Source organism: Neotamlana laminarinivorans, assembly GCF_020523925.1.
Classification (GTDB): Bacteria; Bacteroidota; Bacteroidia; order Flavobacteriales; family Flavobacteriaceae; genus Neotamlana; species Neotamlana laminarinivorans.
Map to the genome: position 1 here is coordinate 57672 of NZ_JAJAPW010000004.1, position 115343 is coordinate 173014.

105 protein-coding genes and 2 tRNA genes (2 of these 107 cut by a window edge) are annotated in these 115343 nt (G+C 32.3%); 58 read left to right on the top strand and 49 right to left on the bottom strand.

Features of this window, described 5'->3' with window-relative positions; all coding sequences use genetic code 11:
- A protein-coding gene (locus LG649_RS09625; RefSeq protein ID WP_226543622.1) for a DMT family transporter crosses the window boundary here: on the bottom strand, window positions 1–788 show its 5' portion. The gene continues 73 nt to the left of window position 1, outside the view; the window shows 788 of its 861 coding nt (coding positions 1–788); it begins with the start codon at window positions 786–788; its stop codon lies beyond the left edge, outside the window.
- Window positions 789–1152: 364 nt separating this feature from the next.
- On the opposite strand from LG649_RS09625, the gene LG649_RS09630 reads away from it, so the two are divergent.
- Window positions 1153–1605, top strand: a complete 453-nt coding sequence (locus LG649_RS09630) for an Lrp/AsnC family transcriptional regulator (protein ID WP_226543623.1) — start codon at window positions 1153–1155, stop codon at window positions 1603–1605.
- A 299-nt stretch (window positions 1606–1904) separates the two neighbouring features.
- Here the strand turns inward: LG649_RS09630 and LG649_RS09635 are convergent, their stop codons facing one another.
- Together LG649_RS09635 and LG649_RS09640 are read right to left on the bottom strand one after the other, a co-directional pair.
- Window positions 1905–2771, bottom strand: a complete 867-nt coding sequence (locus LG649_RS09635) for a DMT family transporter (protein ID WP_226543624.1) — start codon at window positions 2769–2771, stop codon at window positions 1905–1907.
- Window positions 2772–2890: 119 nt separating this feature from the next.
- Window positions 2891–4279 carry a dipeptidase gene (locus LG649_RS09640; protein WP_226543625.1) on the bottom strand — a complete coding sequence of 463 codons (1389 nt, stop codon included), beginning with the start codon at window positions 4277–4279 and terminating at the stop codon, window positions 2891–2893.
- A gap of 128 nt (window positions 4280–4407) precedes the next feature.
- Here LG649_RS09640 and LG649_RS09645 point away from each other — a divergent pair.
- The 5 genes from LG649_RS09645 (at window position 4408) to LG649_RS09665 (ending at window position 11289) form a co-directional block, all read left to right on the top strand.
- Window positions 4408–4489, top strand: a tRNA-Leu gene (locus LG649_RS09645).
- 220 nt (window positions 4490–4709) lie between these two features.
- Entirely contained in the window at window positions 4710–5918 is a 1209-nt protein-coding gene (manA, locus tag LG649_RS09650; RefSeq protein WP_226543626.1) for a mannose-6-phosphate isomerase, class I, read from the top strand.
- Window positions 5919–6048: 130 nt separating this feature from the next.
- Window positions 6049–8082 carry a transketolase family protein gene (locus LG649_RS09655; protein WP_226543627.1) on the top strand — a complete coding sequence of 678 codons (2034 nt, stop codon included), beginning with the start codon at window positions 6049–6051 and terminating at the stop codon, window positions 8080–8082.
- A gap of 11 nt (window positions 8083–8093) precedes the next feature.
- On the top strand, window positions 8094–8750 hold the full coding sequence (fsa, locus tag LG649_RS09660) for a fructose-6-phosphate aldolase (protein WP_226543628.1): 657 nt from the start codon (window positions 8094–8096) through the stop codon (window positions 8748–8750).
- A 163-nt stretch (window positions 8751–8913) separates the two neighbouring features.
- Window positions 8914–11289, top strand: a complete 2376-nt coding sequence (locus tag LG649_RS09665; protein ID WP_226543629.1) for a GAF domain-containing protein — start codon at window positions 8914–8916, stop codon at window positions 11287–11289.
- Here LG649_RS09665 and LG649_RS09670 read toward each other — a convergent pair.
- Together LG649_RS09670 and LG649_RS09675 are read right to left on the bottom strand one after the other, a co-directional pair.
- Window positions 11286–11729, bottom strand: a complete 444-nt coding sequence (locus tag LG649_RS09670) for a Fur family transcriptional regulator (RefSeq protein WP_226543630.1) — start codon at window positions 11727–11729, stop codon at window positions 11286–11288. The two genes, LG649_RS09665 and LG649_RS09670, sit on opposite strands and share 4 nt — an antisense overlap.
- Before the next feature lie 8 nt (window positions 11730–11737).
- Window positions 11738–12097 carry a hypothetical protein gene (locus tag LG649_RS09675; protein ID WP_226543631.1) on the bottom strand — a complete coding sequence of 120 codons (360 nt, stop codon included), beginning with the start codon at window positions 12095–12097 and terminating at the stop codon, window positions 11738–11740.
- An 89-nt stretch (window positions 12098–12186) separates the two neighbouring features.
- On the opposite strand from LG649_RS09675, the gene LG649_RS09680 reads away from it, so the two are divergent.
- The gene (locus tag LG649_RS09680; RefSeq protein WP_226543632.1) at window positions 12187–12720 is read left to right on the top strand and encodes a flavodoxin; all 534 of its coding nucleotides are present in this window, start codon (window positions 12187–12189) and stop codon (window positions 12718–12720) included.
- 3 nt (window positions 12721–12723) lie between these two features.
- Here the strand turns inward: LG649_RS09680 and LG649_RS09685 are convergent, their stop codons facing one another.
- From LG649_RS09685 to LG649_RS09695, 3 genes are all read right to left on the bottom strand, one after another.
- Window positions 12724–13839, bottom strand: a complete 1116-nt coding sequence (locus LG649_RS09685) for a PepSY-associated TM helix domain-containing protein (RefSeq protein WP_226543633.1) — start codon at window positions 13837–13839, stop codon at window positions 12724–12726.
- Between the two features lie 54 nt (window positions 13840–13893).
- Window positions 13894–16299, bottom strand: coding sequence for a TonB-dependent receptor (locus tag LG649_RS09690; RefSeq protein WP_226543634.1), 2406 nt, complete (start codon window positions 16297–16299; stop codon window positions 13894–13896).
- 122 nt (window positions 16300–16421) lie between these two features.
- Entirely contained in the window at window positions 16422–17690 is a 1269-nt protein-coding gene (locus LG649_RS09695; protein WP_044630980.1) for a Pycsar system effector family protein, read from the bottom strand.
- Window positions 17691–17844: 154 nt separating this feature from the next.
- On the opposite strand from LG649_RS09695, the gene msrB reads away from it, so the two are divergent.
- The 4 genes from msrB to trxA all read left to right on the top strand — a co-directional run bounded on the left by msrB (window position 17845) and on the right by trxA (window position 22991).
- Window positions 17845–18291, top strand: coding sequence for a peptide-methionine (R)-S-oxide reductase MsrB (msrB, locus tag LG649_RS09700; RefSeq protein WP_226543635.1), 447 nt, complete (start codon window positions 17845–17847; stop codon window positions 18289–18291).
- Between the two features lie 2 nt (window positions 18292–18293).
- The gene (gene msrA, locus LG649_RS09705; RefSeq protein ID WP_226543636.1) at window positions 18294–18833 is read left to right on the top strand and encodes a peptide-methionine (S)-S-oxide reductase MsrA; all 540 of its coding nucleotides are present in this window, start codon (window positions 18294–18296) and stop codon (window positions 18831–18833) included.
- Between the two features lie 38 nt (window positions 18834–18871).
- A complete protein-coding gene (locus LG649_RS09710) occupies window positions 18872–22579 on the top strand; it encodes a metallophosphoesterase (RefSeq protein WP_226543637.1) in 3708 nt (1235 codons plus the stop codon).
- A gap of 100 nt (window positions 22580–22679) precedes the next feature.
- Window positions 22680–22991, top strand: a complete 312-nt coding sequence (gene trxA, locus LG649_RS09715; RefSeq protein WP_226543638.1) for a thioredoxin — start codon at window positions 22680–22682, stop codon at window positions 22989–22991.
- On the opposite strand, the gene LG649_RS09720 is transcribed toward trxA, so the two are convergent.
- Window positions 22988–23821, bottom strand: a complete 834-nt coding sequence (locus LG649_RS09720) for a hypothetical protein (RefSeq protein ID WP_226543639.1) — start codon at window positions 23819–23821, stop codon at window positions 22988–22990. The two genes, trxA and LG649_RS09720, sit on opposite strands and share 4 nt — an antisense overlap.
- A gap of 44 nt (window positions 23822–23865) precedes the next feature.
- Here LG649_RS09720 and LG649_RS09725 point away from each other — a divergent pair, with 44 nt between their 5' ends.
- Entirely contained in the window at window positions 23866–25077 is a 1212-nt protein-coding gene (locus LG649_RS09725) for a BaiN/RdsA family NAD(P)/FAD-dependent oxidoreductase (RefSeq protein WP_226543640.1), read from the top strand.
- Here the strand turns inward: LG649_RS09725 and LG649_RS09730 are convergent.
- Window positions 25074–25838 carry an NAD(P)H-binding protein gene (locus LG649_RS09730; RefSeq protein WP_226543641.1) on the bottom strand — a complete coding sequence of 255 codons (765 nt, stop codon included), beginning with the start codon at window positions 25836–25838 and terminating at the stop codon, window positions 25074–25076. The two genes, LG649_RS09725 and LG649_RS09730, sit on opposite strands and share 4 nt — an antisense overlap.
- 69 nt (window positions 25839–25907) lie before the next feature.
- Here LG649_RS09730 and LG649_RS09735 point away from each other — a divergent pair, with 69 nt between their 5' ends.
- From LG649_RS09735 to LG649_RS09795, 13 genes are all read left to right on the top strand, one after another.
- The gene (locus LG649_RS09735; protein ID WP_226543642.1) at window positions 25908–26438 is read left to right on the top strand and encodes a DUF1697 domain-containing protein; all 531 of its coding nucleotides are present in this window, start codon (window positions 25908–25910) and stop codon (window positions 26436–26438) included.
- Window positions 26439–26518: 80 nt separating this feature from the next.
- Entirely contained in the window at window positions 26519–27607 is a 1089-nt protein-coding gene (locus tag LG649_RS09740; protein ID WP_226543643.1) for a diphosphomevalonate/mevalonate 3,5-bisphosphate decarboxylase family protein, read from the top strand.
- A 28-nt stretch (window positions 27608–27635) separates the two neighbouring features.
- Entirely contained in the window at window positions 27636–28562 is a 927-nt protein-coding gene (locus LG649_RS09745) for a mevalonate kinase family protein (protein WP_226543644.1), read from the top strand.
- 57 nt (window positions 28563–28619) lie between these two features.
- On the top strand, window positions 28620–29522 hold the full coding sequence (locus LG649_RS09750; protein ID WP_226543645.1) for a geranylgeranylglycerol-phosphate geranylgeranyltransferase: 903 nt from the start codon (window positions 28620–28622) through the stop codon (window positions 29520–29522).
- A gap of 182 nt (window positions 29523–29704) precedes the next feature.
- Window positions 29705–30577: a pseudouridine synthase gene (locus tag LG649_RS09755; RefSeq protein ID WP_226543646.1), complete on the top strand. Its 873-nt coding sequence runs from the start codon at window positions 29705–29707 to the stop codon at window positions 30575–30577.
- A gap of 27 nt (window positions 30578–30604) precedes the next feature.
- A complete protein-coding gene (locus LG649_RS09760) occupies window positions 30605–30967 on the top strand; it encodes a GIY-YIG nuclease family protein (protein ID WP_317197658.1) in 363 nt (120 codons plus the stop codon).
- 461 nt (window positions 30968–31428) lie between these two features.
- Window positions 31429–32826 (top strand): arginine decarboxylase, encoded by a 1398-nt coding sequence (locus tag LG649_RS09765; RefSeq protein ID WP_226543647.1) that lies wholly within the window; start codon window positions 31429–31431, stop codon window positions 32824–32826.
- Window positions 32816–33751: an agmatinase gene (gene speB, locus LG649_RS09770; RefSeq protein ID WP_226543648.1), complete on the top strand. Its 936-nt coding sequence runs from the start codon at window positions 32816–32818 to the stop codon at window positions 33749–33751. The genes LG649_RS09765 and speB overlap by 11 nt, the downstream gene beginning before the upstream one ends.
- Entirely contained in the window at window positions 33741–34715 is a 975-nt protein-coding gene (locus LG649_RS09775) for a deoxyhypusine synthase family protein (RefSeq protein WP_226543649.1), read from the top strand. Before speB ends, LG649_RS09775 begins: the two co-directional genes overlap by 11 nt.
- 30 nt (window positions 34716–34745) lie before the next feature.
- A complete protein-coding gene (locus tag LG649_RS09780) occupies window positions 34746–35057 on the top strand; it encodes a hypothetical protein (protein WP_044630996.1) in 312 nt (103 codons plus the stop codon).
- A 17-nt stretch (window positions 35058–35074) separates the two neighbouring features.
- Window positions 35075–35296 (top strand): hypothetical protein, encoded by a 222-nt coding sequence (locus tag LG649_RS09785; protein WP_044630997.1) that lies wholly within the window; start codon window positions 35075–35077, stop codon window positions 35294–35296.
- A gap of 19 nt (window positions 35297–35315) precedes the next feature.
- On the top strand, window positions 35316–36101 hold the full coding sequence (locus tag LG649_RS09790) for an RMD1 family protein (RefSeq protein ID WP_226543650.1): 786 nt from the start codon (window positions 35316–35318) through the stop codon (window positions 36099–36101).
- 138 nt (window positions 36102–36239) lie between these two features.
- Window positions 36240–36587 carry a hypothetical protein gene (locus tag LG649_RS09795; RefSeq protein ID WP_226543651.1) on the top strand — a complete coding sequence of 116 codons (348 nt, stop codon included), beginning with the start codon at window positions 36240–36242 and terminating at the stop codon, window positions 36585–36587.
- Window positions 36588–36629: 42 nt separating this feature from the next.
- Here the strand turns inward: LG649_RS09795 and LG649_RS09800 are convergent, their stop codons facing one another.
- The 7 genes from LG649_RS09800 to LG649_RS09830 form a co-directional block, all read right to left on the bottom strand.
- Entirely contained in the window at window positions 36630–37451 is an 822-nt protein-coding gene (locus LG649_RS09800; protein ID WP_226543652.1) for an alpha/beta hydrolase, read from the bottom strand.
- Window positions 37432–38823 carry a mannosyltransferase gene (locus LG649_RS09805; RefSeq protein WP_226543653.1) on the bottom strand — a complete coding sequence of 464 codons (1392 nt, stop codon included), beginning with the start codon at window positions 38821–38823 and terminating at the stop codon, window positions 37432–37434. The genes LG649_RS09800 and LG649_RS09805 overlap by 20 nt, the downstream gene beginning before the upstream one ends.
- A gap of 133 nt (window positions 38824–38956) precedes the next feature.
- Window positions 38957–40447: a cellulose synthase family protein gene (locus tag LG649_RS09810; RefSeq protein ID WP_226543654.1), complete on the bottom strand. Its 1491-nt coding sequence runs from the start codon at window positions 40445–40447 to the stop codon at window positions 38957–38959.
- Window positions 40444–41139 carry a glycosyltransferase family 2 protein gene (locus LG649_RS09815; RefSeq protein ID WP_226543655.1) on the bottom strand — a complete coding sequence of 232 codons (696 nt, stop codon included), beginning with the start codon at window positions 41137–41139 and terminating at the stop codon, window positions 40444–40446. Before LG649_RS09815 ends, LG649_RS09810 begins: the two co-directional genes overlap by 4 nt.
- Window positions 41139–41612, bottom strand: coding sequence for a toxin-antitoxin system YwqK family antitoxin (locus tag LG649_RS09820; protein WP_226543656.1), 474 nt, complete (start codon window positions 41610–41612; stop codon window positions 41139–41141). The genes LG649_RS09815 and LG649_RS09820 overlap by 1 nt, the downstream gene beginning before the upstream one ends.
- Window positions 41612–43201, bottom strand: a complete 1590-nt coding sequence (locus tag LG649_RS09825; protein ID WP_226543657.1) for a 4Fe-4S binding protein — start codon at window positions 43199–43201, stop codon at window positions 41612–41614. The genes LG649_RS09820 and LG649_RS09825 overlap by 1 nt, the downstream gene beginning before the upstream one ends.
- Window positions 43202–43203: 2 nt before the next feature.
- Entirely contained in the window at window positions 43204–44508 is a 1305-nt protein-coding gene (locus tag LG649_RS09830) for an NAD(P)/FAD-dependent oxidoreductase (RefSeq protein WP_226543658.1), read from the bottom strand.
- A gap of 190 nt (window positions 44509–44698) precedes the next feature.
- On the opposite strand from LG649_RS09830, the gene LG649_RS09835 reads away from it, so the two are divergent.
- Genes LG649_RS09835 through LG649_RS09855 form a run of 5 tightly spaced genes read left to right on the top strand, consistent with a single transcriptional unit; the run spans window position 44699 to window position 49398 of the window.
- Entirely contained in the window at window positions 44699–45409 is a 711-nt protein-coding gene (locus LG649_RS09835; RefSeq protein WP_226543659.1) for a DUF547 domain-containing protein, read from the top strand.
- A 37-nt stretch (window positions 45410–45446) separates the two neighbouring features.
- Window positions 45447–46355 carry a hypothetical protein gene (locus LG649_RS09840; protein WP_226543660.1) on the top strand — a complete coding sequence of 303 codons (909 nt, stop codon included), beginning with the start codon at window positions 45447–45449 and terminating at the stop codon, window positions 46353–46355.
- A gap of 33 nt (window positions 46356–46388) precedes the next feature.
- Window positions 46389–47399, top strand: a complete 1011-nt coding sequence (locus LG649_RS09845) for a glycoside hydrolase family 113 (RefSeq protein WP_226543661.1) — start codon at window positions 46389–46391, stop codon at window positions 47397–47399.
- Entirely contained in the window at window positions 47396–48133 is a 738-nt protein-coding gene (locus tag LG649_RS09850; RefSeq protein WP_226543662.1) for a hypothetical protein, read from the top strand. The genes LG649_RS09845 and LG649_RS09850 overlap by 4 nt, the downstream gene beginning before the upstream one ends.
- Window positions 48130–49398: a POTRA domain-containing protein gene (locus LG649_RS09855; protein WP_226543663.1), complete on the top strand. Its 1269-nt coding sequence runs from the start codon at window positions 48130–48132 to the stop codon at window positions 49396–49398. The genes LG649_RS09850 and LG649_RS09855 overlap by 4 nt, the downstream gene beginning before the upstream one ends.
- Before the next feature lie 76 nt (window positions 49399–49474).
- Here the strand turns inward: LG649_RS09855 and LG649_RS09860 are convergent, their stop codons facing one another.
- The 4 genes from LG649_RS09860 to LG649_RS09875 form a co-directional block, all read right to left on the bottom strand.
- Window positions 49475–50155, bottom strand: a complete 681-nt coding sequence (locus tag LG649_RS09860; protein WP_226543664.1) for a Lipl32 family lipoprotein — start codon at window positions 50153–50155, stop codon at window positions 49475–49477.
- 45 nt (window positions 50156–50200) lie between these two features.
- The gene (locus tag LG649_RS09865; RefSeq protein WP_226543665.1) at window positions 50201–50620 is read right to left on the bottom strand and encodes a hypothetical protein; all 420 of its coding nucleotides are present in this window, start codon (window positions 50618–50620) and stop codon (window positions 50201–50203) included.
- Window positions 50621–51033: 413 nt separating this feature from the next.
- Complete coding sequence (locus LG649_RS09870) at window positions 51034–51678, bottom strand: response regulator (RefSeq protein ID WP_226543666.1); 645 nt, start codon at window positions 51676–51678, stop codon at window positions 51034–51036.
- Window positions 51675–53801, bottom strand: coding sequence for a tetratricopeptide repeat-containing sensor histidine kinase (locus tag LG649_RS09875; RefSeq protein ID WP_226543667.1), 2127 nt, complete (start codon window positions 53799–53801; stop codon window positions 51675–51677). Before LG649_RS09875 ends, LG649_RS09870 begins: the two co-directional genes overlap by 4 nt.
- A 268-nt stretch (window positions 53802–54069) precedes the next feature.
- Here LG649_RS09875 and LG649_RS09880 point away from each other — a divergent pair, with 268 nt between their 5' ends.
- Entirely contained in the window at window positions 54070–54798 is a 729-nt protein-coding gene (locus tag LG649_RS09880) for a metallophosphoesterase family protein (RefSeq protein WP_226543668.1), read from the top strand.
- A gap of 3 nt (window positions 54799–54801) precedes the next feature.
- Here LG649_RS09880 and LG649_RS09885 read toward each other — a convergent pair whose 3' ends face one another.
- The 9 genes from LG649_RS09885 to LG649_RS09925 all read right to left on the bottom strand — a co-directional run bounded on the left by LG649_RS09885 (window position 54802) and on the right by LG649_RS09925 (window position 63214).
- Window positions 54802–56328 carry a carboxypeptidase-like regulatory domain-containing protein gene (locus LG649_RS09885; protein WP_226543669.1) on the bottom strand — a complete coding sequence of 509 codons (1527 nt, stop codon included), beginning with the start codon at window positions 56326–56328 and terminating at the stop codon, window positions 54802–54804.
- Between the two features lie 99 nt (window positions 56329–56427).
- Window positions 56428–57150 carry a TIGR04283 family arsenosugar biosynthesis glycosyltransferase gene (locus LG649_RS09890; protein WP_226543670.1) on the bottom strand — a complete coding sequence of 241 codons (723 nt, stop codon included), beginning with the start codon at window positions 57148–57150 and terminating at the stop codon, window positions 56428–56430.
- Window positions 57151–57182: 32 nt separating this feature from the next.
- Entirely contained in the window at window positions 57183–57932 is a 750-nt protein-coding gene (locus LG649_RS09895; protein WP_226543671.1) for a DUF547 domain-containing protein, read from the bottom strand.
- Complete coding sequence (locus tag LG649_RS09900) at window positions 57929–58834, bottom strand: sterol desaturase family protein (protein WP_226543672.1); 906 nt, start codon at window positions 58832–58834, stop codon at window positions 57929–57931. The genes LG649_RS09895 and LG649_RS09900 overlap by 4 nt, the downstream gene beginning before the upstream one ends.
- Complete coding sequence (locus LG649_RS09905; RefSeq protein WP_226543673.1) at window positions 58819–60006, bottom strand: MFS transporter; 1188 nt, start codon at window positions 60004–60006, stop codon at window positions 58819–58821. The genes LG649_RS09900 and LG649_RS09905 overlap by 16 nt, the downstream gene beginning before the upstream one ends.
- A gap of 70 nt (window positions 60007–60076) precedes the next feature.
- Entirely contained in the window at window positions 60077–60889 is an 813-nt protein-coding gene (locus LG649_RS09910; RefSeq protein ID WP_226543674.1) for a purine-nucleoside phosphorylase, read from the bottom strand.
- Complete coding sequence (locus tag LG649_RS09915) at window positions 60882–61511, bottom strand: TIGR04282 family arsenosugar biosynthesis glycosyltransferase (RefSeq protein WP_226543675.1); 630 nt, start codon at window positions 61509–61511, stop codon at window positions 60882–60884. The genes LG649_RS09910 and LG649_RS09915 overlap by 8 nt, the downstream gene beginning before the upstream one ends.
- Window positions 61504–61998 carry a rhodanese-like domain-containing protein gene (locus LG649_RS09920; RefSeq protein ID WP_226543676.1) on the bottom strand — a complete coding sequence of 165 codons (495 nt, stop codon included), beginning with the start codon at window positions 61996–61998 and terminating at the stop codon, window positions 61504–61506. The genes LG649_RS09915 and LG649_RS09920 overlap by 8 nt, the downstream gene beginning before the upstream one ends.
- Before the next feature lie 73 nt (window positions 61999–62071).
- Entirely contained in the window at window positions 62072–63214 is a 1143-nt protein-coding gene (locus tag LG649_RS09925; RefSeq protein ID WP_226543677.1) for an acyl-CoA dehydrogenase, read from the bottom strand.
- Window positions 63215–63312: 98 nt separating this feature from the next.
- Here LG649_RS09925 and LG649_RS09930 point away from each other — a divergent pair, with 98 nt between their 5' ends.
- From LG649_RS09930 to LG649_RS09965, 8 genes are all read left to right on the top strand, one after another.
- The gene (locus tag LG649_RS09930) at window positions 63313–64368 is read left to right on the top strand and encodes an anhydro-N-acetylmuramic acid kinase (RefSeq protein WP_317197659.1); all 1056 of its coding nucleotides are present in this window, start codon (window positions 63313–63315) and stop codon (window positions 64366–64368) included.
- Between the two features lie 305 nt (window positions 64369–64673).
- Window positions 64674–66146: a sodium/proton antiporter NhaB gene (gene nhaB / locus LG649_RS09935; protein WP_226543679.1), complete on the top strand. Its 1473-nt coding sequence runs from the start codon at window positions 64674–64676 to the stop codon at window positions 66144–66146.
- Between the two features lie 44 nt (window positions 66147–66190).
- Window positions 66191–66883: a MotA/TolQ/ExbB proton channel family protein gene (locus tag LG649_RS09940; protein ID WP_226543680.1), complete on the top strand. Its 693-nt coding sequence runs from the start codon at window positions 66191–66193 to the stop codon at window positions 66881–66883.
- A gap of 1 nt (window position 66884) precedes the next feature.
- On the top strand, window positions 66885–67280 hold the full coding sequence (locus LG649_RS09945) for an ExbD/TolR family protein (RefSeq protein WP_226543681.1): 396 nt from the start codon (window positions 66885–66887) through the stop codon (window positions 67278–67280).
- The gene (locus LG649_RS09950; protein WP_226543682.1) at window positions 67280–68134 is read left to right on the top strand and encodes an energy transducer TonB; all 855 of its coding nucleotides are present in this window, start codon (window positions 67280–67282) and stop codon (window positions 68132–68134) included. The genes LG649_RS09945 and LG649_RS09950 overlap by 1 nt, the downstream gene beginning before the upstream one ends.
- Before the next feature lie 4 nt (window positions 68135–68138).
- Window positions 68139–69356: a bifunctional folylpolyglutamate synthase/dihydrofolate synthase gene (locus tag LG649_RS09955; RefSeq protein WP_226543683.1), complete on the top strand. Its 1218-nt coding sequence runs from the start codon at window positions 68139–68141 to the stop codon at window positions 69354–69356.
- Between the two features lie 84 nt (window positions 69357–69440).
- Window positions 69441–69515: transfer RNA gene (locus LG649_RS09960), tRNA-Val, on the top strand.
- Window positions 69516–69607: 92 nt separating this feature from the next.
- A complete protein-coding gene (locus LG649_RS09965; RefSeq protein ID WP_226543684.1) occupies window positions 69608–70378 on the top strand; it encodes a LuxR C-terminal-related transcriptional regulator in 771 nt (256 codons plus the stop codon).
- A gap of 136 nt (window positions 70379–70514) precedes the next feature.
- On the opposite strand, the gene LG649_RS09970 is transcribed toward LG649_RS09965, so the two are convergent.
- Together LG649_RS09970 and gldJ are read right to left on the bottom strand one after the other, a co-directional pair.
- The gene (locus LG649_RS09970; protein WP_226543685.1) at window positions 70515–71780 is read right to left on the bottom strand and encodes a UDP-N-acetylmuramoyl-tripeptide--D-alanyl-D-alanine ligase; all 1266 of its coding nucleotides are present in this window, start codon (window positions 71778–71780) and stop codon (window positions 70515–70517) included.
- A gap of 85 nt (window positions 71781–71865) precedes the next feature.
- Window positions 71866–73554 (bottom strand): gliding motility lipoprotein GldJ, encoded by a 1689-nt coding sequence (gene gldJ, locus LG649_RS09975; RefSeq protein ID WP_226543686.1) that lies wholly within the window; start codon window positions 73552–73554, stop codon window positions 71866–71868.
- A gap of 262 nt (window positions 73555–73816) precedes the next feature.
- On the opposite strand from gldJ, the gene porU reads away from it, so the two are divergent.
- The 7 genes from porU (at window position 73817) to LG649_RS10010 (ending at window position 83989) form a co-directional block, all read left to right on the top strand.
- Complete coding sequence (gene porU / locus LG649_RS09980) at window positions 73817–77701, top strand: type IX secretion system sortase PorU (protein WP_226543687.1); 3885 nt, start codon at window positions 73817–73819, stop codon at window positions 77699–77701.
- Window positions 77702–77735: 34 nt separating this feature from the next.
- Entirely contained in the window at window positions 77736–78983 is a 1248-nt protein-coding gene (gene porV, locus LG649_RS09985; RefSeq protein ID WP_226543688.1) for a type IX secretion system outer membrane channel protein PorV, read from the top strand.
- An 84-nt stretch (window positions 78984–79067) separates the two neighbouring features.
- The gene (gene cdd, locus LG649_RS09990; RefSeq protein WP_226543689.1) at window positions 79068–79550 is read left to right on the top strand and encodes a cytidine deaminase; all 483 of its coding nucleotides are present in this window, start codon (window positions 79068–79070) and stop codon (window positions 79548–79550) included.
- Window positions 79551–79669: 119 nt separating this feature from the next.
- A complete protein-coding gene (gene pdhA / locus LG649_RS09995) occupies window positions 79670–80668 on the top strand; it encodes a pyruvate dehydrogenase (acetyl-transferring) E1 component subunit alpha (protein ID WP_226543690.1) in 999 nt (332 codons plus the stop codon).
- A gap of 3 nt (window positions 80669–80671) precedes the next feature.
- A complete protein-coding gene (locus LG649_RS10000) occupies window positions 80672–82285 on the top strand; it encodes a pyruvate dehydrogenase complex dihydrolipoamide acetyltransferase (protein WP_226543691.1) in 1614 nt (537 codons plus the stop codon).
- A gap of 92 nt (window positions 82286–82377) precedes the next feature.
- A complete protein-coding gene (locus LG649_RS10005; protein WP_226543692.1) occupies window positions 82378–83313 on the top strand; it encodes a M20/M25/M40 family metallo-hydrolase in 936 nt (311 codons plus the stop codon).
- The gene (locus LG649_RS10010; RefSeq protein WP_226543693.1) at window positions 83306–83989 is read left to right on the top strand and encodes an SDR family NAD(P)-dependent oxidoreductase; all 684 of its coding nucleotides are present in this window, start codon (window positions 83306–83308) and stop codon (window positions 83987–83989) included. Before LG649_RS10005 ends, LG649_RS10010 begins: the two co-directional genes overlap by 8 nt.
- Before the next feature lie 60 nt (window positions 83990–84049).
- On the opposite strand, the gene LG649_RS10015 is transcribed toward LG649_RS10010, so the two are convergent.
- Window positions 84050–85135: a glucosyltransferase domain-containing protein gene (locus LG649_RS10015; RefSeq protein ID WP_226543694.1), complete on the bottom strand. Its 1086-nt coding sequence runs from the start codon at window positions 85133–85135 to the stop codon at window positions 84050–84052.
- Between the two features lie 521 nt (window positions 85136–85656).
- Here LG649_RS10015 and LG649_RS10020 point away from each other — a divergent pair.
- The 4 genes from LG649_RS10020 to LG649_RS10035 are packed head-to-tail and all read left to right on the top strand — an operon-like array spanning window position 85657 to window position 89486.
- Complete coding sequence (locus tag LG649_RS10020; protein ID WP_226543695.1) at window positions 85657–86295, top strand: HAD family hydrolase; 639 nt, start codon at window positions 85657–85659, stop codon at window positions 86293–86295.
- 6 nt (window positions 86296–86301) lie between these two features.
- Complete coding sequence (locus tag LG649_RS10025; protein WP_226543696.1) at window positions 86302–86904, top strand: SprT-like domain-containing protein; 603 nt, start codon at window positions 86302–86304, stop codon at window positions 86902–86904.
- Between the two features lie 26 nt (window positions 86905–86930).
- Window positions 86931–88010 (top strand): mannose-1-phosphate guanylyltransferase, encoded by a 1080-nt coding sequence (locus tag LG649_RS10030; protein WP_226543697.1) that lies wholly within the window; start codon window positions 86931–86933, stop codon window positions 88008–88010.
- A 6-nt stretch (window positions 88011–88016) separates the two neighbouring features.
- A complete protein-coding gene (locus LG649_RS10035; RefSeq protein ID WP_226543698.1) occupies window positions 88017–89486 on the top strand; it encodes a DUF389 domain-containing protein in 1470 nt (489 codons plus the stop codon).
- Window positions 89487–89498: 12 nt separating this feature from the next.
- Here the strand turns inward: LG649_RS10035 and LG649_RS10040 are convergent, their stop codons facing one another.
- Together LG649_RS10040 and LG649_RS10045 are read right to left on the bottom strand one after the other, a co-directional pair.
- Complete coding sequence (locus LG649_RS10040) at window positions 89499–90266, bottom strand: ABC transporter ATP-binding protein (protein WP_226543699.1); 768 nt, start codon at window positions 90264–90266, stop codon at window positions 89499–89501.
- Entirely contained in the window at window positions 90266–91003 is a 738-nt protein-coding gene (locus LG649_RS10045) for an MlaE family ABC transporter permease (RefSeq protein WP_226543700.1), read from the bottom strand. Before LG649_RS10045 ends, LG649_RS10040 begins: the two co-directional genes overlap by 1 nt.
- Before the next feature lie 104 nt (window positions 91004–91107).
- Here LG649_RS10045 and pafA point away from each other — a divergent pair, with 104 nt between their 5' ends.
- Window positions 91108–92745, top strand: a complete 1638-nt coding sequence (gene pafA / locus LG649_RS10050; protein WP_226543701.1) for an alkaline phosphatase PafA — start codon at window positions 91108–91110, stop codon at window positions 92743–92745.
- The gene (locus LG649_RS10055; RefSeq protein ID WP_226543702.1) at window positions 92745–93551 is read left to right on the top strand and encodes a DNA/RNA non-specific endonuclease; all 807 of its coding nucleotides are present in this window, start codon (window positions 92745–92747) and stop codon (window positions 93549–93551) included. The genes pafA and LG649_RS10055 overlap by 1 nt, the downstream gene beginning before the upstream one ends.
- Before the next feature lie 95 nt (window positions 93552–93646).
- Here the strand turns inward: LG649_RS10055 and LG649_RS10060 are convergent, their stop codons facing one another.
- From LG649_RS10060 to gcvP, 5 genes are all read right to left on the bottom strand, one after another.
- A complete protein-coding gene (locus LG649_RS10060) occupies window positions 93647–93856 on the bottom strand; it encodes a hypothetical protein (protein WP_226543703.1) in 210 nt (69 codons plus the stop codon).
- Window positions 93857–94705 (bottom strand): glycosyltransferase family 2 protein, encoded by an 849-nt coding sequence (locus LG649_RS10065; protein ID WP_226543704.1) that lies wholly within the window; start codon window positions 94703–94705, stop codon window positions 93857–93859.
- A 2-nt stretch (window positions 94706–94707) separates the two neighbouring features.
- Complete coding sequence (locus tag LG649_RS10070; protein ID WP_226543705.1) at window positions 94708–95613, bottom strand: FkbM family methyltransferase; 906 nt, start codon at window positions 95611–95613, stop codon at window positions 94708–94710.
- An 862-nt stretch (window positions 95614–96475) separates the two neighbouring features.
- Window positions 96476–97534, bottom strand: coding sequence for a 3-oxoacyl-ACP synthase III family protein (locus tag LG649_RS10075; RefSeq protein ID WP_226543706.1), 1059 nt, complete (start codon window positions 97532–97534; stop codon window positions 96476–96478).
- Window positions 97535–97635: 101 nt separating this feature from the next.
- Window positions 97636–100485, bottom strand: a complete 2850-nt coding sequence (gene gcvP, locus LG649_RS10080; RefSeq protein ID WP_226543707.1) for an aminomethyl-transferring glycine dehydrogenase — start codon at window positions 100483–100485, stop codon at window positions 97636–97638.
- Window positions 100486–100604: 119 nt separating this feature from the next.
- On the opposite strand from gcvP, the gene LG649_RS10085 reads away from it, so the two are divergent.
- Entirely contained in the window at window positions 100605–101438 is an 834-nt protein-coding gene (locus tag LG649_RS10085; protein WP_226543708.1) for a UbiA prenyltransferase family protein, read from the top strand.
- On the opposite strand, the gene LG649_RS10090 is transcribed toward LG649_RS10085, so the two are convergent.
- The 5 genes from LG649_RS10090 to LG649_RS10110 all read right to left on the bottom strand — a co-directional run bounded on the left by LG649_RS10090 (window position 101424) and on the right by LG649_RS10110 (window position 106157).
- Window positions 101424–101678, bottom strand: a complete 255-nt coding sequence (locus LG649_RS10090; RefSeq protein WP_226543709.1) for a hypothetical protein — start codon at window positions 101676–101678, stop codon at window positions 101424–101426. The two genes, LG649_RS10085 and LG649_RS10090, sit on opposite strands and share 15 nt — an antisense overlap.
- Window positions 101679–101680: 2 nt before the next feature.
- Window positions 101681–102235 (bottom strand): sigma-70 family RNA polymerase sigma factor, encoded by a 555-nt coding sequence (locus tag LG649_RS10095; protein WP_226543710.1) that lies wholly within the window; start codon window positions 102233–102235, stop codon window positions 101681–101683.
- Window positions 102236–102281: 46 nt separating this feature from the next.
- The gene (locus LG649_RS10100) at window positions 102282–104324 is read right to left on the bottom strand and encodes a M3 family metallopeptidase (protein WP_226543711.1); all 2043 of its coding nucleotides are present in this window, start codon (window positions 104322–104324) and stop codon (window positions 102282–102284) included.
- 150 nt (window positions 104325–104474) lie between these two features.
- Window positions 104475–104954: a 5-(carboxyamino)imidazole ribonucleotide mutase gene (gene purE / locus LG649_RS10105; protein WP_226543712.1), complete on the bottom strand. Its 480-nt coding sequence runs from the start codon at window positions 104952–104954 to the stop codon at window positions 104475–104477.
- Window positions 104955–104999: 45 nt separating this feature from the next.
- Window positions 105000–106157, bottom strand: coding sequence for a 5-(carboxyamino)imidazole ribonucleotide synthase (locus LG649_RS10110; RefSeq protein WP_226543713.1), 1158 nt, complete (start codon window positions 106155–106157; stop codon window positions 105000–105002).
- A gap of 134 nt (window positions 106158–106291) precedes the next feature.
- Here LG649_RS10110 and LG649_RS10115 point away from each other — a divergent pair, with 134 nt between their 5' ends.
- Together LG649_RS10115 and obgE are read left to right on the top strand one after the other, a co-directional pair.
- Window positions 106292–107401 (top strand): adenylate kinase, encoded by a 1110-nt coding sequence (locus LG649_RS10115; protein ID WP_226543714.1) that lies wholly within the window; start codon window positions 106292–106294, stop codon window positions 107399–107401.
- 88 nt (window positions 107402–107489) lie between these two features.
- Complete coding sequence (obgE, locus tag LG649_RS10120; RefSeq protein WP_226543715.1) at window positions 107490–108488, top strand: GTPase ObgE; 999 nt, start codon at window positions 107490–107492, stop codon at window positions 108486–108488.
- Here the strand turns inward: obgE and LG649_RS10125 are convergent.
- Entirely contained in the window at window positions 108485–109585 is a 1101-nt protein-coding gene (locus LG649_RS10125) for an alpha/beta hydrolase family protein (RefSeq protein ID WP_226543716.1), read from the bottom strand. The genes obgE and LG649_RS10125 overlap by 4 nt on opposite strands.
- Window positions 109586–109698: 113 nt before the next feature.
- On the opposite strand from LG649_RS10125, the gene LG649_RS10130 reads away from it, so the two are divergent.
- The 3 genes from LG649_RS10130 (at window position 109699) to LG649_RS10140 (ending at window position 111606) form a co-directional block, all read left to right on the top strand.
- Window positions 109699–110220, top strand: a complete 522-nt coding sequence (locus LG649_RS10130) for a DUF4136 domain-containing protein (protein ID WP_226543717.1) — start codon at window positions 109699–109701, stop codon at window positions 110218–110220.
- 96 nt (window positions 110221–110316) lie between these two features.
- Window positions 110317–110868, top strand: a complete 552-nt coding sequence (locus tag LG649_RS10135) for a mycothiol transferase (RefSeq protein WP_226543718.1) — start codon at window positions 110317–110319, stop codon at window positions 110866–110868.
- A 12-nt stretch (window positions 110869–110880) separates the two neighbouring features.
- A complete protein-coding gene (locus LG649_RS10140) occupies window positions 110881–111606 on the top strand; it encodes an SDR family oxidoreductase (RefSeq protein ID WP_226543719.1) in 726 nt (241 codons plus the stop codon).
- A gap of 110 nt (window positions 111607–111716) precedes the next feature.
- On the opposite strand, the gene LG649_RS10145 is transcribed toward LG649_RS10140, so the two are convergent.
- The 3 genes in view from LG649_RS10145 to LG649_RS10155 are tightly spaced (at most 45 nt apart) and all read right to left on the bottom strand, a layout consistent with a single transcriptional unit that may run on beyond the window.
- The gene (locus LG649_RS10145; RefSeq protein WP_226543720.1) at window positions 111717–113099 is read right to left on the bottom strand and encodes a T9SS type A sorting domain-containing protein; all 1383 of its coding nucleotides are present in this window, start codon (window positions 113097–113099) and stop codon (window positions 111717–111719) included.
- On the bottom strand, window positions 113096–113599 hold the full coding sequence (locus LG649_RS10150) for a hypothetical protein (RefSeq protein WP_226543721.1): 504 nt from the start codon (window positions 113597–113599) through the stop codon (window positions 113096–113098). The genes LG649_RS10145 and LG649_RS10150 overlap by 4 nt, the downstream gene beginning before the upstream one ends.
- Window positions 113600–113644: 45 nt before the next feature.
- Window positions 113645–115343, bottom strand: partial view of an alpha-2-macroglobulin family protein gene (locus LG649_RS10155; protein ID WP_226543722.1) — the final stretch only. 4445 nt of this gene lie beyond the right edge of the window; only the last 1699 of its 6144 coding nucleotides appear in the window; its start codon lies off the right edge, out of view; its stop codon occupies window positions 113645–113647.

The following is a 115343-nucleotide window of genomic DNA, read 5'->3' on the forward strand; positions in this document are numbered from 1 at the left end:
ATTGATGGTGATTCATTTAAGAATAAAAAAGCAATTATAATTCCAAAAATGGGTTGTGCTGTTCCAATAATGCTTGCTGTACTAACAGAAAAATGTTTTAAACTCATTACAAATAATGTGTGGCCAATAGCCGTTGTAATAAGAGCCAGAATTATCAAGTGTGGAAGCTGTTCTGTAGTGTTTACAGTATCCATCAAGAAAATTACTGGAATGAGCAGAATGGTTAGAAATAGGGTCTGATAGGTCATTAAGGCCGAACCATGATAATTTGAAACATATGGTTTTAGCATTAAATTTCTAAGAGCATAACAAACTGCCGAAAAAACGCCAAAAAGAATGCCTTTCACATAAGTGTTTTTAAAATCAAAATCTGGTGCTAAAATGTAAATTCCAGCTAGCACTATTATTCCTAGAATAACATGTGTTGAGCTGAGCTTGGTTTTGCTGAATAGGGGTTCTAAAAATGCAGTTATAACCGGAAATGTAAATAGAGATAACATTCCCAAAGCAACATTAGAGAGTTTTAAGGCATAGAAATAAGATATCCAACTAATGCCTAAAAATATAGTGCTTAAAAGGATTGTGATAAGGTCTCTCCTGGATTTAATCTTTAAATCAATTTTTTTTATTTTACAAAAAAGAAAAAGAAATAGGGCACTCAATGATGAACGCCACCAAGTTATAACAGGTATAGGTAGGTTTATGAATTTACCTAAAGACCCAGAAGTACTAATTAAAAGAGCAGCGAATAAAAGCGTTGCAAGACTAGATGTGTATCTTTTTCTCATATAGGATTCTTAGTGGTTAATTGTATACAAGCCTTTTAAAGCATGGTATTTGTGGTTATTAAAACATCATTTTTGTTAAGCTGAATCTGCACTTATTTAAGGGCGTTTAAGAAGCTCAATAAGCTCCTCTAAAAACCGTTGTTTATTTTCTTTAATGTAAAATTTAATGGTATCTAAAAATAAAATTCAAAGTTTATTTTGAGTCTTCTTCTTTGTGTTGTTAAAGCTGTAAAACTAGTATTAATTAGTTTTAAAATCTATTTTTTATATGAATACAGAAAATATGTTCTTATATTTGAAAAATACAGTGATTTTGAACTATTTTGTATTTTGGGACTGTATGAATTCAGAAAAATAATCTTGTATGGATAAAATCGACAGAAAAATATTAATGGAGCTTCAAAAGAATGCTAAACAAAACACTAAGGAAATTGCCAGTAAAGTTGGATTAAGCGTTACACCAACCTATGAGAGGATTAAGAAATTAGAACAACAACAGGTTATAAAATCTCATGTTGTTCTTCTTGATAGAGATAAAATTGGAAAGCATGTTTTGGCATATTGCCAAGTTTCTTTACTGAAGCATAAAAAAGAACTATTAGATAACTTCAAAGAGCAAAGTTGCTTGCTTTCTGAAATAATGGAGTGTCATCATGTTTCAGGAAATTTTGATTTTCTATTAAAAGTTGTGGTAGGGAATATTTCTGAATTTCATCATTTCATTAATGAAAAACTATCTGTTGTTGATGGTATTGCAAAAATACAAAGCTCATTTGTTGTAGATCCTGTAAAAGAAAATTCTATTTTTTGTTTATGATTACTTTTGAGACCTAACTTTTTTTTGTCTGTCGATAGCGTAAAGATTAGCTTCCATTTTAATGAAGTTTATCGATTGTAAAATGAGAACGGTTGAAAAATATCACAGAATTAAATTAAGACGTATAAAAATAAAAACCTGAAGACTGTCTTTTAAATTAAACTCCAAAATGCTCTTTAGGCGAGTGTATGGCGTCGCTATCTAACCCAAAGCCCATTAAAATGCTTTAACTTAACTTGATTGTGATTTGATTGATAGTCTATTAGAATGTTAAAAGTTATGTTTTGTTACAAGAAAAGTTAGGTTTTTCTTTTTTGCTCTCGAATACTCTCAATAATTACCGTTAATAAAATTAAACTACCTCCTATGTAGGTGTTTATATTGGGTTTTTCGTTTAAAAATATAAAGGCAAGTATTATTCCGAATATAGGTTGTAGGCTGCTAATTATACTAGCTGTACTTACCGAAAAATGTTTAAAACTGCTAACAAGCATGGTGTGGCCAATAGCTGTTGTAATTAACGCAAGCATTATTAAATACGGATATTGCGTACTTATATTTTGGGTGTCGAATAAAAATATTACTGGAAATAATACAATGCTAATTACTACCAATTGGTTAAACATAATGCTTTTTCCTGAGTATTTTGATATCAGTTTTTTTGAAATTATGTTTCGTAAAGCATATAACAAAGCCGACAGCAAACCAAACAGAATGGCTTCAAAGTAAGTGTTTTCTATACTATATTCTGGTGATAGAATATATAAACCTAAAAGCACAATTAAACTTAAAAGTATATATACAGAATCGAATTTAACTTTTATAAAAATAGGTTCTATTAGTGCGGTTATCATTGGGTAAGTAAATAACGATAACATGCCAATAGCAACATTTGATAATTTTAAGGCATAAAAATAAGTTATTAAATGTCCTGCAAAAAATAATGCGCTAATAACAAGAGTTATATAATCTTTTTTTGAGCTTAACTTTAAGTTTACTTTTTTAATGGAGTAAAAAATAAAAAGACAGAGGCTTGCAAGAATACAGCGAGACCATATTATTACTGGTGGATCTAGGTTTATAAATTTGCCTAACGGACCAGAGGTGCTTAAAAGCAGAGTTGATAATAATAGAAAAAGTAAATTTTGATAGTTTGTATCTTTCATTGAAGTTCTGCTTTGCGTTAGCGATAGAAACGGATAGCTTTTGGTGAGCAGCCGCTTTGAGCCAAAACTAGTAGTGTATAGCGCGACCCCGCCATGAGAAGCGGGGTAACGCCCAATTTTTAATTATTTAATTCTGTAAAATATTTATAGAAATACGGTATGGTTTCTATGCCTTTTAGGTAATTCCAAACTCCAAAATGCTCGTTAGGTGAGTGTATGGCGTCACTGTCTAACCCAAAGCCCATTAAAATGGTTTTGCTTTTTAGTTCTTGCTCGAAAAGCGATACAATAGGTATGCTGCCGCCGCTACGCTGAGGTATTGGGGTTTTTCCGAAGGTTTGTTGGTAGGCTTTACTTGCGGCTTGGTAACCTATGCTATTTATTGGTGTTACATAACCTTGTCCGCCATGGTGTGGTGTTACTTTTACTTTTACTGCATTTGGAGCGATGCTTTCGAAGTGTTTTTGAAATAATTCGGTGATTTCTTCCCAATCCTGATTAGGAACTAAGCGCATTGAAATTTTTGCATAAGCTTTACTTGCAATTACGGTTTTAGCACCTTCACCTGTGTAGCCACCCCAAATACCGTTAACATCTAGGGTTGGGCGAATGGAATTGCGCTCGTTGGTGCTGTAGCCGGTTTCGCCATAAACAGCCTCAATGTTTAAAGCCTTTTTATAGTTTTCTAAAGAAAAAGGTGCTTTTGCCATTTCTGCGCGTTCGGCATCGCTTAGGTTTTCAACTTTATCGTAAAACCCAAGAATGGTGATATAGTTGTTTTCGTCGTGTAACGAAGCAATCATTTTAGTTAATATATTTATAGGGTTGGCAACTGCGCCACCATAAAGTCCAGAATGTAAATCTCTGTTTGGTCCGGTTACTTCAACTTCAACGTAACTAAGTCCGCGTAATCCTGTTGTTATTGATGGCACATCGTTGGCTATCATGCCTGTATCGGAAATTAAAATAACGTCGTTTTTTAACTTTTCTTGGTTATTTTTTACAAATGTTGCTAGGTTTGCGCTTCCTACTTCTTCTTCGCCCTCGATCATAAACTTTACGTTGCAAGGTAGCTCGTTATTGGCCGTCATAAACTCTAAAGCTTTTACATGCATGTACATTTGGCCTTTATCGTCGCAGGCACCGCGTGCAAAAATTGCACCTTCAGGGTGTAGCTCGGTTTTTTTAATAACGGGTTCAAAAGGCGGAGAATCCCATAAATTTATTGGGTCTGGTGGTTGTACATCGTAATGCCCGTAAACTAAAACAGTTGGTAGGTTTGGGTCTATTATATTTTCGCCATAAACAATGGGGTAGCCAGCGGTTTCGCAAATTTCAACAATTTCGCAACCGGCTTTTTCGAGTCTTGTTTTTATGGCTTCTGCTGTTTTTAATACATCGTTTTTATAAGTAGAATCTGCACTAATAGATGGTATTTTTAATAGTTCGATAAGCTCGTTTAAAAAGCGGTCTTTATGTTCTTTTATGTAAGATTGAATGTTTTGCATTGGTGTTATTAAAAAGTTCGTTTCAAAAGTATAAAAAAAGTGTGTTTTTTAATGCGAATAGGTTTGCAATTTAAAAATCTTGATTATATTTGCATCCCGATTCTTGATAGTAATCGGGAATACATATTGCGGGCGTGGTGGAATTGGTAGACACGCTAGACTTAGGATCTAGTGCCGCGAGGTGTGAGAGTTCGAGTCTCTCCGCCCGCACTAAACAAAAAAGACTCTTCATTTTAAATGGAGAGTCTTTTTTTGTTTACACATTTAAAAATTCTTCATACATATTAAATACAGGAAGAAATTTTACCGAAATTTTAAAGCTTTGTTGTACTATATTTAATAATTTATTCTTTTTTGTTATTAAGCTACGTTAATATTGGTTTTAAGTAATTAAGCTGTTAATTTTACACCAGAATTAAATACAGCAAAAATGGCTAAACTATTTTTAGTAGAAGGACAAATACAAAACTACGCTTGGGGAGGTACACAATACATTCCTAATTTATTAGATGTTAAAACCAATGGCGAACAATGTGCCGAATATTGGTTAGGTGCACATAGTAAAGCGCCATCAACTATAAAAACTACTGAAGGTGATAAAACGTTAGATACTTACATTTCAAATAACTTAAATTCGGTATTAGGCGATAACATTGCCAGTGCTTTTGGTCGCTTACCATTTTTGTTTAAGGTTTTAGATGTACGCGATATGTTATCTATACAAGTGCATCCTACAAAAGTTGAAGCCGAAAAAGGGTTTAAAAAAGAAAATGAAGCAGGTATACCTTTAACCGCAAAACACCGTAATTATAAAGATGATAACCATAAGCCAGAAATAATGGTAGCTTTAAGTGAGTTTTGGTTATTACACGGTTTTTTAACGGAAGCCAAATTAAAAGCGGTTTTAGAGTCTGTTCCAGAATTTAAACATTTAATATCTGTTTTTGAAGCTGAAGGCTATTTCGGTTTGTATAAAACGGTTATGGAAGAACCTCAAGAAGAAACCAACAAAGTACTACAGCCATTAGTTGATAGAATTTTACCCTTATACAAAGCCGGAAAGCTAGAAAAACAATCGCCAGATTATTGGGCTGCCAAAGCAGTAGATTCTGCCGATGATGCTTCGGTTTTAGATAAAGGTATTTACTCTATTTATTTTTTCAATATTGTAAAAGCAAATAAAGGTGAAGCGGTGTTTCAAGATGCAGGAATTCCTCATGCTTATTTAGAAGGTCAAAATATGGAGCTTATGGCAAATTCAGATAACGTGTTGCGTGGTGGTTTAACACCAAAACATGTAGATGTGCCAGAATTATTAAAACACGTGGCTTTTAATGAAACGGTTCCAAACGTTATGCAAGGCGATTTACAGGCCGATGGAATAGAACGTATTTATAAATCGCCAGCACCCGATTTTCAATTAAGTTTAATTTCTTTAGAAGCTTCAAAAACTTACAAAAGCACTTCAAAAACAGCCGAAATTATTATTGTAATTGAAGGTGAGGCAGAAGTAAACGAAGGAGAAACTACAGTTGGTTTAGCTAAGGGGCAAGCCGCTTTTTTAGCAGCAACAAGTCAATATACAATTCAAACAAAATCGAACGCAATTATATATAAAGCAACTGCGCCACAATCGTAGTTGTTAAAATCATTGTAAAAACTATTAATATTAGTTTAATACGTGCTAAAAGCAACTGCTTTTAACATAAAAAACCTTAGTTTTGTGAGGTTAATTGTTACAACACCATTAAACTAGAACCTTTAAAATAATGAACAAGAAATTAGATCAACAAGCAGCAGATAATATACGTGCACTTGCCGTTGCTATGGTAGAAAAAGCAAATTCTGGACACCCGGGAGGACCAATGGGTGGCGCAGATTTTATGCACATTTTATATTCGGAGTTTTTTAATTACGATCCTTCTGATATGGAATGGCCATTTAGAGATCGCTTTTTTATGGATGCAGGGCATTTATCTACATTAATGTATGCACAATATTATTTATTGGGTAACTACTCAAAAGAAGATGTTTCTAATTTCAGACAATGGGGTTCAATTACTCCAGGTCACCCAGAGGTCGATGTAAAACGTGGTATAGAAAACACGTCGGGACCATTAGGTCAAGGACACACAATGGGTGTTGGTGCAGCAATTGCTACTAAGTTTTTAGCGGCACGTTTTGGCGATTGGATTAACCATAAAGTGTATGGTTTCATATCCGATGGTGGTATTCAAGAAGAAATATCGCAAGGTGCAGGTAGGATTGCAGGACATTTAGGTTTAAGCAATTTTATTATGTTCTTCGATTCTAACGATATTCAATTATCAACGTCTACAGACGAGGTAACTACCGAAGATACAGCTATGAAGTATGAAGCTTGGGGTTGGAAAGTAGTAACTATTGATGGTCACGACCACGATGCTATTCGTAAAGCATTAACCGATGCTAATAACGAAACCGAGAAACCAACTTTAATTATTGGTAAAACTATAATGGGTAAAGGGTGTGTAACTTCAAATGGCGATATGTACGAAGGTCATTGCGAATTACACGGTAAGCCAATTGGAGCAACCGGAGCCGATTACCATAAAACATTAGCAAATTTAGGTGCTGATGCTGAAAAGCCATTCGATATTTTTAATGATGTTGAAGCGTTTTACAGAGATTTAATCGTAGAAAAAACAAAACAAGCAGCAGCTAAAAAAGCTGAAATAGCTGCTTGGAAACAAGATAATACAGAATTAGCCGAGAAATTAGACTTTTTCTTATCTGGAAAATTACCAGAATTAGATTTTGCTTCAATAGAGCATAAAGCTGGTTTAGCAACCAGAGCCGCATCATCAAATGTGTTAGCTTATTTAGCTGAAAATGTAGAAAACATGATTGTGTCTTCTGCAGATTTATCAAATTCAGATAAAACAGATGGTTTCTTAAAGAAAACTTCTGCATTACAAAAGGGCGATTTTAGCGGTTCGTTTTTACAAGCTGGTGTTGCCGAATTAACTATGGCTTGTATTGCCAACGGTATTGCGTTACACGGTGGTGTAATTCCTGTTGTGGCAACCTTCTTTGTATTCTCAGATTACATGAAACCAGCCATTCGTTTAAGTGCAATTCAAGAATTACCAGTAAAATACGTTTGGACGCACGATGCCTTCCGAGTAGGTGAAGATGGCCCAACACACCAGCCAATTGAGCAAGAAGCTCAAATTCGTTTGCTGGAAAAAATGCAAAACCATAGCCATAAACAAAGTTTCTTAGCCTTACGTCCTGCAGATTCTGCAGAAACTAGCGTAGCTTGGAAAATGGCTTTAGAAAATACAGATACACCTTCTGGTTTAATTTTATCGCGTCAAGGTATAAAAGACGTTCCTGCTGAAGGTTCTCGTTACGAAGCCGCTTTAGCTGCCGAAAAAGGAGGTTATTTGGTAAAAGAAGTTGAAAATCCAGATATTGTTCTTGTGGCTAACGGATCGGAAGTTTCTACTTTAATTGCTGCTGCCGAAATTTTAGAAGCAGACCATAACTTAAAAGTAAGTATTGCTTCTGTAATTTCTGAAGGTTTATTTAAGCAACAACCTAAAGATTATCAAAATAGTGTTATTCCTAAAAACAAACCACTATTTGGTTTAACTGCTGGTTTACCTGTAAATTTAGAAGGTTTAGTTGGTGATGCAGGAAAAGTGTTTGGTTTAGAGCATTTTGGTTATTCTGCACCAGCCTCTGTACTTGATGATAAATTTGGATTTACCGGAGAGAAAGTAAGCAAAGAAGTATTAGCGTATTTACAAACAAAATAAAATATTAAACTATGAAATTTTTTATTGATACTGCCAATTTAGATGAAATCGCAGAAGCACAAGCTTTAGGTGTATTAGATGGTGTTACAACAAACCCATCTTTAATGGCTAAAGAAGGTATTACTGGCGAAGAAAATATAATAAACCACTACAAAAAAATATGTGAAATTGTTGAAGGTGACGTAAGTGCCGAAGTAATTTCTACAGATTTTGATGGTATGGTAAAAGAAGGTGAGGCTTTAGCGGCTTTAAACCCACAAATTGTTGTGAAATTACCTTTAATTGCCGATGGTATTAAAGCGTGTAAATATTTTTCAGATAAAGGAATAAAAACCAACGTAACATTAGTGTTTTCTGCTGGTCAAGCTTTATTAGCTGCTAAGGCAGGAGCAACTTATGTATCTCCGTTTTTAGGTCGTTTAGATGATATTTCTACAGATGGTTTAAACTTAATTGCCGAAATTCGTCAGATTTACGATAACTATGCTTTCGATACTCAAATTTTAGCTGCATCAATTCGTCACACAATGCACGTAATCGATTGTGCTAAGTTAGGAAGCGATGTAATGACTGGGCCATTAAAATCAATTACTGGTTTATTAAAGCACCCATTAACCGATATTGGTTTAGCTAAATTTTTAGAAGATTACAAAAAAGGAAATTCTTAAATTAATTTTTTTTAATATAAAATTAAAAGCTTCTCTTAAAGTTAGTTAGAGGAGCTTTTTTTTGTATATTTAAGTAACATTTAAATAGTAAGTTCGTCTCATTATTACCGACTTAAATATTATTGCTAACTTTGCAAATTACTATTAAATTAACGTTGGCCAAATGAATATTAATGACAATATAGATTCTCCATTAAAGCTAAATATAAGTTTTAAAAAGCTTATAGAGCAGTATGAAGTATTGTCTAAAAGTAAAAACGAGCTTACCAATATTAGAGCTAAAAAAGTTTTAAAAATTGCAGAGCAATACCCGGAACTTCGTAACGGGATTACAAATACAAAAGATTTAAAAGCCAGAGAAAAGGAGATAGAGTTTTTATTAGAAGATACGTTTAGCCCCTTATTAACAAATAACGAAATAAAAACGGCTTCAATACCTTTTCATAACTTTATATTTAATGCTTCAGAACGTTTTAAAAATATTATAAAAATAGCAGGAGACGATTTTCAGCTTCAAATTAAAAATATGGCTGAAGAAGATTCGTACATAATGTCTTGCGCAGTAATATTAAACTATTTGTTTGGTTACGAGATAAACTTTAAGCGTCCTATGTATTATTTAATACCAGACGAAAAAGGTATTATTAGGTATTATAAAATTTTATATAACGCAGATTTTTGTGAAATAAAACCAAACGATAATGCGCCTAAAATAACACAAGAAGATTATGATGAGCTTATCGATAATTTTGATAATATTGAGCTTTGGAAAGAAAAATTTCCGCCTCAAAGTTATAGCTTTAAAGGTTTTGTAATTTCTAATATATTCGATGTAACCGACGATCAATCCATATCCAACATTAAATCTAATTTAATAGGTTTAGATAAGAGAAATGATAAAACTTTCATGGATGGATTTCAAGATATATTCAGATCCTTATTAGGTTTAAATAGTATAAAAGTTGGTTTTTCTATTTATCTAGAAGAAGAAAAAAGTTTTGAGCGAGTTTATGGCGAAGGTATGGAGAGTTTTTTATTAGCTAAGTCAGATTCAGAACCTTGCAATAGTGTGTTATGCGACTGGTCTTATAATAGATTAATAAAAGAAAAAAAGTTTTTTTCAATTTCAAATATAGATCTTGCTGTAAAAAAATCTAAGGCACCTCAAGTTAAATCTTTATACAAACAAGGCATAAAAAGTGCCATTTTTGCACCAATAGCTAACGATGGTGAGCTTATGGGAATTTTAGAGATTGTTTCTCCAGAACCCAAAGTTTTAAACAGTATAAATGCCAATAAACTGCAAGATATTATGCCTTTTATTGTATCGGCTGTTGAGCGCTCAAAAGTTGAAGAAGAGCATTTAATAGAAGCTATTATTCAGCAAGAATGTACCTCTATACATCCAAGTGTGGAATGGAAATTTAAAGCAGCAGCACATAAATTTTTAAAAGAAAGTATTGCTAATACCGGCGGTAAACCAAGTTTTACTAAAATAAGTTTTGATAATGTTTATCCGTTATTCGGGCAAATAGATGTAAAAGGTTCATCGGAAGCGAGAAATTTTGCTACCCAAAAAGATTTAGCCCTACAGCTAACTTTGGTTAGTAAAATATTAGATGCTATACCAGAAAACGAAAAACTCCCTATTTTCGAGCAGCTTCTGTTTGAAATTGAAAATTTTAACACGGAAATAAAAACAGATTTTAAAGTTGATACAGAACAACAGTTAACACGGTTTTTTAAGGATGAAATTGAACCGCTATTTATATACTTTCTAGCAAAGCGAACTTTTGCTAAAGCAGAAATTGAAGATTATTTTAGTAAAGTAGATAGTAATTTAGGTGTTATTTATTACTACAGAAAAAATTACGACGATACTATTGCGCTTATTAATAAAAATATGTCTGCCATTATAGATAATAAGCAAAAAGAAGCGCAAAAGATGTATCCTCACTTTTTCGAGCGTTTTAAAACCGATGGTGTAGAGCATAATATGTATATAGGAGAATCTATAACTAAAGAAGATAGTTTTAACAAAATATATCTTTATAATTTAAGATTGTGGCAATTACAAGCTATGTACGACATGGAAAATAGTTTTTACCAAAACCAAAACGAATATCCGCTAAGTTTAGATGTTGCTTCTATGATTTTGGTGTTTAATCAACCATTATCTATACGATTTAGAATGGACGAAAAGCAATTTGATGTAGATGGTACATACAATGCACGTTACGAAGTTGTAAAAAAACGTGTAGATAAAGCCTACATTAAAGGTACAAACGAACGTGTTACTGCTAAAGGAAAAATGAGTATTGTTTATTCTCAAAAAGAAGATGAAATAGAATACTTAAAATACATTCATTTTATGCAATCTAAAAATTTATTTGCAAACGATGTTGAGGTTTTAGAACTTGAAGATTTACAAGGCGTAACAGGATTAAAAGCCATAAGAGTAAGTATGAATTACCAAAAAACTAATGGCGACACCATGTTTTATACTTATGAAGACTTAATGAACGAGATAAATGCTTAATTTACTTTTTTTGTACCATAAAAGTAAAGTGAATGTTTATCAATTTCAATATCAAAAACTTCTTCAATAGTTTTTTTAATTTCTTGAACTCTAGGATCGCAAAATTCTAATACTTTTCCAGAATCTGTAAGAATCACATGGTCATGTTGTCTGTTAAAATAAGATTTTTCGTATTGCGAAGTGCCATTTCCAAATTGGTGTTTTCTAATTAATTTGGCTTCTATTAACAGTTCTATGGTGTTATATAATGTAGCGCGACTAACTCTATATTTTTTTTCCTTCATTTTAATATACAGTTCATCTACACCAAAGTGAATTTCTGTATTGTAAATTTCCTCTAAAATTTCAAAGCGCTCTGGAGTTTTTCTATGTTTATTTTTCTCTAGAAAATCTGTAAATACTTTTTTTACAGTTAATTGTGTGTTATGTTGTGAGTTCATAATAGTTATTAATCGATATTATTAAAACTTAATACCGATGCCATTTCAAGTTCAAACAATGTTCCTTTAACTAAATCTTCTAAGTCTAAAATATTTTTCTCAGATGATTTGAATATAAACTTTACGTAATTAGTATTAGCTTTAATTTGTTTCGGAATTTCACATTTACAATTTTTACAAGCGCACCCTTTTTTTGCGGAATCTATTGTTGGTATTAGGTTAGCTACTTCTTCATAGGTTAATATTATACTAACCTCTCCTAAAAATAATTGAATTTTTTCAGAAGAATAACCGGTTTTGTTAGGGTTATCTTTAATTAAATAAGTTGCGCCAATAGCATTTCGGTATACAGGGTCTAAAAATAGCATGTAATTATTTTATGTAAATATACAAACAATTTTTATTTAGAATAAATAAAAATAAATGTATTTTTGTGTTTCATTTAAAACAAAAAAAAATGAAAAAAATAGGATTATTTTACGGCTCAGACACTGGTGTTACCGACGATATAACAAGAGATTTTGTTACGTTTTGGGAAGATGATAACTTAGAGGTTATGGAAATAGGAGATGCTAGCGTTGATGATTTTAATGAATATGATACCCTTATTTTAGGTTTATCCACATGGTATGATGGCGATTTACAAAGCGATTGGGAAGATTTTTTCGACGATTTTCAAACCATAGATTTTACAGATAAAACGGTAGCTATTTATGGTTTAGGAGACCAAATAGGATATGCAGAATACTTTATTGATGGTGTTGGTATATTGGCCAAAGTTATTATTGAAAAAGGAGGAACTGTTGTAGGTTATTGGCCAACAGAAGGCTATCGCCATACCGATTCGGTTGCGTTAATTGAAGATAACGAAGATATGTTTTACGGTTTAGCCCTCGATCATGATAACGAATCTCAGCTTACAGACGAACGTTTAAAGGCTTGGATAATTCAAATTAAAAAAGAATTCAACCAAGTTTTGCAAGAAGCTTAACAACTACTTTTTATAATTTCTGCCATACCAAAGTAAGCCTCCAGTAACAGGAAGGGAAGCAATGATTAAACTCACCAAAAAGGCTATAATTTTGCCAACAATTCCACCAATGGCGCCTACGTGAATATCGTAATTCATACGTAAAATTTTATCTGGAACTTTGGCATCTTTATATTTTCCGTAAATGGCAGGAGTTTCAATTTCCTCTAGTGTATTTTGGTCGAAGAATCTATAATCAGAGTTATAGTATAAACCTCTACTATTAGCTACTTCAACATAAATACTTGTAGTATCGTTTTCAGGGTAGTGCAATTCGTAGCTTACTGCTTCAGGTGACTCTTTTCTTAACTTTTCAATTAAAAAATCTATTGGTTTAACTGGGTAAGCATCCGTTGGAGCATCACTAATGTTTTCAGGTGTAATAAATGCAGGTACTTTATCGCCTCCTGTAGATATGTAAACTACATATTTTAGCCAGTTATATGAAATTACACTTCCTGTAAAGGCAATAACAAATGCAAAAATGGCAATGTAAAAGCCAACAACCGTGTGTAAATCGAAATTTTTACGTTTCCATCGGGTTGTTTTTTTCCAATCGAAAGTAACACGTTGCTTTAAGTTTTTGCGTTTTTTTGGCCACCATAGAATGAAACCAGAAATAATAATTAATAGAAATATTAAAATAGAAGCGCCAACTATATTTTCGCCAATATTTTTAGGAAGCCATAAACGCATATGTCCTTTTAAAATAAATGCGAAAAACCCAGATAGATGGTCATCTGCTTGAATTACTTCTCCAGAATACGGATTTAAAAATACACTTTGGTAAAATTCAGGTTCGCCATCGTAAAAAATAACTTCAACAGCTTCGTTAGGTTGTTTAAAAATAGTACCATGAACCGTATTATTAGGAAAAACACTTAATGCAATAGTTTTTGCTTCAGTTGGTGTAATAAATGCTCTGTCTTGTGGCGTAACGTATTTATAATCGTCGTATAAGCTTTCTATTTCTTCTCTAAAAGCCCAACAACACCCTGTTATGGCTACAACAAAAACAATAGCACCAGTTACTAAACCTAAAATTTTATGTACTTGAAATACGGTTTTTTTAAATCCCATGGTTAAAAGTGTAAAGGCAACCTTTAAAGGTTGCCTTTTATTTTTTGGTGAAAGTTAAAATTTATAAGTAAAAGTACCAAGTAAAACACGTTGTTGTTGTGGTGTAATAGTACTCCAGCCCGAATAGTAAGTCTCGTCGGTTAAATTATTTCCTTTAATACTAATTCTAAATGTATCATTTTCGTAATACGCAGATGCATTAAATATGGTGTAACCTGGAATATAAAAACTTCCTGTTGCAGCTTTGTATGCAACCATAGTATCATATTCTGTTTGGCCATTAAAACCAGCACCTATACCAAAGTTTTTAAAGAATTTGTAATCTGCCCAAAAGTTATAAGTGATTTCTGGACCAGATTCACCATAGCGGCTACCTTCTAAATAAGTAGCAGAAGGAGAATTGGTAATTTCGGAATCGTTATAACTAAAACCTGTATGAATGTTTAAACCAGCAACTGGGTTGGTGTTAACTTCTAACTCTATACCTTGGCTATTAATTTCTAGATCCTGTGTTTGAGTGGCCCAAAAATATTTATTATCGACAGTAATGTTGTAATAACTTAAAGTAGCTTCTAGTTTGTTGTTAAATAAGCTTGATTTTGCACCAACTTCAAATTGGTCTGCTTGTTCAACATCAAAAGCTTGTAATGTAGTTGTAGCGTTATTATTCTCATCGTAAGTCGTGATATATTGTGGGTCAACGTAAGAGAAACCGTTTTGGTAGTTTGCAAATATTGATAGTTCATCCATAATAGGTTGAAAAACAATTCCAAATTTTGGAGAAAGTGTAGTATCAGTATATTCAGTTTCATCATCGGAAGCATCATTTCTATCTCCTTGATAATCGAATCTATCAAAACGCACACTAGCCATAACAGATAAAGATGGTAAGATGTTTATAACATCAGAGATGTAAGCTCCAAATATATTTTGACGAACATCACTATTTAAAAATCCTAGCCCAGATAAAGCAGCACTAAGGTTTTCTTCGTTAATTTCTGGCTCGCCAAAAACTAAGTCTCCGTTTATATTTATTGTATGTAAATAGCCCCAGTTTGAGCTATTGTCTGTTATTTTGTAATCTAAATAATCAGCGCCAACTAATAATTTGTTTTGTATGTCGCCAATTTTAAATGTACCGGTAAAGTTTTGTTGTAAGTTTAATGTTTTAGTTTTCGAATTTGTGTCTTGCGCATACAAACTAAAATATTCGGTTCCTACAGGAGCAGTAGGGTCAGACCAATCAGCAACGTTCCATAAATACGTATAATAACCTAAAGATTTGGCTGTATTACCAGAGATTAATGTTTGAGAAGACCAGCTATCTGATAATTTCCAAGCTACTTCACCGCGATAATTTTGTGTTACGTTGGTAATTGTAACATCGTTACTTGTAAACGATAATTCCTCGTTATACCCTAATTCTTCAATAGAATTAAACGCTAATGGCCCGTAACGGTTTAAGAATAAAAAGGTTTCGTTGGTTTGCTCGTTTTGAGAGGCTTCGTACGAGAAGTTAAGCGTTAAATTGTTGTTTACTCTATATGAAATAGATGGTGCTACAAACACTGATTTTTTTAAACCAGCATCTTGAAAACTATGTTGTTGTTGGAATCCGCCATTGAAGCGTAACGATAATTTATCGTTTGGGCTAATATTTACATCGGCATTTAGTTTGGCAAAATCGTAAGAACCACCAGAAACAGTTACTTCTCCACCTGTACCGCTGTAAGGCTTTTTAGTAATAATGTTAATTAAACCACCGTAAGATGTAACTGTGCTTCCAAATAAAGTTCCAGAAGGGCCTTTAATAACTTCTACACGCTCTACATTCGATGGATTTATAAATCCATTAGTAATACCAGCAACACCATTTACTAATTGAGGTTGCACAGCAAAACCACGGCTAGAGTAATACCCTGCACCGTCACCGCTTCTACCTGTAGACGACCATAGTTTTGTAATACCAGCAGCGTTTTTTAAAGCTTCTTCAAAAGTATTAACCGATTGTGATATAAGTAATTGGTTCGTAATCGTGTTGTAAACTTGTGAGTTTTCAATATTTTTTAATGGCATTTTAGATACATATGCGCTTTGTTTTCTTGAGAATTTGTTTTGGCGTTCGGTATCTATTACAACTTCTTGTAAGAGTTCATTTCCTTCAAAAAGGGTAATGTCGCCAATATTAAAATCTGAATTGTTTATAGTAAAATCGATTTCTTTAGTTTTAAAACCAATAAAAGAGATGACTAAAGTGTAATCTCCATTTTCAAGATTTGAAATTTTAAACACACCATTTTCGTCTGTTTGTGCGCCTTTGGTAGTGTTTTTTACAATGGCGTTCACACCTAATAAGCTAGTTTGATAATTGTCGGTAACCGTACCTTGAACAGAATAATCCTGAGAGAACCCTATAAATGTTAATAATAACAAAAGGGTGATAATAAATTTTGATTTCATTTATTTAGACTAATTATAGATTGTTTTATTCGGCAAAAGTATGTGCTAAGAATTAAACAAGCAAATTATTTGTAATTATTCTAAATAAAGGCATTGTTAAATAACAATTTTGTAGCTTATAGTTAACATAACGTATTATTTACGTTGGCGTTTTTGTTGTAAAGCAAAGAAGTTGTAGTAGAATTATCGGGTAAAACATCATTAAGTCTGGCGTTGTTTCCTTTTAAAGCCACACCAAAAGATATTACAGAAACAATCATTCCTATCATAAAAATGGTGTATGTAATTCTTAATATTCGGTATTTTCGCTCTAAAACTTTACCTAAAAAATAGAGGTCTTTGGTTAGGGAGCTATAAACGTAATTTTTGTCTTTAAGCAATTCCTTTACGGCCCAATCGTATTCTTCTAAGCTCATTTTATGAAAATTACCAAAAAAGGTTAAATTCACTTTTTTGTTAGCAACATCCTCTTTCGTAAACTCTCCACTTGTAATATTAGGTCGTGTAGCAATTATAGAAAGCACCATAGATATTACACATGATAGCGTAAAGATTGCAGTTGGATAAATTAAATACGGATTAGAGTCTAATTTTGAAATTAAATTAGCTAACACTAACGAAATTATAATGGCATTTACAGAAAGTAAAATGTTTGCTTTAGTATCTGCAATATCACTAAGTTTAATGTGGTTTCTTAACGCAACACGATAAAAAGTTTGAATACCACGTTCTGGACTTTCGTTTTTATATTGCGCTTTATATTTTGCTTTTAACTCTTCGGTTTTAAGCTTTGTTTTTCTTTTCTTTTTAGATTTTATAAGGCTAGCTAAATTTTTCTCTTTTCTAGGTTGCCAGTTTTTTAAAGCATAATCGGTATAAAACTCATGCTTTTTTGTTAGTACATCTATATTCTCGTTTTCCCATTCAATAGGTGTATAATTTTTTATGCCTTGTAACTCTAATTCTTTTCTTAAAAACTCACTAGCTTCGGTAAAATATTTTTTACCAAAGTGCGATGCATCTGCATCACGAATTATTTTATCGAGCTCTGTTTTTGGAGAATCTTTAAACTTTGTTGCCATTATACAGTTGTTAACTGCTGTAATGGTTTCTTGGTTTACACCTTCTTCTTTTAAAAAAGCAGTAGCAATTTTTACACTTTCTTCTTCATGATTATCTATAGATTTAGTGTAACCTGTATCGTGAAGCAAGACCGCTAGTTGTAATATTTCGGCATCGGTGGCGTTAATGTCTGTGTTTTCAATAATTTCTCTAACACTTCTTAAAACACGTTCGGTATGGGTGTAATTATGATATAAAAAACTGTTGTCTAATTCATTTTTTAGTAAATCAAATACAAATTTTTCAGTTTTTTCAATGAGTTCTAACATAGAGATAAGTTCGCTTTTAAAGACACAAATTACTAAAATTTATGCGTATTTTTGGTATTTTATATGTAAAGATTTTGGTCGTAAGGATATTCACAAACTAACGACTTAATCTATTTCGAATTGTTTAAAAAAATCATAAAATTTCATTTTTATAATGCTAACATGGAAAGATATTATTAATTTTTCGGTAAACGGAAATTTAAAACCAGATAAACGTATTGAAAAATCTGAAGCAGAATGGCAAAGTCAATTAACACCAGAACAATATAGAATTACCCGACTAAAAGGAACCGAAAGACCCCATAGCGGAGATATGTGTACAAGTCATGAAGCAGGTATTTACAGCTGCATTTGTTGTGGTACATTACTATTCGATTCTACCATAAAGTTTAGTTCAGGTACCGGTTGGCCTAGTTTTACCCAACCAATAAAAGATAATGCGGTTAAATACGAAAAAGATACAACTTTAGGTATGGTTCGGGTAGAAATTATGTGCAACACTTGCGATTCGCATTTGGGTCATGTTTTTCCAGATGGGCCAGAACCTAGTGGTTTACGATATTGTGTAAACTCAGAATCATTACAATTAGAAAAAAAATAAATATGAATAAAAATATAGAAATAGCAACGTTTGGCGGTGGCTGCTTTTGGTGTACACAAGCCATGTTTCAAGAACTTATAGGTATAGAAAAAGCAGTATCTGGTTATTCAGGAGGTACTGTACCAGGGCATCCAACGTATAAAGAAGTTTGTTCAGGTTTAACAGGTCATGCCGAAGTAGTGCAAATTACTTTTGATGCCGATAAAATTTCATATAAAGAATTGGCTACTATTTTCATGACAACCCACGACCCTACAACATTAAATAGGCAAGGGGCCGATGTAGGAACGCAGTACCGATCTGTTATTTATTACCATAATGAAACCCAAAAAGAAATTGCTGAGGCTGTTTTAAAAGAAGTAGCTTCTTATTTTGATGATCCAATTGTTACAGAGATAACAGAAGCAAGTACTTTTTATGAAGCCGAAGAATATCATCAAGATTATTACAATAATAATACCACACAAGGTTATTGTAATGCGGTAATTACCCCAAAATTAGCTAAATTTAGAAAGCTTTATGCCTCAAAACTTAAATCGTAATATTTAAGTACAAAACAATTAATCTTTAACCCTCTCTAATGAACATTCAATTCAAGCGATTATCTATAGCTTTAAGTTTAATTCTTTTAAGTGCATGTGCAACCTATAAAACGCAATATAATGCAGACGTTATTTCGGGTAGTTTTAACGAGTCTGATATTGTGTATTCTTTTTATCTAATTGGTGATGCTGGAAACTCGCCTGTAGGCTCAAAATCTCAAGCAGTTCAAGCTTTAGAGGCTACTTTAAAAGAAGCTCCAAAGGCAAGTACAGTTTTGTTTTTAGGCGATAATATTTACCCTAAAGGCATGCCAGACAAAGATGAGAAAGGCAGAGAATTTGCAGAACATCAATTAAATGTTCAAACCGAAATAGTTAAAGATTTTAAAGGTGATGCTATTTTTATTCCCGGAAATCATGATTGGTACAGTAACGGATTAAAGGGATTAAAACGGCAAGAAAAATATATTGAAGATAAACTTGGCAAAAATACTTTTTTACCTGAAGATGGATGCCCAATTGAAAAAGTTGAAATTTCAGAAGATATAACACTTTTAATTGTAGATACAGAATGGTATTTAGTGAATTGGGACAAACACCCAACAATTAATGATGATTGCGATATAAAAACACGGTCTAAATTTTTAGATGAATTAGAAAGTGAAATTAAAAAGGCTCGAGGTAAAACTACAGTTATAGCTTTACATCATCCCATGTTTAGTAATGGGCCTCACGGTGGTAAATATTCTGTAAAACAACATTTAAAGCCCATACCTGTTTTAGGGACTTTAAAAAATATAGTGCGTAAAACAAGTGGCGGTTCTCCTGAAGATTTGCAGAATAAAAAGTACAACGATTTAAAAAAGCGTGTAGTAACATTAGCTCAAGAAAACGATAAAGTAATTTTTGTTTCTGGCCACGAGCATAGTTTACAATATTTAGTTAGAGATAATTTGCCACAAATAATTAGCGGAGCCGGATCAAAATCTACACCAACCCGAAACGTTGCAGACGAGTTTTCATCTAGTAACCCAGGTTATGCAAGATTAGATGTGCTTAAAAACGGGGCATCTTTCGTGCGTTTTTATTCTGCTACCAATAAGATTTTATTTCAAACTCAAGTGCATAAAAAAGACAGATCGGATGAAATTTTCGATTTCGATAGTAATTTCCCAGACCAAGTTTCAGCATCAATATACACGCAGGAAGAAATTGATAAATCTAAATTATACAAGGCTATTTGGGGCGAACGTTATCGAGAAGTTTATGGAACAAACGTAGAAGCACCAACCGTAAATTTAGATACACTTTTTGGCGGTTTAACACCTTTTAGAAAAGGAGGAGGGCATCAATCAAAATCACTTCATTTAAAAGATAAAAATGGGGCGCGTTACGTTATGCGTGCTTTACGTAAAAGTGCTTTGGTTTACCTACAAGCAACGGTATTTTTAAATCAGTATATAGAAGGGCAGTTTGAAGATACTGCGCCGGCAAATTTAATTCAAGACTTTTTTACAGGGTCGCACCCATATGCTCCATTTGTAACCGCAACATTATCCGATCCTTTAGGAATTTATCATACAAACCCAGTGCTTTATTATGTACCTAAACAAAACGCTTTAGGATTGTTTAATGAAGATTTTGGAGATGAATTATACATGATTGAAGAACATCCTTCTGATGGTCACGACAACATAAAAAGTTTCGGCTACGCAAAAGATATTGTAAGTACAGATGATTTAAGAGAGCATTTAAGAAAAGATGAAAAATATAGCGTAGACGATATTGGATATTTAAGAGCTCGTTTATTTGATATGACTATTGGTGATTGGGATAGGCATACCGACCAATGGCGTTGGGCAGAGTTTGAAATAAGTGATGATGAAGTAGTTTACAAAGCAGTGCCAAGAGATCGCGACCAAGTATTTTCTATAATGGGAGATGGTGCATTTATGCAATACGGTACACGTTTTATACCAGCTTTAAAATTAATGGAAGGTTTTAATGATGATATTAGAAGTGTAAAAGGCTTCAACTTTAGCCCATTTGGGTTAGATAATATGCTGCTAAACAAAACCACAAAGCAGCAATGGAATGAACAGGTTGCTTTTATTCAAAAGCATTTAACCGATGAAGTTATCGATGAAGCTTTAAACCAGTTTCCTAAAGAGGTTCAAAATCCAGAAACCTTAGCAAGAATAAAACGTGTTTTAAAAGCTCGACTTAAAAATTTACCAGAAATTGCCAATGCGTATTTTAAAGTTCTAAATAAAACGGTGGTAATAACAGGAACAGATAAAGATGATTTTTTCGATATAGAACGCCTACCAAATGGCGAGACAAAAGTTTCTGTTTATAGAAATATTGATGGAAAAAGAGATAAACAATTCTATGAAAAAACCTTCAATAAAAATGACAATAAAGAAATCTGGATTTATGGTTTAGATGATAAAGATGTTTTTAATGTTTTTGGTGAAGGAAACAAATACATAAAAGTTCGATTAATAGGTGGTCAAAATAAAGATACTTATAATATCGAAAATGGTAAAAACCTTAAGTTTTACGATTATAAATCAAAAGAAAGTATAGTTACAACAAACAAAGGAAGCAAGCATTTAACTAACGATTATAATACCAATGTTTACGATTTTACCAAGCCTAAAAATAATACCAATCAAGTGGTGCCTTCAATTGGTTACAATCCAGACGATGGTGTAAAAATAGGAGCGGTAAACACGTATACTACTTATGGGTTTAAACGAAGTCCGTTTACCACACAGCATAGTTTTTCTGCGGCTTATTTTTTTGCAACAAGTGGTTTCGATTTAGGGTACAATGCAGAATTTGCAAATGTTGTAAATAAATGGAATTTAGCCGTCGATACTAGGTTTACAAGCCCTAATTATGCCATAAATTACTTTGGTTACGGTAATAGCACAATCAACCCCGAAGCAGATGAAAATGATGGATTAGATGTCGATTTAGATTATAACCGTGTTAAAATACGTAAGTTTAAAATTGCGCCAGCTTTAGTTTGGCGAGGTGAATTAGGAGCCAGTTGGCAATTAGGGTTATCTTATGAAAATAATGAGGTAGATAACACCGCTGGTCGTTTTGTTAGTCAACCAAACGTGTTGCCAAATTCGGTATTTGATAATCAAAATTTTGTTGGTGTTAATGCTAAATATCAATTTGATAATGTAGATTATCCCACATTTCCAACAATGGGGATGCACGTGGCTTTAGAAGCGGGTTATAAAAATAATACCGATAACTCGAATAGTTACGCTTATGTAATTCCAGAATTAGCCTTCGATTATAAAATTATACCAAGCGGTCAATTGGTATTTGCAACAAAATCCAGAGCACATTTTAATATAGGTGATGATTTTGAGTTTTACCAAGCCGCAAACATTGGTGCAAAAACGGGATTAAGAGGATACAGGAACGAGCGTTTTATTGGTAAAACCGCTTTTACTCAAAGTTCTGATATTCGAGTGAACTTGCGTCGAATTAGAACAGGATTATTGCCATTAAATATTGGCGTTTATGGTGGTTTTGATGTTGGTAGAGTATGGGTAGATAACGATTTTGTTTTAAGTACAGAAAGTAATAGTGATACATGGAATACCTCTTTAGGAGGTGGTGTTTTTGCCGATTTATCTCAGCTTACAACATTAAATGCATCATTATTTCATAGTGAAGATGGTGTGCGTTTTGCATTTAGATTAGGCTTTGCCTTTTAATATTTTATGTGACGAATTTACACTTTTGGTGTCTTATAAATAATTAAGTAATCCATGGTGTGTTTTTACGACTAATAATTCCCCCTAAAAAAAACATATTATGATTAATAGCTTTAATGAGATTGTAAACTCAAAAAAAACAGTTTTAGTAGATTTTTATGCCACTTGGTGTGGGCCTTGTCAAGCCCTAATGCCAATTTTAAAAGAGGTTAAAGATGAGGTAGGTGATGATGTGAAAATTGTAAAAATAGATATTGATAAAAACAACGAACTTGCCGTAAATTATCAAGTACGTAGTGTGCCAACCATGATTTTATTTGTAGATGGTAAACCACGTTGGAGGCAATCTGGAGTGCTTCAAAAAAACGAAATACTTAACGTTTTAGATGTTCAAGCATCTGTAAAAGTTTAATCGATTTTAATAGTATAAAGTCGACCACCGGTGTCACCATTTTTTTCATCGGTTAAAAAGAGGGTATTGTTATTTTTATAGCAGATACCCTCTTTTTGTGTTATGGAATTAAATCCAACAGTTTGGTGTTTGCCATTAAAAAAATTATCACTCGTAAAGTCGCTAAACAAATGAATTTTATGTTGGGTTAAAATAGCAATTTCTTTACCATCGTCACGAATATCGGCAGCAGTAACCCAATCATAATCATTGTCTCCAAAATTATAATTGCCAATTAATTTAGCTTTTTGTTTACCACTTTTGGCAGGAAGTTTATATACTTTAGTTTTGCCATGTTCGTTATTTACACGTGTTTTGGTAAATAAATAGAAGTTATTATTAAAGTAAAAAAAAGCTTCACAATCAAAATACAACTCGCTTTTTTTTGGTGAATAATCGTCTTGGTCTTCGTAAGTAAAAGAAATAGTTTCTATATCAATTTTGTCATCAGAATCTAAATTTGATGCATTTACTTTTAATATTTTTAAATGCTTACGGTCGCTGCCATTATTACCAAAATCACCTATGTAAATATTGCCTTTTTCATCTGATGTAATGTCTTCCCAATCATGGTTTTTTGCATCAATTTTTAATTTCTTTTCAATATCTCCTTCTTCATTAACTAAAAATAAATGCGATTTGTTTCCACTATCGTTAAGCATCCAAATACCATTGTTTTCAATAGTTGTTTCGTTACCAGAAACTTCATTCAAATCTTTTGGTAAATCTACACTTTGGTCTTGGCAGTTTGCCACCAAAACAAATAGAAATAAGTAAGCGTGTTTAAGCATAAAACAAGTTTTAAATGCTAAATTTACAGTGTTTTTTTAACTCTATGAATACATTTAACGTTATTATAATAGGTGGTGGTGCCGCTGGTTTTTTTACTGCAATTAATATTGCTAAGCAAAATCCAGATTTAAAAGTTGCTGTTTTAGAAAAGGCTAAAACAGGACTGCAAAAGGTGAAAATTTCTGGTGGCGGACGTTGTAATGTTACGCATGCAGAATTTATTCCGCAGGAATTAGTAACTAATTATCCTAGAGGAGAAAAGGAGTTACTTGGACCGTTTCATCAGTTTATGACGGGCGATACTATGGCGTGGTTTGAGGAACGCGGTGTTGCGTTAAAAATTGAAGATGACGGACGTATGTTTCCGGAATCAAATTCTTCTCAAACTATAATAGATTGCTTTTTAAAAGAAGCTGAAAAATATAAGGTTGAGGTTATTTATAGTTCGGGCGTATTAAATATTGAGAAGCACGATAATGCTTGGGTATTACAAACAAAAACAGAAGTATTTTATACAGAAAAGGCTGTAGTTGCTACGGGTAGTAGCGTAAAAATGTGGGATATTTTAAAAACCTTAAATCATACTATTATAAATCCTGTGCCGTCATTGTTTACATTTAATGTTACCGATAAACGTATAAAAAACATACCGGGTGTTGTGGTGCAAAATGTTACCGTTAAAGTTTTAAATACAAATTTAGAATCTACTGGGCCGCTTTTGGTAACACATGTTGGTTTTAGTGCGCCTTCAATTTTAAAATTATCTGCTTTTGGCGCTGTTGAACTCGCCGAAATGAACTACGATTTTGATATTGAAATTAATTTTATTCAGCAAGAATTTAATCAATGTCTAGATGCTTTAAAGCAATTAAAACAGGAGTTAGCAAAAAAAACGGTGTTTAAATTTGCTCAGTTTGGTATTCCAAAGCGTTTGTGGCAAAAATTAGTTTTAGCTTCAAAAATAGAAGAAAGTAAAACTTGGGCAGATATTAATAAAACTCAACTAGAAAATTTAGCCACACAACTTACAAAAGCAGTGTTTCAAGTAAAAGGAAAAAGCACTTTTAAAGATGAGTTTGTAACTGCTGGTGGTGTAGATTTAAAAGAGGTAAACTTTAAAACTTTTGAAAGTAAGCTTCATAAAAATCTGTTTTTTGCCGGCGAAGTTTTAAATATTGACGCCATAACAGGAGGTTTTAATTTTCAAAATGCTTGGACTAGTGGTTTTATTGTGGCTAGAAGTATAGCTGATTAAATATTCAATAAATCAGAATGTAAAAATTTGTAATCCAGAGTTTTAATTAGTTTTTCAGGACTTATTTTTTTGTATTGTAAAGGTTGCGAATCATTAAAAACAGGAATTGGTTTTCCTAAGCTTTTTCTAGCTTGAATGTAAAATGCTTTTCTTGTTGGGTGATGGTTGGCACAAGCATTAAATGTTTCTCCAAAAATATCAAATTCTATTATTTTAGAAATAATCGCAATACAATCGTCGCGATGAATCATGTTTACAAAACCGTTGGGCTGCGGTATTTCTTTATCTTTAAACCAATTCCCAGGTTGACGTTGCCCGCCAAATAAGCCAGCAAACCTAATAATTGTAGTTTTAAAAGTTGTGTTATTTCTAAATAAGGCTTCAACCTTTGTAAGTAAGGAATCTATAGTTTCATCGGTTTCTGTGTAAGTTTTATTACCTCGTGGGTAAACCGATGTGGAGCTAATAAAAATCACTTTTTTTACAGAAGACGTTTCAATAGCCTGAACCAAATTTTGGTAAGCTTCAAAACGTTTTGATGTTATCATGATAAGTAAAATATCAGTATTTAAAAAATCTTTGAAATCTGGGTTTTCCTCAATGTTTACAGTATAAGGCGTTATGCCTTCAGATTTAAAGTCGTTAACTTTTTCTAAAGAAGTTGTCGAGCCTTTAATTTTGTGGCCTTTAGCTATAAAGTGTTTTGCTAAAGGAAAACCTAACCAACCACAACCTAAAATGCTATATGTTTTTGTACTCATGCTTTTCTGTAAAAATACGGATAGTTTAATAATTTAAGTTTTATATTGTAAACATAATTTAATCTAAAAATGAAAACTTTTATAGCACTACTGCGAGGTATAAACGTAAGCGGAAAAAATAAAATCCCGATGGCAGATTTGCGTGCATTACTAATAGAATCTGGTTTACAAAATGTACAAACCTATATACAAAGTGGAAATGTGGTTTTTGAATCTTCAGAAGAAAATAATAATATTTTAGAAACTTTAATTAATCAAGCTATTGCCAAAAAGTTTAAGTTTAATGTACCTATTTTAGTGCTTACTCCAAAGGAATTAAGTGTAATTTTTAATAACAGCCCATTTCCGCAAGAGCAAAAAGAAAACAGCTATTTTGCATTTTTATTTCAAGCTCCTAATAATAGCTTGATTGAAGAAGTTTCAGAATTAAATTACCCCAACGAAAGTTTTAAAATAACTCCTAATTGCGTTTACTTTTACTCGTCTGTTGGTTATGGTAGAGCAAAGTGCAATAATAATTTTTTTGAGCGTAAATTACAGGTTACAGCTACAGCCAGAAATTACAAAACGACCTTAAAATTAATGTACTTATCAAATTAAAAAACTATTGCTTATTTTTGCAAGCAATTTTTTCTGTAAAGAGTCCGTTTCGTGGCAGTTGCACTCATAATTTTTATTGAATGATAGTAGAAGAATTTATAACAAAATCTTATCCAAAAACCATTGAAGAAGGTAAAGTAGCTTGGGAATCGCCAAGTAACATTGCTTTGGTAAAATATTGGGGTAAAAAAGAACACCAAATACCAGCAAATCCCTCTATAAGTTTTACACTTAGTAAGTGCAAAACCATAACTGTTTTAGAGTTTTCTGAAAAAGAAAATAAAACCGATTTTTCGTTTGACGTGTTTTTAAATAATGAGAAAAAAGATGATTTCAAACCAAAAATAGAAACGTTTTTTAAACGTGTTGAAGCGTATTTACCGTTTTTAAAAAACTATCATTTTGTTATAAAAACCGAAAATACATTTCCGCATAGTTCGGGCATTGCTTCATCGGCATCAGGAATGAGTGCTTTAGCTTTGTGTTTAACCAGTGTAGATAGAATGCTAAGCAAAAACCATGAGCATTTAAATAAGTCGTTTTTTAATAAAAAGGCGTCGTTTTTAGCACGCTTGGGTTCTGGTAGCGCTTGCCGAAGTATTGAAGGTAGTTTGGTAACATGGGGAACACACGAAGCTTTTGCAGAAAGTTCCGATTTATACGGTGTTAAATACCCGTTTGAAGTTCATGAAAACTTTAAAAACTACCATGATACTATTTTGTTGGTAGATAAAGGAGAAAAACAAGTTAGTAGCACAGTTGGGCACGGTTTAATGCATAACCACCCATTTGCCGAAGAGCGCTTTAAGCAGGCACATAAAAATTTAAACGATTTGATAGCTGTTTTTAAGTCAGGCGATTTAGATGCATTTATAAAAATTGTAGAAAGTGAAGCTTTAACCCTTCATGCTATGATGATGACTAGCATGCCGTATTTTATTTTAATGAAACCTAATACGTTACAAGTAATAAATAAAATATGGGCGTATCGCGAAAAAACAGATTCTAAAGTGTGTTTTACTTTAGATGCTGGGGCGAATGTGCATATGCTTTATCCAGAAAATGAAGCTAAAAATATTAATCAATTTATTAACAATGAGTTGGTTGAGCATTGTCAAAATGGTCAATATATTAATGACAAAATAGGATTGGGAGCAAAATTGTTGTAACTTTGCTAAACTATTTAAGCTTCAAATCATGAAAGGACCATTATTTTATTCTAAAATTTTACTTTTTGGTGAATACGGAATTATTAAAGATTCCAAAGGTTTATCTATACCATATAATTTTTATAATGGTGCTTTAAAAAAGAGCGAAAACCCAAGTGAAACGGCAATAAAATCGAACGAAAGCTTAAAAAAATACGTAGATTATTTAGCAGCAATAAATCCAGAATTAGTTGTTTTTGATATTGAAACACTAAAATCTGATGTTGCAGATGGCATGTATTTCGATTCTTCAATTCCGCAAGGTTATGGTGTTGGTAGTAGCGGAGCGCTAGTAGCTGCGATTTACGATAAATACGCTAAAAATAAAATAACAGTTCTTGAAAATTTAACCAGAGAAAAATTATTAGAATTAAAAGCGATTTTCTCTGAAATGGAATCGTTTTTTCACGGAAAATCGTCTGGTCTCGATCCTTTAAATAGTTATTTAAGCATTCCTATTCTTATAAATTCTAAAGATAATATTGAAGCAACCGGTATTCCTGCACAACAAAATGGTAAAGGCGCTGTGTTTTTAATAGATAGCGGTATCGTTGGCGAAACAGCGCCAATGGTTAGTATTTTTATGGAAAATATGAAGCAAGAAGGTTTCCGTAATATGCTTAAAGATAAATTTATAAAACATACCGATGCTTGTGTTGAAGATTTTTTAAGCGGAAACATAAAATCGTTATTCAGAAATACTAAACAACTATCAAAAGTGGTGTTAAACCATTTTAAACCAATGATTCCTAAGCAATTTCATGAGCTTTGGAAAAAAGGTTTAGATACCAACGAGTATTACTTAAAACTTTGTGGTTCTGGCGGTGGTGGCTATATTTTAGGGTTTACCGAAGATATAGAAAAAGCAAAACAATCTTTATCAAATTATAAACTAGAAGTCGTTTATAATTTTTAATTAAATTTTCTGTCACCCTGGGCGTAGTCGAAGGGTCAAAACATTTTTAACTTCTTTATGCTAAATAGAAGACAGAAACATATTCTACTTAAGTTTTTTAGTATGTTTTCTGTAGTGCGCGGTTACAATATTTTGGCTATTGTAATAGCTCAATACTTAACAGCAAATTACATTTTAGCTCACGATTTACCAGTTCGCCAAGTTTTGCTAGATATTAATTTGTTTTTACTTGTGTTAGCCTCGGCAGCAACTATAGCTGGAGGTTATATTATAAATAACTTTTACGACTCCGAGAAAGATTTAATTAACAAGCCAATAAAATCGAAACTAGATAAATTGGTAAGTCAAAATACAAAGTTGTCATTTTACTTTGTACTTAATTTTTTAGCTGTTGTTTTTGCAAGTTATGTGGCATTTAATGCTGTACTCTTTTTTGCATGTTACATATTTGCCATTTGGTTGTATTCGCATAAATTAAAAAAACTACCAATAGTTGGTAATCTAGTGTCTGCAATACTAACTATTTTGCCATTTTTTGCCATATTTATGTATTATAAAAATTACGAAACAGTAATTTTTGTACATGCAACATTTTTGTTTTTAATAATATCTATGCGGGAACTCACAAAAGATTTAGAAAATATAAAAGGCGATTTACTTCAAGATTACCACACGATACCCGTTGTTTATGGCGAAAAGGCATCAAAAATAATGCTTGCTTTTCTAGCTGTTTTAACGTTAGTGCCAACCTATTTACTACTTTTTAAATACCAAATAGGATATATGAATTTGTATTTTTATGCTAGCATTTTTTTATTGATTGTTTTTGTTGCAATGCTTTGGTACTCAAAAGATAAGTTGCATTATTTAATACTTCATAATATTTTAAAAATTATATTGTTAACAGGAGTTTTTAGTATATTATTAATAGACGTAAGTGTTATTTTAAACAGAATTTAATGGTTTTGGGCGTTTTTACAACTTTTTATGAAGTTGTAAACCGCGCTTTCGCAAGTCGCTGTGCAAAATACATTTTGCACGAGCTCCAACAATTGCTCAATCGCTAACGCAAAAAAAATCGTAAATTAAAAAGTCTAAATCGTTAATTTTAAAGTATATCTTTGCACAAAAATTAAAATACTATGAGCAGGAACCAAGGCAGAGGCAGTAATAAAAATACATCAAGAGGTGGAAGCAGTTCTAATAAACGAACTAGTTTTTCACGAGGTAATTCACCAATTAAAAATCAAGGTGGTTTTACAAAGCCCTCGAATAGCACAAAGCCAAAAGCGCCAAAAAAATCTAACCCAGACGAAGTTAGGTTAAATAAATATATTGCCAATTCTGGTATTTGTTCTCGTAGAGAGGCCGATGTGCATATAGCCACAGGCTTAGTAAGTGTAAATGGTAAAGTTGTTACCGAAATGGGTTACAAAGTAAAACCAGGAGACGAGGTGCGTTATGATGGTTCTCGTGTAAACCCAGAACAAAAAGCTTATGTGTTATTAAACAAACCAAAAGGTTTCGCAACCACAAATAGCGAAGGAAAGGGCAGAACAGTAATGGATTTAGTTGCCAATGCTACAAATGCTAATATTAGGCCAATTGGTCGTTTAGGCAGAAATTCTAAAGGCTTAATATTGTTTACTAACGATGAAGCTGTGGTAAAAAAGTTTACCAATTCTAAAAATGGTGTGCCTAGGCTATTTCATATAGAGTTAGATAGAAATTTAAAACACGAAGATTTTAAAAAGATTCAAACAGGTTTTAAAATCGATGGTTCGCTTATTGAAGTAGAAGAGATTAGCTACATCGATGGATCAAGTAAAAAGGAAATTGGTTTAAAAATAAAAAATACAGGAAATACTATTATCCGAACCATTTTCGAGCATTTTAGTTACGATATTGTAAGTATAGATTGTGTAGCTATAGCACATTTAACTAAAAAAGATATTCCGCGAGGACATTGGAAGCATTTAACTACTCAAGAGCTTAATAACTTAAAGATGCTTTAGTTTAATTACGAAATAACTTCATTTGTCATGCTGAACTCGTTTCAGCATCTAAAACAATTAACAGTAAGTATGCCAAAACGAGCCTACCATAATTACTGGGTTTACATTTTAACAAACAAACCACAAGGTGTTTTATACATTGGTGTTACTGGAGGAATTGATGATAGAATGGAGCGCCATGTAAAAGGTGAAGGCAGTAAATTTACATCTAAATACAAGTTAAAAAGGTTAGTTTATTTTGAAGAGTTTCAGTACATGGACGATGCTATTGTTCGAGAGAAACAATTGAAGAATTGGCATAGGCAATGGAAAATTAACTTAATTGAAAAGGAAAACCCTAACTGGAATAATTTATGGAAACCTTTAGATTCCGAAACAAGTTCGGAATGACAATCTAGTCTAATTAAATCCCTAAACTCGCGTTAGGGATAGTAGCAGAAAGCCCACAGCAACCCCATGGTAATTGGGTTGCGAGGACTTGTCGCGTATAGCCCGACCCTTGTGGTAACGCCCAATAACATACGTGTTTAAAATTTTTTTCATTTTTTTTAAAAAAATATTTGCTGTATTAAAAAATAAATTACATTTGCCGCACTTATTAGCTGAACACTTTGAAACCTGTTTCTATGTTCGGGCTTTTGAAAATTAGGAAGTCATATTCAAAAGCAGCTTACAGATTAAGCAACCGAATTTTAAAGCTAACTTCCGTTTCTCCAATTTATGCTGTACAGCATGAGTATGCCTTTGTGCCAACCACACAGAGCCAGTTTCGTATTTGATATTATTTTGTTCTTATTGGCTTAACATGTAGTTAAACTACAATTCTCAATTTTAACATTTTAATAGAATAAATGAATACTAAATATATTGATTTAATCAATCAAACTTTTGATTTTCCTCAAGAGGAATTCGCTTTAAAAAATAAAACATTGGAGTTTCATGGTATTAACCTTATGGAACTTGTCGAGCAATATGGTGCACCGTTAAAATTCACCTATTTGCCACAAATATCGAACAATATACAACGTGCTAAAAACTGGTTTGCTAAGGCTATTGAAAACAATAATTACGCTGGCAAATACAACTATTGCTATTGTACAAAAAGTTCGCATTTTAAACATGTTTTAAATGAAGCCTTAAAAAATGACGTCCACATTGAAACCTCGTCGGCTTTCGATATTGATATTGTAGAATCTTTAAAGGCTGAAGGCAAAATTACAGACGATACCTTTGTAATTAGCAATGGTTTTAAACGTGCACAATATGTAACTAATATTGCTAGATTAATAAATAATGGACACAAAAATGCCATTCCTATTATTGATAATTATGAAGAAATAGACTTATTATCTGAAGAAATTAACGATACCTTTAAAGTAGGCATTCGTATTGCTTCGGAAGAAGAACCTAAGTTCGAGTTTTATACCTCACGATTAGGAATTGGCTACAAAAACATTGTTCCTTTTTATAAAGAACAAATAAAAGATAACAAGAAAGTAGAGCTTAAAATGCTACACTTTTTTATAAACACAGGCATTCGTGATAACGCGTATTACTGGAACGAACTTACAAAATGTTTAAAGGTTTATACCAGCTTAAAAAAGATTTGCCCAAGTTTAGATAGTTTAAATATTGGCGGTGGTTTTCCTATAAAAAACTCTTTAGCTTTCGAGTTCGATTACGAATATATGGTCGATGAGATTGTAAACCAAATTAAGCTAGTTTGCGACGAAGAAGGCGTAGATGTACCAAACATTTTCACCGAGTTTGGTAGTTTTACAGTAGGCGAAAGCGGTGGTGCTATTTACGAAGTATTGTACCAAAAGCAGCAAAACGATCGTGAAAAATGGAACATGATAAACTCATCTTTCATTACTACATTGCCAGATACCTGGGCTATAAATAAACGTTTTGTTATGTTACCTGTAAACCGTTGGCAAGATAGCTACGAGCGTGTGTTATTAGGTGGTTTAACTTGCGATAGCGACGATTATTACAACAGCGAACAGCACATGAATGCTATTTATTTGCCAAAATATAATAAAGACAAACCGTTATATATTGGTTTTTTTAACACTGGTGCATACCAAGAAACTATTGGTGGTTTTGGCGGGTTACAACACTGCCTAATACCATCGCCTAAACATCTGTTAATAGATAGAGATGAAGCAGGCAACTTACAAACAACATTATTTAGCGAACAACAAAAAAGTGAAGACTTACTTAAAATATTAGGTTATGCAAAATAGAACCTACGCAGGTATTCCTGAAGAATACGGAAAATTAGAGCAAGCGAAAATTGTTTTAATTCCGGTACCTTACGATGGTACAAGTACTTGGCAAAAAGGAGCAGATAAAGGTCCAGAGGCATTTTTAGATGCTTCTGAAAATATGGAACTTTTTGATATTGAAACCAGAACTGAAGTTTACAAACAAGGTGTATTTTTAGCGCCTGCAGTTACCGAAAATAGCTCGCCAGAAGCTATGGTTGAAGCTGTGCATGAAGCGACTAAAAAATACATTAAAAAAAATAAATTTGTAACCCTTTTTGGTGGCGAGCATTCTATTTCTATTGGTACAATTCGTGCGTTTAACGAAATGTATGATAACCTAACCGTTTTACAGTTAGATGCTCATGCCGATTTACGCGAAAGTTACGAAGGTTCAACCTGTAACCATGCTTGTGCGGTTTACGAGGCTAGTCAAACTACCAATTTAATTCAGGTTGGTATTCGCTCAATGGATGTTATTGAAACTACCGTTTTAAACGAAGACAAAACCTATTTTGCACACGATATGGCTGTTGATGATTCTTGGATGGATTCGGCAATAGACCAAATGACAGATAATGTGTTTATAACTATAGATCTTGATGCTTTCGATCCGTCAATACTACCAAGTACAGGAACTCCAGAACCTGGCGGTTTATTATGGTACGAAACCTTAGATTTTTTAAAGCAAGTATTCGAAGAAAAAAATGTAGTAGGGTTCGATATTGTTGAACTTTGCCCTAATAAAAATGAAAAATCTTCAGATTTTCTTGCAGCAAAACTATATTACAAAATGCTTAGCTATAAGTTTCAAAATGATGATTTTGATGACGATTTCGATAATGCCAACAATAAAAAAACAGTAAATAAAACCACTAAATTTAAAGATAACGATGCGTACTAAAGGTCCAATTTCTCAATTTATAGAAAACCACTATTTGCATTTCAATGCAGCAGCTTTGGTTGATGCAGCAAAAGGTTACGAAGCTCAATTAGAAAATGGAGCTAAAATGTTAGTATCGCTTGCAGGTGCTATGAGTACAGCAGAACTTGGTAAAAGTTTCGCAGAAATGATCCGTCAAGATAAAGTGCAAATCATATCATGTACAGGTGCAAATTTAGAAGAAGATATTATGAATTTAGTGGCGCATTCGCATTATAAACGTGTGCCAAACTATCGCGATTTAACACCACAGGAAGAATGGAATTTACTTGAAAAAGGATTAAACCGTGTTACCGATACTTGTATTCCAGAAGAAGAGGCTTTTCGTCGTTTACAAGAGCATATTTTTAAAATTTGGAAAGAGGCTGATGATAAAGGTGAGCGTTATTTACCACACGAGTACATGTACAAAATGTTACTTTCTGGTGTGCTAGAGCAGTATTACGAAATAGATTTAAAAGATTCGTGGATGTACGCAGCGGCCGAAAAAAACCTGCCAATTGTTTGCCCAGGTTGGGAAGACAGCACCATGGGGAATATTTTTGCAAGCTACGTTTTAAAGGGCGAGCTTAAAGCAAGTACCATGAAATCGGGTATTGAGTATATGACGTTTTTAGCAGATTGGTATACCGATAATTCAACAAATGGTATTGGTTTCTTTCAAATAGGTGGCGGTATTGCAGGCGATTTTCCTATATGTGTAGTACCAATGTTATACCAAGATATGGAACGTACCGATACACCATTCTGGAGTTATTTTTGCCAAATAAGCGATTCAACAACTAGTTATGGTTCGTATTCAGGAGCTGTACCAAACGAAAAAATAACTTGGGGTAAATTAGATATTGATACGCCAAAATTTATTGTAGAAAGTGATGCAACTATTGTTGCGCCTTTAATTTTTGCTTATCTTTTAGGTCTGTAAATCAGATCAATCTATCTAAATTTTAAAAACATGAAAAATAGAAACGATAACTTAAAACGTGTGATAGTTGATTTTAAGAAACTAACACCAGAAATTTTAGCATTACTTGTTGAAAAATACCCTGATGGTTATGATGATGATCATGTCATTTCGTTTAGAAACCAACATAACGAAATTATTGAAGCCGTAGAGGTTACAACTGCAGATACTAAATATCTGGTTAAAGTAAGTTCTAAACTTGCGGTTACTATGGAAAATTATGATGAAGATGATTATGATGATTTCGAGAGTGACGATCCAGAAGCAGTACAGCCTCCAGATACGGAAGATACAGACGATTAATCACAAATAAATATATTATGAGAACAGCTGTTTTTAAATCTTACGAAAACGGTTATTACAATTTTTGGTTTGAAAATGGAGAAGAATTAGCTTTTGAAGATGTACACCCTAGGGTTTTAAAGCAATTCGATTTAAAAAATGATGAAAGTTTAATAGACAAAGACTTTAAAATAACATTTATTGAAGAAGATGACGGCGATGATGTTATTTATATTGTACAAAGCCTAAAACCACTATAAAAGGTATTTAAAAAAATAAATGTACACCGTAGTTGCTTACCAAGTAGCTAGTGCTATCAATATAAAATCTAGCAAACAACAGTTGCCGTGGCAGCTGTTGTTTCAAGATAGCGACGAACTGTATTATACCAGTTCACCAAATAAATTTATTTACATATTTCAGTATGGCATGGTTAGTTTTTTTAACATGACTAGTACTGAAATAAACCATGCATTGCAAAAACTTAAACCGCAATGCACCAACTATTTTTCAGAAAAATTATCAGATTCGGTTGAAGTTGTTATTAAACCTAACATCTTAAAAGTCGAGTTCGATAATGTTATTTTACCCAATTTAGACGAAGAAATGATTCGTTTAGTTATGCTAAATGCGTCGCAATCTGTGGCTTTAAACCGTTATACCGAAATTACCGAAGAGCTATTAACCGAAACTAATAAACATACCTCATATTTAGAAGCTAACGGTAAGCTCGATATTTCTGGTAACAAGTTAAAGCGTTTTATAGGCAAGGTTTTAAATATTAAAAACAAGATTTCTGAAAATTTATACATTTTCGATTCGCCCGAAATTACTTGGGAAAAAGAAGAACTTAACAGATTAAATCAAGAATTAAAACAAGCCTTCGATTTAAAAGATAGATATCGTGTAATTCACGATCGTATTGAAATTATAAAAGAAAACCTAGAGCTTTTTAAAGATATAATGGACCATAACGAAAGCAGCCGCTTAGAATGGATTATTATTATTTTAATTGTAATTGAGGTTATCGATTTATTTATAACAAAACTTTCAAATATTATTTAACGACACAGATAGTGCATTATAATAACTTAAAATACCAGCAGCTTTAAGGATGAAGTTGTATTAAGTTAAGCCGAAACTTTGGTAGATTTTTTCCGGTTAAAAATATGTCACAAAAAAAATCAAATTTTAAATATTATTATGAAAGCAAAACATTCAATTTTAGGTTTAGTAGCTATTTTAAGTTTTATTTTAACAGGGTTTACCGCTTTAAAAGTTCAAGAAGATACTATTGTTATTACTGCAATTTTTGATGGTAAAGAAGATTATGGATACAATTTTGTTGCAACAAGCGACGATTTAGAGTATACAGTAACATTCCACAAAATAAGTGATGAAGTTGCAAAAAGCTTCGATTTAAACTCAGATAAATTAATAGGAACCAAGTTTAAAATCACCTACACATCTAAAATAGTTGTAACTAAAGATGAAGATGGTTATGATTATGAAGAAGAGATTAATAGCATAAAAAAATTACAAAAATTGTAATAAAATCTAAAAGCTGCCTTAATTTAAATTAAGGCAGCTTTTTTATAAAACGGTTTTTAATAAGTCGTGATACTGTTTGGTAATGTGTATACCATTGTGGCCAGCATCTGTAATATAATACAAAGTGGTTTGCTCTGGTTTTATAGCTTGTAATTTTTTGGCATTAGTTTTGGGGTTAACCAAAAAATCGCGTGTACCACAAAAAATAGTTATTGGGCAAGACACGGTTTTAAGGTATTCGTAAGATTTAATATCGTATTTCATAATCCATTTTGGTACAGGTGGTGCAATTTCGTCTGCAATTAAAGTCTGCCAAGAATAATAAGGAGCGCCTAAAATAAGTTGTTTAGGTTTGTTTTTAGAAGCAACATAACTTGCTAAACCCGAACCAAGCGAAAAACCAAAAACAATAATTTCAGATTCTTTATAGTCTTTTTTTACAAAATTGTATACCTGTTGTGCATCGCTTAAAAGTTCGTTGCTATTGGTGTACGCGCCGTCACTTTTTCCGTAACCACGGTAATCAACAAAAAGCACATCGTAATTGTTTTCTAGATACAAATGTGCACGTGTTCCCCATTCGTGTATGGCGCCAGCATTACCGTGAAAGTATAAAATAATACCTTTAGAGTTATTGGCTTTAAATTTTACGGCGTTTAAATTTATATTAGCATCAACCGGAATATTTAATTCTTCAAAGGGTTCTTTAAAGCTATATTTATAATTTTTGTCTAAAACTTTAGGGTTGAAGAAAAAGCGTTCTTGTTTAAAATATAGAAATATTAAAGAAGCTACATAGAGTACTACAAAGGTTATAATGAAGCGTTTTAAAAATCTGAAAATTTTATAGAAGTTGATGCTCAATGGGTTTCTTTTTAAAAATTTCGAATAAAAATACGCTAAAAACGATAATATATTCTAAAGCTATAACCCATAAATTTTCAGATTTATCCATGGAGTTTAAGTTTAAATAAGCTAAGTAGCTTAAAATAATAACAAAACTCCAAACCAACGGAAATTTGTATTTAGTAAAAACCGATAAAATTAATAACATAGCCAAATACCAAGGATGCACTGTTGTTGCTGTAAAATAATAGAAAGATAAAGCTATTAACATGGCGGTAATTAGTTGTAAAAATGTTTTATTTTTTCTGAAAAAAGTAATGATTAAAACAAAGATTACTACTAGTAGCGAACTTACTTTTCCTATTATGGCAATTTCGTTGTAACCTCGAAATGCATAACCTATTTCTCGCGCTATGTAATACAAACTGGCATTAAACTCGAAATTACTAAACCATAGCGCTACTGTTTTACTGTAATTATTTATAAATTCTGAAGAATAAAAAGGAACGAAAAGCAAAACCGTAGTAGCTAATGCAATACTGTAAAAAGCGGTTAATTTTAATAATTTTGAAATTAATAATTTATTAGATGATTTATTGTTTACAAACCACTGAAAAAACAAGGGTAAAAACAACAAAGGAATGAGTTTGGTTGCTATCGAGCATGCAAATATTATGGCTGCTAAAATCCATTTTTTTGAGTAAAGTAGGTATAAACTCCAAACTAAGAAGCATATCATAACACCTTCAAAATGCAAGTTTCCTGTGAGTTCTATTATTATAAACGGATTTAAAATAAACCAGAATATGTTATACTCTGGAAGATTTAGTTTTGCTAATAGTTTTTTGCCAAAATGTAAGGTGCCAAAATCTGCAATAATTATTAAAATACGCAAAACTACAACAGAGCCTAAAATGCTTTTATTAGCAAAAAATGCGGCAATTACAAAGCATAATTGATTTATTGGTGGGTAGTTTGTAAAATGGCTAGCGTTTAAGCCGCCCATGCCTTCACGGAGTTCTTGAGCTTGAGCTACTGGAAATTGGTTGTTTTGTATAAAATATTCTACGGTATTTAGGTAAGGATTATAACCTTGAAAAAGCATACGACCGTCCCAAATAAAACGGTAAAAATCTTGTGATAGGTTTGGAATGGCGAGTATAAACAACGCACGAAAACTAAAAGCGAAAACGGTTAAGGGTTTGGTGTTGTGTTTAAAAATGTTTACTATTTTATAAAATAGGTAAAATAATGCCGAGTATAGTGTTACTAGTTTTATATAATCGGTGCGGACTAAATTGTATGCAAACGACCAATAAAATAACATGGAAGCAAGTACTAACAATAACGGAATTTTATAAGTTGTTATAAAGTTTTTGTTTAGTAACATACTTTAATTTTTGTTGTTAGCTGCGTTAGCGATTGCAACGGTTAGCTTTTGGCGAGGCGTGCATCGAGCCAAAACTATTAGTGTAAAGCGCGACCCTTAAGGGTAACGCCCAAAAAAGTGTATAAACCTAGATTTATACTTTTGAGGCTAACGATTTAAAAAACACATAGCCAAAACCTACAAATAGCATTAGGTGGAATGGAAATAATCCAAAATCGCCACCTTGGTTGCCTACTATAAAGGCGCTATACATACCAAACCCAAAATAAAGCATAAGTAAACCTTCGAAAACTACATGAATGGATAGGTTTTTTTTCATGTATTTGTTGTTTTTCCAGTTGTCTTTAAATTTGGTAATGTTGAATTTTGGTGTTCTTACAAATTCACTTTTTTTACCAAAATGCCCTTCTAGAACAGCTATGGAGTTATGTAAAGAAAAGCCCATTGCTATTGAGAAAAACACGAAAAACATGCCTACGTATTTAAAGAAATTTTTAAATCCAGCGCCATAAATGTTTTTATACATATGCCAATAGCAAACAAAAAATATTACGGTACTTAACACAAAAAAGCTCATTACATAAAAGTATGGTTTTAAGTGTGCATATTCATTTTTTATGTAAAGCATTGGTATACTTAATATACCTACTATTAATACATTTAAAAACATGGTACTGTTTAATAAATGTAGTAAACCGTGTACTTTGGTTTTAGGTGAAATGTTTTGAGAGGTTAAAACACGGCCTAACATTTTTCTGAAGTTTTCGGCGCCACCCTTATTCCAACGGAATTGTTGTGATCGAGCTGCGCTTATTACTACAGGTAATTCTGCTGGAGTTTCTACATCTTCTAAATATTTAAATTTCCAGTTTTTAAGTTGTGCACGGTAGCTTAAATCTAAATCTTCGGTTAGTGTGTCGCCTTCCCAGTTACCAGCATCTATAATACATGTTTTACGCCATACTCCGGCAGTACCGTTAAAGTTTATAAAATGACCTTTACTGTTACGACCTACTTGCTCTAAAGTAAAATGAGCATCTAGGGCAAAGGCTTGTATTTTTGTTAGTAAAGAATAATTACGATTTATATGGCCCCAACGCGTTTGCACAACACCAATTTCTTGATTTTTAAAATAAGGAACAGTGCGTAGTAACCAATCTGAATTTGGTAAAAAATCGGAATCGAAAATAGCAATAAATTCGCCTTTTGCAATTTCTAAACCTTCTTTAAGCGCACCAGCTTTAAAACCTTTTCTATCGGTTCTGGTAATGTGTTTTATATCTAAACCAGAAGCTTGTAATTTTTCTATATGAGCTTTTGTTGTAACTATGGTTTCGTCTGTAGAGTCATCTAGTACTTGAATTTCTAGTTTGTCTTTAGGGTAATCAATTTCAGCAATGTTATCTAATAGGCGTTCCATAACATACATTTCATTATAAACGGGAAGTTGTATGGTTACCAGTGGAATTTCGTTAGGATTCGAAAAGTTAAATTTTTCACAATTATCTTTAGCTTTTTTAGCACGTAAATAATTAAATAATAAATTTAACTGTGCTAATGCATATAAGAAAATAAGCAATAACGAGATAGAGTAAATTAGAATAATAACAGATTCTAGAATCATTTTTTAATACTGTATTTAAAAATCCAACCGAGTATTTTAACACCGGCAAATATAGCACCTTTTATGGTTCCTGAAACTTTTGAGACACCTATTCTATTTCTATAATTTACTGGAATTTCGGTGTACGACAAATTTTGCTTTAATGCTTTAAGTTGCATTTCTATGGTCCAACCATAGGTTTTGTCTTGCATATTTAAAGCTATAAGTTTATTATACTTTATAGCTCTAAATGGACCTAGATCTGTGTATTTTGCATTAAAAAACAATGACATAAGGTTGGTTGCTAGCCAGTTGCCGAAAATTTGAGGTAAAGTCATAGCGCCTTGTTCCCGAAGTTTTTTAACACGGGCACCTATTACTAGGTCTATATTTTGGTTGGTTATTGGTTTTACTATTTTAGTCAATTCTTGGGGGTAATCACTATAATCACCGTCTAAAAATACAATAATATCTGGTTTTTTAGTTTTTTTTGCGATATAATCTAAACCTTTTAGGCAGGCGTAGCCATAACCTTTCAAATTTTCAGTTAATACAGTTGCTCCAGCTTTTCGTGCATTTTCTTCGGTAGCATCGGTAGAATTGTTGCTTACTACAATAATTTCGCTAACAATATTTGGTATATCGTTAACTACATGAGCTATAGATTCTGCTTCGTTAAAAGCAGGGATAATTACATTTATAATTGGTGTCATTACTCTAGATCGCTTAGGCTATTCTCTTTAGTGAACGATTTAAAATCGGTCCATTCCTTAATTTTTTTTCCAAGCGAATATTTAGCGGCAGATATTAGTTTTTTATTTTTATACATTAAGCAGTAGCCATTTTTTTTGTTGTTTTTTAGTTGGCATTTATGATTGATGTTTCCGTTTTCATCATAAAACACCCACCAATCTATTTTTTGGTTGTTTTTAAAATGTCCTTCGCTAGTTTTTTTACCTTCTTGATTGTAAAACACCCAAAACTTTGCACGCATATTGTTTTTAAAATGCCCACCTTCTTTTAATTTTCCATTACTGTAGAAGGTTTTCCAATATCCAATTTTGTTTTTAGAACTATCTAGCCATCCGCATGATTTTAATTTTCCATTATCAAAGTAATTTCTTTGATAATGTTTTTGTGCGAGTGCAATATTACAAATAAGACAAATAAAAACTATAAAACGCATTACTTTTGATTAACATAATTCATTAAATCGACATCGTTGCCTAATAAAATGTCGTTAGAATTAATACGACCTTTCATGCTATCGTTTTCTAATTTTAAAACACCTCTTGGGCAAACTGCGCTACAAATACCACAACCAACACAACTTGAGCGCACAATATTCTCGCCTTTTTGGGCATAATGTCTAACATCAATTCCCATTTCGCAACTATTGGAGCAGTTACCGCAAGAAATACATTGTCCGCCATTAGTTGTAATTCTAAATTTTGAAAATAAGCGTTGTTGAAAACCAAGTATTGCAGCCATTGGGCAACCAAAACGACACCAAGAACGATTACCTAATATTGGATAAAACCCTGTACCGATTACTCCAGAGAATATAGAACCAATGTAAATACCGTATACCGATCTTAAAGCACTGCCTTTAACAAAAAACAAATGATCTGTAGTACTAGTAAAATGCATAACAAGTAATAGGGCAATAACTGAAAATAAACTAATGGCGCCATACTTAGCATCTTTTGCTAATTCTTTACCTTTAAAATACATTACGCCTGCAAAGACTAGAGTTAAAAAGGCAATAACTAAGCTAATAAAAACACCTTTGGTAAGCCAATATTTGGAGCTATCGGTGCCCAAATAAGAATATACCATTGCCGTAGTCATCACTACAGAAAATACCAGCACTAAATGAATTAACCATCGCTCTATTTTCCAGGCATATAATTTTTTAGATGATAATTGTCTAAACGAATCACCGGCAGTTTCGGCTAATCCGCCACAACCACAAACCCATGAACAATACCAACGTTTTCCATATTTGTAGGTTAAAAATGGAGTGATTACAAAAATGGATATAATACCAAATAATAATAAAGCTAAACCAATTGTGCCGTTTGAAATAAAACCTTTAACAGACCATTGATCGAAAATATAATAGTTTAGTGGCCAGATGCTTTTTAAGTCGTAATACGGTAAATCGTTGTTCATTACATACATGAACTCTGGTATTAAAAAAGCAAAACCTAATTGAAAAAACATAACTGAAATGGTTCGTAATTGTTCGTAACGATTATGTCTGTATTTTAAAATAAACTTATAACCAAATGCTAATATGGCAATGGTATACAAAGTTCCGTAAACAAACCATTGGCTTGCATCTCTACCGCTTAATAATTTACTTAACGGATCGAAAAGTGAAATTAAACCAGTGTTTGCTTCACCATTTTGTCCTAAACCTAAATATTTAGGAAAGAAGTAAAGCACAATATAAAATGAGGTTAAAAAAACACCTAAAATCCAGCCACCAATACCACGAGATGAAATTGATTTAAACCAAACACCATCGTTTTTAATGCCTTCTAATTTTGTTAAATAGGCCTCACGAGAATAAAAAATAGTTCCTATAGAAATGAGTCCTAACGCTAGCGTTAAAAACAATCCTTTATTTGGAAAATTAGTATTAAAAAGCGCTAGTGCTAAAATAATGAGACCAATAGAGCCTAAACCTAAAGCTATTTTTTGTTTAGTAGTTATGTTTAATGCATCTGGTTTTGCTAACGACATGCTTGTATTTAATTTATTACTCATGGTTATGCTATTGTTAATTGGTTATTGTAGGCTTTTAAAATGTCTTTTTCGAATCGTTTGTAAAATTCTGGGTCAAAATTAGCTTCAGCTAAATGGTTCATTACATAGTCAATATCTCGTTTTTCCGTAAGCCATTTATCAAAAGTTTCGTGGCGCATTCTAATTCCAAAAGTATTTATGCCTAAAAATTCGTTTGTGTTTTTGTTGTATGCTACGGTAATGCATTTGGTGTCGTCGTCGTGTTTCCAGTGGAAATGAGCTTCGAAGTCTTTTTTACTACGCTCGCTAAACACCCAACCATAGGTTTGGTATTCAATATCCATAAATTTTGCCGAGTTAAACCAATGTCCTGGCTTGTATTCTAGTTTATTTCCGCAAATGGTTTGTGCTAGAGTTTCTCCCATCATTCGGCCGGTGTACCAAACCGCTTCAATAGGTCTGCGATTTCCAATTGCTTCATGTTGTTCGGCGCAATCGCCTATGGCGTAAACATCTTCTATATTGGTTTCTAAAAAACGGTTTACTTTAACACCGCGGCCTACTTCAATTTTAGAATCTTTTAAAAATGAAATATTAGGTGTAACTCCGGCTGTTAGTCCAACCACGTTGCATTCAATTTCTTCACCTGTTTCATCAATAATTATCGATTTTACTTGTCCGTTTTCATCGGCTTTAATTTCTCTTAAATTACTAGAAAGGCGTAAATCGATATGATGATTTTTTATGTGTCTATTAATCATTTCACTTTCACCTTTTGGCAAAACACCATTCCAGAAACTATCTTCGCGAACTAAAAAGGTAACGGGAATGCTTCGGCTATTTAGCATTTCTGCTAGTTCAATACCAATCAAACCACCGCCAACAATTACAGCGCGTTTACAAACTTTGTTATTTGGTGCATATGTTTCAAGGTTTTCTAAATCTTGCTTGTGGTACATGCCTAAAACACCTTTGAGGTCTTGCCCTGGCCAACCGAACTTATTTGGTTTACTACCAGTTGCTATTACTAATTTATCATAAGTAAGCGAATCGCCTTCGGCAAAATGAAGTGTCTTGTTATCGGTGTCTATTTCATTTACATAGCCTTTTTTTAAGTTGATTCTATTTTTATCCCAAAACCAATTTTCGTAAGGTTGCGTATGTTCAAACTTCATGTGGCCCATATACACATACATTAATGCGGTACGTGAGAAAAAATATTCGGTTTCTGCAGAAATAATCGTGATTTTTTTATCGGATAGTTTTCTAATATGTCTGGCAAGTGTAACGCCTGAAATGCCGTTACCAATAATTGCGATATGTTCCATTTTTGTGTTTTTGATGAATTTTAGGTCGTTATTAAAGTTAATAACTTAACAGGTAAGATTAATTTAGAAACCTTATAAATTAAGCGCCAAGTGTAAGGTTTAATACTTTTATAGTTCTTAAAATTATTTTAAAATTTTTGTAAGACAACAATTTTAGCTTCGACAGAATGCCTGAATTAAACTAGAAATTATGAGAATTTTAAAATTTATTATTGTATTTGTTATAACATCTTCAGTGTATGCTCAAAATGTTGAAAGTTTTTTTAAAGAGACGAATACTTTTTTACAAACCTATGTTAAGGATGGTAAAGTGAATTATAAAGCTATTAATAACGATCCTTCTAAATTAAATAGCATTTTAGAACTTGCTAAAAACACATCGATTGATGGAAAAGATGCTAATACTTATCAAGCCTTTTGGATTAACGCATATAACTTATCGGTTATTAAAGGTATAATAGATGTTTACCCTACAAAATCGCCATTAGATAATGATGGTTTTTTCGATAAAAAAACACACGAATTAGCAGGAAAAAGTATCACTTTAAACGATATAGAACACAAGTTACTTCGAGCAAAGTTTAAAGATCCTAGATTTCATTTTGTATTAGTTTGTGGTGCAGTAGGTTGTCCGCCATTAATTAATAAGGCTTATTTACCAAATACGCTAAATGCGCAATTAGAAGCACAAACTAAATTAGCCATAAACGGTTCGTTTTTAATGGTAAATGTAAAAAAGAAGCGTATTCAAGCATCAGAAATAATGAAATGGTATAAAGAAGATTTTACCATGAACGGCACTACCGAAATTGACTTTATAAACAAATACAGAACAGAGGCAGTACCAGCAAACTCAAAAATCAGTTACTTCCCTTATAACTGGACATTAAATCAGCAATAAAAAAAGCAATAAGAAAAAGAAAAACATATAAAAAATTATGAAAAAACTATCAACCTTATTATTAGCATTAAGTATTTCCTTTTTAGGATTTTCTCAAGAGGAAAATGAATCTGCAAAAAGTGTAATTCAAGAATATACACCATCAAAATTATTAAATAAAGGACAGTGGGATATTAAGTTTTTTAACAGCTTGTACACGCAAACAGAGCAAACCGATGCTGGGAGTACTTCTGGTAAAATAGCAAGACAAAACTTTTTTACAAATACCACCGAAATTTATACCGGTGTTAGTAATAACTCAAGAATAAACGTTGGTGTTATTTTTCAAGTACGTGCCAATACTTATAATGGTCAAGGTGCATTTAGTGTGTTTAATTTTGAAAATAATGGTGTAGACGCCAGAAGTGGTGTTACAACTATAGCGCCATCTATACGTGTACAACCAATTGCAAGTGTGCCAAACTTCTCTTTTACAAGTTCGCTATATTTTGCAGTATTTGAAGACGAACCAGGTGTTTACTTAGATAAAAGAAGTACGTTTTGGGAAACCAAGTTCTTTTACGATAAAACATTTGGTGGCGGCAAATGGCAAATTTTTACAGAAGCAGATTTTGGGTTTAACTTTGGTGAAAAATCTTCTGAAGCAGATGTTTTAACAGAAAACCAAGGCGAGCGTTTTGCAAATAATAGCATGTTTTTACCTGTAAGTGCTTTTTTAAGTTATTTTCCTTCAGCAAAATCTACAGTATTTGTAAATGCCCAACAAGCGTTTTTAATCGATTTAGGAAATAACTTTTCACAACGTTACACGCAATTAGGTTTAGGTGGAAAATACCAATTAACACAAGCCTTAAATTTAGAGGCATCGTTTGGTAAAATTGTAACCGGATATAATTTTCAAGGTTTAGGGCAAACATTTAGTTTAGGTTTACGTGCTTTGTTTTAATAATTGCTAAATTGGTGCATAAACAAAATGTAAATGCAATATTTAAAATGTAAATTCTTAGGTGTTATATTATTAATTCTAACAGCTTGTAATGGTCAAGTAGAAAAAATAAACGGTGTAAGTTTTGTGGCTTCCCGAGATAATATTAATGCCACCCATGTTAAACCTGTTGTAAATGTTAATGCTAACTATGCAGCTATAATGCCTTTTGGTTTCGTTGAGCATTTGGAGCACCCAAGTATAAAGCATAACACAGAAAGGCAATGGTTTGGAGAAAAACGCGCAGGGGCTAAACAATATATTGAGCAACTTCGTAAAGCCAAAATTAAAATAATGGTAAAACCTCAAATATGGGTTAGGCGAGGGGAATTTACAGGAGAAATTAAAATGACTTCAGAAGCATCTTGGAAAGAACTAGAAGCAGCATACTCTAATTTTATTTTAGAATATGCTGCTTTAGCACAAGAAGTTGAAGCGGAAATACTGTGTATTGGTACCGAATTACAAAAATTTATAGAACATAGGCCTGAGTATTGGGTGCAATTAATAAATGAAATAAAAAAGGTTTACAGTGGTAAACTAACTTATGCTGCAAATTGGGACGAGTATAAAACAACTCCGTTTTGGGATAAGTTAGATTTTATTGGAATTGATGCCTATTTTCCAGTTAGCGATATGCAAACACCAACAGTTGAGGCTTGTATACAAGGTTGGAAAGCGCATAAGTCAACAATAAAATCGATTTCAGAAAAACACAATAAACCAATTTTGTTTACCGAATTTGGTTATAGAAGTGTAGATTTTTCAGGTAAAAAACCTTGGGTTTTTAGCAGAAGTATGACGAAAGTTAATTTAGAAGCACAAGTAAACACCACAAAAGCACTTTTTGAAACGTTTTGGAGAGAAAATTGGTTTGCTGGTGGATTTGTTTGGAAGTGGTTTCATAAACACAACGAAGTTGGTGGTATAAATAACAGCCAGTTTACACCACAAAATAAACCGGCAGAAGCCGTAATTAAACATTATTACAACACTATAAAATGAAAATATTAAAAACTTTATGTTTATTAGTATTGCTGGCATATTCTTGCATTTCGGATGATGAAGCTTCAGAATATGTTACAGATTTAACAAGTTATATTGAAGGTAAAATCTATGAAACAGGAGCCGTTATAGCCTGCGCTGGAAATGAAAGTGAAACCTCTAATGCGGCGGCTGTTTATTTCTATCCTGAAGGCGATGCCGAAAATTTTATACTTTTTGAAACGGCTTCAAATAATGTTGATCCTAATAATTTTGAAAATTATACCCGTTTACAAGCTGAAGATTTTCCTGTTTTTAATGGCTATTTAAGAAAGTTTGAAAATAACATCACAGAAGAACGTTGGTTTATTGTTTCTTTTGAAATGGATGGCGAAATAAAACTTTCAAATCCAATTCTTATAAAAAACCAATCGCAACCTACTATTTTTTCTAGCGACATTACTATAAATCAAGACACTTCGCAGATGCCGTTGTTTACTTGGGAAGTGAATTCGGAGGCAGATAATGCTATTTTTTTCGAGGTGGTTTCAAACACCAACAGCGATTTAATTTCTGGTACTTATACTTTCGAAACGCAGTTTCAATATTACAATACATCCAACGTGGTTTTAAATATTACTAACGGCACTCCGCCGGATTTAACATTGGGCGAAACTTACAACATAACCATTATGGATGTGAGTGAAGATAACTGGATAAACGAATTTTTCATCAATCAATTTATAGTACAATGAAGCAACTATTACTTTTTCTTTTTTTTAGTTTTACCTGCGTTACATTTTCGCAAAACACCGTTGCCGATTTAAAAGTGCAAGGCAATAAAAAATTAAAATCTGGTTTTGTTAAAAAAATATCGAATATAAAACCTGGTGTGGCTTTAGACTCTGCTGTTATTGAAAGCGATATTAAATTGTTGAAGCGCTTGCCGTCTATCGCACATGCTTATTATCAGGTGTTTCCAACAGGAAAAGAAAACGAGTATAATGTGTTTTATAACATTGAAGAGAACTTTACAATTATACCTTCAGCAAATGTTTATACTACAAATAACGACGAATTTGCATATCGTTTAGGGCTTTACGAGTTTAATTTGCTTGGGCAAAATATTGCTTTTGGTGGATTTTATCAAAAGGATATTTACGACTCTTATGCAATAAATTTTAGGGCGCCATATTTGTTTTCAAGACAATTAGGTTTAGCCGTAAATTATCAAAATTTAACTACTTTAGAACCTGTTTTTTTAAATAGTGGAACAGCAGATTATAGATATAATAACGAATCTGTTGAGGTTTTAGGCTTGTATCAATTAAATTTTACAAATAGAGTTGAATTGGGTGTAAATGTTTTTAAAGAAGATTATAGGTATATATCTGGAGCAACAAGTGAAGGTGTACCACCAACTTTAGATGTTAAAAAAATACTATACAAGTTAATTTACGAATACAATAACTTAAATTACCATTACCAATATGTTGAAGGTTTTAGAAGCATTTTAAACTTTCAATATGTGCATTCTCGTGAAGGCGATCGTAAAAAGTTTCCCGATTTTTTAATAGGTTGGAACGACTTTTTATACTACAAGCGTTTAGGTAAAAAAGGTAATTGGGCTAACCGCTTACGTTTAGGAACATCAACTAATAACGAAACACCTTTTGCACCATTTGCAGTAGATAATAATATTAATTTAAGAGGTGTTGGTAATTTAATTGATAGAGGTACAGCAGCCATAGTTTTAAATACAGAATATCGTCACACACTTATAGAAAAAGATTGGTTTGCTTTGCAAAGTAATGCTTTTATTGATGCTGGAACGTGGAGAAATCCAGGAGGTGATTATGGAGATTTTACAGAATCTGAAAATTTGCGCGTTTACCCTGGTTTAGGCTTGCGTTTTATTCATAAAAAAATATTTAATGCCATTTTTAGAATTGATTATGGCGTTGGTTTAACTATAGGAGGTACACAAGGCTTAGTTTTTGGTATCGGGCAATATTTTTAATTTTTACAGGGTAAAAAAAATAGTCTCAATACCAATTAAAGTATTAAGACTATTTTTTAAATGTTATTATTTAAGACTAAAGTCCTTTCTTTAAATCTTCTATGGTTTTAGCCATTACAACTCCTGGTAATTTTACAGGGGCAGCTACCTCAGCAAGGAAAGTACCTTTAACTTCTCCTGTTTTGTATGTTGTAAATCCAATTCTGTAAAGACCAACAGTTAACGCTTTAGTTGGGTTTCCTGTATCACTTTTATAACGTAATAAAGAATTATAGCTATTTCCACTAGGTTGTTTTGGCATTTCGCTACTATCGTCATTTCTTTCTAATGTAACCCATTTTGCACTTTTAACAGCATCAACGCTAATGTTATCTTTACTAATAATATCAGAACGTTCTAAAGTAACATAAGTATCAAAAAAGTCTGAACTGCTAGCGTTTTCTTCATATGCTTTAGAAGAAGTTGCACCTTTAATTTTAGTTTTTCCAACAGGAGACATCATTCTAACCCCAAGTTCTGGAGCAACAGCAGGAACCCAAACATAGATGTAATAGAATTTTTTTCCATCAACAACTTCATCTTCGTTACCTGGAGATGCATAGCCTAAATAAGAAACAACATCAGTGTAAGGAACTTTTATAGTTTTTGGTCCAACTTGCTTTTCTATTGAGCTACCAAACTTTTTTAATTTTTGAGCTTGAATAGTTGAAATAGATCCTAAAAGGATTATACTTAAGGCAAAAAATTTTGTTTTCATAATGAATGTAATTAATTTAAAATAATTTATTGTTTGTTAATTTGATTAAAAGAATAAGAATGAAGCAACAATCATCCACGCGCCAACAATTAAACCAAGAACACCAAGTTTACCTTGTTTTGGAGCTAGTTTTTCTCTAAGTTGATTAGCTTTTTCTTTTGCAGCTTCGTTTTTAGATAAGAAAAGTTTGTTTATTAATCCGAAACCTAACATAAAGCCCAATACTGCTTCAATAATGTTTCCTGCTAATAGTGTAACCCACCAGATAGGATATGTTGTTAACCAGCCAAGATTTAATACGGCAGATATAATGCCCCATATACCCCAGAAGCAGAATATAAGTCCAATCCATCCTTGGTAAGGTTCAATTTTTTCTAAAAGCTCTTTTGCATTTGGTTTTTTTGCTAGTATTAATGATGGTACAGCAATAATGCTTAATAAAATTAATGTAATTCCCCAGGTCATAGTTTTTGTTTTAATGGGTTAGAAATTTGATTTTTATATACTTTCAAGTGTTTTAAAAGTACAGTGCAAAGGTGGGGAGTAAGAAGAGGAGGAAAAACACTTTTTTCAGTGAAATTGTATCCCCCTTTTTTAGGGGGTATGTAATTTTGGTGTTGTAAAATGTGAAGATATTATACTCTTGTTTATGTATATGGAAAGCTGTGTGTTTATGCTTGTGGATTTTCCGAAGGAAAATAAAAAGCTAGTAAACAAAGGAGCTTACATTGGTTAATATTAGAACAACTTTGAAAAATTAAAACTAAAAAATAATGTTAGTATAACGGCTCTCATCAAATTATTATTAACAAGTAATGTCTAGAATAAATTTAATTTTCCAGATGTTTTAAGTCGATAATTAATAGATTACAGGTTGTTTAACAATCTATATACTTCATTTTAAGAGCGTATTTTGTTAAGCCAGCAATATTTCTAACGTCTAGCTTTGTCATTAAATTTTTTCTGTAACTTTCAACGGTGTGTTTGCTTAAAAATAGTTTGTCTGCAATTTCTTGAGTAGTAAATTCTAGAGCAATTAACTTAATAACATCTATTTCTCTTTTTGTTAATTTTATTTCTTCATTTTTTTTATGAGACAGTTTGTTTTCTATATAGGTTGCTTTAATTTCTTTTGAGAAATATTTTTCGCCATTTAATATTGTTTTTATGGCTTTTAATAATTCTTGTTTTTCTGCATACTTAGGCACATATCCATCTACATTATTATCTATTAATGTTTCAATACGTTCTCCATCGCTATGCATACTTATAACAAGTGTTTTTATGTTTTTGTTTTGTTTTTTAATTGTTTTATTAAGTGCAATTCCATCCATTTTTGGCATGGATATATCTGTAATTATTAAATCAATTTTTTCTTCTTTATTAATGTTTAAGTATTTTTCAACTTGTTCTCCATTTTTGGCAGTGTAAATTATATTATAATTTATTTCACTAGTTAAAATACTTTGTAGGCCGTCTAAGAACATTTTGTGATCGTCGACAATAATTATGTTATGTTTCATGATGTTGTTGGGGGCATGTTGTTGATTTCTATATTTATAATAGTACCACGGTTTTTACGTGAGTCTATATTTAATGTTCCATTTATATCATATAATCTGTTTTTAATGTTTTTTAAACCTATGCCTTCGTCAATATTAGAATTAAACCCAATACCATTATCTTCAAATAAAATGTTTAAATTGTTATTTGATAAACCTATTTGAAGATCAATTGTATTTGCTTTGGCATGTTTTATTGTGTTGGTTATAAGTTCTTGAATAATTTTAAAAATTTGAATTTGAAGGTTTTGGTTAATGGTATTGATTTTATTTCTAGGGTATGCTTGAAAATGAGTAGTTAAACCAGTGCCATTTCCAATGTTGTTTAAATATTCTTCAAGAACATCAGCAAAATTATTTCTTTTAAATTTTTTAGGGATTAAATTATGAGATAAACTTCTTACCTGTAGGTATGTGTCGTCTAGTTGTTTGTTAATAGCTTTAAGGAAAGTGTTGTTAGTATTGGTGATTTGTAATTTTATTGCGGCAAGGTTACCTCCAATGCTATCATGTAACTCTTGGGCTATTCTTTTTCTTTCTTTGTCTTGCCCTAGTATTGATGCTTTAATTACGGCAAGTTCTTGATCTTTTAGTAACGAGCTAATTTTTTGTTCGTTTATTTCTTGTTGCTTTTGGTTAAGTTCGCTTTGGGTTTGTAATTTTTGATAATAAATAATTAGTAACGCAATAATTGGTATAAGGATAATGATAAAAGAAATTAGTGTTACATTTTTAATAATTTTTTGTCTAGAAAACTCAGCATCTTTAATTTCTTGGTTCCTTTTTAATAAATTAATTTCATGTTCCTTTTTTATAGAATTATGTTTAAAAGCAAGTATTTTGTTTTCATTTTCTTTACGTTTAATTTCTTGTTGAAGCTTTAAGTTTTTAATGGCTTCCTCTTGATTTTTTAACTTTAGCTTTCTATTACTATTCTCTATTTTTAAGATTTTAATTTCTTTTTCTTTTTTTAAAGTTTCATAACGAACTTCTAACTCATTTAGTTCTTTATTTTTTTGTAATTTGGCTATAGAGTCTTTAATATTGAAATAATGGTTTAAATGGATGTATGCATTTTTATGGTTATTTTGCTCTAAAGCTATATCCTTTAAACTTTTTAAAATATCTAACTGTTGAGAAAAAAAACCTAGCTCTTTAGCATCGTTTAGTGCTAAGCTGAATATTAACTCAGACTCTTTGTAATTTTTTGTAAGAAGAAATACGTTGCCTATGTTTAGTCTGCATACTAATTGCAAGTTTTTAAAATTTTGTTCCTCACTAATTTTTAAGGCTTCTTGATATAAGTTTATAGCTTTTTTATAATGGTTTAGCTTTTGTGCATTAGCTCCTTGGTTTAGGGCTATTACAGCTATAGCTTGGTGGTTGTTTTCTTTTTGGCTTAATTCTTTACCTTTTGCAAAATATTCTTCGGCTAAACTATAATTCTTAATTTCAGAATATATCATTCCAATATTTATATAGCTTCCAAAAATTACTTCTTTATCTTCATGATAATTAAGGCATTCTTTAAATAGTTTTAATGCCTTTTTGTATTCGCCTAATTGGCTATAAGTTAAAGCTAAACCATGGGTGTTTTGGTAATAAAAATCTACTTCATTGTATTTTAATGATTCTTCAATGGCTTTTAAATGCCATTTTTTACTTTCATTAAAAAGACCTTTATTTTTATAATTTACACCTAGAATATTGTATGTTAATGCTTTAAATTTTGAAAAAGTAGAGTCGTTTTTTTTGTCAACATGTTTAAAAGCTTCATGTACATAATAATTTGAAGAATCTATTAAAGTTTGATTTTTAAAGTAATATGCTAATAAAATGTTTACATTGCTAAGCGCTTTTTTTGTTACTAAATGTTTTTTTAAGTAATGAGCTGTTTTGTAGAACTTTTCAACTTCATTATTATTTAATAAATCTCGAGCATTATTTATTAAATTATTCTCTTCTTCAGTTAATTCGTTTTTATTGGGTATGAATTTAGACCGGTTAACGTCTGTTTGACTTGAAGCTATAGGCGAGCAAAAAAGTATTGAAAAAAATAAGTAATTATAAATTATTTTTATCATAGGTTTTAGTAGAAATCTGTTTGGGGCTTAATAACAAAAGTAATTAATTTTTAATATCATGTTTATGTATTTCGACCAACGCTATGTTTCAGAATATGAGGGGGTTTAATGTTTGTTATTTTTTAAAATAACGTAATAGGTTTTATTAAATACGATTAGAAGTGCTTTTTGGTTTTTCTTCGGATGTTTTTTAAACTTAATTTAATACGCAAAAAAAAAATATTGATTTGTAAACCTTTAATTTTGTATCAAATAAAACCTAATAAATATGCGAACATTTGCTATTGGAGATATTCATGGCGGTCTTAAAGCCTTAACTCAAGTTTTAAACAAATTAGAAGTAAAAGATGATGATACAATTATTTTTATGGGCGATTATGTTGATGGCTGGAGTGAATCGGCTCAGGTTATAGATTTATTAATGGAATTATCGCAAAATATAAATTGTGTTTTCATTAGGGGAAATCATGATGTTTGGTGTGAAGAATGGTTAAGAAGTAAAGAGGTAAATCCCACATGGTATATTCATGGAGGTAAAGAAACAATGGACAGTTACGAGGGCTATTCAGCTTTAATAAAAAGGCGCCATTTAGATTTTTTTGAAAACATGCGTATGTATTACATAGATAAACAAAACAGGCTATTTCTGCATGCAGGTTTTACATCTATGCATGGTGTAGAAAAAGAAACAGTGAAGGAAACTTTGTATTACGACAGAACCCTGTGGGAAATGGTACTAAGTTTAGATAAAAATATTGAAACTAATAATTTGTTATATCCAAAACGTTTAAGGCATTATAATGAAATATATATTGGGCACACTCCAACAACTAATTTTAATGTTGATGTACCAATGAATGCCGCAAACGTTTGGAATATAGATACTGGTGCCGCGTTTAAAGGTAAAGTAACAGGTATGAATATTGAAACTAAAGCTTTTGTGCAAAGCGATAATTTACCAGGTTTGTATCCAGACGAAAAAGGCAGAAACAAATAAATGTTAATCTATACTTTTAAACGATTTAATAGCTTCGTTAGGTTCAATAACATTGTAGCCCTCCCAAAAGGTAGGATCGTAATCGGGTAAATAAGTTGGTTTAACATCTGGGTTTTCCTTGAAGTTGTTAAACTCTGATTGGGTTAAATTTTTAGCTTCAAAAACAACTAGCTCTCTTTTCTCGGAATTAGACATTATAAAATGAATATCTGTAGATATTTCATTTTGCTTTCTACGGCCTCGAGTGTGTTTGTTCTTTTCAATTATTTTAAACGGACGCTTTATGCCAAAGTCGGTACCATCAACAGATTCGGCATATTTTAATTTATAGTTTTTAGCATCATCTTGTTCGTAAATAAAAACGCCTTTTAATAGGTTTTTTTCATACGAAATACCTAAAAGATTAAAGCTTTTTAATTGCTTTACATTTTGGTAATCAGCTCTAACTACTGCAAAGTCGTCGGTGTTTACATATAAAACACCTTTGTAATTGGCACCTCTTCTTGGTTTAAAGGTTATTTTATAAACAAAGGCTTCGTTTAAAAATAAATGGTCTACAATTTCAAATTCATATTTATTGGGTTTATAAATGAAATTTAAGTCGGAATCTTCAAAAATAAAACTAGATTCTTGTAAATCGATTAAATCACTTTTTCTGTAAGATAAAAATTGCTTTTTTCTGGCTTCTTCTTTCTTTTTTTGAGCTTGCAGAAATTCTTCGGTTTGTTTTTCTTCTTTTGTTGGCTCGTTATTAAAAATAGTAGTATCGATATCGGTTTTGGTGCCAAATAACCCCGATTTTACTTTAAAATACGAGTCGCGTTTTACACGCTTTTGTAAAATAGTATTTAGTCTTTCTTCAACACCTTCAAAAGAAACTTCGTTGTTTTTGTCGTACAAATGCGAGGCTTTAATAATGTCAAGTTTGGCATCATCAATAATATCGCTTTTAGCTATGTAAAAGTCACCTAAAATTTCTGTGTAATCTGCGTTTTTATTGGGTAAAATGTTTAATATGCTATCTGCAAATTTTTGATTAAGTTCTGGAATCGTTGTTTTTTTTACATCAACATGTTTTTTCAGCATTCTATTAAAATAGGAAACGCGATAAAACAATCTGCTTTTATTAAATGGAGCACTATAATTTTGTTCTAAATTTTCGTGTACTTTTTCAATAATTTCTTCAGCTGTGTATTGTTTGTTTGAAACCAAAACTTCATCTAACTCAATCGAGCTTGGTTGTAAAACCAAAATACTATCGTTAAAGGTTAAGGCCGAAATTCTTTTAGTTTCATAACCCAAAGAGCTAACTTCTAAGGAGTCTTTTTCTGAAGGTGTATTTTTAAAATGAATTTGAAAAATACCTTCATCATTACTAATAACACCTAGTTTTTTACCTAAGGTTATATTAGCAAAAGGAATGGGTTTTTGGGTTGTAGAGTCAATTAAACGTGCGTTTATAGAATGTTGGGCAACTACAGAAGTGATTGATAAAGAAAATAATAGAATAATTAAGTAAGCTTGTTTCATGTTTTTTTATTTGGCTGTGAAGATATAGCATTACATAAAACAGACTTTAAAATTAACATTTTGTTACATACGATTTTGTTAATTTTTAACAGAAAAAGCTTACGCTACAGATTTTTTATAATAGTTATAAAGCTCTTCGGCAGATGCTCCTAACCATCTTTTTATGTAAATGGCCCAGAAATGATATTGTAATTTCCAGATGCCAACTTTTTTATAAAGTCTGGAAGAAGTGGTTAGTTTTTTATTAATTACAACAAAGTTTTTGCGTTTATATAGCTCGTTTATAAGCATATTATCTTCGTAAATAATATAGTTTTCGTTGTAGCCACCAATATCGTTAAAAAGGTTTTTTGTAATAAATTGGCTTTGGTCACCACCACGGCAGGCTCGCCATGAAAACTGGGTAAACCATCCGGCTAATTTTAACCACCAATGGTTACTATCAAATTCCATTCTAAAACAACCCGCTTCATTACCTTTTTGTACTTCGTTTAAAATAAAAACATCAAAATATTTGGGCGGAAAAGAATCTGCATGTAAAAAATAAAGCACGTCGCCTTTGGCGTGTTTTGCGCCAAAATTCATTTGTTTGGCTCTGCCTTTTGGAGAATTTATTATTTCAATTTTTGGAAGAGAAGTGTGGTCGTTATTAGCTGCGAAATTTATAAAATGGTTTACTGCCGCAACAGAACCATCGTTACTGCCACCATCTACAACTAAAATTTCTAAAACGTTTTTAACTGATGCACTTTTAATTAAATGTTGAAGTAAAACAGTAATGTTATCAACTTCATTTAAAACCGGAATAATAATACTAATCATACTTAATTTACGATGTTTTTGTACAAAGGGTTTTATTTATTTAAATTCCAGTTATAATCTTTGTAGGTTATTTTAGCATTTTTTTCGATTTCTATCTCAGAATATTTGTTTAAAAAATCGATTACATTGCTTCCTTTTCCTTTAAAATCTTTGGTAAACCATTTAAAAATTTTTGATAGTTTTAGTTCGTTGGGTGATATTTCATTTTTGGTTTTATCTAAAAGAAAAGATTCTGTGGCTTCTGTTAATTGTTCGTTTATATTAGAAGCTGTAAAAGCAGTGTTTTGAAGCTTAGGGCATGAAATTGAAGCACAAACAATGGCAAAATGTATGCGAGGTTCGTTCATTTTTCGTAAAATTTTATGCTCAATAGTATTTAGGTTAAACCACTTATCGCCAAATTGCCATAAACTTTGGTCCCAAGGGTCTTTTAAATCGCGTATGCTTTGTAATGGGTAGTTTTTTAAAATTAAATCTATGGTTAAGGCGTTATATGCGTTTATCCAGAAGGCCAAAGTTTCGTTTCTGGTTGCATTTTTTAAAGCATTGGTGTTTTTGTATGTTGTTTTTAAGGCTTCAATATAATTTAATAAAGCTTGTTGGTTGTTTTTAAAAGCTACATAGTCTACATTTCCTTCTTCAGAAACATGGTTTTGCAACAGAGAATTCCATTGATTATGGTTGTTTTTTATAGCATCATCTTGTGGCAAATCTTGAGCATATGTTGTACTTATTGAACATGCAATAATTGCTATGAACAAAAATTTTAAAATTTGTTTCATGTCTTTTTAGTTTTGTTCTTTTTTTGAATAATTGGATACAATTCCTGACTTACAAAGTCTGTAGGGAAATGCTCATCACCTTCAAAACCTAATTCAATATCTCTTCCATCATGAGGAATGTAATCTGTTTTAAATAAATAATCCCAGATACTTAAAGTTAGTCCAAAATTCACGCCAAACCTTTCACCTTCGGGTAATTGTTTTACATGATGCCAAATATGCATTTTTGGGTTGTTAAATATGTATTTTAAATAACCATAATCCCAACCTAAATTGGCATGATTTAAATGCCCAATAGATATATTAAAAAAATGAACAATGGCAACATCTTGAGCATCAAAACCACCAATAATAGCAATTGGTATATAAAGCAGTGATTTGTATAGAACAGGCTCCATCCAATGGTATCGTAGGTGTGCGGCAAACCCCATTTCTTTTACGCTGTGATGTACCTTATGGAAATTCCATAAAAACTCAAAACGATGCAATAAGCGGTGCGTATTCCATTGTACAAAATCTGAAACTATAAAGAAAATAAATAGACCCAACCATTTTGGTAAGGCATCTACATCAAAAAGTTCTAAGTCTGCTAATTTTAAACCAATTATGCTTAAAATATCATTAAAAAATTCGGCAGCGCTATTCGATAAGGCTATAAAAACAATTAAGTTTAAAAGGAAGAAATTAAAGAACATATAAAATGTGTCTAACCAAAAATCTTTTCGAAAAGCCGATTGGTTTTTGCGCCAAGGCACTATAATTTCTAATAGCCAAACTATAAGCGAAATCGCAATTAAACCATAAAAGTAATTTTCCCAATGGTTAGGGAATAAAATTTCATGCTTTAAATAATTCCAGTAGCCGGAATAGGCGTTTTTAATTATGTCTAGATACTTTTCCATGATAATGCTTTATTGTTTTTTACCAAAGAAATAACACCTAAAACAGGGCCAATAGCTAATATGATAAAAATGAACATTGAGTTGGTAAAACTTAATAAATATGATGTAAGTTGAATACTTATAATTGTAATACTATAACCTATACAATTAACAATAGTTAAAGCAGTGCCTCTAGTTTTTGCATCGGCATTTTGTGCAACTAAAGTTGAAAGTAATGGGGAATCCATAATAACCACCATACCCCAGAATATTAAAAAAAGAATAACTACACTAATTAAAGAAATATTAAGTAAAAAAGGAGCAATTAAACAGCATAAACCAGATAATGTTAATGCTATTACAATTGTTTTTCTAGTACCTGCTTTACGTGAAATATAACCGCCAATTACACAAGACAAACTTCCAGAAGCTATTATAATAAAAGACCAAAGTGAAATATTTAAATTAATATTAAACTGCGTTTGATATAATTTTAAAATAACAGGAACAAACGCCCAAAAGGTGTATAACTCCCACATATGCCCAAAATAACCAAAGGCAACATTTCTAAAATTTTTGTCTTTAAAAATTGTTGCAAAAGCATACACGTTTACCGATTTGTTTATTTTTAAATACGGCCCGTTAGGTACAAATGAAAAAATTAAAACGCCTCCCAAAATAGAAAGTGCAGAGGTGGTTAATATCACAGCTTGCCAATTTATATAACGCGTAAGCGGATTTAAAATATGAGGAAAAGCAGTGCCAATAACCAAAGCACCAACTAAAAAACTTAACGATTTACCTAAGCCTTCTTTAAAATAGTCTGAAGCAATTTTCATTCCAACAGGGTAAATTCCTGCTAAGAAGAATCCGGAAACAAAACGAAAAAATAGTAAACTTACTAAAGTGTTGTTTTGCCAAACAATACCAAGATTAAATAAACTGGCCATAACAGCACTAACAAAAAATACTTTTGAGGCAGAAAATCTATCGGCAATATTGAATATGGCAAAAACTAAAGTGCCAATAATAAACCCAAATTGTATTGCAGAAGTTAGGTTGCCAATGGCACTTTTATTTAAATCAAAATCTAAAATAATATTATCAATAACACTGTTGCTAGCAAACCACAGCGAGGTACAGCAAAACTGAGCAATAACTATTAAAGGTAAAATTTGTTTTGTATGAGGCATTACAGCGTTAATCAATTAAAAAAAGCATTCCGTTTTTATTGAAAAAAACAGAGATTTACCTGTAATGTTTTTAAAGCGACGTTATTAGTTCTTTAAAAAGCAAAATCATGTTAGGTTCTGCTTTGTTGGCTTGAGCAATAATATCGTTTATGTTTACAGGCTCCAGATTATCTGGGTCGCATTCATCTGTTAAAACTGACACGGCTGCTACATTTAATTTTAAATGGTTAGCAACAATTACCTCAGGAACTGTGCTCATACCAACAGCATCGGTACCAATAATTTTTAACATACGATACTCTGCACGAGTTTCTAGTTGTGGTCCAACTACACTAGCGTAAACACCTTCTTGAAGTGTGATGTTAAGTTTTTTTGCAATGCTTTTAAATGAATTGTTTATGTTTTTGTTGTAAGGTGAGCTCATGTCTACAAAACGCTCACCTAATTGCGAAACACCTTTAAAAGCTAAAGGGGAGCTGCCTTGAAGATTTATATGATCGTCAATTAACATTAATTCTCCTTTTTTAAAGTTTGTGTTTATTGCACCGGCAGCGTTTGAAACTAAAAGTGTTTTGATGCCCAGTTTTTCCATAATCCTAACCGGAAAAGTAACATCTTGCAGTGTATAACCTTCATAAACATGAAAACGACCTTGCATTACAATAACTTTTTTTCCAGATAAATTACCGTAAATAAGTTTACCTTTATGAAACTCTACTGTTGCTGTTGGAAAGTTAGGAATGTGGTTGTAACTCGCTTGTGCAATTATTTCAACTTCATCTATTAATTTGCCTAAGCCTGTGCCTAAAATAATGCCAATTTCTGGCTTTTCGAACCCTTTGTCTTTTAAATAATTTACAGTTTCTTCTATAAATTTAATCATTTAATTGTTGAATTTTTTCTTGTAATACTTTATTGTTTTTGTAAAACGCTGAAGCTTTTAAATCTTCGAAAGTATCAATATCGTTTAGGGTGGTTAAGGTACTAACTTTAAAATTATTTTCCTTTAATTCTTGTAAAGTTTCGGTTAAAAGTGTGGCTTGACTCCAAGGTTTGTTTATAAAAACAGATGGAATTAATTGAGATAAACCGACTAAATAATAACCACCATCTTCTGCAGGACCAAAAACAGCATCGTTACTATTTAACGCTTCAATTGCTTTGTTAATATGGTGTTCTGAAATATCTGGTAAGTCTGAACCAATTATTAAAATGTTTTTATACCCGTCGTTAAAGCCATCTTTAAAAGCGTTAAGCATTCTCTCTCCTAAATCTTTACCATATTGCACTTTTTTATGGTGGTTTGGCCATAGATTTTCTTCAATTTTTGTTGAAAAATAAATGCGTTTATCGGCGCTTAATTTTTGCGTAGCTTTTTCGGTTACTTTAACGAGTTCTGTATAAACCTCGAATGCGCCATAATCGCCAATGGTTTTTGCTAATCTGGTTTTTACTGTTCCTAATTTTATGTTTTTTACAAAAACAATTACAAGGGCCTTATTCATATATTTTATTTCCTTTTTTTAACCATTTACTCCATTCTTTAGAGAACGTGTGTACATCCTCTGTTTCTGTTTCCTCTTCGTTATAAATGGTGAAATCGCTGTTTTTCCATTCAAAAATACCGCCGTATAAGTTATGAACGTTGGTATATCCTGCGGCTTTTAATTTTTCGGCAACATCTTCAGAGCGTATGCCTAAAGAACAATACACGACTATTTTAGAATCTTTAGCTGGTAATTGTGAGGCTATAGAATCTAAATTAAAAAAATCGTAGCCTACACAAATAGCATTTTTTAAATGGCTAACTTTAAATTCGTGAGGTTCTCTAGAATCTAAAAGTGTATAACTGGAAGATTCATTTTTTAAATCTTCAGGAAAAATATAAGGTATACTTTCTGTGTTATGTGTTTTTAATAACTTATCTAATTTTTTTTGAGAAAAACTTAAAAGGCTAGTTAATAAAAATAAGAGTAAAAATGTTTGTTTCATCTTAAAAATTAAATTGCGTTATTTTAAAGTCGTAGCAATTGTTAAATCTTAACAAAAAAAATTAATATCTATTTTAATTGCGCAATACACTTCTGGAAATTACTATTTTTTGTATTTCGCTTGTACCTTCATAAATCTGTGTGATTTTTGCATCTCGCATTAAACGTTCTACATGATATTCTTTTACAAAACCATTGCCGCCGTGTATTTGCACTGCCTCAACGGTTTGTTCCATGGCAACTTTGCTGGCGTATAATTTAGCAATAGCACTAGAAGTGTCGTAGTTTTCACCTTGGTCTTTATCGAAAGCCGATTTCATTACTAATAATCTGGCGGCTTCAATTTCAGTATGCATATCGGCTAGTTTAAAAGCAATAGCTTGATGGTTGCAAATTTCTGTACCAAAAGCTTTACGTTCTTTACTATACTTTAAAGCTAATTCGTAAGCGCCAGATGCAATTCCTAATGCCTGTGCTGCTATGCCAATACGGCCTCCAGAAAGTGTTTTCATGGCAAATTTAAAACCAAATCCGTCCTCACCAATTCTATTTTCTTTTGGTACTTTAACATCGTTAAATTGTAAAGTGTGTGTGTCGCTTCCGCGAATGCCTAACTTGTCTTCTTTGGGACCTACATGAAACCCTTCCATATCTTTTTCAACAATAAAAACATTAATGCCTTTATGTCCTTTTTCTTTATGTGTTTGGGCAACTACTAAATAAAAATCTGCACGACCACCATTTGTAATCCAATTTTTGGTGCCGTTTATTATGTAATGGTCGCCTTTATCTTCGGCTGTTGTTTTTTGTGATGTCGCATCGCTTCCGGCTTCTGGCTCACTTAAACAAAAAGCGCCTATTTTTTCGCCAGATGCTAATTTGGTTAAGTATTTTTGTTTTTGTTCTTCTGTACCAAAAGCTTCTAAGCCATAGCAAACAAGTGAGTTGTTTACAGAAACAATTACCGACGCAGAAGCATCAATTTTTGATAGTTCTTCCATAATTAAAACGTAAGAAATAGTATCCATACCACTTCCGCCGTATTTTGGATCTACCATAATTCCCATAAAACCTAAATCGGCCATTTTTTTAACCAATTCTTTAGGGAATTGTTGTTGGTTATCACGTTCAATAACACCAGGTAATAATTCGGTTTTAGCAAAATCGCGAGCAGCGTCGCGAATCATTTTATGTTCTTCTGTAAGGTTAAAATTCATGATTCGTAAAATATCTATTAATTTAGTTAGGATTATTCACAAATATAAGTTTTTGTTATAAAATTTTCATGCCTATTGTTATTTTTACATATATGAAAATGCAATACAAAGTAATTGGTGTAATGTCTGGTACATCTTTAGATGGTGTAGATTTGGTTTTAATGAACTTAAGTTTTAATGATAAATGGAGTTTTAAAATGTTATATTCTGAAACTATACCTTATTCAGAAAAATGGTTTAGTATTTTAAAAAATCTTGTAAAATATGATTTACATGAGCTAAAAGCTATTGATGAAGATTATACAAATTATTTAGGCGCCGTAATTAAAGAGTTTATTACAAAAAATAATATAACAGCTATTGATGCTGTTTGTTCACATGGTCATACCGCATTGCATCAGCCAGAAAAAAAATTAACCTATCAAATAGGAAACTTACCAAAACTGGCTAAAATTATTAATGAAACAGTAGTTTGTGATTTTAGAGTTCAAGATGTAAAACTTGGCGGACAAGGAGCACCTTTGGTTCCAATTGGAGATAAATTGCTGTTTGCAGAATATGATTTTTGTATAAACCTCGGCGGTTTTGCAAATATTTCCACAGATATAAAGGGCGAACGCATTGCTTACGACATTTGTCCTGTAAACATTGTATTAAACCATTATGTTGGTAAACTTGGTTTTAAATACGATAATAAAGGCGATATTGCTAAATCAGGAAATTTAAATAAAGAATTGTTGGAAAAACTAAACGAGCAGCCGTTTTATAATTTAAATTACCCGAAGTCTCTAGGTTTAGAATGGGTTAATACTAATATTTTTCCTTTAATAGATACTTTTAAATTAAGTGAAAAAGATATTTTAAAAACTTTTGTAGAGCACATTGCCACTCAAATTACAAAAGAAATTAATAAAAAAAGAAAAGGAAAAGTGTTAATTACAGGTGGTGGCGCTTACAATTCGTATCTAATACAGAGTTTAAAATTTAAAACAGACCATGAAATTATTATACCTAACCCACAGGTGGTAGAATTTAAAGAGGCTTTAATTTTTGGTTTATTGGGTGTGTTAAAACTCACAGAACGAGTGAATTGCCTAAAAAGTGTTACGGGAGCAATAAAAAACCATAGTTCTGGTGAAATATTTATTGCTTAAAAATAAATAAAAAATAACATTTTAGATATTAAGTTTTTTATATTTGTTTCAGTACAAGAAACACCCTAATTATGATAAAGATTTAATTATAATTTTCGTAAAAACTTCCCAAAAAATTATAATTAAAGTTTCATAAATTTAAAAATGGAAGCAAAATTTAAAAAGTATAACAAAGTAAGTGTTGTGTTATTCCATTTAGTTGACGGTGCCATATTCTTTAACAGTTTAAAACAAAAATGTATATACAAACAATTAACATTAAGCTTTATGTTTAATGTTTTACCAACTTATTTAATTTATTTATTATGTTAAAATATTTTTTAGGCAATAGCCCAAAATGGTTTAAGCTAACTATGATTAGCTTTTTAATCTTTAATGTATTTTCTTACTACGTTTTAGGAACAACAGTTACAGCTTGGTTATTTATAGCCGAGTTTATTTTTACACTAGCTATGGCGCTTAAGTGTTATCCGTTGCAATCTGGTGGTTTACTAGCTATCGAGGTTATAGCTTTGGGGCTTACAACGCCGCATAATGCTTATCATGAAGTAGATCAAAATTTAGAGGTTGTTTTACTTTTAGTATTTATGGTTGCTGGTATTTATTTTATGAAACCTTTGCTTATGTTTATATTTAGTAAAGTTTTTACTAAAATAAAGTCAAAAGTTGTTTTGTCGCTTTTATTTGTGTTTTTAGCTGCAATTCTATCTGCTTTTCTAGATGCTTTAACAGTAACAGCAGTATTAATTAGTGTTGCAGTTGGCTTTTATGGAGTTTATCATAAAATACATTCAGGTGAGTCTGATCACGACGAAAGTGGGGTTAAAGACAAAGAAGAACTTAGTGGAGAAACTTTAGAGCAATTTCGTAGTTTTTTACGTAGTTTAATTATGCATGGTGTTGTTGGTACCGCTTTAGGTGGAGTTTGTACTTTAGTAGGAGAGCCACAAAACTTGTTAATTGGTGAACGCATGGGATGGGATTTTATTGATTTCTTTGTTCAAATGGCACCTATTACAATACCTGTTTTAATTGCTGGTTTAGTAACCACTGTTATACTAGAGTTAACCGGAACATTTGGTTTTGGAGCTAAGTTACCACCCGTAGTAGCTGGTATTATTGAAAACTATACCATTAAAGAAGATGAAAATAGATCTGATAAACAAAAATATGCTTTAATTGTTCAAGGTGTTGCTGCGGTTTTATTAATTGCTGGTTTAGCGTTGCATATTGCTCCAGTAGGGTTTATAGGTTTAGCTTTAATTATTGTTCAAACAGCATTTATGGGTATTATTGATGAGCATCAGTTAGGGCATGCTTTTGAGGAAGCATTACCTTTTACAGGTTTGTTGGTAGTGTTTTTTGTTATTGTTGCCATGATACACGATCAGCATTTATTTAGCCCTATAATTCATTGGGCTTTAGAGCAAGATCCGGCCTCTCAACCAGGTTTGTTTTATATTGCAAATGGAGTGTTATCAGCAATTAGTGATAATGTATTTGTAGCAACTGTTTATATTGGTGAAGTACAAGAAGCCTTTAAAAGTGGAGCTATAGATAAAGAGCATTTTGAAAAATTAGCAATTGCAATTAATACAGGAACCAACCTGCCAAGTGTAGCAACACCTAATGGTCAAGCTGCATTTTTATTCTTACTAACCTCTGCTTTAGCACCACTAATTAATTTATCTTACGGTAAAATGGTTAAAATGGCGTTACCTTACACTATTGTATTAGGCGGGTTAGGATATATTATGGTAAAATTTGTTCTAGTATAATTTTATTAATAAATTTCCGTTTCCAAATTAGTAAACTTTAATCTATGTTATTACAAGAAATTCAAGAAGGTGCAGAAGCACTAGCAGAAGGCGAATCTGTAGAAAAGTCGCTTTCCATTATAGAGTTAATAAGTAGTGGAGGTGTAGGAGGTCAAATTATTATAGGTATCCTGTTTATACTGCTTGTTGCTGCAATTTATATTTATTTTGAGCGTATTTTTGCAATAAAAGCAGCATCAAATGTCGATGCCAATTTTATGAATCAAATAAAAGACCATGTAAGTAATGGTAAAATAGATTCAGCTCAAATGTTATGTGCTCAAGTAAACACTCCTGTATCCCGATTAATCGCTAAAGGTATTTCACGTATAGGAAAACCACTCGCAGATATTAATACCGCTATAGAAAATGCAGGTCGTTTAGAAATTTATGGTTTAGAAAAAAACGTAAGTATCTTAGCTACAATTTCTGGTGCAGCTCCAATGATAGGTTTCTTAGGGACTGTTACGGGTATGATTCTTGCAATTTTTGAATTAGCAAATGCAGGAGGATCTATAGAAATGGATGTTTTAGCAGGTGGTTTATACACAGCCATGACAACAACTGTTGCTGGCTTAATTGTAGGTATTGTTGGTTATATGGCTTATAATCATTTGGTAGTTAAAACCGATAAGGTTGTTTACCAAATGGAAGCTAATTCTTTAGAGTTTTTAGATCTTTTAAACGAGCCAACATAATATGAATTTTAGAAGCAGAAACAAAGTAACACCAGAGTTCAATATGTCTTCTATGACAGATATTGTATTCTTGTTACTTATCTTTTTTATGATTGCCTCAACGTTAGTTACCACAAATGCTATAGATATTGTTTTGCCTAAAGCAAGCGGTAAAACAGAGAACAATAGTTCTGTTGCGGTAAGTATTAAAAAGGATTTAACATATTATATTGACCAAAAACGAGTTGGCGAAAGTGTTCTAGAAAATCAATTATTAGCGTTACTTTCTAGTCAAGATAAACCAACTATAGTTTTACGAGCAGAAAAATCTGTTCCAGTAGAAAATGTAGTGAAGGTTATGGATATTGCAAATCGTAATAAATTTAAGGTAATTTTAGCAGTTCAACCCAATAAATAATGAAGTATTTAAAAACTAAACACGAAAGAAATTCAGCTAAAATAACAGCTTTAATATCTGTTATTTTAGTGCTTTTGTTGTTTGTTGTAAATACAACTCCAGAAGATCCACCAGAAGAATATGGTATTGCCGTAAATTTCGGAACTACAAATTTCGGAAGCGGTACAGTACAACCCAAATCACCTATAAAATCTACTCCTCGAGAAATTAATGAACCTCCACAACCAGATGTTTCTGAGCCAGAAACATCGGCATCACCATCAACAGAAGCAAAAGAGGAGGTATTAACAGCTGATAATGCTGAAGAAATAGCAGTAAAAAAGCAGAAGGCAGCTGAAGCTAAAGCAAAGGCAGAAGCCGAGGCTAAGGCCAAAGCAGAAGCAGAGCGAAAAGCTAAAGAGAAACGCGAACAAGAGGAGAAAAAGAAAAAACTAGATGCTTTAATAGGTGGTGTTAGTAAATCTGAAGGAACAAGTTCAGGTAGTGAGGGTAATGATAATAAAGTAGGAGATAAAGGACAGTTAGATGGTAACCCTTATGCACCAAGTTATTTTGGTGGACAGGGAACTGGTAGTGGCGGAGTTGGTTATGGGTTAAATGGTCGAGGAAGAGCTACATACAAAACACTTAAGCAAGATTGTAATGAATCTGGTATGGTGGTTGTAAGAATAAAAGTCAATCAAAGTGGTAATGTAATATCAGCAGAACCAGGCGTAAAAGGCACAACCAATACAGCATCATGTTTATTAAAACCAGCAAAAGAAATAGCCCTTTCTCATAAATGGCCTGCAGATTCTAAGGCTCCAGCAGAACAAATAGGTTTTGTTACTGTAAACTTCAAATTAGGTCAGTAATTTCATGACGTATAAAGAAACACTTGATTGGATGTTTTCTCAGCTACCTATGTATCAAAAACAAGGGAAAACAGCCTTCAAAAAAGACTTATCAAACACTTTAAAACTTGCAAAACATTTAAATAACCCAGAGAATAGTTTTAAGGCTGTCCACGTTGCAGGAACCAACGGAAAAGGATCTACAAGCCATATGCTAGCCTCTATTTTACAAGAAGTCGGTTATACGGTAGGTCTGTATACATCCCCACATTTAAAGGACTTTAGAGAGCGTATAAAAATTAACGGTAAAGTAGTCTCTAAACAATTTGTAATTAATTTTATTAAAGAAAATATAGCCTTTTTTGAAGCTAATAAGTTGTCGTTTTTTGAGATGACAGTTGGAATGGCTTTTAAGTATTTTTCAGAAGAAAAAGTTGATATAGCTGTTGTAGAGGTAGGTATGGGAGGTCGTTTAGATTCTACAAATATTATAACACCTGAAGTTTCAGTAATTACAAATATAGGTTTAGATCATGTTCAATTTCTTGGAGATACGTTACAAGAAATAGCAGCAGAAAAAGCTGGTATTATAAAGCCTAATATACCTGTTGTTATTGGTGAATCTCAAGACGAAACTATACAGGTTTTTAAACAAATTGCAGATAAAAATAAGGCTTCTATTACTTTTGCAGATAAAAATATAGAGGACGTTTTCGATTCTGATTTAAAAGGAAGTTATCAAGATAAAAATAAAAAAACGGTATTACAAACGATAAAAATATTGCAAAACAATAATTTTAAAATTGGTTTAGATGAGATTAAAAATGGTTTGCTAAATACGGTAAAAAACACAGGTTTATTAGGCCGTTGGCAAATATTACGAGATAATCCTAAGGTGATTTGTGATACAGGTCATAATAAAGAGGGTTTAACTTATACTATGAATCAGTTAAAAAATGAAAATTACAATACGCTGCACATAGTTTTCGGAGTAGTAAATGATAAAGATTTAAGTTCAATTATACACTTACTACCTAAAAAAGCAAGATATTACTTTTGTAAACCAAAAATTTCTCGTGGCTTGAATGAAAAAATTTTACAAAAAGAATTTGAGTCTAAAATGTTTTTTGGAGAATCTTATAGTTCTGTACGTGAGGCTTATAAAACGGCTTTGAGTAATGCTTCTAAAAGCGATTTAATCTTTGTGGGAGGTAGTACTTTTGTGGTTTCAGAAATTATTTGATAATTTCTTTAAAAAAGTTTTTGTAGATCGAAAAACTAGCTTATATTTGCATCCGCAATCAGGAACAATGATTGTTAAACACAAGGGCGCGTAGCTCAGTTGGTTCAGAGCACTTGGTTTACACCCAAGGGGTCAGGGGTTCGAATCCCTTCGCGCCCACAAAAAGCATCCATTTATGGATGCTTTTTTTATTTCTTTAAATCCTTTTTATTAGCTTTATTTTATATTTTAGTATAAAATCCCTCGTAAAGATGATTAATACTAGTATTAAGGATGTGTATAAAATAATTTTTCAATCGTATGATAAACCAAGTTTAGGTACACATATTGATAAAATTATAGAGCTAGATCCTTACTTACCATATAATTCTACTTTTTTTTGCATTACAAATACTCAAGAGCTTTCTTTTGAATATGTAAGTAAAAATTTAACAGCTTGTTTAGGGCTTGATCGCGAAACGCTTAAATCAGGAGGCATGAAAATGTTTTGGAAACGAATGCATCCAGAAGATTTAGAACAGTGGTTAAATGCTTTAAATGGGTTAATGGAGTATACACTATCTGAAATCTCTGAACAAGATCGAGATAAAATGAGTTACACTTGGAACTACAGATTAAAAAACGCAAAAGGTGAATATGTAAATATTATCCAGAATACAACACCAATTGAATTTGATGCTGCTAATAAACCTATTATAGGTCTTGCACATTATACTGTAGTAAGTGGTGAAATAAAAATGGAAGTATGTGCTTCTGCAAAAATGCTTAATGAAAATAACGAATATGAAACTAAGTACTTTAGTAATTTTTCAAAAAAAATGCTTTCTGAAGGGGTAAGTAATCGTGAGCGAGATATTATAAGATTGTTAATTTTAAAGTATACTAGTAAACAAATTGCCGAAAAATTAGGTATTAGCCATAATACTGTAGATACACATAGAAGAAATATAATGAAGAAACTTAAAGTATCTTCAACAGGAGAATTAATTGGAATGCTTAAAACAAATAACTATCTATTTTAAAAAAACAATAAAATACTCAATTTGAGTATTGTGCTATTAGCTTTAATTTGAGATATTTGCTTAGCTATTAATTAGTTCTTAGGGAGAATTTTTTTGAAGTGCCTGTTAATGATTTATTTTAACAGGCACTAGCTTTTTAAAATAAAGGTAGTATACGCTCTAGTGCCATTCCTCTGGAGCCTTTAATTAAAATTGTAGATGGTTTTATAGATTTTATATCATATTCATTTTTAAAATCATCAAAACTCTTAAATTTTATAGATTTTATCTCCGCTCTATAAAAATTTTCACCTATAAATATTACCAAATCTATATCTAAAGATTCAGCTAAATTTGCGATATTTTGATGTTCGGCTTTAGCTTCGTCACCCAGTTCAAACATATCACCTAAAATAGCCACAGTATTTCCACTTTGCTTTTCTAAGTTTAATATTGCAGCTTGCATACTTGTAGGGTTAGCATTATAAGCATCTAAAATAATATTATGTGAATCTATTTTTACTATCTGCGATCGGTTGTTAGTCGGGGTGTAATTTTCTATAGCCTTCTTTATAATATCGTTTTCTAGTTTAAAGTATTTGCCAATAGCCATTGCTGCTGCTATATTATTATAGTTGTAAGCTCCTATTAGTTTACTTTTAATTAAAATTTCATCTAAGGTACAAAACACAAAAGGAGAGGCTTTAATAAATTTTATATTTATGTTGGCTTTATTAGTTCCAAATGAAAAAGTATTAGCATTTCGAGTTTTTTCAATTTGAATAGGGTCTTTAAGGTTTACAAAAATAGTTTTGTCATTTTTTATTAAATAATTATACATTTCTGCTTTACCTTTTATTACACCCTCAACACCTCCAAAACCTTCTAAATGTGCTTTACCAAAATTTGTAATATAACCAAAATCAGGCTGTGCTATATTACACAAAAAATCAATTTCTTTTTGGTGGTTTGCTCCCATTTCAATTATTCCAACTTCAGTTTTTTTAGTCATTGAAAGTAAGGTTAAAGGAACACCAATATGGTTATTTAAATTGCCTATAGTGGCTGTGGTATTATACTTTTGTTTAAGTACTGTATTTATAAGTTCTTTAGTTGTGGTTTTACCATTACTTCCAGTTAATGCTATTATTGTTGTTTTTAAATAATTTCTATGGTATGTAGCAAGGTTTTGTAGGGTTTTTAGAACGTTTTCAACTAAAATAGTTTTATCTGTGGTTTTAAATTCAGGTTCATCAATTATAGCATATTTAGCTCCTAAATCAAGTGCTTGTGCAGCATATTTGTTACCGTTAAAGTTTTCGCCTTTTAGGGAAAAAAACATATCATTTAACTTTATTTTTCGGGTATCTGTGTTAGCAGCGTTGCAGTTTAAAAATAATTGATGAAGTTTAGCTATTTCCAATGTGTAAAATCTTTTGTTTAAATAAATGTATAAAAAAAGTCCTAACAACGTGGTTAGGACTTTAAGTTTTTATAAAAAACTAAGTTTAGTTTTTTGTTTTTTGTTTTGTTTTACTTTTTGAGCCTACTCTAGACATGGCGCATCTAAAACCAATATAGTCTGTAGCCATATCTTGTGGGAAGAAGCGTCTTTGTGCTGGATCTAACCAGTATTCTCTATCTTTCCATGAACCGCCTTTGTAAACTCTTACTTCGTCGTTGATTAAAGATGTACGATTGTTTTTTGTATCGAATTCTCTAATAATTTTTCCGTTTTCGTCTCTTGTTACTGTATGCTTTGGAGAGTTGTACATTTTACTTGTTTCAGCATCTTCATTTTCTTCTTCTTCTCCACCAAAATTTTCAAAATGTCTAGAAGACCTTCTGTCACCATCTCTAAAGTTTATTTCGTTACTTCTGTCAAAGTTAGTACGTAAGTATGTTTCGTTTTCATCTACAGGTACTTGTAAAATTTCACCAGGTAAATTTCTAGCAACAACTTTTCCGTTTGAAAGCGTATCGTAAACAATATCATCACTTGTTATAACCTTAACAGTTCCATCTTCATTTAATGCATTTTTGGTATATACATTTCCACGGTAATAGTTAAAATCGTTAAATTCATCGTCTACTATAGGTCTATAAACATCTGCTACCCATTCTGCAACGTTACCAGCCATATCATATAATCCAAAATCATTTGGTTCGTATGATTTTACAGCATTTGTAATATCTGCACCATCGTCAGACCATCCTGCAATACCGCCGTAATCACCTTTACCTTGCTTAAAGTTTGCCATTTGGTCTCCACGTATTTTGCGTTTACCAGAACGTGTGTATTGACCATCCCAAGGATACTTTTTTCTGCCTCTATATAAGTTATAATCTCTTAATTCGCTTAATCCTAAAGCGGCATACTCCCATTCTGTTTCTGTTGGTAGTCTGTATTTAGGAGATATTAAACCAGTTTCGCGAGTTGCATAAATATTACTTTCGTTTCCTTCTTCGTCGGTGCGAACGTAACGTTTGTTTTTATTTTCACCGTTTATAATTTCTTCGTTACCACCGTAAGTTAATGTTGGAGCATTAATGTAAGTATCTGTATTGAAGTTTTCATCTGCTCCTACAGCTGTAATTTTAGCATCACGTTTTAAAAAGCCTGCTTTTTCTAGGTTGTGTTCGTTAACACGGTCGGTACGCCAGTTAGCAAATTCTACTGCTTGAATCCAGCTTACACCAACAACAGGATATTCTCCGTATCCTGGATGACGTAGGTAGTTTTCAGTCATTACTTCATTGTAACCTAAACGGTTTCTCCATACTAGTGTATCTGGTAATGCGCCTTCGTAAATGGCTTTGTAATTTTCTTCAGAAGGTGGATAAACACGTTTAATCCAATCTAAATACTCCATGTACATAGCGTTTGTTACTTCAGTTTCATCCATATAGAATGACTGAACGTGCTGTTGAGAAGGACTATTGTTCCAGTCGTGCATAACATCGTCTTGAACTCGTCCTTTAGTGTATGTACCACCTTCAACAAAAACTAAACCAGGGGCGGTTTCTTGTTCTTTGAAATCTGAATTGTATTGAAAACCTCCGTTTTTATCGTTAATTGCCCATCCTGTAGCTCGAGAAGTGTTCTTTGAGCTAGAAGATTGTTTACAACTAGAAACGAATATAGCAATTAGAGCGATTGCTAGAAATTTAAATGCCGTTACTTTTTTCATATCCATACGTTTAAGTAAGCTAATAATATTTTTGGTGCTGCAATATAGCAATTTAACCTAACAAACCAAGTTATTTCGTGCATTTTGTCCAAAAAAATATGTATTTCACCTTATTTTTTGCGCATTACAACGATGATTTTAGTCTGTTTTGTTGTTGTTTTGTGCAATATTAACGACCGATTTACTAAATTATTATTGTATTTTTGGATTAGTTTTAAAAATAATTTTAAGATTATAATAACATTTTGCCTGTGGCGTTTATTTAATAATGAAAAAGAGTTTTTTTTTAGTATTTCTTTTATGTTCTACAATAGTATATAGTCAACAAAAAACATATACTATATCATGGGATGAGAAAGGTAAAACTGTTTCTGGTGATGGTTTTTCGTATGAAGTACCTAGTTTTAGTAACGCCAATTATAATTTTGATTTTACAACCGGTCTTTTGTTTGTAGATCAATGGGAAAGTAGCAATATAGTTAATGAAGCTTCTGCTTCTATAAGTCAAGTTGTATACAATTCAATTTCTTTAAATGAATTAAAAGATTTAGATAAAAACCTTATACCAAACGAAGTTAAGTTTACTTTAAAAAATTCTATATCTAGAAATAAAAGGTATGCATACTTTCAAATATCACCCATTATTAAAGATTCCAATGGACAATTTAAAAAAATAATTTCTTTTAAATTAAATTATGATTTTGGTGTTTCATCAAAAAATATAACAAGTAAAACTTTTAATAATTTTAAAGGAATAACAAATTCGGTTTTAAGTTCTGGTGATTGGTATAAGTTTTATGTAGATACAACAGGCGTATTTAAATTAACAAGAAATTTCATACAGGGTTTAGGTGTAAATGTTTCGAGTGTAGACCCAAGAACTATTAAAATTTACGGCTATGGAGGGCGCATGATTCCTTACGCAAATTCAACAGAATACCCAACAGATGTTCCAGAAAATGCAATTAAATTTATTGGGGAAGATGATGGGAGTTTTGACGATGAAGATTACATACTTTTTTATGCTGAAGGCCCACAAGGTTATAATGGAGAAAGTCAAACACATATAAATTGTTACACAGATAAAACTTACTATTATTTAAATATAAGTTCTGGCAATGGCAAACGAATTTCTGAAATGGTGCAGCCAACAAGCAATGCAGATTTGATTATAAGCACTTTTGAAGATTATAAGTATTATGAAGTTGATGATTATAATTTAGTCTCGCTTGGTAGGCGTTGGTTTGGCGATGTTTTTGATGTTGAAACAACAAAAACTTATGATTTTAATTTTCCAGATCTGGTAACTAGTTCTCCCATAACATTGTCTGTAGTTGTAGCTTCAACATCATCAACAAGTACTAGCATGAGTGTAAGTTTAAACAATAACTTTGTTTCAAATTTATCATTAAGTGCTATTTCCTCGCCTATTTTGGCTAGTGGCGCATCTTATTTTGGTAATGTAAATTCAACGTCATCAGCTATATCTGTTCAGTTGGATTATGATAAAGCAGGAAATCCAAGTGCTATAGGGTATCTCGATTATATTTCAATTAAGGCTTTACGTAATTTAAATTTCTATGGTAGTCAATTTCAGTTTGAAAATAGCGAGGTTGAAACTAATTCGGGAACAGGTCAGTACATTATATCCAATTCAACTCAATTGTCAGAGGTCTGGGAGGTAACAGATATATACAATGTAAGTAGTGTTAGTAACATAAATAACGACGATAATTTTAGTTTTAAAACAGAGCTTGGGAGTTTAAAAACTTATGTAGCGCTTTCAAATACAGATTATTTCACTCCTAATTCAGATTCAAACACAACGGTTTCAAATCAAAATTTAAAAGGTACAATATTTAATAATGGTTCGGGTGTTTTTGAAGATATCGATTATATAATAGTATCACCAACTAATATGCTAAGTCAAGCACAGCGCCTTGCAAACATAAACGAAGAACAATACAATTTAAATATTAAAGTAATAACCCTAGACGAGATTTATGCAGAATTTAGTACAGGCAATCCAGATGTTGCGGCTATTAGAAATTTTGTAAAATACGTATACAATAATGCGAGTTCAACAGATGCAAGAATAAAATATTTGTGCTTATTTGGCGATAGTTCTTACGATTACAAAAATAGGGTTTCAGGCAATACTAATATTGTGCCCTCGTGGCATACTTACAATAGTTTTAGTTTAACCTCATCTTTTATTTCTGATGATTTTTACGGATTAATGGATGATAACGAAGGTAACCTAGCAACAAGCGATAAACTAGATATTGCAATTGGTCGTATTTTAGCAGATACACCTCAACGAGCTATAGAATTAGTTGATAAAATTGAATCATACTACAATAAGGAATCTTTTGGAAGCTGGAGAAATAATTTCGTAGTAATTTCAGATGATGTAGATGAAGATTGGGAAGGTTTATTACAAGAAACTACAGATAATGTCGGGAATTTAGTTTCAGATGAAAAACCATTTATAAACGTTGTAAAAATTCATTCCGATTCCTTTCAGCAAGAAACCTCAGCTGGAGGCGATCGTTATCCAGATGTTGCAACCGAAATAGTAAACGCAATTGATAACGGAGCTTTGGTGATAAATTATTTTGGCCACGGTGGAGAAGATGGATTGGCCGAAGAACAAATCTTTTTAAAAACAGATATTAATAACCTGCGTAACTTGTTTAAACTTAATTGTTTTGTTACTGTTACTTGCGAATTTACTCGTTTCGATAATCCGTTGCGAGAAACTGCAGGCGAGCTTACCTATTGGAACGAAACCGCAGGAGCTATTGGGCTAATAACAACCACCAGACAAATTTTTGTAAGTTTCGCTATAAACTTTAATAACACTTTAGGTCAATATTTATTCTCTTACAGTGATGATGACGATTATGGTGATTACGAATATCCATCAATGGCAGAAGCCTTACGTCTAGCTAAAAGCGATCCTGCAGTAGCAAGTTCTAGTCAAAAACGACTTATATTTTTTATAGGAGATCCAGCCATGAAGCTGGCGTTTCCAGAGCCAAATATTGCTCTCACAGAAATTAACGATGTGCCTGTAGCTCAAGCAACCGACACTTTAAAGGCTTTGGGGCGAGTAAAATTAGCGGGTCAAGTAACCGATTTATCTGGGAATTTGTTATCGAATTATAATGGTACACTGTCAACAACAATTTACGATAAGCCAATAGAGCGCGAAACATTAGCAAACGATGGTACAAGGTTAAATGGTGAGCTTGTGGTTTTAGATTTTGAAACTTTAGGAGAAATTATTTTTAGAGGGCAAGCTTCTATTACAAATGGAGAATTCGAATTTGAATTTATTGTGCCCAAAGATATTGGTATTCCAGTAGATTATGGTAAAGTTAGTTTTTATGCAAAAAACACCGAATTAACCCAAAACCAAACAGGAGCAAGTGTAAATACCGTTTTAATTGGAGGTTTAAATGAAGATGCGCCAGAAGATAATGAGGGCCCAATGATTAATTTGTTTATGAATGATGAGAGCTTTGTTTCTGGAGGAATCACAAACGAAAGCCCAACATTGTTAGTAAAATTAGAAGATTTAAATGGTATAAATACCGCAAGCGGAATAGGTCACGATATTGAAGCTGTCCTAGATGGAGATGAAACCAACCCAATTACACTAAATAGTTATTACCAAACCGAAGTAGATGATTACACTAAAGGTGTGGTTACATATTTGTTTAACGATTTAGAACCTGGTTTGCATACATTAACATTAACAGCATGGGATGTCTACAACAATTCATCAACAGCCGAAATACAATTTATTGTTTATGATGAAGATGAGCAACTTGTAATAGAAAATGTGTTGAACTATCCAAATCCTTTTGTCAATTACACAGAATTTTGGTTTAATCACAATAGTTCGGAGTCTTTAGACGTTTCTATACAGATATTTACAGTTTCCGGTAAGCTAGTTCGTACATTAAATGGCCAAACAACTAGCGGTATTGTTACAACAGGTTCTTTATCCAGGGATATTATTTGGGATGGACGTGACGATTTTGGAGATAAAATTGGTAAAGGAGTTTACATATATAAATTAAAAGTGCATTCCAATCTATTAAATAAAACAGTTGAAAAAATTGAAAAACTTGTTATACTCTAATAAAAACATATATTTGTTAACTAAACCTACGTTTATGAAGAATAAAATACTAATCACCTTCATTTTTATTATTGCGCTTAAATCTAGTGTTTTGGCTCAGGAAACAACAGTTGTAGTTCCTAATGATAATGATAGCCGTGTAATTACAACAGGAATCCCATTTTTATCCATCGCTTCAGATGCTCGCGCAGCTGGATTAGCCGATATGGGTGTGGCAACAAGTGTAGATGCTTATTCTCAACAATGGAATTCATCAAAATATGCATTTTCAGAAACTCAATCAGGCGTAGGTGTAAGTTATACACCTTATTTGAGTAAATTAGTAAACGATATCTTTTTAGGATCGGTTACATATTTTAATAGATTAGATGAGCGTAGTGCATTTGCAGCTAGTTTAAGATATTTTTCTTTAGGCGAAATAGAATTTGTTGATGGGCCAGACGATACACCAAGGCAACAAAAACCAAATGAATTTTCTCTTGATGCCTCTTATGCATTACGTTTGTCAGACGAATTTGCAATGTCTGTAGCCATGCGCTATTTACGTTCAGATTTAAGAATTCAAGGTGTAGATGGCGATATAAGTCCTGCAAATACATTTGGTGTAGATATCTCTGGGTTTTATCAAGGTGAAGAACAAGCGTACAACGATTTTAATGGACGTTGGCGAGGTGGATTTGCTATTCAAAATATTGGACCAAAATTTAAATATGATGAAGGCGGTGAAGAAAACTTCCAGCCAACAACGTTGCGTTTAGGTGGTGGTTTCGATTTTATTTTCGATGATTATAACAAAATTGCAGTAACAGCCGAAGTTACAAAGCTTTTAGTGCCAACACCTCCACAATTAGGAACAGAATATGTTTTTGAAGATGTAAACGGTAATGGTACTTATGAAGAAGATGAAGATACCCTAATAAGTCAAACAGATAATGTTATTTACGCAGGTCAATCCGACGATGTAGGATTTTTATCAGGGATTTTTCAATCTTTCGGTGATGCACCTGGCGGTTTTAGTGAAGAGTTAAAAGAGTTCACTTGGGCATTAGGTGCAGAATATCAATATCAAGATTCTTTTGCTTTTAGAGCAGGTTACTTTAATGAAGCCGAGGAAAAAGGAGCAAGGAAGTTTTTAGCATTAGGTGCTGGTTTTAAGGCAAATGTTGTAAATATCGATTTATCGTATTTGTTCTCTGCATCAAAAGTACAAAGTCCTTTAGAAGGTACTTTGCGTTTTTCTTTAACCTTTAATATTGGAGAGGGTGCTTATTTAGAGTATTAATCAATAAAATATTTATAAAGTAAATAAAAACTATTGTCTTTGGCAGTAGTTTTTTTATGTCAACATATATAGTTAAATTTGAGTATGAAGGAAATAGTAATAGAATCTAAATTATTTGTTTTCGAAAATTTAGATAAACTCCCCAAGCCCTCTCAAGAATTAATGCAAAAAGCTATCGAAGCAAGGCAAAAAGCCTATGCTCCTTACTCTCAATTTCATGTTGGAGCAGCATTATTACTAGAAAATGGTGAAATAATAACAGGGAATAACCAAGAGAACGCCTCTTATCCATCTGGATTATGTGCAGAACGAACCGCAATTTATTATGCAGGCTCAAAATATCCAGATGTAAAAATAGTTGAAATGGCTATATCAGCAGGATCACAACTTAAAGAAACTACAGAGCCAATTCCACCATGTGGAGCTTGTAGACAAGCCATAGCAGAATACGAAATCAAACAAGAATCACCAATAAAAATTTATTTTATGGGGGCTTCAGGAAAGGTTGCAAAATCTAATTCTTTAGAAAATTTATTGCCTTTAATGTTTAATAAAGAAGCATTATAACAAAATGAAGTAAAAAATTACGATTTTCGGTTTTTTCATTAATAACTAAAGTGTTACTTTTGTTACCAGCTTGTTTTAATTTAATAACAAGCAGTATTTTACTTTATAAATTGAATTAAATGCAAAAAGTCACAAAAGAGGTTTACCTTAAATGGTATGAAGACATGTTATTCTGGAGAAAGTTTGAAGATAAACTTGCTGCAGTATATATTCAACAAAAAGTTAGAGGATTTCTTCACTTGTATAATGGTCAAGAGGCAGTATTAGCAGGAGCTTTACATGCCATGGATTTAACCAAAGACAAAATGATAACAGCTTACCGTAATCACGTACAGCCTATAGGCATGGGAGTAGACCCTAAGCGTGTAATGGCAGAGTTATACGGTAAAGCTACAGGAACTTCTAAAGGAATGGGTGGTTCTATGCACATCTTTTCTAAAGAGCACCGCTTTTACGGTGGTCATGGTATTGTTGGAGGTCAAATTCCTTTAGGTGCTGGTATTGCATTTGGTGATAAATACCACGGAGTAGATGGTGTAACACTTTGTTGCTTTGGTGATGGTGCTGCACGTCAAGGTTCTTTACATGAAAGTTTCAATTTAGCAATGCTTTGGAATTTACCAGTAGTATTTGTTTGCGAGAACAATGGTTATGCTATGGGAACTTCTGTTGAAAGAACTGCAAACCACGAAGAAATTTGGAAACTAGGATTAGGCTACGAAATGCCTTGCGGACCAGTTGATGGTATGGATCCTGTAAAAGTAGCCGAAGCGTTTGATGAAGCTATTACTCGTGCAAGAACAGGTGGTGGTCCAACTTTCTTAGAATTAAAAACGTATCGTTACAGAGGGCACTCAATGTCTGATGCACAACACTACAGAACTAAAGAAGAAGTAGAGGAATACAAAAAAATAGATCCTATTACACAGGTAAAAGATATTTTACTTAAAAAGAAATATGCTACCGAAGAGGAAATTAAAGTAATAGATAAACGTGTAAAAGAACGCGTTTTAGAATGTGAGAAATTTGCTGAAGAATCTCCATTCCCAGAAGTACAACAATTATATGATGTTGTTTACGAACAAGAAGATTATCCATTTATAAAACATAAACTATAAATAATGGCTATAGTAGTAAATATGCCGCGTTTAAGCGACACTATGGAAGAAGGAACCGTGGCAACATGGTTAAAAAAAGTTGGTGATAAGGTTGAAGAAGGAGATATTTTAGCAGAAATTGAAACCGATAAAGCCACAATGGAGTTCGAATCTTTTAACGAAGGAACATTACTTCATATAGGTGTGCAAGAAGGTGAAACTACAAAAGTAGATGAGCTTTTAGCAATTATAGGTGATGAAGGTGAAGATATTTCTGGACTATTAAATGGAGGTAGTGCTCCTGCTGAGGCTCCTGCAGAAGAGTCTTCAAGTAATTCAGAAGAAGCACCAGCAGCTGAAACTCCTGCTCAAGAATTACCTGAAGGTGTAATAGTTGTAACTATGCCACGTTTAAGTGATACTATGGAAGAAGGAACTGTAGCAACTTGGTTGAAAAAAGTTGGCGATACAGTTGAAGAAGGAGATATTTTAGCAGAAATTGAAACTGATAAAGCAACCATGGAATTTGAGTCATTTCAATCTGGTACTTTATTAGAAATAGGTTTACAAGAAGGAGAATCGGCAAAAGTAGATTCTTTATTAGCAATAATTGGTCCTGCAGGAACAGATGTTTCTGGAGTAGCATCAGGTTTTTCTGCGACAGCAGCAAAAACTGAGGTAGCACCAAAGGCAGAAGCTCCAAAAGCTGCGGCACAAGCTCCAGCAAAAAGCGAGTCTAAGCCAAGTGCGCCAAAACCAACACCTGTAACAGAAAACGGTCGTGTATTTGTTTCGCCTTTAGCTAAAAAATTAGCTGAAGAAAAAGGAATTAACTTAACTAAAGTTCAAGGTACTGGTGAAAACGGACGTATAGTTAAACGCGATATAGAAAATTACGAACCTGCAGCTGCAGTAGCAGAAAGTCCTGCTGTTACTAGTTTTGCTGTTGCCGGAGAAGAAAAAACAGAAGAAGTTAAAAACTCTTCAATGCGTAAAGCTATTGCTAAGTCGTTAGGTAAATCTAAATTTACTGCACCACACTTCTACTTAAATATTGAAGTAGATATGGATAACGCTATTGCTTCTCGTAAAACAATAAACGCTATTCCAGATACAAAAGTATCTTTTAACGATATGGTTGTAAAAGCTTGTGCTATGGCACTTGTAAAACACCCACAAGTAAATACTACTTGGGATGATAACGTAACTAAATTCCATAGTCATATTCACGTTGGTGTGGCTGTAGCTGTAGACGACGGTTTAGTTGTACCAGTTATTAAGCACACAAATGCATTAAGCTTAACTCAAATTGGTTCTTCGGTTCGTGATTTAGCTGGAAAAGCAAGAAACAAAAAAATTAAACCAGATGAAATGTCTGGAAGTACATTTACAGTTTCTAACTTAGGGATGTTTGGTATTCAGAGTTTTACATCTATTATCAATCAACCTAACTCAGCAATTTTATCGGTTGGAGCAATTGTACAAAAACCAGTTGTAAAAGATGGTCAAATAGTTGTGGGTAATACCATGATGTTAACCTTAGCATGCGATCACAGAACGGTTGATGGTGCAGTAGGAGCCCAATTTTTACAAACTTTAAAAACATTTATTGAGAACCCAGTAACTATGATTGCGTAGTTATTAAGTACTTTTTAATTTATAAAATAAAAACCTGGATCAATTAATTTGATTCAGGTTTTTTTATCTTTAAACAAAGAATATTTTAAATAATGAAACAAATATTATCTGTATTTAGTTTACTAACTATACTATGTTGTTCAACTTCTAAAGCATTTCAAGTAAAAGAACAATCCGTTAAAACAAGTTTAACATATTTAGCTTCCAATGAGTTAAACGGAAGGCAAACCGGAACACCAGGTATTGAAAAGGCGGCGATTTACATAGAATCTATTTTTAAAGACTATAAAGTATCTCCTTATTTCGAAACCTATCGCGATAGCTTTCAGCTTAAAGATATTACAGGTTATAATATAGTTGGGTATTTAGAAGGAAACGACCCTAAATTAAAAGATGAATTTGTAATTCTAGGCGCACATTACGATCACATTGGAACGGCAAAAACTGTAGATGACGATAGTATTGCTAACGGAGCTAACGATGATGCTTCAGGAACTGTGGCGGTTTTAGAATGGGCAAAATATTTCGCAAAAGCAAAAAACAATAAACGCAGTGTTTTATTTACCCTATATTCAGCAGAAGAAATGGGTTTAAAAGGTTCTGCTCATTTAGCCAAAGTTTTAAAAGAACAAAATTTAAACTTGTACACCATGATAAATTTTGAAATGATTGGTGTGCCAAGGACTTTTGGTAATAAATTAAGTTATGTAACAGGCTATAAAAACTCGAATATTGCGGATAAATTGAACGCTTATGCTGGAGAATCTCTAGTCGGATTTTTGCCGCAGGCTAAAAAGTTTAACTTATTTAAACGTTCAGATAATTTTCCGTTTTTCAATGAGTTTAATGTGCCTGCGCACGCCATTTCGACGTTTGATTTTACCAATTTTGATTATTATCATCATGTTGACGATGAAGCTGAAAATATGGACTTTACCCACATGACCAACTTTATAAATAAAATGATTCCTGCACTTGAAGGCATGATTAATGCACCTTCAAAAGAAATAAAACTAAACGATGAGTAAAAATATAATTATTACCGGAACTAGTCGAGGTATTGGTTTCGAATTAGTTAAGCAATTCGCAAAAGCAGGACACCATGTTTTAGCGCTTTCGCGGAATGAAAAAACCGTTCAAGATTTAAAACTGCAAAATGTAACCGCTTTTTCGTTTGATTTATCTGATGTTGAAGCCTATAAAAAAGTAGAAGATTTTATTAATAAATACTGGCAACAAGTAGATGTTTTAATAAATAACGCGGGAGCTTTGGTTAATAAACCATTTTCAGAATTAACAATGAAAGATTATGAAACTGTATACAAAACCAATGTATTTGGGGTTGCCGAATTAACTCGCATAGTTTTACCGTTTATGAAAATTAATAGCCATGTGGTTACTATAAGTTCTATGGGCGGTGTACAAGGCAGTTTAAAATTTCCTGGTTTGGCTGCTTACAGCTCAAGTAAAGGCGCTGTTATTACTTTAACCGAGTTGCTTGCTGAAGAATATAAAGATTCCGGTATAGCATTTAATGTACTTGCTTTGGGGGCGGTACAAACCGAAATGTTAGAAGAGGCATTTCCAGGTTACCAAGCGCCAACAACAGCTCAAGAAATGGCAGATTATATTTTTAATTTTGCACTTACAGGACAAAAATACTATAACGGGAAACTGTTGCAGGTTTCAAATTCTACGCCTTAATTTGTGTTCAAATTTATAAGATTTAGCTAGTAGTTTTTCTGAAAAAAGACACTTGAGTTTTTATTTAAAAGCATTTTTTAAAACGTATCTTAAATCGATAATAATACTGTCTTTTACAGGTTTGTTTATTTCCTCATTTATTGTCGAAATTTTATAATTTAGTTTTAATGGTGTTTCATTTTTGCGCTCTGCTAAGAGTTGTTGAAACATTGGCTTTGCTACCCAAATTCTAGAACTAGAAACTTGTCCGAATTCATCAGCATAGTTGTTTTTGTAAAATTTGTTTTTTATTAAAAAGCTGTCTTTTGGTTTTATTATAACAATATCTTTTTTGTTTTCCAGTGAAATTTGGTTAACACTTTCTTTTATAGCTAAAAATTCAGTCTGTTGAATTTTCGAGATAAATATATTCTGATTAATTGAAGAAAGAATAATAAATAAAAGAGCTATAAATACGCCTATTTTCTTATTTAATTTCTTTTTTAATATAAGATGTCTGAAAAAATAAAATTGATAAAATAATACAATTATTGCTGCTGGGGCTATAACTCGAGAGCAAACGTAATAACTTGAAGAGAGAATGTTAGGAGTGTAGCTAAAAGCCAAAACTAAGCTAAAAAACAGAAAAAACTTCAAGTTTTTATAACGATGCTGTTTTTTTACTATAAGCAAATAAAAAAAGCCTAAAAAGCTTATAATACCTATAATCAGAGTTAATTTTTTAAGAACTAATATGCCACTACCATACATTAACATTCTTAATTCTCTTAAATAAAATAATATTAATTTATAAGGGATTTTAAATAAGCTTAGTGCTGTTCTGTCGGCGGGCATTACGTTATACCATTTTAAAGATAATTGAAAAATTATGTAGTAAACAATGAGTGATGTAAATAAAAAAGCAACTAAATAAAAACAATGCTTAACTAGAAGTTTCTTTTTTGATATTGTAAATATTGTAATAGGAATTAAAAAAGCAGTAGCTGCAGGTTGGTAAATGCACAAGCAAAATAGAACTAACACTAATGCTATTATAGTATTCGAAACATAATTTTTATTTTGGGTAAAGCTATTTAATAAAAGGATACCTGCATGAAAAGAGAGAGACAATAAAAGAGGTATTTGAAATGTTGCTGTCCATCCCATGTAAATAGTAAAAGAAGGAATAGAAAGTACTAAAAAGGAAAATATAGCAGATTCGTAAATTTTAAAGTTGAGTTTCAGAAAAAAATGAAATAGTTGAGTAGAGAACAAAACAGAACAAATTAGGGAAAATAGCCGTATCCATTTTAAATCGGAAAAAGAATGAACTAAACTCCCAAAAACAAACTTAATTATAGCGCCTAGAATAAAGCGTCCGCCTTTAATAAATTCATGTTCAAAATTAACCTGGTATTTAGCAGTCCAAAAATACTCGTAAATGTCTCGATAAGCATATGTTTTTAAAATGCCAAAATTTACTATTAGAGAAAGGCAAAACGTAAATAAAAGATAACATAAAACAGGTTTAGTTTTTAAAAGCTTATTAAATTTTTTGATGTACGACATTAAGTTTTTATTTGTAATAAATAAAGTATAATTCTAGGTATAGATAAACGAAGATAAATTTTTTATTTTATGAAAGTTCATTAATATTGGAGGAACTTTTTGAATAAAGAAAAAAAATTATGAGTAAATACAAATGCATAATTTTCGATTGCGATGGTATTTTAGTCGATAGTGAAATTGTTAGCAATCAAGTTTTAGTTGATATGGCTAACGAACATGGAGCTAACATCGATTTAGAATATGCTTTTAAACATTTTAAAGGCAGTTTTATTGAAGCTTGTACTGAAAAAATAGAAACATTAGCAACAAAACCACTTATAAATAATTTTATAAACGAGTATAGAAAACGAAGTTTTGAAGCCTTTAAACAAAGCATGAAACCAGTTAATGGTATTAAAGAAGTTTTAGAAAATTTAGAATTGCCTTTTTGTGTGGCATCTAGCGGGCCAGAAGATAAAATAAAACTCAATTTAGGTTTAACGGGCTTATTACCATTTTTTGAAGATCGCATTTTTAGTTGTTACGCTATTAATAAATGGAAACCCGATCCGTCTGTGTTTTTATGGGCAGCAGAAACTATGGGGTTTAAACCTAGCGAATGTTTAGTTATAGAAGATAGCTTATCTGGTGTAACTGCTGCAATAAATGGCGGTTTTGATGTGTTTGGTTATACCGAGCGCGATTACAAAAACGCTTTGCCAACCAAGGCCACAAAAACCTTTGGTAATATGGCAGAATTACTAAACTTAATTTCATAGAATTAATTGCAGTCTAAATTAATACATTATATACCAGAGGAAGCTTTATCAAAAGTTTTAAAGTTATTAGATCATGATAATTTAGTGATTAAAGTAAAAGGCGAACGTAAAACCAAACATGGCGATTATAGGGCTTTATCTAGCGGGAAACATCAAATTACAATAAATTCTAACTTAAATAAATATAGGTTTTTAATCACTTTAATTCATGAAATTGCTCATTTTGAAGCCTTTCAAAATTACGGCAGACAAATAAAACCACATGGATTGGAGTGGAAACGCACATTTCAGCATTTAATGTTGCCTTTTTTAAACCCAGAAATTTTTCCAAATCATTTACTTTCGCTTTTAGCAAATCATTTTAAAAATCCAAAAGCATCAAGCGATACCGATGTTAAATTAGCTTTATCATTAAAACAATACGATGCACCAAATAATAAAACTTATATATTTGAAGTTGCGCCAAATACCATTTTCAAAATTTATAATGGTAAAATGTTTAAAATGCTTAAAAAACGAGTTAAACGTTACGAATGTGTTGAGATTGAAACAGGAAAATTGTATCTTTTCAATCCAAATGCAGAAGTAGAAGTAATAAAGAATAAATAAACATAAAATAACTAAAATACTTTAAAATGAACAAAAATTATTATGCCATCCTAATGGCAGGTGGAGTTGGCTCTAGGTTTTGGCCGGTGAGTACTCAGGATTTTCCAAAACAATTTCACGATATGTTGGGTACAGGCGATACTTTAATTCAAAAAACATTTCAAAGACTTTCACATTTAATCCCAAAAGAAAACATATACATTTTAACCAACGAGCGTTATAACGATTTGGTTTTAGAGCAACTTCCAGAGGTTACACAAAAGCAAGTGGTTTTAGAACCTGCAATGCGTAATACGGCGCCTTGTATTTTATATGCTTCATTAAAAATTCAAAAGGAAAATTCAGATGCGGTTATGATTGTTGCACCAAGTGACCATTGGATTGAAGATGAGGCGACATTCTCCAAAAACGTAGAACAAGCATTCGAATTTTGTGCCGATAACGATGCCTTAATGACCTTAGGTATTCAACCAACTTTCCCAAATACAGGTTATGGTTATATAGAGTTCGATAAAGACGCATCAAACGATATAAAATCAGTAAATCAGTTTAGAGAAAAACCAGATTACGAAACAGCAAAATCGTTTATAGCCCAAGGAAACTTTTTATGGAATGCTGGGATATTTATGTGGAGTGCTAAAAGTGTGGTGAAAGCTTTTGAAAGTAATCAACCAGAACTGTACAAACATTTTGAAGCAGGAATATCGGCATATAATACCGAAGCTGAAGAGGCTTTTATAAAAGAAAATTACCCATTAGCAGAAAACATTTCTGTAGATTATGCCATCATGGAAAAATCAAAAAATGTTTATGTTATTGCAGCCGAATTCGATTGGAACGATCTTGGTACTTGGGGTAGTTTATATGATAAATTGGGAGCTAACGATAATGGTAATGCAGTAGTTAATGCTAGAACTTTAGTGGAAGATGCATCGGGAAATATGATTAGAACTAAAAACAATAAAATTGTAGTTGTAGATGGTTTAAATGATTATATTGTGGTAGATAAAGAAGATGTGTTATTAATTTATCCAAAATCAAAAGAACAGGATATTAAAAAAGTTCTTCAAAAAGTAAAAGATAAATTTGGAGAACAATACGGTTAGTATTTTATGAGCGAAGAAAGTAAATTTAATTTCACTGAAGATGAAGTGAAACCTGAAAAAAATGTTGAGCAATCTAAAGAAGCTGTAAAAAAAGATGCGCAAGGTTTATTTAAAAGTATAAAAACTTTTTTTAGTGAGTTATTAGATTTTAGAGATGATACCGACAGAGATGCTACAATTGCAGCTATAAAAGGAGATATTCCATTTAAAGGAGCAACAGCTTGGATTTTAATTTGTTCCATTTTTGTAGCCTCTATTGGTTTAAATGCAAACTCAACAGCTGTAGTTATTGGTGCGATGTTAATTTCACCATTAATGGGGCCAATTTTAGGTGTCGGACTTTCTATTGCTATAAACGATATTGATACATTAAGACGCTCGTTAATAAATTTAGCTATTATGATAGTTTTAAGTTTATTAACGGCGTTTTTGTTTTTTAGATTTTTTCCTTTAAGTGAAGATACTTCCGAACTGTTAGGGCGTGTTAAACCAGATATTCGTGATGTTTTAATTGCTTTTTTTGGTGGTTCGGCTTTAATTATTGCACGAACAAAAAAAGGTACTATTGCTTCAGTTATTTTTGGTGTCGCTATTGCCACAGCTTTAATGCCGCCATTATGCACAGCAGGGTATGGTTTAGCAAAAGCCAATTGGGAATATTTTGGGCAAGCCATGTATTTATTTACTATTAATACTATTTTTATAGCTCTTGCAACCTTTTTAGTATTAAAAATATTACGTTTTCCAATGTTGCGATACGCAAATTCTAAAAAACGTAAACGTATATCCCAGTTAGCATCAATTACTGCAATTGTTGTAATGATTCCGGCTTCGTTTACATTCTGGAGCGTGTATAAAGAAAGTACTTTTAATAGAGATGCTATTCGCTTTATAGAGACAGAACTTACCGCTTTGGATTACGGTGAGTATATCAAGAAAAATACAACATATAAATATGGTGGCGATACCGATGGTTTAATAGAATTAAATTCTTTTGGTCTTGAAGAAATACCAGAAAGTACTATAAACTTGTTGAAAAAAAGGATAGAAGATTACCCTGCTTTGGTTGAAGAAAATACACAGTTAATATTTAATCAAAATAAAAACTCAACTGTAGATCAATTTAATTACATGAAACAATTAAGGTTTCGTGATTCATTAGATTTATTATCCTATCAAGATAAAATTAAATATTTACAAGATAGAGTTATAACTTTGGAGCGTTACGAGAAAAATCATATTCCGTTTGAAACAATAGCCAAAGAAGTTCAAATAAATTATGAAAATATTGAAGAGATTTCGTTTTCTAATGTTATTAATTCAAATTTTAAAAAAATAGATACACTTCCTGTGTTTTCTTTTAAATGGACTAGTAAAACTAATGAAAGCTCAAGAAAAAATGATACTGAAAAATTAGAAAAATGGCTTAAACTAAAGCTTAAATCTAATAAAATTGAAGTAAAAAGAGTAAATTAATTTAATTTAATACTAAACGTTATCTTCCAGGTACATTCGGCGAACTTTTTTAAATAAGTTAGACGAGTAAACAAAATCTGTAACAGATGTATTATCGGTTTTAAAAATAGTATGCTTTGAGCCTTCCCATTCTTTTAAGCCAAGTTTTAAGAACACAATTTTTTCACCAATTTCCATTACAGAATTCATATCATGCGAATTAATTACAGTTGTTATTTGATATTCTTCGGTAATTTCTTGTATTAAATTATCAATAACAATTGAGGTTCTCGGGTCTAAGCCGGAGTTTGGTTCGTCGCAAAATAAATATTTTGGTTTATTTACAATGGCACGTGCAATTGCCACACGTTTTTGCATTCCTCCAGAGGCTTCGCTAGGCATTTTATTATGAGCATCATCTAAATTTACCCGTTTAAGAACAAAATCTACACGATCTTCCATTTCGCTTTTGCTTTGTTTTGTAAACATTTTTAAAGGAAACATAACATTTTCGGCAATCGTCATAGAATCAAATAAAGCACTTCCTTGAAAAACCATACCTATCTCTGCACGAATATTACGCTTTTCATCTTCAGATAGCTTTGAAAAAATTTTGCCATCATAAGCAATGCTTCCTTGTTCGTAATCAAATAGGCCTAATAAGCATTTTAAAAAAACGGTTTTACCAGAACCACTTTGCCCAATAATCAGGTTGGTTTTACCTTTTTCAAAAGTGGTTGTAATGCCTTTTAAAATATGAGCATTTCCAAACGATTTATGTAAATTTTTAACTTCTATCATTATCCTAACATCATATCGGTTAATAAATAATTTAGTAAAATAATAACAACCGAAGTCCAAACAAACGAGGTCGTACTTGCTTTACCAACTTCTAAAGCGCCACCTTTCATATAATAACCATAATAAGAGGGGATAGTAGCTAAAATAATAGCAAACACAAATGTTTTTATAAAAGCGTAAATAATATGAAAAGTTTCAAATTCGGTTTGTATGCCCGTTACATAATCTGCTAGAGTAGAATAACCTCCATAGATACATGCTGCCATGCCTCCCAGAATACCTAAAAACATGGCTATAGATATAACAAACGGGTAAAGTAAAAGTGCAATAAATTTTGGAAAAACTAAATAGTTTAAAGAGTTTATACCCATAACTTCTAATGCGTCAATTTGTTCTGTTACGCGCATGGTTCCTATGCTAGAGGTTATAAACGAGCCCACTTTACCAGCCATAATTATAGATATAAATGTTGGTGCAAATTCTAATATAACAGACTGTCTTGTAGCAAAACCTACAAGGTACTTGGGTATTAAAGGGCTGTCAATGTTTAAGGCTGTTTGTATAGTAACAACGCCTCCAACAAAAAAGGCTATAAAAGATACTATACCCAACGATCCAATTATTAAATCATCTATATCTTTTAGTATAAGTTGTTTCATAACACTCCACTTAGTGGGTTTACGAAACATTTCGGCAGTCATTAAAAAATAAGCTCCTATATTTTTTAGGTAGGTCATATAAATATATATTATTGCTAAATTAAAAAAACTTAAGCGTATTTAACCTTAAATTTAAATTAAGATGTTATAAATATGTATTTTTGAAGCATAAATTTTTTACCATGATTAGAAAAATAATTATCCCTGTTTTAACTGTAATTGTTTGTTTTTCCGCGAAAGCGCAAACTATAAATACAAACGAAAACCCAAAATTAGTTGTTGGTATAGTTGTAGACCAAATGCGATACGATTATTTAACACGTTTTTATAACAAATTTGGAGAAGATGGTTTTAAACGCATGGTAAATGAAGGGTTTAATTGTAAGAATCATCATTTTAATTACATACCTACAAAAACAGGTCCAGGTCATGCTTCGGTTTTTACAGGAACTACACCTAAATATCATGGTATTATAGCAAACGATTGGTACGATAAATACGAAAAAAAAATGGTGTATTGTGCTGAAGATGATTCTGTGCAATCTGTAGGAACAGAATCTAGCGACGGACAAATGTCTCCTCGTAGAATGCAAACAACTACTTTTGCTGATGAAAATCGCTTGTTTACTCAAAATCTAGGAAAAACCATTGGTATTTCTATTAAAGACAGAGGTGCAATTTTACCTGCTGGCCATACAGCAAATGCAGCATATTGGTTTAGAGGTAAAAGTGAAGGTAAGTTTATTTCAAGCACTTATTACATGAATGAATTGCCTAATTGGGTAACATCATTTAACAAATCTAAAACTGTAAAATCGTATTTAAAAGACTGGAATACGCTACAAAATATTGAAACATATACAGAAAGTGGAGCCGATTTAAATGAGTTTGAAGGCGGTTTTAGAGGTAAAGAAACACCTACATTTCCATACGATTTAAAAAAACTTAGTAAAGTAAACGGCGGTTTTGATATTTTAAAAGGCACACCATATGGTAATAGCCTTGTAATAGATTTTGCTATTGCAGCATTAAAAGGAGAGGCTTTAGGTACAGATAATATTACAGATGTGTTAACCGTTAGTTTTTCTAGTACCGATTATGTAGGGCATAATTTTGGTGTAAACTCTAAAGAAGTTGAAGATACTTATATCCGTTTAGATAAAGATTTAGAACGTTTTTTTAAGGTATTAGATGCCGAAGTAGGTAAAGGAGAATATACCGTATTTTTAACCGCAGATCATGGTGCTGTAGATGTGCCTTCTTACTTACGAAAAATGCAAATTCCTGCAGGATATTTAAATAATAAAGAAACCAAAGCTAAATTTGCAGCATTTTTAATGGATACTTTTGGAGTTGATAATTTAATTGAAAACATTAGTAACGATCAAATATTTTTAAATCACGAAGCTGTAAAAGCTACAAATAAAACTTTAACCGAAGTTGAAGCGATTATTGTAGATGAGCTTATAAACTATAAAAACGTTTACAAAGTATACGCAGCCTCTACAATACACAACAGTGGTTTTAACTCAGGAATGGAGCAATTACTGCAAAAAGGTTATAGCCAAAAACGTTCTGGAGATGTTCTAATAATAGCCAACCCAAATTATATTTCTTACAGTAAAACGGGTTCTACACATGGTAGCGGATTTAAATATGATACCCATGTACCATTATTATTGTTTGGAAAAGGAATAAAACATGGCGAAACATTGCAAAAAACAGTAATTCCAGATATAGCACCAACTATTTCTGCTTTATTAGGTATAAGTTTTCCTAACGGTACAACAGGCGAACCATTGGAATTTGTGCTGGATTAATGAATAAAAGAACTATATATTCTGCAATAGCCATTATTTTAGTTATTGGTGTTTATGGTTACGAACATTTTCTAAAGGAAGAAGATAAAGTTGAAACTGTTTTAGAAGGCACTAAAGCAAAACAAAATACAAACGAGTATTTTCTGCCAACAAGCACAACGGGTCAAATAGTACATCATAGCGGATATTCGTTATCGTATAGTGAAACTCATGAACAAGCAGAATGGGTGGCGTACGAATTAAAAAAGGAGCATTTAACTAATACTAATTTTAAACGTCCTTATTTCGAAATTGATGATGCCGTAAAAACAACGGCTGCACATTGGAGAAATTATAAAAATTCGGGTTACGATCGCGGGCATCTTTGTCCTGCAGGCGATAGAAAGTATAGTAAAACGGCTCACGACGAAACATTTTTAACCAGTAATATAAGTCCGCAAGAGCACGAATTTAATGCTGGAATTTGGAATACTTTAGAGCAAAAAGTACGCTATTGGGCTAATAAATATAATGGTGTTTTTGTTGTTACAGGAGGTGTTTTACAAGGTAATATGAAAACTATTGGTAGCGAAAATGTATCGGTGCCTAATAAATTTTTTAAAGTATTAATTGACAACAATACAGGCACTACTAAAATGATTGCTTTTTTATTACCACATGAAAATTCACGAAAGCCTTTATATGAATTTGTTGTTTCTGTTGATGACATTGAAGCCTTAACAGGAATAGATTTTTTTCCAGAATTAGATGATGATATAGAAAACAAACTTGAAGCTTCAAGCAGTTATAAAGGTTGGAGTTTTTAGGGGTGTTAGTTGTTAGTTGGTGTCCTGCTGAGCGCAGTCGAAGCATAACATCTAAATTACAACGATTTAACCTTACAGCAATAGCATTTAACTACTTAATGCTTTTGGGTTGCAATGTAATAGGCTCGACTTTTAATGTTACAACAACCTTGATGCTTAGTGCTGTCTGATTTTAAACCATTAGGAGCCATACAGCTTTTGGAGGCAATTGTATTTTTTAATGCGATAATTTTAGGTTCAGGTTTTAACTTGCTTAAAAAGTAAGTTCCAAGGCCGATTAAAACTATAAGTGTAAAATATTTCATTTATTTTAATTTTTTAAGCATGCCGTTCCAGCGTAAGTTTCTAATAAATTTTCCTTCTTCTTTATTTACTAAAAATTCAGGTTTCTCTTTTAAAGCTTTAAAATATCCAGATATATAATCTAGAAATAACTTAAAACTACGTTTTTTATAAGCTAATTTTAAAGCTGAAATTAATGTAATAACAAAGCCATATCTCATTTTGTACATGGCTTCCCCTTGTAAATATTTCGATGCTTTATTATAACTAACGCCAGTTGGCTTTAAATGTTTTACATGAAGTGTTTCATCGGTTAAAATTTCCCAACCGTAGTATTTAGCCAAAAGCTCATCTACTGTATCCCAACCCATAGAAGGTTTTAGTTTACCAATATCTGAAAAGCATTGTTTTCTGTAAGCTTTTAAAGCACCACGAATATGGTCTTTACGGGTTAGGTTCTCTAAAACCCAATGATTGTTTTTTTCAATGTAACAAAAACCTGCAGCCATTCCTAATTTAGAATTATTTGAAAAATGATCAGCGATAGATTCTAAGTAGTTTTCTGGAAAAATAAGGTCGGCATCGAACTTACATAGCACATCATAATCATCATTTATAACATTAAAACCTTTGTAAAATGCGTTAATAATTTTGCTTCCTGGTAAGTGTTTGTTCGACGATTTCGAGTTGATTAACGTAATCCAATCGTGTTTTTGGCAATAATTTTCAATAATACGCTGCGAATCGTCGGTAGAATTATCATTAACCACAACAACTTGTTTTGGTCTAAGGGTTTGTTTAACCAAAGATTCTAGGGTTAAACCTATAACATCTTGCTCGTTATGTGCGGGAATTATTATTGAAAAGTCCATTATTAATCGGTTATAAACGTTTCAATTAAATTTAATTTAGATTTTGGTACAAAAAAGCAATTTCTTATGCCGTTGTCTTTAGACCTTGTAATAGTTTTAACTTCTTTTAATCCTTGTTTTGTGTGGTTAAAAAACAGATAATTTAAGCTGTTAAAAAAGTCATCCAATTCATTTTCAATTGTATTGTATAACGTTTCGCAAATAACAATAGGTTCATGTTTGGCAATGGTTTCTTTACTAGCTTTTAAAATAGTAATTTCGGTACCTTCGGTATCCATTTTAATGAGGTCTATTTTGCTTAATTTATTTTGAGTTACAAACTCTGAAAGTGTAGTTGCTGTTACTGTGTTTTTTATAAAATTTCTAGAGGATGTTTTAGTGCCCGCATTACCTTCGCCGGCTAGGTCATGCTCCAAATATGTGTATTTTTTACTTTTTACTTCATAAAAATCGATAGTTCCAGAGTTATCACTTAAAGCCAGATTAATAGGTGAAATTATCGATTCAAAATTATTAATAAGTATATTTTTTTTTAAAAAATGTTTTGGGCCTAGGGCAGGTTCAAAAGCGTAAATCTTAATTTCTGGATTCGCTTTTGCTGCTATTAGCGAGTAATACCCAATATTTGATCCAATATCTAGAAAATTTGTAGTTTGCTTACATAATTTTTCGAAAATTTCTGAATACTCAAAATATTTATATCCTTTCCAAAAAAGCAATTGCGTTAAGTAACTTGTTTGGTTTGTGGCTATTTTAATAATTCCCGAATCGGTTTTTAAGTTAAGAATACCAGAAGGAGGGATCTTTATTTTTTTAGGAATAAATGGGTTAATAACATAATTTATATTTCTTAAAACATAATTAATATGTTTTTGATAGATTAATTTATAGATAATTTGTAATATCATTATGTTTTTTCAATCTTAAAAGGAGTTTGTAAATATATTTACAATTATAAAAAAGATGGGTGTTTTTCGTTCTAATTTTAATTTTTATGTATTTTTTTAATGCTAACATTAAAAATAAATTCTAGGTTTATACTGTTAATAGCTATAAAAAAATAAATCAAGCTCAAGGCGGTTTTAATACAGCACTTGTTACAGAATATTTTTTTGGAGAATCTGTTACAAATATAGGTGATTTAGATGGCGGAAAATTATTTGTTATAAACGGTTAAAAGTATAGGTAAAGTATCTAATAAAGATGGTACGGTATCCGAAAATTATTTTTAGAGTTATTAAGAGTTTTGTTTTGCTGGAGATTTAGATAGTGTGAAGGTGGTGTAATATTCTTATTTCAGGTGTTACTAGTAATTCTATCTTTAGCGTTAGTTATAATGATGTTTAAATGCGTTCTCTTACTTTAAATTGTAATTGAAATGGATAATTAGAAATTACAGGATTAAGCGAACGTTTATTAAGTTATTTAATAAAAGAACCCTGGAAATCATGCTAAGTGGTGTTGTTAAATGTTATTTTAGAATGTAAAACGTAATCGAATGATGAACTGTGTTTTAAATTAAAACCTTATTTTACGCCAAACAATGATGGTGTGAATGATTTTTGGAATATTAAAACGATGTTTAAAACGATTATACTATTTATATTTTTGATAGGTACGGAAAGCTTTTAACAACTTTAACCACACAAAGCAACGTATGCGACGGCACATATAGTTAATATGCCGTCCAATGATTATTGGTGTTTAGCGAATATTACATAAATGTTGCTTCAAACCAATTTAAATATCACTTTGCATTAAAACGATAAATTAATATTTGTAAACAATAGCGTTTATGTGCATGCCAGCACCTACGCTTGCAAATATAATAACATCTTCAGCATTTAATTCATGGTTTTCTAATTGATTTCGTTTAACTAAATCTAGCAATGTAGGTATAGTTGCTACAGAACTATTTCCCAATTTATGAATACTCATTGGCATAACATGTTCTGGAGCTTCTAAATTGTAAAGTTTGTAGAAACGCTCTAAAATGGCTTCATCCATTTTTTCGTTAGCTTGATGTATAAAAATTTTTTTTACTTCAGAGATAGAAACCCCACTGCTATCTAAACAGGTTTTCATGGCTTGTGGTACATTTGTTAGGGCGAACTCGTATATTTTTCGGCCGTCCATTTTTATGTAGCGTGTATCATTAACAGTCTCTTGCTTATTAGATTTACCAAAGTATAAATAGTAGGCTTCATCATATGTAAAACTAGCTGTTTCGTGCGCTAAAATACCACCATCATTATCTGTTGTTTCAATAATAGTTGCACCAGCACCATCAGAAAAAATCATCGCATCTCTATCGTGTTTGTCTACAACTCTAGAAAGTGTTTCTGTACCAATTACTAAACAGCGTTTAGCCATACCGGATTTAATGTATGCTTTGGCTTGTATAACACCTTCTACCCAACCTGGGCAACCAAAAAGAATATCAATGGCAACACATTTTGGGTTTTTTATTCGCAAACTGTGTTTAATTCTAGAGGCTAGGGAAGGTAGTAAATCGCTTTGAATGGTGTTGTGTTTAACATCTCCAAAATTGTGAGCGACAATAATATAATCTATAGTTTCAGGGTCTATTTTAGCGTCATCAATGGCACGTTCTGCGGCAAAAAAGCCCAAATCTGAAGAATTTAAATGTTCTTTAGCGTATCGCCTTTCACTAATACCAGTTATGGCTTTAAATTTTTTAACAATTACTTCATTGGGATGTTTAATTAAAGATCCGTCTGAGTTTAAAAATTCGTGATTATGAAAATTTTCGTTTTTCTCTATAGTACTTGGTATATAACTACCTGTACCTGTTATCTTGATATTCATAGAACTAAAAATGCCTTATTTATGTAGCCTTGCAATGTAAAGGCTTTTAGTAAAAATGCATTTTTAATTTTATAATTTATTACGATGTTCAAAGGCTAGTTTTAAGCCTCAATATAATCCTCAATAGGTGTGCATGAACATACTAAATTACGGTCGCCAAAGGCATCATCAACGCGACGCACACTTGGCCAAAACTTATTGTTTTTTACGTAGTTTAACGGAAATGCAGCTTTTTCTCTTGTGTATGGTAAATCCCACTCGTTGGCGGTAATCATTTCTAAAGTGTGAGGTGCATTTTTTAATACATTGTTTGGCTCGTCTTTTGAAACAGAATCGATTTCATTTTTAATCGAAATCATAGCATCACAAAAACGATCTAATTCTGCTTTACTCTCACTTTCGGTAGGCTCTATCATTAAAGTGCCAGCCACAGGGAAAGAAACTGTTGGCGCATGAAAGCCATAGTCCATTAAGCGTTTTGCAATATCTGAAACCTCAATACCATTAGCTTTAAAAGGACGACAATCAACAATCATTTCGTGAGCCGCTCTACCACGTTCACCAGAGTATAAAGTATCAAAACTCCCTTCTAAACGCTTTTTAATATAATTAGCATTTAGTATGGCAATTTTAGTAGATTCTGTTAAGCCTTCTGCTCCTAACATTTTTATATATCCATACGATATTAAACATACTAATGATGAGCCAAAAGGAGCGCCAGAAATTGCAGAAATTGCTTTTTTTCCTCCAGTTTTTACAACAGGATTTCCAGGTAAAAACGGAACCAATTGTTTGGCAACACAAATAGGTCCAACACCAGGGCCACCACCACCGTGTGGAATTGCAAATGTTTTATGTAAATTTAAATGACAAACATCGGCACCAATTTGCCCAGGATTAGTTAAGCCAACTTGTGCGTTCATGTTAGCGCCGTCCATATATACTTGTCCGCCGTTGTCATGAATAATTTTAGTAATTTCTTTAATAGCCGATTCGTAAACCCCGTGAGTGGATGGGTAAGTTACCATTAAACAAGATAAATTATCTTTGTGTAATTCTGCTTTTTCACGTAAATCGTCGACATCAATATTTCCTTTTTCTGTAGATTTTGTTACAACAACCTTCATTCCTGCCATTACTGCGCTTGCAGGGTTTGTTCCATGAGCTGATGATGGGATTAAACAAATGTTTCTATGATGATCGCCACGAGATTCATGGTAAGCTTTTATAACCATTAAACCAGCAAACTCACCTTGTGCACCAGAGTTTGGTTGTAAAGATGTTGCTGCAAAACCTGTAATTTCGGTAAGTTGATCTTCTAGTTCTTTTAAAACCGTTAAATAACCTTTGGCTTGTTTGGCTGGTACAAAAGGGTGAATGTTAGCCCATTTAAAAAAACTTAAGGGTAGCATTTCTGAAGCAGCATTAAGCTTCATGGTACAAGAACCTAATGATATCATCGATTGATTTAAAGCCAAATCTTTGCGTTCTAAAAATTTAATGTAACGCATTAATTCGGTTTCGGAATGATAAGTGTTAAATACTTCTGAAGTTAAGAAACTAGAATTACGTTGAAGGTTGTTATCAATGTTATTTCTTTCTTTTATATCGTTTATTTTGATAGTTTTTTTATCTGCAGCCTCTGCAAAAACTGAAACTATGTAATTTAAATCACGAATAGAAGTGGTTTCGTTAATTGAAATTGTTACCGTTTCTTTATCTGGATAATAAAAATTAACTTTCTTCTTGGTGGCAATTTTTTTAATGGTTTTTGCCTTAGCTTTTATTAGGAGCGTATCAAAATACGATGTGTTTTCTTGTTCGTAACCTAAATCATTTAAAGCCTTTTCTAAAGCTACAGTTTTACTGTGTACACTATTTGCTATAAATTTTAAGCCTTTAGGCCCGTGATAAACAGCATACATGCTTGCCATAACAGCAAGTAAAACTTGGGCTGTACAAATATTTGAGGTGGCTTTATCGCGTTTAATATGTTGCTCGCGTGTTTGCAAAGCCATACGTAAAGCACGGTTGTCATCAACATCTTTTGTAACTCCAATAATTCGTCCAGGAATATCTCGCTTATAAGCTTCCTTGGTGGCAAAATAAGCAGCATGTGGGCCACCGTATCCCATTGGTATTCCAAATCGTTGTGTAGTACCAACAACCACATCGGCACCAAATTTACCAGGCGCTTCAAGTTTTACTAAACTTAATATATCGGCAGCAACGGCTACCTTAATGTTATTGCTGTTTGCTTTTTCTATAAAGGATTTTATGTCGGTAACTTGACCGTGTTTTCCAGGATATTGAAGTAGTGCACCAAAGAATTCTTGAGAGAAATCAAATTCACTTTCTTTACCAATAACCAATTCTATACCAATTGGTAAGGCTCTTGTTTGTAAAAGCGATAAGGTTTGCGGTAAAACATCTTCAGAAACAAAAAACTTATTAATACCTGCTTTTTTTTGATCGCGTGATCTAACTGCAAAAAGTAAGCTCATGGCTTCTGCTGCGGCGGTACTTTCATCAAGTAAAGAGGCGTTTGCTATTTCCATTCCGGTTAATTCAATAACCATGGTTTGAAAATTTAAAAGGGCTTCTAAACGGCCTTGAGCAATTTCGGCCTGATAAGGTGTGTAAGCTGTATACCAACCTGGATTTTCTAGAATATTTCGTTGTATAACGGCAGGTAAAATAGTAGGGTGGTAGCCTAACCCAATATAAGTTTTGTATGCTTTATTTTTTTTAGAAAGTTCATGAATATGCAATAAGTATTCATGCTCTGTCATGGGTTCGTCTAAATCGAGATTGTTTTTTAGTCGAATATCATCGGGAATAGTTTCATAAATTAACTGATCTAGCGAGTCAATTCCAATAGTTTCAAGCATTAATTGTTGGTCGTTTTCACGCGGACCAATATGACGAAGAGCGAAAGCATTTGTGTTCATTAAAACGAAATTGATATATTTTTCGCAAAAATAAACAATAAAATGCGTGTTTTGTTGCAAATAATGTAAAGTTTTCAACCAAATAAAAACCTTATTAACACTTTGGTTATTTTTGTAAGATGAAAGTATTAAAAAGACTTTTTAATTTTTATTTGCAAAGTAGTATTCATGTAGCTTTATCGGTTGTGTCACTTACGCTAATAACGCTTTTTGAGTTTAATATTTTATATACCCCGTCGTTACTTTATTTTGTTTTTTTTGCTTCGGTTACGGGCTATAATTTTGTTAAGTATTTTGGTGTCGCAAAATTCCATCATATTAGTTTAACAAAATGGCTTAAAGTTATCCAGATATTTTCGCTTATATGTTTTTTATTAATGTGCTTTTTTGCTTTTAAGTTAAGTAGTAAAACATTGTATTGCATTTTTGGTTTGGGGTTAGTAACTTTTTTATATGCTATACCGTTTTTGCCAAAGCACTTTTTTTTAGATAATAAACAAAACTTAAGGAGTATAGGTGGTCTTAAAATTTACTTAATTGGTTTAGTTTGGAGTGGTGTTACGGTTTTGTTACCAGTAATTGAAGGAGGACTATCTATTTCTGTAGATGTTTTTATAACGGCATTACAAAGATTTGTTTTTATAATTGCTCTTATGCTTCCTTTTGAGATACGAGATTTAAAATATGATAGTTTAAAATTATCTACAGTGCCTCAAAAAATAGGAGTAAAACCAACAAAAGGTCTTGGAGTGATTTTGTTGGTTTTATTTTTTATTATGGAGTTTTTTAAAGATGAGGTAAACTTGTTGTTTACAACTATTTTACTTTTTACAACAATTATAACATTATTGTTTATACTGTTATCAAAAGTTAAGCAAAAAGAATATTACAGTGCGTTTTGGGTAGAAGCTATACCTATTTATTGGCTTATGTTGCTTTTAATGTTTCGATAATTCTTTTTTAAACTTCATTTCTAACGCTTCTCTTTCTTTTAGATTAAGGCATTCAGCGTTCGATGACTTTACTACATTAGTAAGTTTTTTGTTTCTTTTGTAATATTTTTGAGTCACATTACAATATATAAGACGAATGTTTAATTTTATTTTTTCCCATGAGCTAGCCTCATCATATTGTGCTTTATCACAAATGTGTTTTGCTTCGTCACAACTTATAAATAATACGCTTTTCTTCATTTTTATAACCAGTTTTTTTCTAAACAATCTGCCATTGCAGTTCTTGCTCTATGAACTATTACCCAGAGGTTAGACGCTGTTATATTCAATTCATTACAAATAACTTCTGTTTCGTAATTTAAAATGGTTTTCATTTTAAAAACGTCAGCTTGTTTTTGTGGTAGTTTGCTTAAGCAGTTGTGAATAGCATCACCAAGTTCTTCGTTTTGTAAAGTGTCTTCAGCGGTTTTGTCAAAAGGATCGGCAACACGTTCTTCAAGCCAATCGCCTTCGCTTTCGGCATCATCGTTGTAACCTATTCTAACTTCAGCTTTTCCCTTATTAGAATTAATTTTCCTGTAATAATCTATAATTTTTCGTTTTAAAATAGAGATTAGCCATGTACGTTCGCTAGCATCTCCTTTAAAGTTTTTCATAGATTTTAATCCAGCCAAAAAAGTTTCGGAAACTAAATCTTGAGCCATTTCTCGATCGTTTACTCTCGATATAGTGTAATTAAATAAGTAATCGGAGTACAATTCGATCCACTTATTCGGGTTAATTTCATGTTTTGGCATGTTAAGTAGTTTTCTTTTTTCTCAAAAATAGGATAAAAAAATGAATTTATTTTTTAATTAACCCAGCGCGCTTCAATAAAGCTTCTGGCTGAGGTTCTTTTCCGCGAAAGCGTTTGTATAAAACCATAGGATCTTCTGTACCGCCTTGCGACAACACATTGTCTTTAAATTTTTTGGCAACCGTTTTACTGAATATTCCTTCTTCTTTAAAATATTCAAAGGCATCGGCATCTAAAACTTCGGCCCACTTATAACTGTAATATCCAGACGAATAACCGCCTTGAAAAATATGAGAGAACGATGTGCTCATGCAATTTTCGGCAACATCTGGGTACAATTGTGTGTTTTTAAAAGCTTCTAATTCATGTGCTTTAATTGAATTGATAGTTTCTGGTGACTCAATAGCATGCCAACTCATGTCTAATAAACCAAAACTTATTTGGCGTAAGGTTTGCATGCCTTCGTTAAATGCTGCCGAAGCTTTTATTTTTTCAACTAAATCCATTGGGATAACTTCGTCTGTTTCATAGTGCGTTGCAAAAAGTTCTAAAGCTTCTTTTTCGTAACACCAGTTTTCGAATACTTGACTTGGTAATTCAACAAAATCCCAGAATACGCTTGTTCCCGATAAACTTGGATAAGTGGTGTTGGCAAGCATACCGTGTAGGGCATGACCAAATTCATGAAAAAGTGTAGTTACTTCGTTAAAAGTTAACAGCGACGGTTTGCTTTTTGTAGGTTTTGTAAAATTACACACTATAGATATGTGTGGGCGATCGTTTTTATCAGCCTTTATATATTGAGGTTTGTAAACGGTCATCCACGCGCCACCACGTTTTCCTGCTCTTGGGAAAAAATCGGCATAAAAAATGGAAATATAATTGCCTTCGGTATCTGTTACTTTGTAGGTTAAAACGTCGTTGTGATATTTATCGATGTCGTTTATTTCTTCAAATTGAAGCCCAAATAGTTTATTGGCAATTGTAAATACACCATTAATTACATTTTCAAGTTTAAAATATGGCTTAAGTTTCTCGTCATCTAAATCAAACAATTTTTGTTTTAGTTTTTCTGAGTAATATGATGCATCCCATTTTTGTAATTGGTCTATTCCATCTAATTTTTTAGCAAAATCGCTCAGTTTGTCAAACTCTTGTTTGGCTGCTGGTTTTGCTTTTTGTAATAAATCGTTTAAAAATGTGGTTACGGTTTCTGGGTTTTTCGCCATACGCTCTTCTAACACAAAATGAGCATGAGTTTTATAACCTAGTAAATTAGCACGTTTATGGCGCAGTTTTACAATTTTTAAAACGATATCTTGATTGTCTAATTCATCATTATTAAAGCCTTTTGATGCAAATGCTAGCGAGAGTTTTTTTCGTAATTCTCGGTTTTTTGCATAGGTCATAAATGGTACATAACTTGGATATTGTAAAGTAATAATCCAGCCGTCTTTACCTTTTTGTTCTGCCGTATCTTTAGCATCTTCTATAGCGCTTTCTGGTAGGCCATCTAAATCGGCTTCGTTGGTAATATGTAGTTCGTATTTGTTGGTTTCGGCTAGAACATTTTCGCCAAATTTTAGGCTTAGTTGACTTAATTCTTTGTCTATTTCGCGAAGTTCTTGCTTTTTATCTTCTGGTAAATTAGCACCATTTCGTGAAAAGCCTTTATATTTTTTGTCTAATAGTGTTTGTTGTTCGGTAGTTAAATTTAAGTCGTCTTTAGCATCGTAAACTGCTTTTACACGTTTAAATAATGCTTCGTTTAATGTTACATCGTTACTGAATTCTGATAGTAATGGCGATACTTCTTGAGCTATTTTTTGTATTTCTTCGTTAGTTTCGGCAGAATTTAAATTAAAAAATATGCTAGATATTCTGTTTAACTGATCACCAGAAAAATCTAAATCTTCAATAGTATTTTTAAAATTTGGAGCTTCAGGATTATTAGTAATGGCATCAATTTCAGCTTTAGCATCTTTGATGCCTTGTTTAAAAGCAGGAAGAAAATCTGCGTTTTTTATTTTTGAAAATGGTGCGGTATTGTAATTTGTTCTAAATTTTTTATTTAAAATATTTTCGGCCATTTTTTGTGTAGTATGTTAAAAAAAAATTTTATTATGAGCGCATAATATTTTTTTGTATTATTGCCCTCAGCAATTTAAAGAGTGACTAACTCTTAAGAATTATTGTTAATAGCTAAGCAAAGCCTTGAATTTATTCAAGGCTTTTTTTATTTATAGGTTTTTAGCAGACTCGTGAACTTTTATTTTTAAGCCTTCTTTATAAGCTATAACTCTGTCTAGTACACATTTTTCGTGTGTGCCAATAATTTGAGCAGCTAATATGCCTGCATTTTTAGCCCCGTTTAAAGCCACGGTTGCAACAGGCACGCCTCCTGGCATTTGTAGAATAGACAAAACAGAATCCCAGCCATCAATAGAATTGCTACTTTTTACAGGAACGCCAATTACAGGAAGAGGAGATAAAGATGCTACCATTCCTGGTAAGTGAGCAGCGCCACCAGCACCGGCAACTATAACGTTAATTCCTCTGGTGTGTGCATTTTTACTGTAATCGAATAATTTTTCAGGTGTGCGGTGTGCAGAAACTATATCTACTTCAACTTCAATATCAAATCCTTTTAAGATGTCTATGGCATCTTGCATTACAGGAAGGTCGCTTTTGCTTCCCATAATTACGCCTACTTTGCTCATATTTTTTTATGTTTAGTTTTAAATTTAAAACTTCCGAATTAAAATTTATTCACTTATTACTTTAATTTTCTTTTTTACTTCTTCTGCAATTTTACGCGCTTCATTTAAATTTTCGTTAGCTATGGTAACGTGTCCCATTTTTCTGAATGGGCGTGTTTGTTTTTTTCCATAAATATGTGGTGTAACGCCGTCCATTTTCATTATAGCTTCAATATTTTGGTAAACAACATTGCCACTGTAACCTTCAGCGCCAACTAAATTTACCATTACACCACCAACTTTACTGTCTGTTCTTCCTAGAGGTAAATTTAAAATAGCACGAATATGTTGCTCGAACTGTGAGGTATAGCTTGCTTCAATAGTTTGGTGCCCTGAATTATGAGGTCGTGGTGCTACTTCGTTTATTAAAATTTGATCGTCTTCGGTTTGAAACATTTCAACAGCTAATAAACCAACATGATTAAAAGCTTCTGATACTTTTAAAGCAACTTCGGTTGCTTTTTTTGCAACTGCTTTATCAATTCTAGCCGGACAAATAACATATTCTACTTGGTTGGCTTCTGGGTGAAATTCCATTTCAACAACTGGAAAGGTTTTTATTTCACCAGAACTATTTCTTGCAACAATTACTGCTAATTCATTTTTAAACGGTATTAGCTGTTCGGCTATACATTCGCCAGTTGGTAAGCCTTGTAAATCTTCAATCTTTCTTACCATTTTCACACCATTACCATCATAACCAAACTGTGCTGCTTTCCAAACAAATGGTAGGTTTAAGCCGCCATTTTTTATAGCGTCTTCAATTTCTGATAGGTATGCAAAACGCGTAAAAGGAGCTGTGGGTAAATTATTATCTACATAAAACAATTTTTGGGTTGCTTTGTTTTGTATGGTGCGTAAGGTTTTTGATGCTGGGTAAACCTTTATGCCTTCTTTTTCTAAGGTTTCAAGGGCATCAACATTAACATTCTCAATTTCAATAGTAAGTACATCAACTTGTTTTCCAAAATTATAAACATCATCAAAATTCATTAAATCGCCTAAATGAAATTCATTACAAGCAATTTTTGATGGTGCTTCGTTACTATTATCTAAAATGCAAGTATGAATATCGAATTTTCGGGTGTTATAAAGTAGCATTTTACCCAATTGGCCACCACCTAAAATACCTAGTTTAAAACTTGAAGAAAAATAATTTGCCATATTTCTAATACTAAAAAGCTCGTTTTTAGTACACAAAAATACATTTAAATCTTAAATTAGTTCCTAATTCATAAACCAAAAAATCGTTAATCGTTAATCTTTAACTATCTTTGCCACTTCAAAACTAAATTAAAGTGATTAAGTTACACGATAAATACTTTAAACCATTTATTTCTGCCAAGCAAATTGATGAGGCTATTGAAAGATTAGCTGTTGATATTGCAAATGATATTGGAGATGAAATTCCGGTTTTTGTAGGGATTTTAAACGGATCGTTTATGGTAGTAAGCGATTTTGTTAAAAAGTATAAAAAACCTTGCGAGGTTACTTTTATTAAATTAGCCTCTTACGAAGGTGTTAAATCTACTGAAGATATTCAGCGATTAATTGGGCTAACGCAAGATTTAACAGGGCGAACAGTAGTTGTTTTAGAAGATATTATTGATACAGGAAATACGTTAGCAGAAGTGCACCGTATTTTTAAAAACGAAAAAGTAAAATCTTTAAAAATAGCAACACTATTCTACAAGCCAGAAGCTTATAAAAAAGACTTTAAACTACACTACGTTGGTATAGAAATTCCTAACAAATTTATTGTTGGTTATGGTTTAGACTATGACGAACTAGGAAGAAACTTGCCAGAAGTATATCAAATAAAAGAAACACAACACATGACAAACTTAGTGCTATTTGGCCCTCCAGGAGCTGGAAAAGGAACACAAGCAAACTTTTTAAAAGAAAAATATAATTTAGTACACATCTCTACAGGTGATGTTTTTAGATATAATATTAAAAACGAAACCGCTTTAGGAATGCTTGCCAAATCTTATATGGATAAAGGTGAATTGGTTCCAGATCAAGTAACTATTGATATGTTAAATGCTGAAGTTGAAAAAAATGCAGATGCCAATGGGTTTATTTTTGATGGTTTCCCAAGAACAAATGCTCAAGCTGAAGCTTTAGATAATTTAATGAATGCTAAAGATTCGCAAATTAACGCGATGATTGCACTTGAAGTTGATGACGAAATTTTAGTTCAACGTTTATTAAAAAGAGGCGAAACTAGTGGAAGACCAGATGATGCAGATGAGTCTATTATTAGAAACAGAATTAAAGAATATTATAATAAAACAGCTATTTTAAAGGATTTTTATTCTGCACAAGACAAATATTATGGTGTAGATGGTGTTGGTACTATTGAAGAAATTACCGAGCGTTTAAGCAGCGTAATTAATAATTTATAGATGTAAATTATTCCAAATCGGGATGCTTTAAAATCTTATTAGCGATTTAAATTAAAAAAATTCCCGCCTTGGCGGGAATATAAATACTATGACTGAAGGAAATTTTGTAGACTACGTAAAAATGTATGTAAGTTCAGGTAATGGCGGTAAAGGTTCCGCACATTTACACCGTGAAAAATACATTACAAAAGGCGGGCCTGATGGTGGTGATGGTGGTCGTGGAGGCCATGTAATTGTACGTGGTAAGGCAAACCTTTGGACATTATTACACTTAAAATTTAAAAAACATACCAGAGCAGGACACGGCGAACATGGTAGTAGTGGCCGTAGCTTTGGTGCTGATGGTGAAGATGTTTATATAGATGTGCCTCTTGGAACCGTAATTAGAGATACCGAAACCAACGAAATACTTTTTGAAATTACCGACGATGGTGAAGAAAAAATATTAGCCCGTGGTGGTAAAGGTGGTTTAGGAAACTGGCATTTTAAAAGCTCGACAAACCAAACGCCGCGTTATGCCCAACCTGGGTTGCCCATGGAAGAAAAATTTGTAACCATGGAGCTTAAGGTACTTGCCGATGTTGGTTTAGTTGGTTTTCCAAATGCAGGTAAATCTACATTATTGTCGGTGTTAACTGCCGCAAAACCTAAAATTGCAGATTACGAGTTTACTACTTTAAAACCTAATTTGGGTATTGTAAAATATCGTGATTTCCAAACCTTTGTTATGGCAGATATTCCTGGTATTATTGAAGGTGCTGCAGAAGGTAAAGGTTTAGGTCACTACTTTTTACGCCATATAGAACGTAATTCTATTTTGTTATTTTTAATTCCATCGGATGCTCCAGATATTAGAAAACAATACGATATTCTGCTCGATGAACTTAAGCGTTACAATCCAGAAATGCTTGATAAAGAACGCATGATTGCCATATCGAAAAGTGATATGTTAGATGATGAGTTACGAGCAGAATTAAAAACCGAATTAGATAACGAATTGCCAATTCCGTATATGTTTATTTCTTCGGTGGCTCAAAAAGGAATTACAGAGCTAAAGGACAAGCTTTGGAAAATGCTAAACGACTAATTTGTTTGTTTTAAAATCCAATCTTTAATAATATTTAGTGCTTCTGGTGAAAAAGTTTCTTCAATACTACTATACTCATTAATCATGCCTGTTTCGCAAGTTTGAAATAAGTGATTTAAGTCTGCTAATTCTTGTAACGTAACATTTTTATTGTCGGCTAATTTTAAGGCATTGCCAATACTTTCCAAATTTAATTTAGGCAAAACCTGAACGTCTTTATTGCCGTTTAAAGCTAAAACAGGACAGGTGGTTTTTTCAAGATAATCTTTAGGTCCGGTTCTAATAAAAGTTAAAAGCCAAGGCGAGTTTAAAACCTTAAACTGTTGCTCAATCATTACCGGTGTAATTGCATTAGCAATGGGTGACATTGGGTTTTTAAACTTATAATCGTTTAAAGTGTCTGTTATTTTTGTTTTTATAATGTCGTTATCATTTTCATTTTGAATAATACTGTAAATAAGGCTGGAGAGTTTCTCGTTTTCGTCAATAAACATTTCTGGTGTTCCAGATAATTTAGCTATTTTTCGCGATTGCGATTTTAAAATTTCAGCGCCGTTTACACCAGGTCCAGCAAGTAATACGCAAAAGGCAAGAGTTTTGTCTTTTGATGCTACTATGGGGGCAATTAATCCGCCTTCACTATGTCCAATTAAACCTATTTTGGTAGTGTCAATATCGGTTCTCGTTTTTAAATACTTTATGGCTGCATCAACATCTGTAGCAAAATCGAAAGTAGTTGCAGTACTAAAATCGCCTTCAGATTCTGCAATGCCTCTATCATCATATCGTAAAACAGCAATGCCATGTTCAGATAAAAAATCGGCTAAAACCCAAAACGGACGATGGTTAAATTGTGTGACTTCTTCATTTCTATTTTGAGGTCCTGACCCCGAAATTAAAATGGCAACGGGTGCATTTTTTGTGTTTTTGGGTAAGGTTAAAGTACCGGCAAGTTTAATGCTATCGGCTTCGGTATTGATAAAATTAATAGCTTCAGAAGTGTAGTTAAAAGGAGGTTTAGGGTCTTGAGGTCTTTCGTTTTGCCCATGTAAAAACGTAACAATTAATGTGGCAAACAAAGTAAAAAGTCGTTTCATGTGCTTAATTAATGGTGTTATGCTTCAAGATACTATAAGTTTCACAAATATTTAGCATAAAAACTTAAATAGGAAGTCTGTTTTTCTGTTAATTTTAAATAAAAATTAAAGTTATGAGATTTTTACTAGTCTTTTTACTAGCCATTACAATTTTATCCTGCGCAACCGTTAAGGTGGATTATGATTATGATAGCGCAGCTAATTTTAATAATTATAAAACCTATAATTACTATGCCGATATGAAAACAGGCTTTAGCGAATTAGATACAAATCGTTTACTCGATGCCATTGATAGCACCATGACTGCAAAAGGATTTTACTTAGCAGATAGCCCAGATTTTTTTATTGATATAAAAAGTGAAGCTTTTCAAGCACCACCCAGACAAACTGTGGGCGTAGGCGTAGGCGGTGGTGGCGGACATGTAGGCGGCGGCATATCTATAGGAATACCTGTTGGAGACTCTAATTTTAACCGAGTTATTACTATTGATTTTGTTGATGAGAATAAAAAACAACTGTTTTGGCAAGCCGTTGCAGAAACCAAAATAGTCCCAAATGCTAAACCCGAAAAAAGAGAAGCGCTTTTTTATGCTATTGCAGAAAAAATTTTAGCAAATTATCCTCCAGAACATTAAATTCATACCAATTAGCGTTAAGGCTGTGTTAATCGTTTTATGTGTAAGGAAGAGTTGTTTTATTTTAGTACTAAAATCAATCAAAATACAAAAAAAATGAAACGTTTCTGTACCATTCTACTGTTATTAGTTGTTAGTATTAATACTCATGCGCAATATGAGTTAAAAGCCCCTAAGGGGTATACCCACGATATTGGTAACATGATTTCTATGTTAGATAATCTAAAAGAACGTGTTGAGAGTATAGTAAAAGATTTGAGCCAACAGCAAACAGATTTTTTAATAGATGAAAATGCAAACCGCATTGGCGCTATTATTTATCATTTGGCAGCCACAGAAAAATATTATCAGTTGTACACTTTTGAGGATCGACAATTCAATGAAGAAGAAAATAATATCTGGTCAGTGCCATTAAGTTTAGGAGATAAAGGACGAGAAGCATTACAAGGAAAACCAATAAAATATTATTTAAAAATTTACGATGATGTTCGCAAGGAGACTAAAAAGCTTTTAAAAGAAAAAAATGATGCATGGTTTACTGAAAAAACAGGACCAATGACGAATCATTGGGCGTGGTTTCATGTTATGGAACACCAAGCCAACCACATGGGACAATTAGCCTTTTTAACCAAACGATTACCAAAATAAAAACAATACATTTTGAATACATTAAAAAATAAAACCGCTTTAATAACCGGCGGATCAAAAGGCATAGGTTACGCTACAGCTTTAGCTTTATTAAACGAAGGTATTAACGTTGCGGTAACGAGTAGAAGTAAAGCAGCTGCCGATAATGCAGTTGCAGAGTTAAACAAAACTAAAACTACAGATGCAGAAGCTATAGGGGTAGAAGCCGATGTTAGAAGTTTTGAAAGTCAGGAAAATGCGGTTAAAGAAATTTTAGAGCGTTTTAAACAGATAGATATTGTAGTTGCTAATGCAGGTTTAGGGCATTTTGCGAGTATAGAAGATTTAACTTTGGAGCAATGGCACGACATTATAGATACCAATTTAACAGGTGTTTTTTATTCCATTAAAACTACGGTTGAAGCTTTAAAGCAAACTCAAGGTTATTTTATTAGCATTTCGAGTTTAGCGGGAACAAACTTTTTTGCAAAAGGATCGGCTTACAATGCGAGCAAATTTGGTGTTACAGGGTTTACCCAAGCCGTAATGTTAGATTTACGTCAGCATAATGTAAAAGTTAGTACAATAATGCCAGGTTCTGTATCGACTTATTTTAACGGAAGAACGCCAAGTGAAGACGAAGCGTGGAAAATTCAAGGTGAAGATATTGGCGAGTTGGTGGTAGATTTGCTTAAAATGAATCCGCGAACCTTACCAAGTAAAATAGAGGTGCGCCCAACCATGCCGCCACAAAAATAGAATACGAAGCATTTAGATTTTTTTTGATAATTAACGATTGAAGCTACATCTGTAGTTTTGGTGGTTTTTTATTTGATGCTAGAGGTTTTTACTCTAAAAAAAGAAAACAGTTACAGCTTAATAAGTTTTTTTGTAGATAACAACGCATTATCAGAATAAAAATTAGCTAAATAAACTCCGGCGTTTAATTTGCTAATGTTTACACTTTCGGTTTCAAAATTTTTAAGCGATAATGTTTTTATTCGCTTTCCATCTAAACTTATAATTTCAATTTTTAGGTTAGAATTATTTCCGTTTTCAAATGAAAAATTAATGGTATTTTTAGTAGGATTTGGATACATTTTAATACTCAAATTGTTTTCGCTACTAATAGTTTCAATACCTAAAGTAGAGTAATTAATACTCCAAGTTACGGTGTGTATATTTATGGTTTCGTAATTGTCAATTCTAATAAGGCTTGTGTTGTCTGTAATGGCAGTTACAAGTGTGTTTTCACCTTCAATTAAATCGGTTTCGTTAATAGAAATTTCATCTAAATTGCTTGCAAAAATATCGTTGTTTAAGGTCCAAGTACTCTCCAATGTGTTTGGGTCTGGCTTAATTAAAGATAGGCTAAAATCAATTGGAAAGTCTGTAGCTTCAATTGTATTGCTATTAGGTAAATAACTATCAATTGGAGAAACCAATTCATGAATTTTTGCTACCATGCCTTCTTTACAAACCGAGCAAAATCCTTTGTCTATTTTCTCCATAATGCAGTTTTGGTGCGGTTTATACCAATCTGCACAATTTCCCGTATCGCAAGTATATTGATAAATGCCAACGCTATTTGTGTTAATCCAGTTTTTCCATTTCACAGCGGCTGGGTTGGTTTCTTTTGTCATATTAATAGCTTCTGCTGCTAATTCATCTCCAGGATAATATTCATCTTTTAAATCGAAAAGCGAATGCCCGATTTCGTGCATAATTACATTATTACCCCAATAGCCATTATAAGCCATAGGGAAACTACCACCACTACCACCATAATCGGGAGAATTTACCAAAATAAGTCCCACATCATAATTTGGTGTATTATCGGCTAGAACACTAAGTATTTTTGCTTCGGTATTGTTGGCGCTATACCCATCGACTTCGTAATAAAGTAAATATGGTTGACCAAAAGCTTCATGCGTAGCGTTAAAATAAGTGTCTACGTAAGTGTTTGTAGAAGGCCTGTCGGCACCACTTTCGTTCGATGGTACTTTTACTGCGTAAACATTAAAATAATTAGTGTAATTTGAAAAAGGAGCTTCTGCAAACATGGTTGAAGTGAATTTTTCCGCATCAGAAATAAAATTTGCTAATTCACTTTCTTGATAGCCTTCACTTAAAATAACTAGATTAATACGATTATTGTCATCACTAGAATATTTAATAGTTTCCACATCAAAAACCTGAGCGTTTAAAAAGCTTGATAGCATTAAGACGATAAAAAATTTAACCTTTTTCATTTTTGATCCAGTTTTGTAGTTATAAGCTCTGTTGTGCTTTTTTTGTTATCGGTTATTACAAGTAATCTTAAATAATGCGCTTCGGGATGCAATTGTAATTTAAGTGAAACTGAAGCTTTTTTTAAAATGTGTTTTTGTCGTGAAAACTCAAGCGATTCGTTTGACGTTTCGGTAAACTTAATTAACGGATTTTTTATATAGTCAACGTGAATTGCTTTATTATTTTTATCTAATTGTACACATTTAATATCATCAATATTTGGTTCGCTAATAAATTTATGGCTTTGGGTTTTTAACAAGCCATCTGTGATTTTTTTATTTATTAGTTGTATTTTTTTTGTGTTTTCTTCCTGTGCTTCTAAAGTGTAATTAATAAATAGCAGTTTAGGATTTTCGGTAATAGGAATGCTATTATCGCTAATTTGTTTTTGCCCACCACAAGCTAGAAGGCATAACACACCAAGCAGGAAAATTAACTTAAAAAAGAATAACCGTTTCATAGGCGTAATAGATTTTGGGGCAAATCTGTTACAAATTTAAACAATTTAGTTTACATGTAATCTTACGCCTTCGCTATGGCTACTAAATTCGGGAGCGTACATGCTTTGTATGGTGGTAATTCCATTACTCATATTACCGGCATTGTTAACACGTAAATCGTATTCAAAAACATAAATGCCTTTTGGTAAATAGTCGAAAAAGAAGTTTGTGCTCGCATCTTTTGTGCTTTCGTAATAGCCCAAACCGTCTTGCCATTTGTATTGACTAATTACATTTACGGGTTCTAAACCTGCGGCACGCATGTCTTTCATGTGTATAAATTCCATAGCACGATCGCTGCGTAACTCAATACGAACCCGAACTAAATCGCCAACTTCAAGTTTGGTGTTTTCAGTAATTTCGGTGATTTCTTCTCCAAAATCTGTGTTTGTTTTTTTGAAAAGCTTCTTTTTAAGGCTTAATGGTGTTTCTGCTGATGAAATTTTATCTAAATCTTCAAAATACTGCCAATACAATCCGCCCCAAGCAATACCGTCGCCTTTTTTGGTTAGTGTAACGTTGGCCATTTCGGGTTTAATTTCAGAAGGATTCCATGAGGTTTTAAAGTAACCCGTTCCGGCTTCAACTTTTACGTTCTCTAGCTTTTTAGGTTCAATTTTTTTATTACCAACCAAAACATCAACGGCTTCAGTAACACTTAACCAATCACTACCTTGAAGCAATAATGCATACACCGCTTCGGTAGTTGCTTTGGTAGTTTTCCAACGGTTGGTTTGCTTATTTTTAAGTAACCAGATTTTTAGGTTGTCTATGGTTTCTAAATTATTCGCTTCGGTCTGAATGACAAGGCCTGCTTCAGAAAAGGCTTCAATTAAAAGCGTTTGTGTTTCAATGGGTGCTTGATACCAAAACCATGAGTTGGTGTTTGCTTTCCAGTACATGCCCAATTCTTCATTAGTTATGCTGGTTTCCTTTAACGATTTTAAAATTTTTGATGCTGTATTTTTATCATCTTTTCTATAAGAAACGAGCGCCATTAATCCTTTTGCGTATAAGCTGCTACTTATCCAATACTTTTGAATTTGAGTTTGGTAATAGGCCATAATGTTTTCAACTTCTTTTGAAGGTTTAATTTCAGGGAAGAAGCTTCGCATGTATAAATATTGAAGTTGTGTGTAACTTAAGTGATCTTTGCTTAAATCGACTTTAGAATTGTATTTTGTTAGGTCGTTGTATTCTTTAACAAACTGCGCATCTAAATATTTGATGGCTTTTTGAATCATTTTATTTCGAGGTTCCTCGGAGCCTGTCCTGAGCGCAGTCGAAGGGCTCAGGGAGACATTAAGTTGCTTAAGATGCCCAAAACCAGAAATAATATGTTGGGTAATGTAGCGGTTTTCGCGTCCGCCTTTAAACCAACTCCAAGCACCAGAACTCATTTGGTTTGATTTTAGTTTGTTGATTGCCGATTGCAATTCATTATTCATTTTGTTTAAATTGAATAATAAGGCGATGCGTTTTTTCTGTTCGGTTTCACTTTGTGCATCTCGAAGCCAAGGTGTTTCTTGTATTAAAATAGATTTTAATTTTTCGTTTTTTTCAAGGTTAGAAACAAGAGCATCTGCATTGGCCCATTGGTTAAAAACCTCCTGAATTCGCGGATTAGAATTTGCAATGTGGCTTGCCAAAGCATTCGCATAATACCTGCTAAATGTTTGCTCGTTACATTCGTAAGGATATTCC

Coding starts and splice junctions, on each gene's coding strand:
- LG649_RS09655 (WP_226543627.1), top strand. CDS start 6,049: ATGAACAAGAAATTAGATCAACAAGCAGCAGATAATATACGTGCACTT.
- LG649_RS10060 (WP_226543703.1), bottom strand. CDS start 93,856: ATGAAATATTTTACACTTATAGTTTTAATCGGCCTTGGAACTTACTTT.
- LG649_RS09740 (WP_226543643.1), top strand. CDS start 26,519: ATGATAGTAGAAGAATTTATAACAAAATCTTATCCAAAAACCATTGAA.
- LG649_RS09810 (WP_226543654.1), bottom strand. CDS start 40,447: ATGATTCTAGAATCTGTTATTATTCTAATTTACTCTATCTCGTTATTG.
- porV (WP_226543688.1), top strand. CDS start 77,736: ATGAAGAATAAAATACTAATCACCTTCATTTTTATTATTGCGCTTAAA.
- LG649_RS09795 (WP_226543651.1), top strand. CDS start 36,240: ATGAAAGCAAAACATTCAATTTTAGGTTTAGTAGCTATTTTAAGTTTT.
- LG649_RS10040 (WP_226543699.1), bottom strand. CDS start 90,266: ATGATAGAAGTTAAAAATTTACATAAATCGTTTGGAAATGCTCATATT.
- LG649_RS09900 (WP_226543672.1), bottom strand. CDS start 58,834: ATGGAAAAGTATCTAGACATAATTAAAAACGCCTATTCCGGCTACTGG.
- LG649_RS09965 (WP_226543684.1), top strand. CDS start 69,608: ATGATTAATACTAGTATTAAGGATGTGTATAAAATAATTTTTCAATCG.
- LG649_RS09665 (WP_226543629.1), top strand. CDS start 8,914: ATGAATATTAATGACAATATAGATTCTCCATTAAAGCTAAATATAAGT.
- LG649_RS09820 (WP_226543656.1), bottom strand. CDS start 41,612: ATGCGTTTTATAGTTTTTATTTGTCTTATTTGTAATATTGCACTCGCA.
- LG649_RS09880 (WP_226543668.1), top strand. CDS start 54,070: ATGCGAACATTTGCTATTGGAGATATTCATGGCGGTCTTAAAGCCTTA.
- LG649_RS09835 (WP_226543659.1), top strand. CDS start 44,699: ATGAGAATTTTAAAATTTATTATTGTATTTGTTATAACATCTTCAGTG.
- LG649_RS09735 (WP_226543642.1), top strand. CDS start 25,908: ATGAAAACTTTTATAGCACTACTGCGAGGTATAAACGTAAGCGGAAAA.
- purE (WP_226543712.1), bottom strand. CDS start 104,954: ATGAGCAAAGTAGGCGTAATTATGGGAAGCAAAAGCGACCTTCCTGTA.
- LG649_RS09750 (WP_226543645.1), top strand. CDS start 28,620: ATGCTAAATAGAAGACAGAAACATATTCTACTTAAGTTTTTTAGTATG.
- LG649_RS10100 (WP_226543711.1), bottom strand. CDS start 104,324: ATGGCCGAAAATATTTTAAATAAAAAATTTAGAACAAATTACAATACC.
- pdhA (WP_226543690.1), top strand. CDS start 79,670: ATGCAAAAAGTCACAAAAGAGGTTTACCTTAAATGGTATGAAGACATG.
- LG649_RS10135 (WP_226543718.1), top strand. CDS start 110,317: ATGAAACGTTTCTGTACCATTCTACTGTTATTAGTTGTTAGTATTAAT.
- manA (WP_226543626.1), top strand. CDS start 4,710: ATGGCTAAACTATTTTTAGTAGAAGGACAAATACAAAACTACGCTTGG.
- LG649_RS09670 (WP_226543630.1), bottom strand. CDS start 11,729: ATGAACTCACAACATAACACACAATTAACTGTAAAAAAAGTATTTACA.
- LG649_RS10085 (WP_226543708.1), top strand. CDS start 100,605: ATGAAAGTATTAAAAAGACTTTTTAATTTTTATTTGCAAAGTAGTATT.
- LG649_RS10150 (WP_226543721.1), bottom strand. CDS start 113,599: ATGAAACGGTTATTCTTTTTTAAGTTAATTTTCCTGCTTGGTGTGTTA.
- LG649_RS10110 (WP_226543713.1), bottom strand. CDS start 106,157: ATGGCAAATTATTTTTCTTCAAGTTTTAAACTAGGTATTTTAGGTGGT.
- LG649_RS09950 (WP_226543682.1), top strand. CDS start 67,280: ATGAAGTATTTAAAAACTAAACACGAAAGAAATTCAGCTAAAATAACA.
- LG649_RS09920 (WP_226543676.1), bottom strand. CDS start 61,998: ATGAAACAAACATTTTTACTCTTATTTTTATTAACTAGCCTTTTAAGT.
- LG649_RS09895 (WP_226543671.1), bottom strand. CDS start 57,932: ATGAAACAAATTTTAAAATTTTTGTTCATAGCAATTATTGCATGTTCA.
- LG649_RS09695 (WP_044630980.1), bottom strand. CDS start 17,690: ATGTTAGAACTCATTGAAAAAACTGAAAAATTTGTATTTGATTTACTA.
- LG649_RS09850 (WP_226543662.1), top strand. CDS start 47,396: ATGAAAATATTAAAAACTTTATGTTTATTAGTATTGCTGGCATATTCT.
- LG649_RS10000 (WP_226543691.1), top strand. CDS start 80,672: ATGGCTATAGTAGTAAATATGCCGCGTTTAAGCGACACTATGGAAGAA.
- nhaB (WP_226543679.1), top strand. CDS start 64,674: ATGTTAAAATATTTTTTAGGCAATAGCCCAAAATGGTTTAAGCTAACT.
- LG649_RS10030 (WP_226543697.1), top strand. CDS start 86,931: ATGAACAAAAATTATTATGCCATCCTAATGGCAGGTGGAGTTGGCTCT.
- LG649_RS09635 (WP_226543624.1), bottom strand. CDS start 2,771: ATGAAAGATACAAACTATCAAAATTTACTTTTTCTATTATTATCAACT.
- msrA (WP_226543636.1), top strand. CDS start 18,294: ATGAATAAAAATATAGAAATAGCAACGTTTGGCGGTGGCTGCTTTTGG.
- LG649_RS10075 (WP_226543706.1), bottom strand. CDS start 97,534: ATGAATATCAAGATAACAGGTACAGGTAGTTATATACCAAGTACTATA.
- LG649_RS09905 (WP_226543673.1), bottom strand. CDS start 60,006: ATGCCTCATACAAAACAAATTTTACCTTTAATAGTTATTGCTCAGTTT.
- LG649_RS09825 (WP_226543657.1), bottom strand. CDS start 43,201: ATGAGTAATAAATTAAATACAAGCATGTCGTTAGCAAAACCAGATGCA.
- LG649_RS09945 (WP_226543681.1), top strand. CDS start 66,885: ATGAATTTTAGAAGCAGAAACAAAGTAACACCAGAGTTCAATATGTCT.
- LG649_RS09870 (WP_226543666.1), bottom strand. CDS start 51,678: ATGAAACATAACATAATTATTGTCGACGATCACAAAATGTTCTTAGAC.
- LG649_RS10130 (WP_226543717.1), top strand. CDS start 109,699: ATGAGATTTTTACTAGTCTTTTTACTAGCCATTACAATTTTATCCTGC.
- LG649_RS09940 (WP_226543680.1), top strand. CDS start 66,191: ATGTTATTACAAGAAATTCAAGAAGGTGCAGAAGCACTAGCAGAAGGC.
- LG649_RS10055 (WP_226543702.1), top strand. CDS start 92,745: ATGAATAAAAGAACTATATATTCTGCAATAGCCATTATTTTAGTTATT.
- gldJ (WP_226543686.1), bottom strand. CDS start 73,554: ATGGATATGAAAAAAGTAACGGCATTTAAATTTCTAGCAATCGCTCTA.
- LG649_RS09885 (WP_226543669.1), bottom strand. CDS start 56,328: ATGAAACAAGCTTACTTAATTATTCTATTATTTTCTTTATCAATCACT.
- msrB (WP_226543635.1), top strand. CDS start 17,845: ATGCTAACATGGAAAGATATTATTAATTTTTCGGTAAACGGAAATTTA.
- LG649_RS09790 (WP_226543650.1), top strand. CDS start 35,316: ATGTACACCGTAGTTGCTTACCAAGTAGCTAGTGCTATCAATATAAAA.
- LG649_RS10070 (WP_226543705.1), bottom strand. CDS start 95,613: ATGATATTACAAATTATCTATAAATTAATCTATCAAAAACATATTAAT.
- LG649_RS09805 (WP_226543653.1), bottom strand. CDS start 38,823: ATGTTACTAAACAAAAACTTTATAACAACTTATAAAATTCCGTTATTG.
- LG649_RS09680 (WP_226543632.1), top strand. CDS start 12,187: ATGAAAAAAATAGGATTATTTTACGGCTCAGACACTGGTGTTACCGAC.
- LG649_RS09840 (WP_226543660.1), top strand. CDS start 45,447: ATGAAAAAACTATCAACCTTATTATTAGCATTAAGTATTTCCTTTTTA.
- LG649_RS09640 (WP_226543625.1), bottom strand. CDS start 4,279: ATGCAAAACATTCAATCTTACATAAAAGAACATAAAGACCGCTTTTTA.
- LG649_RS09760 (WP_317197658.1), top strand. CDS start 30,605: ATGCTGAACTCGTTTCAGCATCTAAAACAATTAACAGTAAGTATGCCA.
- LG649_RS09860 (WP_226543664.1), bottom strand. CDS start 50,155: ATGAAAACAAAATTTTTTGCCTTAAGTATAATCCTTTTAGGATCTATT.
- LG649_RS10020 (WP_226543695.1), top strand. CDS start 85,657: ATGAGTAAATACAAATGCATAATTTTCGATTGCGATGGTATTTTAGTC.
- LG649_RS10090 (WP_226543709.1), bottom strand. CDS start 101,678: ATGAAGAAAAGCGTATTATTTATAAGTTGTGACGAAGCAAAACACATT.
- fsa (WP_226543628.1), top strand. CDS start 8,094: ATGAAATTTTTTATTGATACTGCCAATTTAGATGAAATCGCAGAAGCA.
- LG649_RS09765 (WP_226543647.1), top strand. CDS start 31,429: ATGAATACTAAATATATTGATTTAATCAATCAAACTTTTGATTTTCCT.
- LG649_RS09865 (WP_226543665.1), bottom strand. CDS start 50,620: ATGACCTGGGGAATTACATTAATTTTATTAAGCATTATTGCTGTACCA.
- LG649_RS10010 (WP_226543693.1), top strand. CDS start 83,306: ATGAGTAAAAATATAATTATTACCGGAACTAGTCGAGGTATTGGTTTC.
- LG649_RS09815 (WP_226543655.1), bottom strand. CDS start 41,139: ATGACACCAATTATAAATGTAATTATCCCTGCTTTTAACGAAGCAGAA.
- LG649_RS09745 (WP_226543644.1), top strand. CDS start 27,636: ATGAAAGGACCATTATTTTATTCTAAAATTTTACTTTTTGGTGAATAC.
- LG649_RS09830 (WP_226543658.1), bottom strand. CDS start 44,508: ATGGAACATATCGCAATTATTGGTAACGGCATTTCAGGCGTTACACTT.
- pafA (WP_226543701.1), top strand. CDS start 91,108: ATGATTAGAAAAATAATTATCCCTGTTTTAACTGTAATTGTTTGTTTT.
- gcvP (WP_226543707.1), bottom strand. CDS start 100,485: ATGAACACAAATGCTTTCGCTCTTCGTCATATTGGTCCGCGTGAAAAC.
- LG649_RS09775 (WP_226543649.1), top strand. CDS start 33,741: ATGCGTACTAAAGGTCCAATTTCTCAATTTATAGAAAACCACTATTTG.
- LG649_RS10145 (WP_226543720.1), bottom strand. CDS start 113,099: ATGAAAAAGGTTAAATTTTTTATCGTCTTAATGCTATCAAGCTTTTTA.
- LG649_RS09685 (WP_226543633.1), bottom strand. CDS start 13,839: ATGGGATTTAAAAAAACCGTATTTCAAGTACATAAAATTTTAGGTTTA.
- LG649_RS09925 (WP_226543677.1), bottom strand. CDS start 63,214: ATGAATTTTAACCTTACAGAAGAACATAAAATGATTCGCGACGCTGCT.
- LG649_RS09915 (WP_226543675.1), bottom strand. CDS start 61,511: ATGAATAAGGCCCTTGTAATTGTTTTTGTAAAAAACATAAAATTAGGA.
- LG649_RS09725 (WP_226543640.1), top strand. CDS start 23,866: ATGAATACATTTAACGTTATTATAATAGGTGGTGGTGCCGCTGGTTTT.
- LG649_RS09720 (WP_226543639.1), bottom strand. CDS start 23,821: ATGCTTAAACACGCTTACTTATTTCTATTTGTTTTGGTGGCAAACTGC.
- LG649_RS09855 (WP_226543663.1), top strand. CDS start 48,130: ATGAAGCAACTATTACTTTTTCTTTTTTTTAGTTTTACCTGCGTTACA.
- LG649_RS10045 (WP_226543700.1), bottom strand. CDS start 91,003: ATGACCTACCTAAAAAATATAGGAGCTTATTTTTTAATGACTGCCGAA.
- LG649_RS09910 (WP_226543674.1), bottom strand. CDS start 60,889: ATGATTAAATTTATAGAAGAAACTGTAAATTATTTAAAAGACAAAGGG.
- LG649_RS10095 (WP_226543710.1), bottom strand. CDS start 102,235: ATGCCAAAACATGAAATTAACCCGAATAAGTGGATCGAATTGTACTCC.
- LG649_RS10125 (WP_226543716.1), bottom strand. CDS start 109,585: ATGAAACGACTTTTTACTTTGTTTGCCACATTAATTGTTACGTTTTTA.
- LG649_RS09875 (WP_226543667.1), bottom strand. CDS start 53,801: ATGATAAAAATAATTTATAATTACTTATTTTTTTCAATACTTTTTTGC.
- LG649_RS09890 (WP_226543670.1), bottom strand. CDS start 57,150: ATGATTAGTATTATTATTCCGGTTTTAAATGAAGTTGATAACATTACT.
- LG649_RS10005 (WP_226543692.1), top strand. CDS start 82,378: ATGAAACAAATATTATCTGTATTTAGTTTACTAACTATACTATGTTGT.
- LG649_RS09710 (WP_226543637.1), top strand. CDS start 18,872: ATGAACATTCAATTCAAGCGATTATCTATAGCTTTAAGTTTAATTCTT.
- LG649_RS09690 (WP_226543634.1), bottom strand. CDS start 16,299: ATGAAATCAAAATTTATTATCACCCTTTTGTTATTATTAACATTTATA.
- LG649_RS10065 (WP_226543704.1), bottom strand. CDS start 94,705: ATGGACTTTTCAATAATAATTCCCGCACATAACGAGCAAGATGTTATA.
- LG649_RS09755 (WP_226543646.1), top strand. CDS start 29,705: ATGAGCAGGAACCAAGGCAGAGGCAGTAATAAAAATACATCAAGAGGT.
- LG649_RS09930 (WP_317197659.1), top strand. CDS start 63,313: ATGCAATACAAAGTAATTGGTGTAATGTCTGGTACATCTTTAGATGGT.
- LG649_RS09780 (WP_044630996.1), top strand. CDS start 34,746: ATGAAAAATAGAAACGATAACTTAAAACGTGTGATAGTTGATTTTAAG.
- speB (WP_226543648.1), top strand. CDS start 32,816: ATGCAAAATAGAACCTACGCAGGTATTCCTGAAGAATACGGAAAATTA.
- LG649_RS09785 (WP_044630997.1), top strand. CDS start 35,075: ATGAGAACAGCTGTTTTTAAATCTTACGAAAACGGTTATTACAATTTT.
- LG649_RS09955 (WP_226543683.1), top strand. CDS start 68,139: ATGACGTATAAAGAAACACTTGATTGGATGTTTTCTCAGCTACCTATG.
- porU (WP_226543687.1), top strand. CDS start 73,817: ATGAAAAAGAGTTTTTTTTTAGTATTTCTTTTATGTTCTACAATAGTA.
- LG649_RS09675 (WP_226543631.1), bottom strand. CDS start 12,097: ATGCTATTTTTAGACCCTGTATACCGAAATGCTATTGGCGCAACTTAT.
- LG649_RS09630 (WP_226543623.1), top strand. CDS start 1,153: ATGGATAAAATCGACAGAAAAATATTAATGGAGCTTCAAAAGAATGCT.
- obgE (WP_226543715.1), top strand. CDS start 107,490: ATGACTGAAGGAAATTTTGTAGACTACGTAAAAATGTATGTAAGTTCA.
- LG649_RS09845 (WP_226543661.1), top strand. CDS start 46,389: ATGCAATATTTAAAATGTAAATTCTTAGGTGTTATATTATTAATTCTA.
- cdd (WP_226543689.1), top strand. CDS start 79,068: ATGAAGGAAATAGTAATAGAATCTAAATTATTTGTTTTCGAAAATTTA.
- LG649_RS10035 (WP_226543698.1), top strand. CDS start 88,017: ATGAGCGAAGAAAGTAAATTTAATTTCACTGAAGATGAAGTGAAACCT.
- LG649_RS10015 (WP_226543694.1), bottom strand. CDS start 85,135: ATGGGATGGACAGCAACATTTCAAATACCTCTTTTATTGTCTCTCTCT.
- trxA (WP_226543638.1), top strand. CDS start 22,680: ATGATTAATAGCTTTAATGAGATTGTAAACTCAAAAAAAACAGTTTTA.
- LG649_RS09730 (WP_226543641.1), bottom strand. CDS start 25,838: ATGAGTACAAAAACATATAGCATTTTAGGTTGTGGTTGGTTAGGTTTT.